Source organism: Chryseolinea sp. T2 (assembly GCF_037203685.1).
Classification (GTDB): Bacteria; Bacteroidota; Bacteroidia; order Cytophagales; family Cyclobacteriaceae; genus Chryseolinea.
This window is the reverse complement of sequence record NZ_JBBCAU010000006.1, coordinates 403,701-519,043: the sequence shown is the minus strand read 5'-3', so window position 1 is coordinate 519,043 and position 115,343 is coordinate 403,701. Positions and strand designations below refer to the sequence as shown.

Here is a 115,343-nt window from a genome sequence, read left to right as displayed (position 1 = left end):
TTAACAATGGTAAGTTGCAATACTTCTTCGCTACGCCCGGTAAACTGCACGTTGTTGACAGGCTGGGCAATTATGTGAAGCCGTTTCCTGTTTCCATCACCGAACGCGAGATCGATTTTGTTAGCATCGTGGACTATGACCATAGTAAGAAGTATCGTTTCCTGATTGCGGGCAAAAGCGGGAAATTGTGGATGTATGATAAGCAGGGAACGAACCTGGAGGGATGGACACCTAAGAATCTGGAGAATGAGCTCTTCGCTGCGCCGCGCCATTATCGCATTCGCGGCAAGGACTACGTAGTGGCCATACGCCGCGATGGAAACGCGTATGTGCTGAACCGGCGGGGAGAAACGCTCAAGGGATTTCCTATAAATCTTAATGCAAGACCTGTCGGAGGATATTCCCTGGAGCAGGGTAGCAGTTTGCAGAATACCAACATCGTGGTAATCTCCCGCGACGGTTTCCGGATCAAATTTAACCTCGAAGGAAAGATACCTCATCGCGAGGCGCTCGTGAAGAATGCGGCAGATGCACGCTTTGGACTTATTGAAGAACAGGATGGCAAGTCGTATCTGATTCTTCGTCAGGAGCCGAGGCAACTGGCGCTCTTTGATGATGACCTGAAAGAGTTGGTATCGAGCGATTTTGTCGGTAATAATCAGGCGCGAATTAAATTTCTTGATTACGGCGCGGGCAGAAAATTCATAACGATAACCGATCAAACTCAGGATCTGTCTTACGTTTACAACGGAGCTGGGAAGCTACTCACTGCGATACCGGTGGAAAGCAGCGTCATTGCTCTGCAACCCGTTGATCTTGAAAGGATTCGGATCTATTCTGCTCTGGACAAATCTCTGACAATCCAACAATTCTAGATTCAAACCCGTGTCTTTGAGCTTGCGGTACGACGATAAGGAGCAAATTGCCGTTGTGATCAATTAGCTGCCGATATTCGGCTGTTTGCGGGCATCCAGCCGCTGTTACTTTTTGGAGTGGAACGTATCTAATTGTAAAATAATTAGTTATGATTCCCAGGCTCTTTTTGGTGGTTGTAGGCCTTCTTGGTGTCACCACTATTGTAAATGGTCAGGTTGATGTTCACCTTGGCGTGACAACGGCCTTCAATGCCACGTTCGTTTTGGACGATGGACTTTCTCAGGCACCCAGGTATCGCCCTCAGCAGACTTTCAAATGGGCACCCATTGGATTTAATGCTGGTATCGACTTAAGCCGTGGCTTTGGGCTGTCGCTTGAATCCATTTTGGCTAAACAAGGTCAGATCTACGATATCATAAATGTTGCCGATCAGGTCGTGGGACAGCGTAACATCCAGTATGAATGCCTCCAGTTGCCATTGCTGATGCGCTTCATGAGCAAGGGTAACTCTGGTGTACGTGGCAATTTCAACCTTGGCCCACAACTATCGATACTTACCAGGGCTTCTGAGATCATTCAATACAGTGCCTCAACACAAACATTTCCCAAGGGCGCAACGCTACCGGCAGGCGCCACCGACGTAACGTCTCACCCGGATGGATCGGTCACGGCTACAGTTCCGGCACAAAGCCCGAAGGAGTTGGCCAGCAAAGAAACTGAGAGTTTCAAGAATGCGGAATTTCAGATAGCAGCCGCTGTCGGAATGGACATCGATCTCGCTCGTCACTTTTATCTTACCGTTCAGGCGCGCGGAAACTACAGCGTAACTGATCTGCGTAACTCAGACGCGATAGAGGCGCTCAAGCAGGGAAAATCAAGCGATGTATTTGGCAAGCGTGCTAACCTGACAGCAGGCGTACAAATGGGACTTCACTTTGTGTTTGGTTCCACGAGATCATTCAAATACAAGGGTGCCAAGAACTGATATTGACTTACCCAGCTACCTTGCTTAGAAACTCTCTGATAGAATCGTAAACAGCCTTTAACTGGGCTTCAGTTATGACGTAAGGAGGTACCATATAAATGGTATTGCCTAACGGCCGAAGCAGTATGTCTCTTTCCAGGAAGAATGGGTAGATCTTTTTTCTTAACGCGTTGCTATACGAGTCGCCTTCGTTTGTTTTGATATCAAGCGCCATTATGGTACCACGGGATCGGGCATTCGAGACAACCGGGTAGTTCGTCAGTTCTGTAACAAAGTCGCTGTGCGTCCTGCTGATCATAGAGATTTGTTGCTGACATACCTCACTTGTTAATATTTCAAAACTTGCGTTGGCGGCTGCGCAGGCAATAGGGTTCGCAGTATAGGAGTGCCCATGGAAAAAAGTCTTTGAGAAGTCATCCGTTCGGAAGGCATCCAGAATCTTGTCCGAGCAGCTCGTTATTGATAGTGGCATCGTGCCGCCTGTTATTCCCTTGGAAATCGCGACGATATCAGGTTGTTGTTCGAGGTAGTCTGAGGCAAAGTACTTCCCGGTTCTTCCGAATCCTGTAAACACTTCGTCGGCTATGCATACTACGTCATGGCTATGGGCAATTTGCAGGAGTTCGTTCAAAACTGCTTCCCGGTACATTCGCATTCCTGAGGCTCCCTGAACGAGGGGTTCGTATATGAAAACAGCGGTATCGCCCTGAGAAACCAATTTTTTGAACTGGTCAATAACACGCTGCTCGCGGTCTGCATTTGGAAACTCCAGAAAATTCACGTCAAACAGCATGTCAGAGAATGGTGCCGTGAACAGGCCTCGCTCTCCGACAGCCATTGCACCAAAAGTGTCACCATGATAGGCTCCGTCCAGCGCGATGATCCTCTTCTTTTCTATTCCCCGGTTGCGCCAGTATTGAACAGCCATCTTCACAGCCACCTCAACTGCAGTGCTACCGTTATCGGAGAAGAATACCCTTTCCTGATTCTTTGGCAGGATGCTCAGAACCCTTTCCGCTAACGTAATGGCTGGAGCATGAGTGAAACCTGCAAAGATCACATGGTCAAGTCTTGATGCCTGCGCTGCTACCGCCGCCGCTATGTGCGGATGAGAATGGCCATGGAGATTTACCCACCACGATGACACTGCATCGATAATCTTCCGGCCATCGAGCGTATGAAGAAAAACTCCCGACGCTTCAGTAACGACTATCGGTTTGGATTCACTCAACAGGGGTGTAAAGGGATGCCAGATCAGCGACTGGTCTTTTTGATTCAGTTCATGCATTCCAGGTAAGCAATAATTTATCGGCGTAACTTCGAACTATCTGCCGGTTGATTTCCTTTTCCTTTTCTATTCTAAGCAGACATCGTACATCGGCGTGATGCAGGATGATCTCCTCACTTTGCGGATTTCTTTCGCCGTTGAAGATTATTCCTTTTAGTGGCAAACCCCGCCTGCGCAATTCACTCACTGAAAGAAGCGTGTGATTGATGCTCCCCAAATATAGATCAGCGACCAACACTATTTCAGAATTGAAACGCTCAGCAATTTCAATCACGAAGTTCTCCTGGTTCAGCGGAACGAGGCAGCCGCCGGCGCCCTCGATGATTACTGTACGTTCTGTACGTGGTAATTCAAAGCAATCCATTTCGATCCTGATGTCTTCCAGTTTTGCCGCTGCATGGGGCGATGCAGGCAACTTCAGAAAATATTGTTCATCATGAAATACTGTCGACGGGTTTGATACCAGTCCCTTCACCGTTTCGCGATCGAGAGGAAGACCTGCTTGCACAGGTTTCCAATAGTCTGCGTTAAGCGCCTCGCAGAGTATTGCTGATACGAGTGTTTTACCACTGTCAGTGTCAATTCCAGTGACGAAATAATTCATCAGTCGTAATGTTGTTGTTAAGTGCGAATGATCTCCTCATTTTTTACCCTGCTTGTATTCGTCTTACAGTGGACATAAATACCCGGGGCAAACGTGATAATGCTTCAATATTCAACTTTGTTTAATTCACCTGCAAGCGCCCTGATGTCTTCTTCGCGGTTGAAGGCATGTAAACAAATCCGAATGCGTTCACTTCCGGCAGGGACCGTTGGCCGACGAATAGGTCGGACATCAAATCCTTTGCCACGAAGAGTCGCTGCAACTTGTGAGACGCGATCATTACCGGGGATAACTACCCGTTGAATTGCCGTTCCTGTCGGGACGAAAGCAGCAGTCGCAGACATGGAATTGGTAAAGCATTTAATATTATTGGTCAGGCGCTGAATCAATTCAGGATGACTTTGCAGAAACCTGAATGCGCACGACAGCGTGATTAAGTTGTGCGGTGGGAGAGCAGTCGTATAAATAAAAGGTCGCGACGTATTGATGAGGTATTGCTTCAATACCTGTGGCCCGGCAACACAAGCTCCGTGACAGCCCATTGCCTTTCCGAAAGTGTGGATTCGAACACCGACCTTATCAGCCAGCCCCAGAGACAATGCCATTCCGCCTCCGTTATTTCCCTCAAGCCCTGTGCTGTGCGCCTCGTCGAGTATAATCGTTGCATTGGCTTTCTCTGCCAAAGCCACCAATTCAACAAGAGGACATCGATCACCATCCATAGAATATATGGATTCAACCACAATGAACGCCTGACCATTGGTTGATTGTTTGAGTTTATTTTCCAGATCGTCAAGGTCATTGTGGCGGAAGCTCAGTCGTCGGGCCAGGCTTAATCGAGCTCCGTCTTTGATACTTGCATGCGCATATTCATCGTAGATGATCGTGTCGTTTCGGTGAGCAAGCGAAGACAATACACCGAGATTCGCTGAATAACCGGAATTGAACAGTAGTACGGATTCTGACTGAAAAATGATGGCAAGCTGCGACTCAACGTCTTCGGCGAGGGCGCTGTTGCCAGAAAGAAGTCTCGAACCTGTAGCGCCATTGTAGCGATCGTGAAACCCCCGCATCTGAGCATTGACCATATCAAACAGCTCACGTGAATGGGCGAGCCCAAGATAATCGTTACTCGTGAAGTCAATAAGATTGTTAGTCGATAACCGACGTTGAAGGCCAGTGGTGTCTAACTGTCTAAGTTCCGATTGAAGTCTGTCGAGAAGCGAAGCTATCATGATCCAAAGTAAAATACTTTCGTTCAATTACTTCAACAAACCTCCCTGATGCATCTTAAGATGTGCGTTGTCTGGCTTTTTCCATCTGATCCCAAAGTGCGTCCGGAATGTGCTCTAGGTCGCTGAACTCACCGCCGCTTCGCAGCCATTCGCCACCGTCAATTGTAATGACCTCGCCATTAACGTACGCAGAATAATCACTCATCAGGTAGGCGGCGAGATTGGCTAACTCCTGATGTTCGCCAACGCGTTTCAGAGGAACCCGTTGTGCAGGGTCGAACTTTTTGGCGAGGTCGCCCGGAAGCAACCGTGACCATGCACCCTCCGTCGGAAACGGACCCGGAGCTATGGCATTGCTTCGGATCTTATACTTCGCCCATTCAACAGCAAGCGACCGTGTAAGTGCAAGTACACCGGCTTTGCTACATGCAGAGGGCACCACGTATCCAGAGCCTGTCCAGGCATAGGTGGTGACAATATTGAGAAATACTCCCGGTTGCTTCCTTTCAATCCAGTTCTTCCCTGCTGCTAACGCAACATTATAGGTACCCTTCAGTACGATATCCACAATTGTATCAAACGCCCTGTGCGATAGCCGTTCCGTTGGACTTATGAAATTCCCTGCAGCATTATTTAATATGCCATGAACAGCACCGAACGCGGCCTCGCTATCGGCAATCATCTTCTCCACATCTTCATATTTTCGGATGTCACATGCCAGGGCGAGTACCTTGCCACCCGTTTCAGCTTCAAGGTCCCGCGCCGCCTGTTGCAGGACATCAAGCTTCCTGCTGGCAATAACCAATCGGGCGCCAAGTTGCAGGAAATACTTTCCCATAGAGCGCCCTAGTCCCGTACCTCCTCCTGTAACGATGATCGTTTTTCCTTCCAGTGATCCGGGTTTTAGCATTCCTTCCATGTCGATTGCGATTTAGAGTACATCAATATAGATGATCAGGTGAAAGATTGCTTACAGGCAACCACATTAATTCCGGGTAAGAGCTCTCAAATTCCTAATTGTAATTTTCAAACCTTAAATTGTGGGTAATATTTAATTTCAATCCCCACTTATGGCACGACTGCTCTCATTGCTCATACTTGTCATCGATATCATCGTCATCATCGACATAGTTAAGAGTAACAAGGACAACGAGAAAAAGATCCTCTGGATAATTGCAGTCGTTTTTCTGCCAGTGTTGGGACCACTTCTCTGGTACATCTTAGGTAAGAAATAGCGACTCGCATAATTAAATTCGCTGCCATCCGCTGGCAGCAAAAAAAAAGAGGCAGCCTTATGGGCAACCTCTTTAGTATAATTCATTGACGTGTCTGCTACTATGCACCAGGGCGCTGCTGATCGTCGTGCTTGTTTCTGCGCAATTGACGGCTCGCCCTGTTCTGTTCATGCTGAATGTGAGCGCGTTCACGTCTGGTAACTTTCCCATCGGCCTTTGCGCGGCATTCGGTTCTGTTAATTCTGCGTTGGTCGTGTACCGATTGTGCCGTTTCACGGCGTGTAAGTTCTCCAGTGGAAACGCCCTGCGCAATACGTGCTTGCTGATTCTGCTGGCGTTCATTAATTGCTGGTGTAGCTGTTTGTGCCGAAGCATTCAGGGCGATACCAAGCACTATGGCGATTGCTGCAAGGATAGTCTTTTTCATATTGTTTGCTGTTTTCATGACCCTTTGATCAGGCCTGGCAGCAAAGGTTTAAAACCGCGGGATGAAAAATCCTTAAATATTGCTAACAGGCAGATTTACAATGAATTGGCTTCCTTTCCCCTGTTCAGAAACAAGGCTTATGCTTCCTTTCAGGCGGTCGACAAGGGTTTTTACAATTGCCAATCCCAGGCCGTTTGATGACTCCCCGGCCGTCGGACGCGCGCTAAGCTTCTTGAATTTCTGGAAGAGATACGACTTATCCTTCTCCGAAAAACCTGGCCCCTGATCCTTCACTGCGATGGTGATCATGTTGTCAGTCTTCCAGGCTGAGATATCGACAGAAGCATTGCGATGAGAAAACTTAATCGCATTAGATAAAAGGTTATCTAAAATGCGATGCAGATAGTCGACATCACTGTGGATGACTTCGTTCTCGATCCGTTGAATGTTCAGATGAATGTTCTTGGACTCGGCAGCTGGCGAATAGGAATTCACCTTGTCAAGAATGAAAGCACTGATATCAATTTGCGAGTAGTTCGGTTCTACATTTTCTTCAATCATGTGGACATCCAGCAGGTCCGTTATGAGATCCAGACCTGATCGCGTGGCGTCCTTAATCATCTGCACATATGTCGTTTGTGGTGGATTGAGCCCCTTCTCCATTTCCATGATGTCGGCCAATCCCTTGATCCTGTTGAGTGGCGATTTCAGATCGTGCGCCACGATGCCCATGAGAGTATCTTTCTCGTGATTAAGGTCCGAAAGCTGGTGATTGTGTCGCGAGAGTTTTTCGTTTTGGTCAATAATCTCCTGACGTTGATTTTGAATGAACTGATTTTGGTGTTCCAGCTTTTGATTGATCTCATTGCGCTTCTTCAGATTTCTCCACTGAATGAATCCCAAAATGCTGATGAAAGCTATAACGATAATCAGTATGATGTTCTGCAGACGCTGTTGCTTAATGATGGCATCCTGCCCCTGCTGAAGATTGACCAGCCTTTCATTCTCTCTTTCCTTTCGCTCGATTTCAATCTCGAACTGAAAACGTTCTACCTGTCTCGCAAGATCGAGGTCTTTGCTTGAGTCGAGTAACGTCAGATAATGATTCATGTTTTCGAGTGCCAGTTGACTTTTCTTTTGGCGCTCGTTAACTTTCCAAAGATTATAATAGGCCTCCATCCGCGAGTTCAGTTCTTTGGTTCTGGTGGCTATTGCCAACGCCTGGTCGAAGTAACGCTTTGCATCGGCAACATTGTTGCTTGAAAATTCAATTTCCCCCATTGTCATCAAGGCCGAAGGCTGCAGGCGGACATTGTTCTTGTGAGTAATTACCGAAAGCCCTTCAGCACCTATAGCTTTTGCATTTTCATTGTTACCATCAAGCATATAGCTTCGGGCAATATACATTTTGATCTCAGCCAAATTGATTTCATCATTAATTGATCCGGCTGTGGAGTCGGCAAGCAACAGATAGCGAAGAGCTTTTTCGTGTTCATTAATATCCTGATAAAACCGGCCGGTTTGTACAAAGGCTGATGTGATGTCAGGCGTGATGCCTAACTGCATACGGATATTGTTCGCCTTAAGGAAGTTATTTTCTGCCTTGCGATTGTCGTTTTGTGAATGATACAACCTGGCGAGACTTTGATATGTGTATGCCTGCCCTGAGGCGTCACCAATGTCTTCAAATATCTTTTGCGCGTTAATGAAATACTCATAGGCGCGCGAAAGAATGCCTTGTTCAAAAAAGAGACGACCAAGATTGTTGTTTGAATATGCGATCTGAACCGAATCGTGATGTTGAGTGGCCACGCTCATGGCCTCTTCGTAAGATTCATAAGCTTTGATACGGTCGCCCTTATAGTTGTAGGCCACACCAATGAAGTTGGGTGATTCCGCCAGGTCTTTGGTAAAACCCAGTGATTTTGCCAGTGCGTATGCTTGCTTTGAATAAAGTATTGTACTATCGGGATAAGCTGATCGGTATTCCCAGGCCAGTTTGTTCAGTGCATGATACTTTTCTGCGCCTGTGCTTTCTGCGGCCTTCTTTCGCAGTTCATGAATGAGCTGAATGTTCTGAGAATGGGCTACGAAACAGAGACCTAAAAATAGGATCGTGAGGGCGTGGGTCTTCTTCACAAGATGGGGTTAAATCAATAGGTCTTGCCCAAATTTAGTGTTTCAAACGCGCATTTTAAAAGAGGGTTACACGTTAGTCCGTTTCTTCAAAGTTCATGTCCCTTCCGTAGGTCTCATCGATGGCCCGGAGCGCTATAAATGCGATGACAATTGTTGCTAAGCCAACTATCAAGGCACCGTTTATAATCCCCCATTGTTCCCGCAACAATTTGAAAAGCAATGTCAATGGTACGACTGTGCCGCGAATCACATTAGGGACGGTTGTCGCAACAGTAGACCTTAGGTTGGTGCCGAACTGCTCTGCCGCAATGGTGACAAACAAGGCCCAGTATCCAATACCCACACCGAGAACAAAACATGTCAGGTAGAACATCTGGACAGATCGGCTTGGCTGATACAGGTAGTAAACAATAAAGATCAGCGTCAGCAAAACGAAAAGCGCCACAATTCGCTTACGCGACCCCACAAGCTGACTCGAGAAGCCACTGATCAGATCTCCGATGGCGAGGCCTATGTAGGCGAACATCACTGCATTACCTGCCGAGACACTACCCTCAATGCCGAGTTCTTTAGCGAACTCGGGAGAGAACGTGATCAGTATACCAATACAAAACCAGATGGGGAGACCGATAAAGATGCACCCCATAAATTTTTTAAAGCGCTCACGGGTCTTAAACAGTTGAAAGAAGTTTCCTCGTTCGATTTCCTTTTCACGTGTCCGGAGAAATATGCCTGATTCAAAAACACTGACCCGCGCAAGCAATAGCATTATGCCCAGACCTCCTCCTATAAAAAAAGCTTGCGTCCATGGTCGGGTGCTTGCGATGTAATTGGCAAACACGGCGCCCAGGAGTCCAACGGTTGCGATGATTGTTGTTCCATAACCACGAAGGTGTTTGGGAAGGGTTTCAGATACAAGTGTAACGCCGGCGCCGAGTTCACCGGCAAGACCAATGCCTGCAATGAATCGAAGGATAGCGTATTGATCTACATTACTTACAAAGCCATTCGCAATGTTCGCTAGTGAATACATCAGTATGGACCCAAACAGTACTGACAGCCTTCCGCGTTTGTCGCCCATGATGCCCCAGATGAATCCACCCACGAGCAGGCCAGTCATTTGAACCTGAAGCAGAAATTCGCCTTGAGAAAAGAGCTGATCTTCGGGAACGCCGAGATCAATCAGGCTGTTGCGCCTTACAATACTGAACAGCAGGAGGTCGTAAATGTCAACGAAGTATCCGAGAGCCGCTACGATTACAGGGAGTCCGAATAGCTGGCGTAAATCGTCACGCCGCAAATTGTCTTGATTCATGAAGCCGATTCTATCCTAAAAATAGAAATCCCCGGCCATTCACGAAACACTGCTGACAAATGACAGATCAGGTGACAGCATATTCAACGCATCACATCACCTGTTGTGCGCAAAATGAAGATGTGAGAGATGTCAGAGACCCTTCAATGCCTGGTCGAGATCAGCGACAATATCCTCGGAGTCCTCAATCCCAATGCTAAGACGAATAAGCGAATCCACAAGCCCGTTCTTAATCCGCTCTTCTTTTGGAATACTGGCGTGGGTCATTGATGCAGGGTGATTAATGAGCGATTCAACGCCTCCCAGCGATTCCGCCAGGGAGAAAATCTTTACGCTCTCCATCAGCTTTGTAGCGGTTTCAATGCTGTCATCTTTCAATGTGAAAGAAAGCATTCCGCCAAAGTCTTTCATCTGACTACGCGCAACGGCATGGTTAGGGTGATCGCTGAATCCTGGCCAATAGACCTTGCCAACTTTAGGATGAGACCGTAGGTACTCTGCCACGATCTTCCCGTTAAAGCAATGGCGCTCCATGCGGAGATGAAGAGTTTTTATTCCTCTGAGGACAAGGAAGGAGTCCTGAGGGCCAGGAACGGCGCCACAAGAGTTCATGATGAAGTGAAGGTCCTGATAAAGCTTATCATCATTCGTGACGAGCGCCCCCATGATCACATCCGAATGGCCACCCAGGTATTTAGTTACCGAATGCATAACGATGTCGGCCCCGAGGTCAAGTGGGTTTTGCAGGTAGGGAGATGCAAATGTATTGTCAACAGCGACGATGACTTTTTTCTTCTTTACAAGGTCGACCGCTCCTTTGATGTCGACGATATTCATTAAGGGATTCGTTGGCGTTTCAATCCATAGCAGCTTTGTGTTGTCATTTAGCAGCGGACCGATATTTTTGAGGTCGGTCAGGTCTGTGAAATGAAACTTGATGCCATACTTTTCAAAGACGCGACGGAACATCCTATAGGATCCGCCATAGAGGTCGTGACTCGTGATTACTTCATCACCAGGTGACAGTAATTTGATTACAGCGTCAGTTGCGCCCATCCCTGATGAAAAGCATATCGCGTGCTTGCCATTCTCAAGAGCGGCAAGGCTTTTTTGTAATGCATTGCGTGTGGGATTGGCACCTCGTGCGTACGCATAGCCCTTATGTTGGGCAGGTGACTCCTGCACATAGGTGGAGGTTTGATATATCGGCGTCATTATTGCGCCGGTTGAGGGATCAGGTTCTACTCCCGCATGAACGACTTTCGTTCCAAATTTCATGGTCTCAATTTTTGTATGTCCGGGGATACATGGAATCATCCGCCAATTTTAGCCGTCGAAATGAAGGCAGACTCTGGCAAATTCCATCTTCCAAATTACTTTAACCGATTGTCGCAGCCGTTCTCAGCAACACGCGACGTGCGCAAATTAAATCGTGCGTGAAATATCAAACTTCTCGAGATAGTCAGCTACACGACGCACAACGCTGCCTCCAAGCGCGCCATCAACGACACGATGGTCATAAGAATGCGAGAGGAAACATTTGTGACGGATAGCGATTGCATCGCCGTAAGGAGTCTCAACGACCGAAGGTTTTTTCTGAATCGCTCCAATAGCAATGATTGCCACCTGCGGCTGCATGATGATTGGAGTACCCATTACGTTTCCAAAGGTTCCGACGTTTGATATGGTGAATGTACCTCCTGCGAGATCGTCGGGTTTGAGTTTATTGTTACGTGCGCGTTTTACGAGGTCGTTTACTGCCTTTGCCAGTCCGGACAGGTTGAGTTGATCAGCATTCCGGATAACGGGAACAATAAGATTACCGGAAGGAAGTGCAACCGCTATTCCAATATTGATATCGCGCTTCCTGATAATCTTATCACCATCCACCTGGATATTGACCATTGGATAGTCACGTATTGCCAGGGCTACAGCTTCTACGAATATCGGAGTGAAGGTCAATGCATCGCCTTCCCGTTTTTGAAATTCATTCTTGACTCTGTTGCGCCAGATCACAAGATTAGATACATCAGCCTCTACGAACGACGTGACATGTGGCGCTATGCGCTTCGATTCCACCATTCGTTCAGCGATCATCTTTCGCATCCGGTCCATCTGGATGATCTCATCGCCTGCGCTAATCGATGCCGGAACACTCGTAACGATAGGGGTGGACGCAATCTTTGGCATCGAAGCTGGCGGTATTACTATGCCACCTTTTCTTTGCTGAACAAAGTCCAGGACATCTTTCTTAGTGACCCGTCCTTCAGCACCCGTACCTGCTATGGCATCGAGCTCGGCTATAGAGATGTTCTCTTCTTTGGCAATGTTTTTCACCAATGGAGAGTAAAACTTAGTGCTTGATTTGAAGTCGTGAGTTACGGGTGATCCGTTTGAAGGTATGACAACCGGAGTTGCCTGCGACGCGCTGCCGTTCTTGTGAACACCGTTCTCAGCGGCAGGAAGTGGTTCCGCCTGCTTGATTTCTTCAGCCGACGCGTCAAGGATTGCAATTGGCGATCCAACCTGGATAATGTCGCCAACTTTAGCCAATACCTCCTTCAGTGTACCCGCGTGTGTTGAGGGGATTTCGGTGTCAACCTTATCTGTAGCCACCTCCAGAACGGACTCCTCCAGTTCAATCCGGTCGCCAGGCTTCTTCAGCCACGACAGGATTGTAGCTTCCACAATACTTTCGCCCATTTTAGGCATGATCAGTTCCACGAGTGCCATGCGGTCAGAGATTTGAGGGCGAAGTTAATACTTTTCAAGAGTTGTACTATCCCACAGCCTTACAGTGAGACAATTGGAGGGTTTGTACTTTTAGTGTTGATTGCCAATTCAAAATATAGTTACTTGACCGCCTTATTTTACATATGATTATGACCAGCATTTCGCACGCTTTCGCAATGAAAATTTGGAGTCGTACATCTTTTGCCGTATTGCTCTTATCGATCGCCCTTGTTTCTAATGCCCAGCACGAGACCCCGACACCAATCGAGGGTAGGTGGGACATTACGATTGACAAGGATGGAAAGTTTCTACCCTCATGGCTCGAAGTGGAGCATTCAGGGATTAAGACGCTAGTAGGACGATTCGTATATGCAGGCGGCAGTGCACGGCCGATCTCTGAAGTCAAATTCTCCGATGGCAAGTTCAGCTTCTCTATCCCTCCACAATGGGAGAAGGAGGACCGCTATCTTGATTTCGAGGGAACTGTGTCCGGTGACAAACTCACGGGAACAATGGTATTTGTAGACGGAAAAACTTACAACTGGACGGCTGTACGCGCACCAAAGCTGAAGCGTACCGGCGAGCCACAGTGGGGCAAGCCCGTAAAACTATTCGATGGTAAGGATCTCAAAGGATGGCATACTACAGGCGACAACCAGTGGATCGTTGAGAACGGTGTATTGAGAAGTCCCAAATCCGGTTCTAACCTCGTGAGCGACCAGACGTTTACCGACTTTAAACTTCACGTTGAGTTTCGCTATGAGAAGGGCAGCAACAGCGGCGTTTATCTGCGTGGTCGCTATGAGGTACAAATAGAAGACAGCAAGGGCAAAGAGCCCTGGAAGGGATATCTCGGTGGTGTTTATGGATTCATCGCACCAAGTGAAATGGTTGCAAAGGACGCCGGAGAATGGCAGTCGTATGACATCACCCTCGTTGGCCGTATGGTCACGATCGTTGCGAATGGCAAGACCATTATTACCAACCAGGAGATTCCAGGTATTACCGGTGGTGCTCTTGACAGCAAAGAGGACGAACCCGGTCCTATTTATTTCCAGGGCGATCACGGTCCGATAGACCTTCGCAACATTGTAATCACCCCTGCAATCAGCAAGTAATACCGCCCTCCTATAGCCAGGAGACCAATTATTAATATCAACGGCCGGATCAGGAGTTTTCCACTCGTGGTCCGGCCGTATTATTTTAAAGGAAAATTCAGTTTGAATAGTGGTATTCGTCAGCGTTCCTGTCTCTTGGTCGGAATAGACTCGTAAATTTGGGAGAACACTACTGATTGCGATGACTCACGAGCTTCCGGAGGAAGACATTATCAACGCGATACGCGAAGGAAACACCGTCGCTTTTCAACACGTATTCGACTCTTGCTATGAGCCGTTATGTGGCTATGCATTTAGTATTCTTCGCGATACCGCGGAGGCGGAAGACATCGTTCAATCGGTATTCATGAAGTTATGGGAGAAGCGCGACTTGCTGGAAGTCAGACAGTCTGTGCGATCATATTTATTCAAGGCAGTGTACAACCAGTGTTTGAATCACATTGAGCATCGCGCGGTTAAATCGCGCTATCAGGCATACAGCCAGCTTGAAGCGGTTGAAGCAACAAGCGATCCTGATCCGTTCCCCGAAGAACTGGATCAAAAGATTCGACTGGCGGTTGACAACCTCCCGCCGCAATGCAAAAAGATCTTTATGATGAGCAGGTATGATGGTCTCCGCTATCCGGAGATTTCGTCTCGTCTCAACATATCGGTAAACACAATACAAAATCAGATCTGTAAGGCCCTTCGACTCCTTCGGACGGAATTGAAGGACAGTACAGACGAATAATGGTCAATGCATGAGCAGCATGAGCAAAATTGAAATCAATGATGACCTCATCGCACGCTTTCTAACTGGAGACGCGTTGCCCGAGGAGGCCATCGCCGTAACTGACTGGATAAAGGATTCGCGAAATCGCGAGCACTTTGAACAGATGGAAGCAACATGGCGTCAGTCGGCGGTAATTCCCGTGCCCAAATTTGACAAAGCGTCGGCATGGAAGAAGGTATCGGACAGCGTGCATATGCCGCCGGTAACCGGAGTTCCGGTTCGCACGCGTTCGTGGTGGCCATTGGGTATTGCTGCTTCATTACTGGTCATAGCCCTTTCGGCTTATTTCGTTTTCTTCGCACCATCCAGGACACCCGAAACTGAACTCGGTACCGTTGCGACTTCAGACAGCTTCAGATTCATTGAACTTCCGGACCGCTCCACTGTCACGCTCCACAGAAATAGTGAATTGCAGTATCCGGATCAGTTTGAGGCCGGAATCAGAAGAGTCAGGTTGAAGCAGGGACAGGCATATTTTAATGTCACCCACGATGCAGGACGGCCATTTATTGTCGATGCGGGAGAGTTGACAATCAAGGTTTTAGGTACCGAATTCAATGTTAAAATGGATGAGGCCCAGATGATGGTTCATGTCAGAGAAGGCCGGGTCCTGTTAACATCGGCAGTAGACAGCGTAACGATAACGAGTGGAATGACCGCTGGCGTAAGATTCGGCCGGTTTTCAGTTACCGAGGTTCCGGTAGGCAATTTATATAGCTACGCCACGCAGCGTCTCGTATTCGACGATGCGCCGCTGAGCGAAGTGATTCGCGACCTGGAGGGCAGCTATCCGTACACGTTTGAATTGAAAAACACCGCCCTTGAAAATTGCCGACTGACAGCAACTTTCTATAAGGATGATATCGATAAAATTGTAAATTTAGTGGCGGAAACACTCAATCTTACCGTCGCGAAAAATGGCAGGCACTTTACTATTACGGGAGAGGGATGTCTGTAGAGTGTGTTTGGTGTTGGTACTGTGGGTTGCAGGCATTTCATTACAGGCGCAGTCTGTTGGCGCGCGTAAGGTAAGCTGCGCGTTCACCTCAACGCGTCTTGATGAGGTTATCCGTCATCTTTCTGTTGAGGCTGGTGTCAGCTTTATCTACAGCTCAAACAAAACTGATCTAAACAGGGCCGTTACGCTGAGCATTGATAATCGCTCGTTGGAAGAAACCCTTGCACTGATAGGTTCACAACTGGGTATCGAATTCAAGATCCAGGGTCGTTATGTAATGATTAAGCAGCTTCAGATTGAAGCGAGGACGTCACGCAACGCAGTGGGTAGGGTACCGATGGGTGCGAGGAAACTGTCAAGTGACTTATCATACTATGCGCCTTCGAAGCAGCAGTCTTCCTCAAATCGTCTGCAGATCCCTGCTTTTGCCGAACGAATGGATCCTACTTTCATTCCTGCACTAACCACGACACAGCTTAATACAATTCCCACTACGGAATTGCGTAAAGTAAGCATGAATCATTATCGTCCTGGCTTGTTTGTGTCGGTTGGGCCGCTCCTCAATGACTATTCCTCCGGTATCGAAATGCAGGCTGGAATTCAGCGCGCTTATTTTGTTTTTACTCCGAGCTGGCTTAGCAATGGTCGGTTCCACGTGGGTTATGGAATTGGAACATCCATTGATCTTGGTCATAATCTGTCTTTTAATCCCATCTATAGCTTTAACACATCCCGACATTCTACAACATCTTCCTGGAGAAATAATCAGGGGATAAATGAACTGGAGATGAAAGAAAAAACTGTACATCATCAGGTTAAACTAATGATCCAATACGCAGTAACACCCTCATTCATGGTTAAGTTGGGTCCGACAATCAATCAATCCACCACAGACTACGATACATATCGCACGACCACATTTGTCCAAAGGAGATCGATTATCGTAGATGATGGAAATGGCGGAGGTTATGGCAATGTGGTTGTTGTAAACCAGGTGGATGCCTCAAACAAGTCCGCCGCATTACTGTCAACACAACGGGTACGTGACGCCTGGTTGGGTTGGGAAGCTTCGATTGCCCTCAAAATAAATTTTCTGGAGAAGAAGTAGTGGCAGTCAGGTCTTCGCCTGTCTCTGGATTGAATGCTAAACTATCCGGAGATGTCAAACAGAATCAAAGAAGCTGTGTCAGTCATTGTTGCACTCGCGCTTGTAGCGGCGATGCAATATTTTGCAGCGAAAGATTGCTGCCGTCCATTTGATCCACCACATGCCCGTGCTTTACAGGACGCACGCCACCCATAATGAAGCAGACTGCGAAGCGCAAGGTCTACTAAAACGACCTCATGGTATCTTCTCTTCATTGAAGATCACAGCGATTTTCTGAAGCGCGACTTCTACTTCTTTATGAAGAGGACTTTCGGTAACAGTCCCAAGATTAATTGAAATGAAATAGTAAATGTCTTTAGTGGGCAGATAATACAACTGACAGCCCGCCCCGAGTCCTCCTCCGCTGTGACCATATGACTCTGTGCTATCGAGCAACGTCCGGTCCAATCCGAGACCATAGGTTGGATTTCCTTTAGCATCGTTTACCCAATGCTTCATTTGCCGGAGCGATTCCTCAGTAATCAGCTTGCCCTCCATTAATCCCTTTAAAAAGAGGACTGCGTCTGCAGGTGTTGATACGATTCCATCGTCGCCGATCATAGCCCGCACGTTGTTTCGCTGAAGCACTGAAACGTTCTCAATGTTTCCGTTGCTGTATCTGTCCCAGTAGCTGTTTACAAGTGTACTATGGTCAAGATATCCGTCGCTCTTGTAATAATACGTGTGCTGAAGATGCAACGGATCAAATATTTCCTTTTGCATGAAAGTGCCGTGATCACCGGTGACTTTGTCCAGTATAAGAGCAGCAATAAGGTAGTTTGTATTCCGATAAGAATATCGCGACCCTGGTTCGAAGTCGGGTGCCTTTCCACAGATGTAGGTTAGATAGTCCTCCGGTACAAACGGGTGACCAGGATCCTGCAGAAGTCGCGTGATATAACGGGGAGCACCATTGTATTCGGGAATGCCTGACGTATGATTTAATATCATCTCCACCGTTATCTCACGCGCACGTTTAATGCAATCGCTATGCTTTGGAAGAAGATATGTTGTGATTGGTGCTTTCAAATCGATGATTCCGCGCTCAGCAAGCTTTAGAATACAAACAGATGTGTAGGTCTTCGATATACTTTGCAGGTATTGAAGATTACAGGTCATCATGGGGGTCTTGTTTTCTACTTTTGCAAAGCCAGCGGCGTATTCCCATGATCCCTCCTTGCTCCAAACCGCTATGGCCGCACCAGGAACTTTATCAACAAGCCTGTTCATCACTTCTTTTATCGCTGAACTTTGAGAATATTCTCCTGACTCATTGCCTGTGCATGCTGTGGTGTTAAGATCATATACGATTGGTGCACAGTGGCTGCTCATAAGGATGAGCAACAGGGAAGCTCGACTCGTTATATTTCGTGCGACTAAAGATGAGCCAATCGTTATTAGTTTCCTGATCAGAAAGAACGTTGAGTATTTAGATGTTTGCATTGTTCCGGGGATTATTTGGCGATCATGACTCCTGTTTGAATCATCGTTTGAGGGATCATCTGAACAGTGGTATTGTAATGGGTGATGATCATGAACTGGTACCCCAGAAAAGGCGAGTAACGAAAATCTCCTGAATAACTATGAGCGCCGAAGGCTACCCCAACAGGAAGAGCGAACATTCCCTTTCCTCGATGACCTGTCGCAACCCAATTGCCATTCTCTGACCTATAAGAACTTGCAGGCGTAAATCCATAAACATATGCCGCTCCGAGTTTTGCCTCACCAAAACCATTTTCACCGATATCAGGTCGCCAGGCTAACTGGGTATAGGCCATCAATTGGTTTCCGACCTGACGATTTCGCATCCAGGCAAGTTGCAGTTGTTGAATCCAAGTGCCTTGTGAATTGAGGCTTATTTCGGTTCCCAGTCCGATTCCGATGTTCCGGAAATTGAGGTCGAGATTTCTGAATGGCAGGGCAAGAGCAGGAAAACTTACAGTGACAACAATTGGGAAGTCGTAGCGATCCTCTCGTTCCTGGGCCGGGCATTTAAGCACAACCACCACAATACTAATAATGAACAGCAAGCTTTTCACGGAAACATTTTTCACAATGTTACGATCAGTCCTCCTTCCGGTTGAGGCTGAAAAGCCTTCTTTTGGCTGAAGTGTCGTGAATTGATGCGTGAAGTGTCAGTCCTGAATGTGAAACCATTCTTTAAATGCGGAGGCCCGAATGCGACTCATAGGCACTTCGGAGGGTAGCCATTCGATCTTACGGACTAAAACGGAAAGCTTGCCATTGTCCAGCCTTCTGAAACCCGAAATTGCGCTTCGGCTTAGTATGTATTGCCGGTTCACTCTGAAGAAATTCTCCGAAGGAAGCGATCGTTCAAGTTTATCGAGCGACTGATCGAGCACGTGTTTCTTTCCACTAGTCGTCACCGCGATGACATAATGCTCATCCACGAAAAGTCCTGCCAGTTGGTCTGCGTCGACTTTAAGCGTCTCGCGTCCGACCCTTGCTATTATTGGTGACTCGCGTAACGCCGACCCGCGCGTCGCTGATTCAGTGTCAACAGGCAAGTCCGTACTGATCGGCTTTGAATATTGAATGTCCCTTGATAAGTTAACATAGTAAAGCGCAACATATATCCCATTGATTACAAGGAACCAGATCGATATGATCACCAGGTCAATTGTGTAGAAGTCAAGTGGTGCGGTTCTTCCCTTTGCGACAATGCTTACGAGCTCGGTGAGCGCGGCGATAACAGCGAGTCCTGAGAGCATGGTTGTCGTGAGCTGCACAACAAGCCTTACAACAAAATACCGTTCAAAGGGCAGCAGCTTGTCGAGGTACAGAATGATTTCTTTGACGATCCACCAGGCCGCATATCCCTGTACGGTGTCAATACAAAACGTCAGCAGAAAGAACCAGTTGAATCGTATGTTTGAATAGGTGAGATAGTAATTGATGCCACTTATAATTGGAATTAGGAACAGAAAGATGATCACATCCGGATGATAGCGGCTATTCGACAGTTTCGGGGGCATAATTGTAGAATGTGAATGGCCGATACTTGCTTGCTGACGTTCCTCCGTGCCGTTGCTGATGTTCATTTTTGATTTTTGAGAGTGCCGGGAGTGGATTTCGTCCATCGCTTTACCGCCCTGCGAAATGCACTTGGTTCACTGTAGCCCATCAGGCGCGACACGTCAGAGATGCTGGTGTTTTCCGAGTTAATCAGTGAGAGTGCGATTTCCTTCGAAACCAGATCATACAGGTCGCGATACTTAATGTTTTCTGCTGCGAGCTTCCGTTGAAACGTGCGGGCAGTCATGTTCAAATGAGCAGCCATTATGTTAAGGGAAGGGACTTGCGCGGCAAACTCATGACGCATGCAATGCAATACATTATCGTGAAAGTGCCGTGCCGTTTTGCGTGTGCGCATTTGTTTGCCGGCCATCGATTTAAATGTAGCGAACAAAGAGCGATCATACCGTGGAAGTGGAGCCTGCAGGTCGGAGCGAAAAAATACGAGTGAGTTAGATTTTGAATCAAACTCCAGCCTGGTAGTGAAAACTTGCGCGTAGTGATCGGGTTGCGCAGGGCGCTTCATTGAAAACGTTACCTGCTGCGGTTGAACGCGATTTCCAGACAACAGAAAGAAAACATTCATGCAACCCGCCATCGCCTGATCAACTGCGTGCCTTGCCGTAATGGGCGATTGACGTACCCATGAAGGGGAGGGCGAAAAGATGAGAATGATCTGATCTCTTCGCGTTACCATGGAATACTTAAACATGTCAGTTGCAACAGCGCCAAATTCACAAACCTGCTTAAACGCTTCTTCAAGTGTTGCACAGCTCTGCATCAAATGACCAACGATGCCAAGAATAGCTGTTGTTGTAGTTGTGCCCAGGTGAAGCCCCAGCATCGGATCGCCTGTAGCCTCAAGAGCGACGTTCCACGCGGTATAAGCTTTCTTGAATTCTATCATCTGATCCGACTGGCTAAGGTCGGCAACAGAAATACCAAGACTTCTGCACATAGCCGACAAGTTGGCGCCGCGGTGTGCCGCCCCATAGAGGATGTCACGGATGATGGGCATATGGGCGAACATGTCGTGAAATGTCCCCTTTTTGACACAAGTTATCACTATTGAGCGGAACCCGGGAACGTTAAACGTGATAAAAATATCAACAATGATGACAAATAGAGTTACCAGGATATTCCTGGGTTTAATGGCGCTGGCATTTTGCAAGGTCGGCATTGAGGCAATGATCGATCCTCAGGCTGTGGTTAGGCAGGTCGGGATCAGCCTTGATAATCCAAGTGCCCTCAGCTCAATAAGAGCTGTTTACGGAGGAATGCATTTTGCTTTTGGATTGCTTTGTTTCTGGTCGCTATTAAAACGACCCGCACCTGCATTGTGGTTGGTCGTGATATATGCCGCTGGTTTTCTGACAGGCCGTTCCGTAAGCCTGATCGTTGACGGAATGCCTAATGCATTTGTCACGACGTGGTTTGGAACCGAGGCATTTTCACTTTTGGCATCGGCGGTGTTGCTCGCTCTTCTGCAACCACGTCGTTCGGTGGCCACAGCTGCCGCCTGATTGGTGTGATCGTGGGTGAGGCCGTTTGTAATCCGTTCTTTATCTTCGCCAATTAAAATAAGGAACGTATGAAGAAATTGCCTGTACTGATCGTGTTGATGTTGCCATTAACACTCTTTGCTCAGACTAAGCAGTTTGTGTTATTCGATCAGGAGTTCGTATACACCAAGCAGGACGCCGATAACTCGACGCCAAGCAAGTCACACTATTATGTAACTGGTGAGAAGATTAACCCTAAACGTCCGAAAGATTGGACAGCCCCCGTGGATTATAGAAACGGAACGGTGCATATACGGATAGAGGTAAAGGAAAAGCCAGCGGGTAATGCGCCAACAACGTGGACACTTTGTTATATCCCCAACAAGGGAAAAGGCAATGGCTATGGCTGCACAGGTACCGACGTGTATACATCGACTGGCGTTTATGAGCGCGACGTTCCCATGACTTCATTCTGGGAGAATGAATCTATCATCTGGGAGGAGGGAATTAAGCAGATGGACCTTGTGATCAAGGACGATAGCGGAGGACAAGGTCATGCGCACAAGAGAGCAGACTTTGAAAAATTCTTTCCAACAAAAGTTCGTATCACCATGGTACAGGTAGCCAAGGGGGAACAATACGACTCTTCGATACTTACAGAAAAGTGATCACGCTAAGCTGACACTTGTCAAATCAAAATTCGTCGTCAGGTGAAGAGCATGAGTCGGAGTTTTTTGATAGCCCTCGCTGCTTCAGGGAGAGTACAAGCTCAGCCTGAAGAAGGATAGACTTTCATACGATCAACGGATTTATTCGTACTTCAGAGTCTGCGCTGGATTAACGCGCGCCGCCCTTAGCGTTTGCAGACCAACCGAAAAGAAGGCTATGATCATCACGAGTAACGCAGCGATAATCACCACTGCAACGCTCATGTCAACGTGATAAGGGAAACCGGTAAGCCATCGCTCCATTGCAATCCAGGCGATAGGACTCGCAATGAGAACGGCGATGGCAACGAGGTTGAGAAATCCTTTCGAGAGCAGAAACACAACCTGCCCAACACTCGAGCCGAGAACTTTTCTGATGCCGATCTCTTTGGTTCGTTGCGTTGTCATATATGAAGACAGCCCGAACAGGCCAAGGCACGCAATGAAGATTGCCAGCAACGTAAATAGTGTAAAGATCTGTCCAAACTGGCGGTCACTTTCATACTGTTTGTTGAAGAACTGATCGAGAACGAAATAATCCAGCGGGTTATTAGGGAAGATAGTGTTCCATGGTGTTTCGACCGCAGTAAGCACATCTCTGTAATTCTCCCGATCGATTTTAATCGCAATGAAATTCCCATAACCACCTGAAAACCTGAAGACGAGGGGTACTACTGCCTCCTTAAGTGACATTTGATGATAGTTCTCCAGAATGCCTACGATTTCACTTGTGTCGCCTCCGTGAGAAACTTTGTGCCCAATTGCATCGAGAGGATCATCGAAGTCCAATGCTTCAGCCATGGCGCGATTCAGAATCACCCGATGGCGCTCGTCGGGATGGTCGCGATCGAAATTTCTTCCCGCGACAATATTCAAACCGAACGACTTAACGTAGTCATGATCAATGCCTACCGTATAGCCTGCAATAGGGGCGTCTGGCCCGCCCGTTAAGCGGCGAATTCCACTGGACCAAAAGATTTCATCGCCAGGAACATTTGACGACGCACTAACGGATTGCACTCCGGGTACTTTCGAAAGTTCATCCTTGAACAGTTGTACCTTTTGCATGTACAGGGAATCCGTTATACCTGGTGACTTTAGAACTAACGTCTTATCTATTTCAATGCCCAGCTTCTGATTTTTCATGAATGCGAGCTGTCGATACACAACGATAGCACCGACAATGAGAAAAACGGAAGCAGCAAATTGAAACACCACCAGCGACTTGCGCATAATGTTGCCATGTCCGGCACTAATGACTTTTCCTTTAAGTACAGCAACAGGCTTGAATGAGGATAGTACCATTGCCGGATAGAATCCCGAAAGCGCTGCACCGCCAACAAACAGTCCTACGAGCAGTAGCCAGAAGTCGCGGTCAATCATGTAAGTAAGAGGAATGGTTCTTCCTGAGAGCGACGAAAAGGAAGGCCACAATAACCATACAGCAACAACAGCTATAATGGCGGCAACGAGATTGATCAATATTGATTCAGCGAGGAACTGATAAATGAGCTGTTGCTTTTGTGCGCCGAGGGCTTTGCGTACACCCACCTCGTTGGCACGATCAAATGATTTGGCTGTCGCCAGGTTAATGTAATTCACCCAGGCAATAATGAGAATGAACAGTGCGATAAAACTCAGTGCATAAACTGATTCCCGGTCGCCGCGCTCGGCGGGCTCAGATTCCTGCAGCAACACCTTGCCAAGATGAATGTCGAGCAGGGGCTGCAATATGAATTCTTTCTTGCTGTTCGTCTTTTTCCATTCTTCATCCTTATTGGCAACCAGCCAATTGTCCCATTTCGCCTGGAATTTTTTCACATCTGTTCCGGGTTCAAGCAATACATAAGTGTTAAAGTCGTACCAGCCCCAGTTCGTTTCTGATTGCCGATGCGACTCATTATTTAGAGTCTGATACGACAGCATGAAATCAAACTTGATATGCGAGTTGTCGGGCACATCGGCGAAGACACCGTGAACTTCAAACTTGCGATCGCCATCCCACGATATCGTTTTTCCGATTGGGTCTTCGTCGCTGAAATAACGTTTTGCTGCCCTCTCCGAAATGGCAGCCTTATTGGGACCTGAGAGCACATCACTCTTATCTCCTTTTACGAGTTTAAAGTCAAATACTTCAAAAACTGAAGAGTCTGTGATTTGCATTTTCTCTTCGCGAAAAGATTTGATTCCCGTTGGACTCTCATAACTAATTACCCCACTTACAGGAAACAATCTGGTGAAACGACGAACTTCCGGGAAGTTATTCTTCAGTGCAGGACCCACGGCAGGTACTGCAGCCGCGCATTCAAATCGCAGCTTGCCATTCTGCCATTGGTTGTACTGGATACGGTAAATGTCATTTGCTTTGGTGTGAAACGCATCATAGCTGCGTTCATACTTGACATACTGCAGGATCAGCAAACTGGCAACGATGCCAATTGAAAGTCCAAGTACATTCAAGATGGTAAAGGAACGGTTCTTGAAGAAACTTCTGAAGGCAGTTAGCAGGTAGTTCTTGATCATGGCTGAGCGGTATTTGATCAAGATAACGAATACCCTCAAAAAAAGTGTTTTAGTTGTGCAAAAATGGCTGCAAGTCATGACCACTGGCAGCAATTGGCAGGCATTTCGTAACTCAATCGTACGTGATACTATGAACAATCCCTTAAATTGCGGGATATGGGACATCTACCTGATCTGATTATAGACCTCGCATTGATTCTCATGGCGGGTGCCGTCACGACACTGTTGTTTCGTAAGCTGAAACAACCTTTGGTTCTTGGCTACATTATCGCCGGATTTCTTGTAGGGCCTCACTTCAACCTGTTTCCGACGGTAGGCGATGAGGGCGACATCGAAGTTCTTGCCGAAATTGGTGTGATATTTTTACTGTTTAGTCTGGGCCTGGAGTTTAGTTTTAAAAAACTTCTGCGTGTAGGAGGAGCTGCATCAGTAACGGCATTGTTTGAGATCACCGTTATTACAACCGCGGGATACTTTGCCGGAGTTCTTATGGGCTGGTCTACTATGGATAGCCTCTTTCTCGGAGGCATGCTGGCCAGCTCATCAACAACGATTATCATTCGGGCATTCGAAGAACTTGGCGTGAAGACGAAGAAGTTTGCCGGTGTAGTGTTTGGCGTGCTCGTTGTGGAAGACATAGTTGTGATCTTGTTAATGGTATTGTTGTCTACTGTGGCGGCTACAAAACAGTTCGCGGGTACAGAGATCGTATTCACTGTAGCAAAGCTCGTATTCTTCCTCGTGCTGTGGTTTGTCGCAGGGATTTTCCTCATTCCTTCTTTGCTTAGGTTGGTAAGGAAATTACTGGATGAAGAAACCTTGTTGATACTTGCACTTGGATTGTGTCTCGGAATGGTGGTAGTGGCAACGCGCGCAGGTTTTTCAGCTGAGCTGGGTGCGTTTATAATGGGCTCAATCATCGCTGAAACAACATCGGCGGAAAAGGTCGAACATCTTATTAAACCGGTGAAGGACCTGTTTGGGGCAGTGTTCTTTGTATCGGTAGGTATGTTAATTGATCCTGCTGCAATTGTTGAATACGCCTGGCCCGTAGTGATCGTTACGCTGCTCACTGTTATCGGTAAGATGGTGAGCACAACGGCCGGGGCACTGATTTCGGGACAACCGCTGAAGCAATCTATTGAAGTAGGTATGAGTATGGCACAAATCGGTGAATTTGCATTTATAGTAGCTACGCTCGGTTTGTCCCTTGGTGTCATTTCGGATTTTCTGTTTCCTGTTGCCGTTGGAGCTTCAGCAATCACCACGTTCACTACCCCATATTTCATAAAGCTGTCCACGCCCACTTATAGATTAATCGAAAGGTCCCTTCCTGAAAAATGGAGGCAGCGCCTTCTCAACTATTCTTCAAGTGCACAAAGTATACAGGCTGAAAGCGACTGGCAGATCGTTGTGAGATCATACGCAATGATTATCCTGACGAATGGCATTGTACTCCTTACATTGATTTTTCTATCCGTAAGTTTTCTCATGCCGATTCTGCGCGACAGCGACTGGGACCCAACACTTGCCGCACTTGTCGGGCTGGTGGTATCACTCACCGCTTGTGCACCGTTCCTCTGGGCACTCATGGCAAAACGTCCTAACAACATGGCATATCGCGAAATGTGGATGGAGAAACGCTATAGCCGTGGGCCGTTGCTGTTACTGGAAGTAGGTCGTGTTGTTGCTGGCATCACGATCATATGTTTTCTTGTGTTCAAATTATTTTCAACCGCGATCGCGTTACTGATTGCAGTACCAATAATTGTTGCCGTGTTCTTCGTGTTCGCGAAACGGATTCAGGCTTTTTATCAACGACTTGAATTGCGCTTCCTCGGAAATCTCAACGCCCGTGAAACGGCGGAGTACAATACACTCGAAGCCAACGTCTCACGTAAGACCGCGGACCTGCAATCGAGGCTTGCACCGTGGGACGCTCATATTGTGCAGTTACAGGTTCCTGCGTCTGCCCCCTACGTTGGCCGGATGCTTAGAGAACTGGAATGGCGCGAGAAATTCGGAATCAATATCGTTTACATTAAGCGCGGCGAAGTTTTGATTAATACTCCGGGGCGCGATCATATTCTGTTGCCCTACGACCAGGTTGGACTACTGGCCACAGACGAACAGTTACAATCCTTTAAACCGGTGTTCGATGCAGAGATCGAGGGAGTTGGCCCTGCCGTGAATGTTGATGATATCGTCTTGCGCAAGATCGTTGTCAATGAGGTCACGCGACTGAAGGGACTCAATGTGCGAGATTCCCGAATACGTGAGCGAACACACGGCCTCGTCATTGGCATTGAACGTGATGATCAGCGTATCCTTAATCCAGACTCCACCACGGTGTTTGAGTGGGGTGATATTGTTTGGGTCGTGGGTGAAAAGTCGCGCATCGAACGGCTGTTCGAGGGTACCGATTCAGAGGGCTGAATCGGTTTACTGATACGCATTAAAATAAACGAGACGCATTAAAGTAAAAAAGAACTGCACCGATCCGATGCAGTTCAATCTGGGGGTACCTGTTGGTGCAGGCATTAAGATATTTCTTTACAGACAGGCGATTACATTACCTGCACGCAATTCACCTTCGATTTCAGCAACGGCTACCTGTACTTTGTGCGACGTGCCATCAACTGTAAATTCTATGACAAGATTTCCATGTGAACGTTCAGCAGAAACAAACTTTGCTTTAGCCCATGATATGTGATTCAATTTGCCTTGCTCAATGGCGCTAAGAAACGAAGTCTCGATTTTCTTCACGTCGTTCGCATACTGTTTGCTGAGTTCTGCTTTTGCCTCTGAAAGGTTAGCACCATAGAACGATGCATTGGCTTCCATTACCTGATATAAATCGGTGAGCGTTGGCACCATTGAATTGTATTCCATGAACGCACTGTGCTGAAAGGCTGCGAAGATTTTCTTTCCTGCCTCTTCGGCAGTGGGATTCTTTGGAAAAGCAGAAGCGGAGAACGACGCGATTGACATAGCGATGGCGCCGAGGGCAATTTTAGTTTTCATTGGCGAGGGTATTGATTTATGTTTTAATTCTATCTGGATACTATCATATCACTTGGAGGGATCGGAGCAGGGACCTGGTTAGACACCGGCTTCAGCGATTGCAGGTAGGCAAATATTGCACGGGCATCTTCGTCGTGAATGTTCACCAGGTTCTGCCATGGCATCGGCGGTAGGAGAGAGCGGCCACCTTCGATACCGCGATACTTACCATGTGTGATTGCTGTTTTGAATTGATCGTAAGACCAGCCTCCTAGTCCAAGGGGATCAGGCGTAAGGTTCGCAGTAAACGAAACACCCCAGGGACCAACCGCCGCAGTAAGGCCAGGGCTAAAGTGCATGAATCCCTGGCCACCAGGAATAGGCGCAAGCTTTTCATCGGCAGGATGCCCTGAAAGCAAGCGTGACGAATCCAGCTCCATGCCGTGAGGTGTGAAAATTTTTGGTGTATGGCAGTCATTGCAACCCATTATCGTAACGAGATAGGCACCACGTTTAACAAGTTCTTCATGATCAGGTTGTGCAGGAGCTGCATTGGCAGAAGTTATCAGTGTTTGTTCCTTCGGACGTGAACAGGCGAACAGCAGCATAGCTGTAAGAAAAAGTGCAGTGACGACGCGCAGGGCAGTAACAATCGCGGTCACAGCCGACGGTCGGTCAGCAGCAACAGAAGTGGAAATCGCTTTCATATTTTGGGTTAATGTTTTTCCAATACGATGCCAGGGCGACTTTTCGGTCGGCTACTTTCATCGTCATAGGAGGTATGGATTGTATTAGATATACCCTAATACGGAGGATTTATTTCAAGGTTTGAGAAATGAAATGAATTGGCCCTTGGACGTCGAATTATTACGGATAGCGTAGTTACGCTCCTTTTGGCGTAGAACAGCCCTGCTTCCCGTTCAGCCCATTAAGGACGTTGTTGTTTAATGCCTTTGCCGTAACAAATTTAGTTTTAGATTTCGGCCATACAGACATCTGCATTGTCTGCTTCAGATCTTCTTCACCTGCTTAGGAGATTATGCCTTGTCCTTGAAAGTAGCTGGATAGTTGCTGCTTAGTAGCAATATGAAACCTTGTACAAGGTGTGTTCGCGCTTGTAGGACTTTCCTGAAGCACGTATTAGCGGCGGCAGGTTACTCAACCCTCAGTGAACTTACCGGGTTCTTAAGTGCCGCCTTAAGCGACTGCATGCCCGTGGTTAGAAGCACGATCGACATAACGAAGAGCAGTTCCGCAATAAAGATCCATGAGCTTAGCTGAACCCCAAATGTATATCTCGTCAGCCATTGTGCCATGATCCATCCGCCGAGAGGGGCAGCGACAGCAAATGAGATCAGGGTCAGGAGGACAAACTCTTTTCCAAACAACGACAGAATGCTCATAGTACTTGCGCCAAGGGCCTTTCTGATTCCGATTTCTTTTGTTTTTTGAACGGACATAAATGATACCAAACCGTAAAGTCCCATGCAGCCAATAAGAAGAGCAATGAATGAAAAGAACTCTACTATTTTAATCGTCATTTGCTCGGCTTCATAGAATTCAGCGGTCCTGTCAGTGACATAATTGTAGGTGAAGATCTGATCAGGGTGAACCGCACTCCATGCCTTTTCGATTGTGCCGATTACCGCCTGTGCATCGTTAGTCGCTATGCGTACTGCCATTTCGTTGTACATGTTCTGCATCGTTGTGATCATCACTGGATTTATGGCAGAGTGAAAAGACCGGTCGTGAAAATTAGCGACTACGCCTACAATGGGTCCAGTCTGACCCTGATTAAAACGAATCGGTCGTCCCAGCACCTCTTCAGGTTTCATGTTGAGCTTATGAACGAATTCTTCATTGACGAGGAATTCACGTACTGTATCAGAAGGAACGAGATCCCGGCCGGCAACCAGGTCTATGTCGAAGGCTTTGAGGTAGTCGGCATCGGCACCGCGGACATTCACAGCAAAGTCCTCGCTTTCCGTACGTTCATCAAAGGTAACAGATGTGCTCCAGTTGCTGTATGACGCTGGTGGCGAGAAGCAAAATGATGCCTTTTCAACACCACCAAGTTTTGAAATCTCAGTTTTCAGTGTGTTGAATTTTTCTTGGGGCCCGGCGGGTATCATGACGATTCCATCCTGACGGAAGCCCATGTCTGTCGAGCGATTGAATCTCATTTGATACATTAGAACTATGAGCCCGATTACGAGGACTTGCGTAATGGTGAACTGCGTTATGATCAGTGAGCGACGGAGATTGACGCCACGGCTACTGATATCTATGGATTTCCCTTTGAGGGCGACGACTGGTTTATAACCGGACAGGACAATACCCGGGTAAGCGCCGGCAATGAACGTGACGGCGACGATCAATAGTGCAAGGAAGATAAGAATGTCGGGATGGGATGACAAGGCGGTTTCAATGCGCAGTTTGAAAAGGCTGTTGAGTTGAGGAAGAATGACGGAGGCAGCGCCCAGTGCGAGCGTTGCGGCCACCGTTACAACGACCACAGTCTCAACTGTAAACTGCCAGAACAACTGATTCCTGACGCTTCCCAACACTTTACGAACACCAACTTCTTTGGCGCGCGTAACGGCACGTGCCGTTGAAAGATTGATAAAGTTGAGGCACGCTGTAAAAACGAGAAAGAACCCTACGATAGACAGAATCCAGATGGTTTGCATGGACATTTGCCCATTGTAGAGTGCATTGAAATGAACGTCGCTGAGAGGCTGAAGTTTGTAATGATGAACGTTTTTGCTTTCAGGACGATACTTTTTCACATACGCAGGCAAAACCGATTCAACCTCCTTTGGATCAACGCCAGGACGCAATCTGGTAAAAGTTTGAATGTCAGTAGTGATTCCACCCCATGCATTGTCGTCAGCATACCATTCATTGTATTGTTTCATCGTTGCATACGAGAAGAATACCTTTGATCGGAAATCGGTGTTGTCAGGAATGTTCTTAAGTACACCTGTTATCTGAAAGTCGATGCGGTTATCCAGGCGGATGGTTTTTCCGATTGGAGACTCATTGCCAAAATACTTGATGGCCATGTCCTGAGTAAGCGCTGCAGTTTGTGGCGCTGAAGGGATCGTACCTTCCACTGCCGGGAAGTTGAAGATTTCGAAATAGTCTGGATCAACAAATGCGATATCCTCATTAAACTTCTTCTTCTCATTATTGAGATCGATTGAAACCAGCACGTCCTGATTCGCGCACATCCGGGCGACTTTCTCTCCGTAGCTATAGTCATTTCTAAAGGCATTGGCAAAAGCAGGAGGCACGCTGTATACATAGCTTACCTGGTCGCGATGCTGTTCCGTTACAAAGCGGTAGACGCGATCCGCGTTGCTGTGGAACGTATCAAAGCTAAGATGATATGTCACCAGCAAATAGATCAGTAGCGCGCACGTTAGGCCCAATGAAAGACCAAATACATTGATAAGGGAATGCGACAATGAACGCTGAAGATTTCTAACGGCTACACGAAAATAGTTTGCGAGCATATAGCGGGTTTTGATCATCGCTAATGCATAATCGTGCCAGACCCCCGCAACCGCGTTGTGGTAGGTTTAACCCAGCGTGACTTTCGATAGGGTGTGCGGAAAGGGATTATTATGTTCGTTTTCGAAACATTGAGTTCCGCAGATATGGAAAGGATGGAGTGGGCAGATGAATTGATCCGGGTAGATTAGGTTGCTCCAGTAAGCTGAAGACGTGGCGTTTATCTGAAGACGTGGCATCGTATGGTTATTCAGTCTGGATTTTGTAGATTGGCAATCATCACCATTGTGCAAAAGCGCATATTATCTGCCTTACTTATCGTTCTGGTCCTGTTGAATACAATGGGATACTATTTTATCATTGCTGGGTTTGAATTGAGAAATGACGTCAGTGCTTCAAATGCCCTGGATGTCGACAATTACGATGTGTCCAGTACAGTCACTTTGCGAATTCCTATTGCGTTGCCTTATCAGTACGACAATGCAGATTTCATGAGAGTGGAGGGTAAGTTCGTGCACAAGGGCGAATCCTACCGACTGATCAAACAAAAGTATGCTAACGATACCCTTACCGTAATCTGTATCAAAGACGAGGCGGACCAAAGAATCCGGAAGGCTTTAGCTGATGTTGCATTCAGTTATGTTGATTCAACATCGGACACACAAGGACCTTCAGAAACTCAATCCTTGTTTATTAAGGAGTATCTCGGCGGCGTCCGGACACTGATAACCGTCACTACTGGTTGGGTTATGGAATTCAGGTTCCATCCGGCAGGTCAATCGCATGAAGACATCTCACTTCCGGAAATTCCTCATCCGCCCAGAGCCTAGCAGTCCTTTTTCCTTTCCACATTAACTCATCCCGTCATATCCATGGCGAGTTGAGCGGTCTTTCATTTGTTACCATGTTATCTTGATTTCGTCGCCAGTGACATTGCTGACGACTGCGTCTGTATTTAGTACATGTTACATGCTACGTGTTTCATGCTCTATATTCCAAAATCAGGGCCGGTGACGCGTGATGGCTATTGGGTTGCTGTGGAAAGATTACCATTATCCTCAACCGTTAATCATCATTATGAAACTAAAATATTTACGAACTATAGCATTATTATTAATGAGCATCCTTCCATTCTCCTGCAGCATGGACTTGCAACCGTCGTCGGCGGCAGCCTGTCAGCGTGAAATGGTGCAGTTGTTAAAGGAAGCTCATCATCAGGGATATAATCCAAGGAATACATTCAGGCCGGATGCGAAATTGCCTTTCATGGACTCACTCCTGAGCAATCCGCACAGCTCGGAGGGGGAAATACGTTTTTGTACCTATCTGAAGGCAAACATCCTGCTGGAACTTGGCGAGGAGAAGAAGGCGATTCGCTTACTGGAACCGTTGGTTAAATCGCGTTATAGAAATGATACTCAGATCCTGAAGACACTGGCCCTGGCATACCTGCGTCTCGGTGAGCGTTCTAATTGTGTATCCAATCATGCGTCAGAATCATGTATTCTGCCCATCAGTGGTTTGGGTATACACAATGATATGGATGGTTCCCGAAAGGCGATAGAATCGTACCAGGCATTGCTTCGCGTAGATCCGTCAGATCTCGAGTCGCGATGGTTACTGAATCTCGCATACATGACGATCGGCGACTATCCTGAGAAAGTGCCGGCTGATCTTCTGATTCCAGGGATGCAAGGCGACACCACGCATCGTGTACGGCCATTTGAAGACATTGCTGGTGACCTTAAACTTGAAGTGGGGAATATGGCTGGAGGTTCTATCACAGATGACTTTGACAACGACGGCTACGTCGACGTCATCACATCGGGGTGGGGCACATCGGATGCCATGCACTACTTTCACAATAGTGGCGATGGCAAATTCGAAGACTGGTCTCAAAAGATGCAACTGAAGGGGATTACAGGCGGCCTGAATCTCCTGCAGACTGATTATAACAACGATGGATACAAAGACATTTTCGTACTGCGAGGTGCCTGGCGCGGAGCCTTCGGACATGATCCCAACTCTCTTTTAAGAAATAACGGCGATGGAACATTCACTGATGTGACCACAGCCAGCGGGTTATTGTCTTTTCATCCCACGCAAACGGCGACCTGGAATGATTTTAACAACGACGGTTGGCTTGATGTTTACATAGGAAACGAGAGTGTTGTTGGTAATTTTTCGGAGATGCATCCTAATGAACTTTATATTAACAATCAGGATGGCACATTCCGGGAGGTTGCGCATAAAGCGTTGTGCGACCTCTTGGGTTTTGTAAAAGGGGTTACGTCCGGTGATTATGACAACGACGGATGGCAGGATATTTTCATCTCGACTATGGATGGTGGGCGCCGGCTGTTTCGCAATAAAGGGGTGAAAGACGGTGAAATTTCTTTTACCGATGCTACTGTTATTGCGGGACTGTCGAACGAGAAAAATCGCACATTTCCAACTTGGTTCTGGGATTATGATAATGACGGGTGGCTTGACATCTTTCTCTGTGACTACACGTTTGAAAGGTCCCTTGGTTACTACGAAGCAGCTGAGAAGCTGGGAATAGCAGCTGGAGCAGATGATAAAATGCTGCTGTATCACAACAATGGCGACGGAACGTTTACAAACGTATCGAAGAAGGTTGGGCTCACAACCAACGTATTCGCTATGGGAGCAAACTTCGGAGATATTGATAACGATGGCTACCTGGATATGTATCTCGGCTCGGGCAATCCGCTTTATCAGTCGCTCGTACCTAACAAGATGTTTCACAATCTCGGAGGTAAGGAGTTTGCCGATGTTACAACTTCTGCGCGCGTGGGACATTTGCAAAAGGGACATGGCGTTTCTTTTGCCGACATGGACAACGATGGCGATGAAGACATCTATATCGAAATGGGTGGAGCTTATCCTGGCGATTCCTATCAGAATTCATTTTTCCTCAATCCGGGCCAGAACACAAATAACTGGATCAGCATCGAACTCGAAGGAAAGAAGTCCAATCGGCTAGCCATAGGGACGCGCATCAAAGTTAGTTTCAGGGAGAACGGTGTAGTCCGGCACGTTTTCAGAGATGTGAATTCCGGAGGAAGTTTCGGCGCATCCCCCCTTAGACAGCATATTGGCATTGGCCAGGCGAGTGTTATCGATGCCATTGAAATTAACTGGGGTGGCAGTCACACAATTCAAAAAATTCAGAATGTAAAGCCAGGGCAGTCTGTCGTCATCAAAGAAGAAGGTGAAATGACCACACGACAACTGAAATCGATCGACTGGGTTCTGCCTAACCGGCTATGCATTCCGGGTACATTCCCTGTTGTTGCAACCGACAGTTTAGCCCGGCAGTAAGAAGCAAATAAAGATTGTCGTAATCCCCAGGCTAGGACCCTAGCCTTAGGCTAAAAACTTAGAGAAGTCAGCAAACATTAAAATCAACTTATTTATGATCATTCCAACAGAACCGATCGGCAGTATTCCACGTCCAGCCTATCTTATTGATGCGTTGTCTGACCGCGCCAGCGGTCGGATTACAGAGGAAGCTTTGAAAGAGTTGAGTCGTCGTGCATTGAAGGAGACCGTCACCGCACTTGAGCAAACAGGTTCACCGGTCATCAGCGACGGAGAGCAAACCAAGCCCAGTTTTGCCACGTATCCCATACACGGCGCGCAAAACTTATCGGCTGGCGGTGTAGTAATTCCCTTCAAAGACGGACACACTCGTCAGCTACCGGTGCTCGCTTCAGGCCCGTTCAAGTATCAACGATATGCTGACGACTACCTTCGTGAGGCGCGTCTGCTTTCCAGCCGTCCAGTTAAGCAAGCGGTTATCTCAGCTTCCGCAATGAGCTTGTTGTATCCATCGGATGGTATTCCCAATTATTCACGTGAACAGTTCGTTAACGACTTGCTGTCGGAGGCCGAAAAGGACATCCGGAGATGTCTTGACAGCGGTGCATACAACGTTCAAATCGATTTCACGGAGGCACGCCTGGCGATCAAGCTCGATCCTTCCAAGTCTCTGTTAAAGATGTTTATCGATTTGAACAATCAGCTCCTGGGACGATTTACAGTGCAGGAGCGAAAGCGCATCGGCATTCACAGTTGTCCCGGCGGCGATCATGATTCTACGCATAGCGCCGACGTTGACTATGGCGATCTGTTGCCGGAACTATTCCAACTCGAAGCGGGCAACTTCTATCTGACGTTCGCAGGGGAGAAGGACAAGACATCTGTTCTAAAGCAAATCAAGAGCTCTCTCAAGACGGGTCAAAGAGTATTCCTTGGAGTGACCGATGTACTGAATCCCCGTATCGAAACACCGGAGGAGGTTTCTTCATTGCTTGTTCAGGCTGCAACCTACATACCGATCGATCAGCTTGGTTCCTGCGACGACTGTGGATTTTCTCCTTTTGCAGATGATCGATCAACTGCAAGAGAGATAGCCTTCTCCAAGATCAAAGCCAGAGTATTGGGCACGCAGCTGGCAGCATCGAAGTTATGAGTAGTGCGTTCGCAAACACGCAGTGATGTAAGTTGGAACTATCGGGCCGTGGATTTGGGTTGTATATTGCCAATAATTGTTCATGGTATTGAACGCATCAACCGGTACTTTGACATGAGCGGCGTACAGTTTTGTACGCCGCTTTTATGGTCGTTAGTTTAAGGGCAAAACCATAACGGAACGGGTTCGAATCCCGCCACTACTACCTGGTAGTTTATGCAAGGTTAAAACACGTTATGTCACATCGTTCGACTCGATGTACGACCACATTGCAAACTGATTTCGAAAGCCGGCATACCGTAACGAATGCTTTTTAAGCCATTTGATGTTTTTCTTTTGCAAGGATAGAATCCAGCTGATTGAAGATGTCGATAAGCCCGCGGTCCATTCCGCTGTCTATCATGGCATCGCGGTCCGCTACCGACATGCACACATCGTGTATCACCAGTTTGGTTCGATTACCGGGCAGTTCTTCGAAATTCATTCGCTCCATAACCACGTGTCCGCGTTCCGGAAGTTCCATGAATTCAGAAGTTTGGATGATGCGCTCCGGCGCATGCACTTCATGAACGGTTCCTGCAAACGTACAAACTACCTTTCCTTTGGGATCTTTATTATACCAACTGTAATTGCCGTTTGTGCGATAGTCGAAGTGATTAAAGTGCATCGTATTTCCAAATGGTGCAAAGAATCTGGAAAGCATATCCTTATTTGTAAATGCATTAAACACACGCTCGCGGGGAGCATTGAACTCGCGTATAATAAATAGCTCCTGTTTGCCTTTCTCGGCAATAATTTTCATTTCATTTTCCATGTCTCTTTGGTTTTGTTTGTGTGGGTATTGAATCCTGATCAGTTGCTAAAAGTTTGTCGAGTCTGGAGAAGCGATCCTCCCACGTTTTGCGGAATGGCGCCAGCCATCGATCTACTTCAGCCAGTTTCTGTGATTGTAATTCACAAATCCTTTCACGCCCTTGCTGGCTTATGGCGATAAGCCCGCATTCGTTCAAAATTTTCACGTGAAGTGATACTGCCTGTCGCGTCATGCTGAATTGGTCAGCGATCGCATTTACGTTTTGAGCTTCCTTTGTAAGCAAAGCAAGTATCTCCCGACGTGTCGGGTCGGCGATGCCCTGAAAGACATCGCGCCGGCTTTCCATTGTCATATGCAAGTATTTGCTTGCTAATATACATGCAAGGATTCGCTTGCGCAATAGGGAGACAAAAAAAGATTTAATGAAGCCTGGCCATAGACTATTTTTGACGGCCATCCGTCATAATAGAAGCAGTGCAACGGCTTGCCCATGACCTTCATTTTTGTTCTACTTAAGAGGATTGTGCTTATCATTTTGATGATAGCCGCCGCAATTACATTAATCACAGTATTCTATATGCGACAAGATAAATTTGGAAAGGCACCAGAAAATGACCGATTGGCGCGCATGCAGAAGTCGCCACACTTTAAAGACGGTAAGTTTCAGAACCTCAGTGTGACGCCTGAACTAACAGAAGGCAATACCTTGTGGGGTGTTACCTACAGGCAATTCTTTGAGGCTGCTCCCAGACGCAGGCCATCGGATATTATTCCTTCCGTTAAGAACGATCTGTTGAGTATTCCTGTCGATAGCAACTACCTTGTGTGGTTTGGTCATTCGTCCTATCTCATTCAAATCGATGGAAAGCGAATACTGGTTGATCCGGTCTTTAGCGGGAACGCATCACCTGTGCCTTATACGAATACATCTTTTAAGGGAACAGATATCTATACAGCTAACGATCTTCCGCAGATTGATTACCTGTTCATTTCACATGATCATTATGACCATGTCGACTATGAAACGTTGCTGGCGCTAAAGCCAAAAGTTAAAAAGGTTATCTGTGGGCTCGGCGTGGGAGCGCACTTTGAACAATGGGGATATGACCCGGCGATTCTTGATGAACGTGACTGGTACGAGACCATCGAACTTGCAGATGGCTTCAAAGTATTCACGGAGCCAACACGACATTTTTCCGGACGTGGTTTTACAAGAAACAATACGCTGTGGATGTCGTATGTCGTTCAAACGCCATCAATGAAGTTCTACATAGGAGGCGACAGCGGATATGATACTCATTATGCTGAGATCGGTCGTAAACACGGTCCGATAGATCTCGCTATGCTCGACAACGGCCAGTATAATGTAGCGTGGCAGTACATTCATAATCTGCCACGGGAAGTTGTTCAGGCCGCAAAGGACCTCAGAACGAAGAGACTATTCCCAGTTCACTCATCCAAATTCATGATGGCAAACCATCCGTGGGATGAGCCTTTGATCCAGGTGACGGAACTGAACAAGGGCGATATTCCGCTGGTAACTCCGATCATAGGCGAGATCGTTGATCTCAACGATACGACGCGTCAGTTCAAGCCGTGGTGGGTAGGTATAAAATAGTTAACTAGTCGCAGTTCTCGCTCTCTCCAACGAAGTAGCGGTGGCCATTGACATAGATTTCTTCGTCTTTGCCTTGTACTTCAAGCGTGATCGGTTTCAGCTTCTTAAAGGTAAGAGTGATAGTTGCCTTATCGTTGTTGCTGGTGAGCGACCACGTGCCTTTGTTCTTTCCTGCATACTCCTTGGGAACCTTGAAAGCACCGCTGCGCGTAATGTTAGCCTTGAAGTTGCCGTTCTTGCATAGCTCCAGTTCGTCTTCCTGCTTGCCACTGGCATCGCGGCGGAATCTCAGCAACAACTTATTAGAAAGAAATTCTTTCCAGTCGAAGTTCGCATAAGGCGAAACATGACTCATATCTTCAAACACTACGTTATCCACCAGCTGCTTCAACGCCGTCTTGCCTTTCTCCATATTTGGAGCATCGGCCTGAAGAACAAACACCAGGCAATATCCGACAGGATTACACTTTGATTCTATATAAAACTTAGCCTGGGTGTTTGCTTTTGCTCCTGAAAGCTTGGCGTTTGTTGCCAGTACTTCGGCGGTCCGTTGGGTCACAGGTCCATCAGGCACGACGTTAAGACCATCTGCTAATGAAAAGCCCTTCTCAAGATTGATCTTTTGCTGTGCGAGCGTCATGTTCTCATTCAGCACTGCGTAGATAGTCGAGGAGGAAGAATTGTCATCCGGTACGAGCACTACTACTTCTGTATCGCGAGGCAACACTGCCTTCCACCCTTGAGGAACGATGGCCCAAAGGCCGAGACGTATAGAGCGAACAGTATCCCCAGCATAGTGCATCACCCCCGCCGACATGCGATTGCTGGGTAATTGTGCGAATGCGCTGTTGGCAATTATTATGAAGAAAAGGAGGGGTTTTATGGATTTCAGTTTCATGGCGTCGACTTTCCGAGGGTTGTTCGAGTTAAGTTAATAAAATTTGCAGTAATAGGACAAAGGTGAATGATATAGAGTAGTGTATAAATGGCAACGCCCACATCATCACTTTCTTATGAGAATGTGCAGTTTAATTCGCCGGTCCTTACTTTAACTTTTCTTCGTCGATGGTAACAGGATGGTCATGATCCCGATCAGCGGCAGGAAGGCGCAGACATTGAATACATATTCCAGACTCGTTGAGTCGGCGAGTTTGCCCAGCACGGCAGAACCCAGTCCTCCCATTCCAAAAGCAAGTCCGAAAAACAATCCGGCGATTAGTCCAACCTTACCGGGAACGAGCTCCGTTGCGTAAACGAGAATCGCTGAAAAGGCTGAGGATATGATCAAGCCAATCAGGATCGACAATACAACGGTGAGCCCAAGCGACGCATGAGGTAGCAAAAGCGTAAACGGAGCCGCACCAAGAATAGAAAGCCAGATCACTTGCTTTCTTCCAATCCGATCACCAACAGGTCCACCGATGATTGTTCCCGCAGCAACGGAAGCGAGAAAGGCGAACAAATAGATTTGTGATTGAGCAACTGTGACGTGGAACTTGTCGATCAGGTAGAAGGTGTAATAGCTCGTCATGCAGGCCATGTAAAAGTATTTCGAAAAGATAAGAATGAGCAGCACTACCATGGCCCATACGATTCTACTTGATGGTAATGGCGATTTGACCTCGCCTGCAGATTTTGCTCCACGGGCCAGGCGTTCATCTATATGATTCCGATACCATTTGGCAATGAAAGAAAGTGCGAACATCCCGATGAGCGCGAACAACGCAAACCAGATGATATAATGTTGTCCCCGTGGCGCTACAATCAACGCCGCCAGCAGAGGTCCAATAGCGCTTCCGGCGTTACCACCCACCTGAAATATTGACTGAGCAAGGCCTTTGCTGCCACCACCGGCAAGATGAGCGACGCGGGATGATTCGGGATGAAAGATCGACGATCCAATGCCAATGAGAGAGACTGCAGCCAATATCTGATAGAACGACGATGCGAAAGATACGGCGACGAGTCCCGCCAGTGTTGAAGTCATGCCTATGATCAATGAAAAGGGCATTGGTTTCTTATCAGTATAGTAGCCAACAAACGGCTGTAGTATTGAGGCCGTCATCTGGTAAGTGAGTGTTATCAGTCCCACTTGAGTAAAGGTCAATCCATAGGCATCTTTAATCACCGGATACACGGCGGGAACAACTGCCTGCAACATGTCATTGATTAAGTGACCGAAGCTTATAATGAACAGGATGCTATAGGTTGTTTTGTTAGCCGTAACGGTATCGATACTCTTCATTGTCATATTGAGTTCACTTCACATGGGAAGGATTATTTTCAGGCAATCAATTTCGCCCGGAAAATTAACACAGTTTGATTAGATCGGACAATATTACTGCCGTGTTAGTCTATTTTGAATGGATCATAATTGACTATTTATTTGATAACAAACAGCCGTATGCCACATGAGTGCGCCACTGGCCACTTTATTTAGCCGTGAGAATTGTCCGCATCCGATGGCAGCACCTGCAAGAGACTGAAAATTTAATCTGGGAAATTCGTTGAGCTTTTTATATTTGTTTTCCCGCTCCGCCAGGATCGGGTAAACTGGTATGCATAACGTGCATCCACAGATTCAGGCCTTGTGATCGGTAATCTGCAATAACAGAACTGCCGGAAGTTGAATTTAACACTGAGACGATGAGCGCACTGAAATCTTTTCTTAAAAGACGAGTTGTACGGTTTGTCATTGTCACCGCGGTTGTGATTGCGGGCCTTGTTGTTATTGCATCATTTTCACTTACACGTTACATCGAAGAGCATAGCGAAGAATGGACGGGACGAAAGATCACTCTCAGTTCCGTGTGGTTTAATCCCTTTAACTGCTCGTTAACACTCACTAACGTTAAGGTCTTCGAAAAGGCTTCCAGTTCTGTATTCGTCTCGTTTAGTAAGTTGTATGTGAATGCATCACCCTGGAGCTATTGGCTCGATGATGAGATAAGACTTTCAGACGTTGCTCTTAAAGAACCCTACGTCTATCTGCAAATGAACAGTGATGAGACATTTAATTACGACGACCTAGTAAAGCGTTTTGCTTCGTCAGGCGATAGCACCGACAGCACCAGCGCTGATCCATTACGTTATGTAATTGAAAAGATCCGGCTTGAAGGTGGCAGCTTTAGTTTTATTCAGGAGGCCTTTAAGGCCGGAGTGGACATTCATGACATTCTGTTCACGACGTCTGCAGTTGCCTGGAATCAACCAGTGATAAAATACAATCTTGAGATGGCAGTGAAATCGGGTGGCCATCTGGCATCTGCAGGAAGTTTTAATCGCGACAGCCTTTCCTATCATTTAACGCTAAAGACTGACAGTCTTGAGCTCGGCTTTTTACTTCCATTTGCGGATAAAGTATTGTACGTATCTGATGTGAAAGGTAATATCAATACCGACCTAAAGCTGGCAGGTACAACAGCAATACCTGTTACCAGTATTGTTGGACTGTTTTCGCTCAATCAGTTTTATCTCGCAGATACGCTCAATAAGCCGGTTGCTTCACTCGAGACGGTTAGCGTGGACTTTGGAGATGTTAAACCTGTAAAAGGCATCTACAATATTAAGCTTGCCAGGCTTGACAAACCTTACCTGAAATTCGACCTTACTCCAAAAGGGAACAATTTGCTTCGAATCACGGGGACAGGGGTGGATACAACGGCTGCCATACCTGGCGACACACTTCGGGCCCAACGCGGTTCGATGGATCCGTACCTCGAATTCTTTCGCCAGATCAACCAGTATCTTATCGAATGGGGTCGCGAATATGCGATCAATAGTTACGCGATCGACAGTCTGGTCGTTTCGCGAGGGTCCCTTGATTTCAGTGATTACACTTTGAAACAACCCTTTCACTTTCTAACGGAACACCTTTCCGTCAGCGCTCACCAGATTACCAACGCTGTTGATTCGGTACAGATTTCGGTTTCGTCGTTGTTAAATCATTCCGGAAGTTTCAATGCAGGACTTAAAGTTAGTACGAAGAATATCGGCGACATGAATCTTCACTACGATATCGACTCGCTTAAAATCACTGATTTTTCACCTTACTCGGAATATTACGTCGCGCATCCGTTCTGGGACGGACTGGTAAGTTTTAACAGCACAACCAGTGTCAGCAATCATTATTTGAAGAGTCAGAACCGGCTGTTTGTGACCAACCTTGAGGTTGGCGACAAGGTTGAGAGTGAAACTGCGATCAAATTGCCGCTGAAACTTGCAGTATCGTTACTCAAAGATGTAGATGGTAATGTTGATCTGAACATTCCATTGAAGGGTGATGTGAACGACCCGAAGTTCAGAGTAATGCCGGTAGTGTGGCAGGTACTCAAAAATCTAATTGTGAAAGCGGCAGCGTCGCCCTATAAACTTGTGGCGCGCGCGGTTGATGCGAAGGAAGATGATGTTCGTGACATCAAGTACGATTATCTTCAGTCAGACCTGAGGAAGCGTCAGAACAAAACGGTAACGCTACTGGCCCGGATACTGAATCAGAAGAAGAGTTTGTCGGTTACGCTCGTTCATGTCAGCAACACGAACTGGGAGGCCGTGCAATATGCGTTATACAAGGCGCGGCTCGACTACTATACATCGAATCACAACAAGACAATCTTAAATTATGATGACTCGCTGGCCGCTGATGCAATCAGTGCGTCGGATTCCTTGTTTTTGAAATTCATTGAGCAAAAGACCGGCAAGCAGGTCGCATCTTCTGACATAGAAACACTCGCTGTTGACTTGTCCGGTGGACGTGATAAGATTTTACAGGCCATTACGACGGCGGCCGATACACGCAAACGCACATTGGTTGATGCCCTTCAGCGCAAGGGTGTTGAGGCTACGCGCATTACTATTAAAGATGCATCACCTGACGTTGTCGCTAGACATCGCGATCGTCCAAGGTTTGATATTCAATTTAGTGGGGAATCATCCGGGCCGGCGGCGCAGCGCGCAGTTGGTCAGCGTGGAGATTTGAATAGGACAGCAACAGTTGCTGATTCCGGCAAGAACTGATTTAACTTCTGTTTATGCGAATGAGGGCAGGTGCTATCGTTAAAATTCATCTATTTATAGTCGGAATTTGTCTTGTCTTATCGTCCTGTATCAAAGACCCTCCACTTAATCCCGAAGCGGACATCGAGACCTTCATCGTTGATGAATCACTTCTTTCAGGACCTACTTTTATTGATCAGGCCAATCGCCGGATACTTCTATATCTGAAGCCACGTGCGTTCAGAAAGGGGATTAAGCCGGAGATTACCATGTCGCGGGGTGCACGTTCCATGCCTGCTTCAGGTGATTCCATATCATTTAATGGTGGCCCCGTTCTTTATACAGTAACAAGTGAGAGTGGTCAAAATCAGAAAGTGTATGACGTTCAGGTGGTGAATGTTGGCAACTGGACTTTCAACTTTGAGCATTGGGAACTTAATCAGGCGGATCAGTACGAATTCCCGGTCGAAGACGACGGCACGATATTGTGGTCATCGGGTAACCCTGGCGTTGCAATCTCTGGCATTCCGAAGAATCCACAGGCTTATCCCACACATTCTACGAATGGCGGCTATGCGGCCACCATTGCGGCTGAACTGAACACCTTGAAGGGTACGCCATTGACGGAGCTCGTGGGGATTAAACTTATTGCCGGTTCGATGTTTCTGGGCACATTCAATTCAAACGTTGCCTTCATTGATCCACTGGCTGCCACTGAATTCGGCCAGCCTTACGTCGGTACTCCGGGGCGCTTTACGGGATACTATAGATATACACCCGGCGCATCGTTTCAGGACGAGGACGGAAATATTATATCCGGCCGTCAGGACGAGTGCTCGTTGTATGCGGTGTTGTTCCACGGCCCGGATCGACTAACCGGACATAATGTTCTGACTTCAGACAAGATCATTGCAACGGCCGAGCTATCCAACGGGACTGCGCAATCGGATTTCAGACGATTTGACATTCCTTTCACATTTAAACAGGGTGCGAAAATCTCCAATGATATGATGCTGGCTATCGTTGCATCTTCCAGCGCCGAGGGAGATCATTATCGCGGTGCTGTTGGCAGCCGGTTGGTGGTTGATAGTCTTCGTGTTGTTCCTAAATAAGTAGTGCCTATGAGAAAGATACTGACAATGCTTATGGTGCTATTCGTGATAGCTGCGCATGCCCAGCAAGAGTCACTAGTACGTTTTGAACAATACGTGCAGGCAGGCTTTAACTTTGGTGCCCTGACTCCTGTTTCGCTGCCAAACAATATCAGAAGGATTGATAGTTGGGTGCCTAAATTTTGCCCATCCATCGGCTACGAAGGAGTCTATCGCTTCAATGAAAGGTGGGGTGTAGGCCTGGCGATGAAGTTCGAGTACAAAGGAATGGTAGTCAAGGACAGCGTGGCCTATCTACACACGATCATCACTGTGAACGAAGACGGGCAGACCACAGAGTTCGAAGGTGATTTTACCGGCACAAATGAAACGCATGCTTATAACGGATACTTAACAGTGCCCGTGAATGCTGTTTACGATCCGGGAGGCAACTGGCGGTTCAAGCTTGGTTTCTATATGGCGTTTCTGGTTGATAGTAAATTCGAAGGCACAGTGTCAGATGGATACATACGAAATGGGGACTCGCTTGGTGAGAAGATCATGATCAGCGAGGCGACGTTTGATTTTAAGAATGAGCTGCGGACGTTTGACGTCGGTCTGCAGGGAGGAGCGGGTTATCGCCTATCAAAGAAACTCAGTGTTGAAGGCAATCTGAACTGGGGTTTGCGGCCAGCGTTCCCATCTTCATTCGAGGGAATTGGATTTAATATGTACAACATTTTCCTTACGCTTGGCGTTGCTTATCAGATCAGGTGAAGTTAAATCATTATACTTGCCAGCAACGCTACCCTGTCAGGTGTAACTCGAAATAGCGGGCACCTTTCTCCGGATTGTATCGATATGCAGGTATTTCAGCAAAGCCGTGATCTTCGTAAAGTTTAATGGCCGACTTCATATCATTCGTGGTGTCGAGCTTGAGAGAATGATATTGTAATTCTTTTGCTTTGCTGATGCAGGTCTTCAATAGCATGCTTCCTAATCCATGGCCGCGTGCCTCCTGCTTCACAAACATCCGCTTTATTTCTCCTTCCACGTTCTCCAGTCTGCGTAAACCAATTACTCCTGCGGGTTGATTGTCGAGATAGGCGATGAATAGTCCACCATCCGCATCGTTGTACATGGCGGGAAGCGATGACATCTCTGCTTCAAAATTCTGAAAGGCAAGATCAAAATTTAACCAGGCGGCATATTCGCGTATGAGGCGACTTGCTTCTTCATACTGTTCCGGAGTATTTACCCTTGTGATCCTGACGTGATTCATTAAATCCTGTTGACCATACCTGCTTCCTGCCTTGGACTATAGCCGAAGCGCTTTTTGAACTCGTACGAGAAACTACCAGTGTTATTGTAGCCAATGTAGGTAGCCACATCTGCAATAGGCATTTGCTGATGTTTCAGAAGCTCACTTGCCTTTTGCATTCGCAGCTGAAGGATGTGCTCAAACACCGTGGTGTTAAAGAAATATTTATATCCTTTCTTCAGCTTAAATTCATTGAGGCCGAAAGCAAGCGTAAGATCTTTTAATGTGAGTGGCTCAAGGTAAGATTGTTCCACGTACTCGCGTACTGCCTGCATTTTTTCCTTGTCTTCTTTTTTCCATTTCTCTTTGCCGGTTGATGTTTGCAAAGAGTGCAGGTGCTCCATTTGCAGGACAAAGAGTTCAAGCATCTTACTTTCGATAAAGATATAGCGTGTAGGCCCATGGAACTGGCATGTCCGTATCGCCTGGATTACTTCGGCAATGCGTTTGTCCCAAGACACCGAGCGGGTCGTGGCCAGAAAGTTTTCTTTCTTAGTTAAGTTTTTTCCAAAAGCCTCCAACGATCCACCCTCCTGACTTTGGAGCAGCCCACTTAGAAATGGCAGGTCGTAAGTGATTGTGAGGGCATGAAAGTTTCCGGAATGTATAATGTGATTGCCAGCGAATTCTGTGCTGTATTGAATGTTGTGGTTGTAGCTGTTGAACCGAACAGGTTCTTTCAGATAGGAGAATTGCGATTCGACATCGCCTCCAAGAATGAATACCGACTCAGCAGATTCTCTTGGCTGTGAGTCGATGAATTGAAATGCCCCAGCGGACTGCAGGCAAAACTCAGTGAGCAGCAGCCCTGGCGTTGATATGGCATGAACTTTTCCCGAGGCCAGATTTGCTTCTGAGAAGGTGCTTACCGATTCAAAGTACCGATCGCTTGCATGGAGCACGCTTTGCTCGGCCGTGCTAAAATAGTTGTTCCAGTGGGCGGTGTCTATTTTATCCATATTCCCTAATTCAAAATCCGTTTATCCTAACGTGATCCGCAGTGCTTCAATGACCTTTGATAAAATTTTAAAATCATATGAAAGACCTTATAGTTCCTGCGGGCGATCGCGCCCCGAAGGCTGAAATCTTATTTAAAACGGAAAAGTGGAGGTTTGGGTTGTTGCTTTTGTTCTATCCCATCGGCGTGTTCAAAATATGGCGCATGAAGGGCTGGTTGCCTGTTAAATTGCTCTATTCGATACTGGGATTCATAATCTTCCTGATTTCCACGCTCTACCTGGGGGTCGTGTTATTTGCGTTGTTTCTGCCGCCTTTGGATAATAGCGTGGGGACCAATCTTGCCCGGACTATTTATAATGCTGCAGGCAATTATTCCGTGACGTTCGTTAAGACGGGTAACGAAACGCACGGGGCGTATGAGCTGGTTCAGGTTGAGCTTGAGCCCAAAGGCGGGAACGACTGGCACTATCACAAGAACTTCGTTGAAGAGTTCACCGTCGTTGAAGGTCAGGTACGAATTGGACACGATGGAGATGAGATCCTGCTTGAGAAGGGACAGTCGACCGCTGCGAGCCGTGAGACGATGCACTTCTTTAAGAATGCCAGAAATGAGCAGTCGTTGTTACTGGTGAAGGTTACTCCTGCGGCAGGCCTGGAAAAGACATTGCGTGTAGCCTACGGACTTATCAATGATCACAAGCTGAAGAATGACATGACCGAAAATCCATGGCATATGGCATTATTGCTTGGATACAGCGAATCCTTTTTGCAAGGATTGCCTGGATGGTTCCAGGAACCTTTGATTGAGGGATTCGCGAAGATCGCACAATGGAGAGGAGAGGATAAAGAGTTGTACAAGTATTTCAAGTGATCAAAGAAAGACTTCCAAACAATCCCTTAATAAAAAAGGCGGGCGCCCAACAGGCCCGCCTTTATGTTCTCAACGCTAAATTCTCAACTCTGAATTCTTAACTCTCTACTTTCACTTCTCAATTCACCGCTATTGCCTGCTGGCAAATGCTGTGGCTTTAGCGAGTTCAGCGCGACCCGACGATGGAGCAAGCTTCAGAAGCTCATCGTAATACATCCTTGCCTTCGCGGTGTTGCCGGCTTTAGTTGCTGCTTCAGCTGCGCCGTTGATGGCATTGAATCTGTTCGGTTGTCGCAATAAAGCCGACTCATACTCGTGAAGCGCTTCATTGGTTGCTCCAAGCACCATATACAAGTCGCCCAGCAGTTCGCGCGCAGGTACCAGTGGACCAGGAGTAACAGGATGCTTTTCAATCTTATCTTCAAGATCCGCGGCAGCATTCATCATTTGAACGGCTTTGCTTTTGTTAGCTTCAGCAAATGCCACCCACGCTTCTCCAGCTTTCACCTGGACTTCAACAAGACTTGCCTTGTAAGATTCTTTAGCAGCAACAAGATTGTCGTAAGATTTTTTTAACTGATCAAGACTCTTTTTTGCACCTTCAGCGTCTCCAAGATGAGCAGCACCAAGCAGGCGGGCGAAGTCTGTATTTGATCTTTCCCAATAGTACTTGTCCCAGCTGAATGATGCAGGCGCCAGTTCAAGCTGTGCGGCCGACTTCCAGTCCTTGCGCTCAACGGCATAACGGGCGGGCACAGCGCCAAACGAATAAGCGTCTTTCGAAGACATGGGAAATACCTCATTGATAGTTTTGAAATATTCGAATTGAGTGCGGGCGTTTGCTTCATCGCCCCGCTGCAGGTACGCGTACATCAGGTAGTCGAGTCCGTGAAGTTCTTCATCCCAATGCCCTTTGATACCGGCATTTTCCGCATAACATTTTGCAGCTTCGACGGATTGTGAATTGGATTGGATGGATTCGTCCCAAAGTCCAAGCCTGGTGAAGATATGAGATGGCATATGCAATGCGTGAGCTGAGGCGGGCGCCAGCGAGGCATACTCGCGCGCCGACTTCAATCCCAGTTGCGCGAGTTCCGGATAGTCATAAACGTGAATGATATAGTGTGCAACGCCGGGATGTTTGGGATCCTTCGCCAGAACGGTATTGAGGATTTCACCAGCGCGCTTTTGCTTTTCGAAAGTTTTATCCCGTGGATCGGCAGCTGCACGCATAGCCAGGGCGTGGAAGATGGCGGCCTCGTTGTCGTCAGGAAAGTCCTGATGAAGTTTTGCAGAGGCTTCTTCAAATTTCAGCAGGCGTGCTTTGTGATCCTGCTCATGCCAACCGTCGTAGATGGTAGCGATTGTTTCGAGATAGCGGGATTCGCGCGCCGACGGATCAGTTACGACGGACCGGCCAAGCGTAATGATTGCCGATCCCTTTTTCAAATCGTTTTCATTCGGTGGTTCCCACAGCGGATGAAAATTGCACATCGCAGCGCCCCAGTACGCCATCAGGCACTTCGGGTCCTTTTCCATGATGCGGGCATAAACTTTTTCCGCCTCCGGATATTCAAATGAATGAAGCAGTGCAGTTGCCAGATTGAAGTCTGCTTTTACTTCTTCTGAACATGATACGGCGAAGGCAACCTGTCCGAACTCGTCTTTACCGGATGTGCATAATGCAATATCTCCGCGGGTGAGGTCCAGGGAACTGACCTGGCTTCTGAGTTTCTCCGTGTCAATACTTTTGGTGCACGCGAGTAAGGCCAGAATCAGGAAGAGGGATGGGAACGACTTCATGACAGGAGATTTAAATTGAAAGTCTTTTGCGATCGTTCTTTTTTGAACTCCGCTCCGGAGGCTTCCGGAGTTGGAAGTGAAGTTAGCTCTGAACCGGATTTTTTCCTAAGGAATACTGAAAACAGCTACCGGTACCAAATAGTTGTCACCTTTTAACAGTGAGATGATCCGAAAGTGTCGCCCGCGGTGGCTAACTTTGGCTACTGCATCTCCCAGGTGCAGCTTTTCTCTCCTGCGGTTTCTGCTTTTTGTACGAGTCTATAATCACGATGTATTATGAAAAGCTTACTGTTTGTCTTCATTCTGTCAGTTGTCGGATTTTCATTGCTCACTTGCGGCAGTGATGTACCCGTGGTGAATCCTACTCCAAATCCTCCCACTACTCCCGGACCGAACGGAGAAATCACCGATGAACAACGCCTCGCAGTTCTGAAGGAGGCGTCGAAGACGGTGTACATGATAGGTGATCTTAAGTCCGACGCAGCACAGCAGATCCTGCTTGCGTGGATAAAGTCACGGCCAGAGTTTGCAGAATCCGGCATTGCAAGAGGCAACGTATGGGCACTATTCACTGACGATCGCCTGGCCATTTTTATTCCGAACTGGGAAGGTGCCGGTGAGACAGGTGGCCGTAAGGCGATGGATTTTTCTTTTGGTCGCGATGATTTTTCGACGGCGCGAGATGGTATTTCTACCGGAGGAGCTGATGTTTCTTCCGCAGGATCTCATGTTTCAACTGCGCGGACGGAAGGAGTTCCGGCATCGAATAAAGCGGTTATCCTTTATGGATTGGGTAAGGCATTTGAAAACGACTGCGAATATCTCAAGAATATGATCAAAAGCTCTCATACGAAATATGATGTAAGTGTGCAGGACGCGTCAATTGAAAACCTAAAGGCGGTGAGCAATGTGGGAATGTTTTACATCCGGACACATGGCGGAGTTGGTCAGTACAGAAGGAATTCAAATGACTACGGTTTTAATTTATGGACAACGGATACGGTATCCGCCGCGAATGAGCGCCTCTATCAACCGGAATTGAATTCAAGAATGCTGGTATACGTCCATGCAGTGCATGACAGAGCGGATACTGTGGAATGGCATTACGGTATTTCCGGCGAGTTCGTCAGACACAGCAGATATATGAACTTTGCCAGGGATGCATTCCTGTACATTGATGCCTGCAACGGACTCACTCCCGAGGCAAGCAGATTCGTGAGCTCAATGATGGGGGAAGCCCCCGACTCCATGGCTACGTATCTGGGTTGGACCGGTCCGAAAAGTTCTGACGTGGGCACGCCGACTGCCCGATTCATCTTCGATCGGTTGCTTGGCCTGCACGATAAAAATGTACCTCCCGAAGCGCCCGTGCAGCGTCCATTCGACTGGTCTGCCGTGTACAATGACCTTGATCACCGCGGTTTAGGCGTCAGCTCCCACGGCGGAGAGTTAGGTTACCATTCGAACTATGCGACCAAACCAATACTTACGCCCTCGGTTTCGTATATCTATGTGAATGATTTCGAAAACAAATTGGTGATCTATGGTTTGTTCGGAGAGGATCCGGGGCCGGATGGAAAGGTAACTGTTGATGGAGTTCCGGCTGCAAACGTCTTTTGGACACCCACATTTATAATGTGTGATATTCCCAACTCAGGCAAAGGATCGTTTGGCGACGTAAAAGTTTCTGTCCGTGACAATGAGAGCAATACCGTACCACTCTCGTTGTGGACGATTCCATTGAACGTATCCGTCGATGATATGGGTCTTACTACAGAGGCGAATCTTCAATTGAAGATCCGTGCCGATGTTCATCCCTACCGGCTTATACCAGGTGAGAAGCCGAGAACCGTCCAGCGTGATTCATTGGAAATACTCAAGGACGACGGCAATCCCGGCTGGATATTCAATACACAATCGACCGGTACCTATTCCGTTGGGGGCGAGCGCCAGGTTACCTGTACTGTCGAAGGATGCACGGTTCGGGATACGGAATCAACTTCGAACTGGCACGCTGCACTCCCATACAAACCGTTTGGGAACGATCTTGGATTCAAAGCGTTTTATAAGTGGGCTGAGGACATGAAGACGATTTATGTAAGGCTCACCGTTAATATTCCAAATGTCGGAATGGACTTCGAGGCCTACGGGAAGTGCCCAGACAAAGATGCTGTGAGCATAAATAGAAGTTATCCATCTACGCTGGGCGTGTCCATTCCGACAAAGGATATCAATCAGCTCGAAATCAAACTTGATGATAACTATAACATTACGTCCGGCACGATTTCCAAAACGCAATACATCGTGTGGGGCCGTTGTGAAACTGTAGGCAAGGTGATCAGGACGGCCACTTGGTCGCAGGCCAGTCCCAATCCTAAGCCCACACCTAATACCGATGCCCGTCTGGGTCAATGACCAACGACTTCGCTACCTGCCCGCGTGAGACGCGCAAGAGAATAAGCACCAATCGCCATGACGATGTCGCGCACGGCAACATCCAGGTAATGCATCGACAGCAGTAATTGCAGTGCGATACAGACCAACCATGCCGAGACGACAAATGCACCAAGCTCAGTTTTAGTTAGCACCAGAATGCCGGCGATGATTTCGATCACACCAACAATCATCATGAAAGTTGATGCGCTGAATGGAAGCATGTGTCCAATTGTTGGATTCAGGTATTGACTCCAGTCTGTCAGAAAGTTTGTGAACTTATCGAGACCGGCAACAATTGGTACGAGCCCATACGTATACTTAAGCAGTAACCAGGTCTTGCTCACTTCGCTGGTATGTGTTGTCGCTTTAATTGTTGTTGTTGCCATAATGCAAGGATTTAGATTGTGGATTGATTTAATACCCTTTTGATTGGGTAAGCGACAAATCGTTACAGAAAAAGCGGGATGTTTTGTGCAGCAGGATTTATGTGCACTATTATCCACAGCTGGTTGCTTGACAAGATCACGTGATACCACAAATCCGCAATAGTCGGAACAATCTGTCCCAGGAACCAGACCAAGCAGATCAACAAACAGGATACTGCAATGTCCAATGCTGCTGCACGCTTTTTGGGGTTGAAAGGGAGCATTCATCTTTCATCACGACGGACTTTCATCGGGATTTTTCCCAGGAACTATTTCGGGTATTTGTTGTAACTTATTTGATGTCTTGTGATCAAAAGGAAAAGCAGAAAACATGGAGGCAATCCGAATACATGACTATGCAGCGGTACAACTGGACGATTTCACGATCATCAAGCGCGTACTCTCGGGGGAACGGGAACTGTTTGAGGTTCTTTTGCGAAGATATAATCAGACGTTGTTTCGGGTGATCAGAAGCTACCTTCGCGATGAGGACGAGATCCGGGATGCCATGCAGAACGCTTACCTCAAAGCATTTGAAAGACTTTATCAGTTTCGCGGGAACGCCGCATTTTCGACGTGGCTTGTAAGGATTGGTATCAATGAAGCGCTTCAGAGACTGAAAGCAATTCAACGCGACCGGCACGCAATCATGTTTGATGCTTCGGATGAAATTGTTAACCGAATACCGGACAAGCAAATGAATGCAGAGAAGGCGATTATCGATCGTGAGGCGAAGCAGATCCTGGAGCAGGCAATTGACCGGCTGCCGGAGAAGTATCGTGTGGTATACATGTTAAAAGAAGTTGAACGCTTATCAAATGAGCAAGTAGCCGAATGCCTTGGTCTTTCGGATTCGAACGTTAAAGTGCGAATGCATCGCGCAAAAATCTTATTGAAGGAAAGCCTTTATAAATTGTCGACCACCGCCGAGGTATTTGAATTTGGTAAGGGAAGGTGCGATGAAATGGTGAGGCTCGTATTGGATGGAATTTAACGGTGGAGCTCTAAACGTTGTAACTTTGTGCGTCTGAGAGTTATTGTCGTGCGCACCTGACTGTTGGTTATCTGCAATTCAGATTCTATCCTGGGGCGCGTTGGGGGAATAGTTTTTTTATAACTTTATATTCCACCTAACACATTAATATGAAAAACTCTCTTATCGTACTGGCGTTGTTATCGGCAACGCTTTCTTTTGGCCAGGGTCAGTTTCAAAAGGAATCTGCCGGCTCTCTAACTCATGTTTCAGGCCAGGTGATGCAACTGGCTAAAGCAATCCCAGCTGATAAGTATTCATACACCCCGCAAAAGGGTGTTCGTTCTGTTGCTGAGGTTTGTGCTCACATCATATCGGCGAATTATTTCTTCGCTTCAAAGCTTGGTGGTCAGATACCTTCGGATGTAAAAATGGAAACTCTTGAAAAGGACCTTGTTGCCAAGGATGCTATAGAAAAGGAATTGAAGCGTTCCTATGATCTGATGCTTGGAGCAATCAAAAATACGAAAGACTCCGCGTTACCGGCAAAGGTTGAGTTTCCCTTTCCTGGTGAATACACCGGAATGAGTGCTATACTGATTTCGCTGAATCACTCCAACGAACACCTTGGGCAACTCATTGCCTATGCGCGCATGAACGGCATCACCCCGCCGTGGAGTAATTGAGTTTTGTCCAAATCTACCCGTAACGAAGTCCATTTTGTACCCGAGACCCCGAAGAGTTGCTTTGTACTTTTGATTGATCGATCGATTGTTCGGAACAGATATCGGATGATTTAATCAAACTTATTATGGTAAAGGAAATGGACACTATCAGTGGCACCAGGATGGTCGCCATGCGGTTTAATGAGCTCGCTAAAAAGGAGAAATGGTTCGAAATTCAGGACGAACTGTTTGCTGACAATGTCAGAAGTGTTGAGCCATCTCACTCAATGTACTTTAAAGATGAGGAAGGCAAGGCACTCGTGAGGAAGAAAGGTGAAGAATGGGTTGCGCGCGTGAAGTCTGCAAACAAACTGAGTACCAGCGAACCGATCGTTGCCGGAAGTCACTTCGCCGTTTCGCGTTGTGTTGATATCGACGTGGAAGGACACGGACACGTGATTATAAATGAGCTGATGCTGTATGAGGTGAAGGATGGAAAGATTGTGCTGGAGCAGTTCTTCTATTGACTCTCTGAATTTTTTTGAAGCGTGGTCTTCTATTGACAGATTGTTATTGTAATTATAGCAAAGATAAATGGCGGCGCTGATACAACGCCGCCATTTGCTGTTTGTGAACGCAGGTTATTAATGAACGCAATTAATGGTTTGCATTTAAACTGAAACGATTTCTCAGGCATCCGGAATCTGCGGCTCTACGAGTCGCATCAACTTGTCAAGCGACTCCTGCCAGCCGAGGTAGCACATCTCGGCAGGTATAGCGTCGGGTATGCCGTCCTGTTGGATTTTTATTTCGGTGCCAGCAACATTTTTCCGGTACACAACAGATGTTGTCATTTCTCCCGGCATACTCGGATCATCAAACTTGTCAGTATACTTCAGGGACTCGTTCGCCTTCACTTCAACGTATGTGCCGCCAAATGAATGGCTGTTGCCCGTTGAAAAGTTCCTGAACGACATCCTGAAAGTACCACCTTTCTTTGCACTCATTTCATGTACGGTGCAGAGGAAGCCATAGGGCGGAAGCCATGCTGCAATTGCGTCTGCTTCTGTAAACGCGCGGAATACTTTTTCCGGCGTTGTTTTAAGTACTCTATGTAATGAAACGCTGTTAGGCATAATTTTGAATTTTAGTTTGTGTATTCGATTCCGGCTCTGTTGGGTAGAGACCTTTAACCTACTTTTTCTTTAATACTATATGAGTTGCAAGTTTGCTTTGAGTCGACTGTATTTCGGTAAATCCGAGTTTTGGCAGGTCGATTCCGGCAAGCAGATTTTCTCCAGCTCCGAGAAACACCGGCGCAAAAGCAAGGTGCATTTCATCGATATGGCCTGCCTGTAAATATTGACGAACCGTTGAAGTACCGCCGCCGATGCGTATATCTTTACCGTTGGCTGCCTTCTTTGCCTGTTCCAGTGCAGATTCTATTCCGTCAGTCACGAAATGGAATACGGTTCCGCCTTCCATGGTCAGTGGCTCTCTGGCATGATGCGTCAACACGAAAACCGGTACATGGTAAGGGGGATTTGGACCCCACCATCCTTTCCATTCACCATCAGGCCACGGGCCCCGAACAGGTCCAAACATGTTTCGGCCCATAATCCAGGCGCCAACGTTGTCAAATGATCGTTCAGCAAATTCATTGTCAATGTCCTGCGTGCCTTCTCCGGATCCGTACATTTTTTGAAAGACCCTTGTTGGGAAGAACCATTTGTGAAGTTCATGTCCACGCTTGCCTAAAGGGTTATCTAAACTTTGCTCGGGTCCGGCCGCATAGCCGTCCAGTGAAACCGAAAATGCTGTTACTTTGACTTTGCTCATAGGATATTATTGCTTCTATTCAGATGTTTATTTATTGTGTTGTTCACATCAGGGTTCCTCAGCGACTGCCCGCTTGCAGCAACTGACTTGCTGTTATTATGCGACCGCTGGTACGAATTTATTCAAGATTGCTCCATTCTTAAAAGTGATTGAACTTTCAAGATCAAGAAGCTTTTGTTCTTTGAATATGGGCAGTCCGCTGCCAATTGCAATTGACCGTCGAATGATATAATATTCATCAATCAGGTCCTGGCTTATTAGCGAACTTACAAAGTTCGCTCCACCATATACTATGATGTCTTTGCCGGGCTCGTTCTTGAGTTTTTTCACCGCGGCAGTAAGGTCTCCGTTCTCAACCTCAACGTTTCTTCCTTTGACCTCCTTTTGCGTATGACTGAAAACGATCTTACGCAAATCAACCATGCGTTTAGCCAGTGAATGTTCCTCACTGTCAGGTTGATTGGCGAGAGCATTCTCCCAGTGATCAATAAATTCACGCGACATCTTCCGTCCCAGTAGGAGCGTGTCGCAGGTGTCGGCGAGTTCATTTACAAAATCTAAGATGGCGGGATCGCGCTTGCCGATCCAGATCCAGTCTCCGTCGCCATTTGGCCGGGCAACGAAGCCGTCGAGCGACATTTGTATCTGAAGTTTTAGTTTTCGCATAGAGGTTTCGTTAGTATTTGTGCCTTTCTATAGGACAAATATCTTCAGAACCTCCTTAAAATCGCGGGTGCACTTGCGACATTATGGGCGGCGGATTGCGCCCTAATTCTTCTCTTTCTTTCTCAAATCCAACGTATGAAACACGAACAGCCTTATCGCATGGGTAGAATAGTATTTGTATCCTGATGCTTCCTGCTGATAAATATTCATGTAACCGAGCTGTGCATTGAGATGTGATGTGAACTGATATCCGAATCCCAGAAACAGCCGGTTCTGATCGAACGTATTGTAAACAACATTGTCGCCGAAGTTCAGAAACACTTCATCTATGACGGCAGCAAATGGAGTCTTCGCTACAATCTCTTTACCTTTTAATGGAATGAAGAACGAAAAGTTATAGCGTGCCCGAAAAACATAATTGTATCCGTCCACCTTTTCATCATTGACAACCTTTTCTACGAATCGCTGTTCCAAACGGAGCCATTGAAGTGTTGAAAGTCCCGGGTACTTTTGGCTCCACCAGATCTGTTGCCATGGACGGTGTTCGATGCGCGTGGTGCTCATTCCCTTAGCAGGAAAGTGTTCAACAAATGCATAGCCCACATTGATGCGGAGATTGTCTTTAAGGAAGTAGGTTACGGCGGGACGAATCATGAACTGGAACGGACGATCGACAAAATTGTCGGTCATGCGATAATGTACATCGACCCACATCCCCCAGCGGTTGCTGAAGCGGGTTTGATTAAAGTACCCAAGCCATAGCTGTTCGCGCGAGTGGATCTCTTTGTCAGGTGCCGACGACTGAGAAAGCGCAGGAAGCGAGAATGTCGCGAGGACGATTATAATCAGAATTTGTTTCACGGTATTCATAGAAATTATGAATACAATGTTATTAAGACATTTCGCGGAAGTCTTGAATAATTTTTACTGGTTGAACAGAATTTACTTTGTCGGTTTCACTGGGTCTGGTCAAGCATCCCGTAAGCCTCGGGAATTGCCGGGTCAGATTTCGAAACGGCAAACTGCTTTTGAATCGTCCACGTGTTTAGCATAGTTTTGGTCCAGATAGTTGCTCCAGCAAACGAAGCGCGTCTCCTTTTCCGGCCCTGCCATATTTCATAATAGATGATCACGGCGTCGCCGTCCTGGGTTACGATGGGTAGTGCGAGCGACACGCAGGCTTCTTTGGTCTGCTTTTCAACGAGAGGAATGTTCAATCCCTGCGTGAATAGAGGATCGTTCCACGTTGAGATCAACGGGTTGCTGATCTGCGACTGGATCCATCCAATGTTTCCGTTCTCGAAATATCCGGAAGTTTTCAGTGCGTCATTGGTGGTGTCCATGAGGCATTCGGGCGCCATTACTTCTTCCATGACGCTGAGGTTTGTTGCGCCCAGTTCATGAACGGTTTGTCGGCTCAGCGAATAAAAAAGAGTGTCGATGAAAGCGGACTGGCCAAAGGCCATTGATGGTAGAATCATGGGCAACGCCAATAGTATTGTCGCAGTCGCCAGTTTAGGGAGTCGGGTCGGCATGTATAAAAAAAAAAAAATCAGTACTACTCATGAGCAGTAACTTCAATGGGGGTTAACCGGGGGCAGCAGGGTGTCGTTGCTGCACTCAATACTAATTTACAAAAAGATTCAGAATCACAGCACGGCGTGAGTGGACATGTGCAAAGGAGACGCAAAAAAAAGCGCAAGGTGCTCCACTTACATGGTTTAGCATCACATAGATTCGCATGGATTAACCCATCGATTAACATCATGAGCGTATCACAGAAATTAAAAGACGGCAAGCGCGTATATGGTACTTGTTTTACCTCGACGGCGCCATCGTGGCCGTTTAGTTTGCAGAAGGCTGGACTCGACTTTGTATTCATTGACAACGAACATATTGCGATGAACAGGGCAGACCTGGCAAAGTTGTGCCAGGTGATCCGGTCGTATGGAATTTCGCCCATCGTCAGGATACCGAGTCCGGATCACTATCTAGTGTCGCAGGCGGTTGATGCTGGTGCAGTGGGCGTGGTGGCGCCATACCTCGAGTCTGTTCAACAGATCCGCGAGTTGGTTGGCGCTGTGAAGTATAAGCCGCTCAAAGGCGAGGTGTTACGGAATGTATTGAACGGAGCGGAGATACTGAATGAAAAGACGCAGGCATACGTTGAGAAAGTGAATGCCGGGCAGATGGCGATAGCGAACATTGAAAGTGTTCCCGCCCTGGACAAGCTTGATGAATTGTTATCGGTTAAAGGTCTCGATGCGGTTTTCATAGGTCCACATGATCTGTCGGTGAGTCTCGGTCATCCGGAAGAATACGATCACCCCGAATTCGAGGCAGCGGTTAAGAAGATTATTCAAACTTCACGCGGCAAGGGACTGGCTGTGGGTATTCATTTTTCTCTCGAACCGGAGCGTCAGATAAGATGGGTGAAGGAAGGAGCAAACATCATCATTCATAGCTTTGACATTGCGTTGTTCACGCAGCGTTTGATTTCAGATATGAAGATCATCAAAGAGGGTGTTGGTGATAGTGTTGCCGTGCATGGGGCTGGCAATATGGTAGTTTAACCAGGGAGCTACTTTTTCGGGGCAGTTCCGGATTTGACTTTCTCGATCCAGATCTCGCTCACCTGAGCGCCCTGTTCTCCTTCGGGACAAACAAACGTGAAGGTCACGTTGCCTCCCGATAAGGCAGCGGTTGGAATATCAAAGGTATAGATGGGCTGATCGCCCGTTAAAAAGTAGTCGTGCACCAGGTAGCCATTCGCGGTTAGCTTGATGCGGGAGCGCAGCCTTCCGGTATAAGCGATACGGATCCGGTAAGCACTCTTCGGGTCCAGGCCCTTGTACTGAATGTTCAGCGGAGTTTCGTATAGGGTTCCCGTTTGAGTCATCCACGCCTTTGGAGCGGTTTGTCCGCTAAAGCCTACGGGAAGGATTTCGTGCACCCATTCGTCTTCCTTAGTGCCAACGCCGAAGTTTACCATAGGCGACAAGAGGCCTCCGGGATCTTTCGACCAACCCAGCCCAGGTAACACGTAAGGCTTTGCGGAAGGAGTGCCGAAGTTCGTGTAGATACCTCCTTCGCCCGGTTCCTGTCTGTGGAGTAAGGCATCTATTGCTTTGAGTCTTTCATCTTCAGTTTGAACGATGGCTATCTTTTTCATCTGATCGTTTAGCCATGGAGCATCATTCAACGGTACGTCTATGTTGTCGATGAAATTTCCGCGACCCCCAGCGGCACCGTGCTTTTTGATCGTTAACTGCGCGCCAATACTTTTGAAAAGGTCGTCGGCCAGTTTCATGCATCTGACTTTGTATGAATCATAGGGTGCAGCCTCAGTTGACTTGTTCAGGATTGCACCTGCCTGAGCGATTGCCTCTAATGATCCCGTCTTAGCCGCGCGCGACAAAGCAGTGTATGCCTCCTTTTCGAGACCGGTTTCGCGAACAAGCCTTTGTTGAGTATATGCATCGTAGTATGCCCGGAGCAGGCACATCTGGAAACGAAAACTATTTATCATTTCCGGAGTGGCAACTTTCTCAAGGGACTGAAAATGCTCCAGAGTTTTACTCACCTGCTTGCTTGACAATAAAGGCCCACGCATATTTTCTTCCAGTTCGAAAATACCTTTGGCTATGGCATCTGCATGATCCGCACTAATGAAGAGTCGTGCGTAGTCACGCAGCGTTTCTTCGACGGGAATGTTTGGATCCCAGTCCTGATCGCTCCACACAAATTTGTTTACATCGTCATTGGTGCCTTCGGAGTAGCTGATGCTCCCCACGCCGAGCGAAGCAAAGATGTTGTGTATGTGCTTCTCATCCTTCGGTCTTGGATTGATGCATTCGCGTCCCAGCGTCATGGCCCAGGCCAGGTCCCAGTCCGGGATCGGATATTGCGCGCTTAGGCTGTGCGTTATGTCGGGATACATGCGGATAGGAATCGTCGGATCGATAAGCCGTCGCATGGAGTCAACCGGCGTCTTGATCCAGGGACCATAAACGACTCCGCCGAACCAGCTATATTTTTTGTTTACATACCTGTAAAATGAAGTCAGCCATTGTTTTGTTGGACGAAACACCTGGGGCGATACCCAGATCTTTGCATCAGGATGATACTTATTCAATACGACTGACTGTTTCTCCAGCCAGGCGAACAATGCGTCTGGTTCCAATTCACCGGGGTCGCCGCCGGGCACAAATACGGCATCCAGTTTTTCAACAGCGGCAAACACAGAGTCCCGCTCCATTAACTCTTCGCGTACTGTTTTTTCATCGGCGTAGTTGGTGCCCATGTTCGGATACCACATCCATACGTCGAGGCCATATGATTTGCAGATTCGCGATTGCTCAGCGATCATCTTAATTGGTGCGAGTTTCATATGTGCGCTGGTGGGATCATCGTCTGTTCGCGGAGGAACGATCTCAATGCTGTTCGCACCAAACAACGCAAGTTCTCTGATGTATTGATCAAATTGTCCGACTGAAAATGCATCATACGAATTTGTTTTCGGACGATAGCCGAGCTGATGACCGCGTATTGAATTGGCAGGTGTTGTTGATACAGTGACCGACCGAGGTATGAGAATCTTTTCAGGCTTCATGGTAGCCTTTCGCAACAGACACCCAACGCCATAGAGCACGCTTCTTGCGTCGTCGCCGGTTATTACGAGGGTACGCGAATCTGCCGACATGAATAGTTTGTATCCATCCTTGCCAATCGACTTCATGTCGTTCAGAGATGATTGCAATTGAGCGGGCAGAGAAGTCAGGCTCTTAGTCGATGCTATCACTATTTGGCGGTCAGGAGATGTGGCAACAGATACGTTGGTGCGGATGTTCAATGTAATGCCGGTGCGTCTAAAGATTTCCTCCGTGAGAACTGCGATTGGTTTTTGCAGAATTGCTTCATCAGAGTTTGATACCATAATACTGGACTTTGAAAAATCCTGGGCATGCGCGGGCAACGTAAGAGAGAAAGAAGTAATCAGCAACAAGATTGCAAGATGTCTATTGCAGTGCGCAGGCAATGAAGCATTCTTAAGTCTGTAGTGGAATTCGGGGACAGGAAACAAAAACGGCTTCATTGGTCAGCGGTGGAATGTAGGTACTGCAAGTAACGAAGTTGTAGTACATCTGCCATGGAATATTTCGAACCAGCGGCAATTCAGTTGTTGCGCATCTGCCGCTGGTAATCATTGCGGATGGTCTCATAAAAAACACGCTAATTGAATATTCCGTTGCGCGAAATGCGACAACCCCGGCTGCCCATTCTTCTATCTTTCCGGAGTTTGCGATGAGCATTTCATTTAATAGCCATCAGCATTTCCTTTAATTAAAGGCTCATGAAAATATCAGGATTCAGAATTTTATCGTCAGGACTACTAATTGTTCTATTGACTTCGATGTTTGTTGATTCGTTTGCGCAGTCAGTAGCATTGCAGAACGTTACCATTTATCAGGAGAAGATTTCACTGGGTAATGGTGAAACAGCCGCTTCGGAAATGCTGAGCCAGGAGGTAGCCAAGCGCACCGGCATCGCGTGGCCCGTATCTGCCACGTGGCCTTCTTCAGGTGATGTGATCGTGCTGAAGAAAGCTTCTGCGAAAAACAAGGTTCCATTCACCATTCCATCGGCGCCTGTTCTCGGATCAAAGGCCGAGTCGTATCGCATTGTGAATGTTCAGCATCAGAATCAAAAGGTAATCATCATTGAAGGTGTTGATGATCGCGGAGTGCTTTTCGGGACGGCAAATCTGCTCCGTATACTGCAGTATGCAAAGAACAGCGCTTCGCTTGAACAGCTTCCTTCGCTGACAACCAGCCCTGATAAATATTTAAGAGGGCATCAACTCGGATATCGCAATACTGCAAACTCATGGGATGCGTGGACCAAGCCACAATTCGAGCAATACATTCGCGACCTCGTTGTGTTTGGTACCAATGCGATAGAATCTATTCCCATCTTTGATGAGAAGGTGAGTCCGCATTTCAAGGAGAAGCCATCGGAGATGAATATTTTCATCAGTCAATTGTGTCAGAAGTATAACCTTGAATACTGGATGTGGATACCCGCGCAGTTTGACTTAAAGGATGTTGCGTTGAGGAATAAGTATCTGGCCACGTTCGAACAGATCTGCAAAGAGTCGGTGCGCATCGATGGAGCATTTTTTCCCGGTGGCGATCCGGGTGATAACCCTCCCGATCTCGTTATGCCGTTGCTGCAGGACATAGCAGTAATACTTAAGAAGTATCATCCGAAAGCAGCGACGTGGGTGTCGCTGCAGGGGTTTACTCCGGAGCAAAGCCAGTATGTTTACAAATACATCCAGGATAAAATGCCAGTATGGCTCGGCGGACTGATCACGGGTCCCAGCAGCCCTACCGTTGAGGAGACGCGTGCAGCACTACCGGCTAAGTACAAGCTTCGTCATTATCCTGACGTTACTCACAACGTTCGGTGTGAATTCGAAATTCCGTGGTGGGATCCTTCATTCGCGCTGACTCTCGGAAGAGAGGCGATCAATCCGAGGCCTTATCACTATTCTGCGATTTATCATGCGATCGATCCTTATATCGATGGGTTCATTTCCTATTCCGATGGCGTGCACGATGATGTCAACAAGGTTCTATGGTCTCAGCTCGCGTGGGACAGGAATGTTAGCGAACGCAACATCATGAAGGAATATAGCAACTATTTCTTCGGAAGCAATGTTGCCGAAGATGCCGGCGATGGTATTCTCGCTCTTGAGAAAAACTGGGAAGGTCCGATTGTTTCCAATGGTGGGATTGCAACAACGCTTACTGCATGGAAGAAGCTTGAGAAAGAAAACCCATCGCTTGAGACCAACTGGCGCTGGCAGATGAACCTGCTGCGCGCATACTACGATGCCTATACACGCGAGCGCTTTGTTTACGAGACGCAGCTGGAAAAACAGATGAATGAGAAGCTGTTGCAGGCTTCGTCGATCGGCGCCGATGCTGCGATGAAGGAAGCGAATACCATTCTTGCAAAGGCGGATACTGAACCTGTGATGAAAGACGTTCATCAGCACATCATCGACTTGTGCGAGGCATTGTTTAAATCTATTAGTCTCCAGACGAGTGTGAAGAAGTATCAGGCCTCGGGACTGGAGCGAGGTTCAGTGTTGGATTTCCTTGATCGTCGTTTGAATAATCGCTGGTGGCTTGAAGATGAATTCAAAAAGATTCAATCACTGCCCGAAGCAGATCGCGTGAAAGCCCTCGAAGTGATTGCCAATTGGGAAACACCTGGACCCGGCAGCTACTACGATGAGGTTGGTAATCTGGCTAAGTCCGTCCATGAGATGAAAGGCGAGAACTGGAGACTTGATCCTATCCTTCGCGAGAGCCCTAATCCAGGATATGACTTCACCGACAATGGTATGAGTCGTAAGAGACTCTCCTGGCTGACTTATATGAGATGGCCGATCGCTATGAAATACACTACGATTGATCCGAATGCGCACTATACGGTGAAGATCAACGGTATGGGTGAGTGCTTGCTGAAGATCAACGGACAACGTGTTGCGCCGAGCCACTATGGAAGGAACTATGGTGAGATAAAAGAGTTTCCGGTTCCGCAGGAGATGGTGAAGAGTGGCAAGCTGGTGCTGACGTGGGATACGATCGATGAAGACTTCATGAACTGGCGGAAGCAGTCTCGGGTGACGGAGGTCTGGTTGATCAAAGAATAGCGGCTGTCCAAGCTGGTTGAGGCCCAATGTTTGCAGGCCAGAGGACATGAGTTGAGAGACTGGATTTTACTCGACGGTGGGGCAGAGCGGGACTGCTCGTTTCTATGAGTTGTCAGTAAACCCAAGGCGTGCGATTTTATTCGTAAAATAAGGTCTCTCAACTCATGTCCTCTGGCCTGCAAACATTGGGCGTTTTTCGTTATAGGTATCGCGCCACTTCTGTTGATCACGTTAGATACATTGTCACTCAGCATCGCCGTCTTTCGATCTATTGTCATTCTTCATCGTATTCGTGCCGTTCATCGTCATTCTTCATTGTATTCGCACGGTCACTCTGCACTCTTCATCGAGCTTGTGCGATCCGTCAACATACCTTTGAGCCACGTAGCCGCTTCATTGCATTCGCGAAAGCGGGCCAATGTTTGCAGGCCAGAGGACATGAGTTGAGAGACTGGATTTTACTCGACGGTGGGGCAGAGCGGGACTGCTCGTTTCTATGAGTTGTCAGTAAACCCAAGGCGTGCGATTTTATTCGTAAAATAAGGTCTCTCAACTCATGTCCTCTGGCCTGCAAACATTGGGCGTTTTTCGTTATAGGTATCGCGCCACTTCTGTTGATCACGTTAGATACATTGTCACTCAGCATCGCCGTCTTTCGATCTATTGTCATTCTTCATCGTATTCGTGCCGTTCATCGTCATTCTTCATTGTATTCGCACGGTCACTCTGCACTCTTCATCGAGCTCGTGCGATACGTCAACATACCTTTGAACCACGTAGCCGCTTCATTGCATTCGCGAAAGCGGGCCAATGTTTGCAGGCCAGAGGACTGAGTTGAGAGACTGGATTTTACTCGACAGTGGGATTCAGCGCGACTGCTCGTTTCTATGAGTTGTCAGTAAAGGAAGGGCGTGGGATTCTATTCGTAAAATAAGGTCTCTCAACTCATGTCCTCTGGCCTGCGAACATTGGAGAGTGATTAATGCTAATGTCAGGTGCATCGACACTCTTCATCGGATTCGTAAGATCCATCATCACCGTGCATTTTGAACCACGTAGCCGCTTCATTGCATTCGCGAAAGCAGGCCAGCGCAAGCGCTGTATTGATAACCTACAAGAAACCAATTGTGCGGATCATCTCACGTAAGCCAGGTGAGGACGGTGATTCGTGTTTCAGCGGGCATTGCATCCCGATAAGAAATAGGCGAAATTCAGTGCCAACAACATTCACCTATGGCACACCTGAGAAACGCTTTTGTTTTGCTTACTGCGCTTGCCCTTGTTTCATGCGCTGACAAGGGACACCAAAATGGTAAACTGAAGGAGTCGCTGCTTCAACAATTGAAAAACAGCAACTCGGATGAAAACTGGTTTGCTCCAATTCATGTCGCGGTTACAGGCGTAACGGCCGAGCAGGCTTCCTGGAGGGACACTACCGAAAATCATTCCATTGGTCAGCTGGCATCTCACCTTGCCTTCTGGAACGAGCGCGTGTTGAAGTCTTTTCAGGGCAACAAGCCACCGGATTTTCAGGGCAGCAACGACTCGACCTTCAGACAACTCGATGAACGCCAGTGGAGCGCGATACAGACGCGACTGGATAGCATACAGAAAAAGATCGAGGAAGTTGTGAGCAATGGAACGGATGAGCAACTCGAGGAGTGGGCACCAACCATTAACAACCTATGCATGCACAACGCCTACCATACTGGACAGATGGTCTATATAAGAAAACGCAATGGATGGTGGCGAGCTCATAGCTGATTACTCATAGCTGATTACTCATTCTGATCACTCATTCTTCAGAACTTCAGCAGGATTCGCATTTGCCGCCGATAGCGACTGGAAGCCAACCGTAAATATTGCGATCGATAAAGCCGTAACCGCTGCTGCAACGAACACCAATACACTGATCGGTGTTCGGTAAGCGAAGTTGCTCAGCCAATAGTCGGTTAAGAAGTAGGCGATGGGAGTGGCGAGAATGATGCTTACGCCGACAAGCTTTGTGAATTCGGAAGAGAACAAAAACACAAGATGACCTGTGCTGGCGCCGTGTAATTTTCTGATGCCGAGTTCTTTCTTGCGTTGATCAGCAGAGAAGGCCGCCAGCCCAAACAATCCGAGGCAGGCAATGGCGATAGCGAGTGCGGTAAACAGATTTAGGATGACACTCATCTTCCTTTCTTCATGGAAGGTGTTATCGAATTCTTCGTCCATAAAACTGTACTGGAACGGAACCGCGGGATCGACTTTGGCAACTTCGGTCTTTACGTTGTCGATGATGGACTGCAGCTCGTCACCGCTTTTGATTGATGCCGGATTGAGGCGCATGGAGAGATAGCAGGGAAAGCCCGCGCTATAGCTCCAGTGTTTGTCGTTGTCGGTGTGCATAACAATCAATGGTTCGATCTTCAGCTTCACGCTGTTGAAGTTGAAGTCTTTCACGACGCCAATGATCTGGAGCTTTTCTTCTGATCCAAACGACTGTACCACGTGTTTTCCAAGAGGTGAGTTGTCGGCCCAGGTTTCTTTCGATCCATAGCCCAGTATGCGTGCAGCCTCTTCGTTGATGATGATGTTGTACTTATCGGCAGCGTTTGCCGGATCGAAGTTTCTTCCCAGAAGGAACTTCGTTTCAAGCAGAGGAAGATAGTTTTCATCACAACGCATGTAGTGCAGATCGACGACCGGCTGGTCAGGACCTTCTGCGCGATAACGATCTCCAGCCCAGACGTTGGGAGGCAGGAATCCCGATTGTGCGACCGCCGTAAATGCGGGGTTAGTCTGCAGCTTTGCTTTCAGCACATCAACGCCTTTGCCCAGCTGATGAATGTTGTAGATCTGAAGTACATGATCTTTGCTGATGCCGACATCGATCGTGCTTGTGTAGGCCAGCTGCTTCTGTACGAAGAAGGTGCAGATGATCAGCGCGATTGATACCGTGAACTGAAACACAACGAGTGCATTCCGGATGCCGGATCCTTTGAAGCCGGATTTCAGTTTTCCTTTTAACGTTTCAGCAGGCTTGAAGGCAGAAAGATAAAGCGACGGATAGCTTCCGGCGGCGAGTCCGACAATAAGGATAAATCCAATCAGCGTACCGAAGAAGTAAGGATTCGTGAGATGAGTGACGAGGCTAAGCTGCTTCTCGGCGATCGTATTAAATGCATTCAGTGATAGTTGTACGAGGACCAGGGCAGCAACGGTGCTTACCGCTACATATAAAACAGATTCGATGATGAACTGTCGGACGAGCGTGGTCTTCGCCGAGCCGAGCACCTTTCGTACACCGACTTCTTTGGCCCTGTTGCTGGACCGCGCCGTCGAGAGATTCATGAAGTTAATGGACGACAACAAAAGCACCAGTGCTCCAATGGCGCCAAAGATCATCACGAACTTAGGATTGCCCTGCGGACCAAACCGGTTGAAGCCCGGCTCGCTTGCCAGGTAGATATCACGGAGTGGCTGCATGTAGAGCGTCCATGGTTGTCCTTTCGTGAACTGCTCAAAAGTTTGATTAAAGATGCTTTGTGTGGTGCGGCCTGCCCACTTCGGTGGAAGTGCCTGAAGTTTCTTTGTCAGCGCGGCGACATCCGTACCTTCTCTTACGAGTCCATAGGTGCCGAAGATGGTCCAGATCCAGGTATACTTTCCATCCTTGAACTGTTCAACAGAAGTGAGCGAGCTGAGCATGTCGAATTTCAGGTGTGACTGTGCAGGCACGTCGGCAAGCACTCCTGTTACCGTGTAGGGTGTGTAGGTGCCCGTAGAGGATTTCGTTTCAATCAATTTACCCATAGGGTCTTCATCACCGAAATACCGTTTGGCTGTGGATGCAGTGATCACTACCGTGTTGGGATCTTTTAGCGCGGTATTTGGATCGCCCTTCAGGAAGGGAAATGTGAATACTTTGAAGAAGTTGTCTTCGGCCGCATAAAAGTTTTCCTCATTGAAGTTGGTAGCCTCACCGTTGTCTGTTACCCGGGTGAGCTGTTCGCCAATAAAGTATATTCTTGTTACCTGTTCGAAGTCGGGGATGTCTGTTCTGATTGCTTCTGTGATACCGGGACCCGTGCCTGAGAATTGTTCCGTCCAGTCGCCCCAGATCATTGGCTGATTGATGCGATAGATGCGGTCACCATTGGAGTGAAAAGTATCATAAGTACTTTCTTCATAAACGTATAAACCGATGGCTACACAGGTGGCGATTCCCAACGTGAGGCCTAACAGGTTGAGAATTGTGAATTGTTTATGACGCGCTGCGCTTCGCCACGCAATCTTGACCATGTTGCCGATAAACATAGAATGACTTTGTTTGCTTGCTGTTGACGAGAAACCGAAGATGAGATGGATCGCATCGACCCAATACATTCCTTCGGCAATGAACTTTCCTTTTTCCTCACGACGATCTTCGTAGATTTCTTCGAGGTCGCCCATGAACTCTTCGAGATAGGCGCGGCCAACCCAACGTTCAACAAGAGCGTCGGCAAGCCTGCGCGATAATGATCTTCGAGCGTCACTCATGATCCGGGGCTTAATTGCGGGATCAGGTCCCACATCTTTTGCCGCACCTCCTGAGAAGTGCGCAGTTGTTCCATTCCTTTCTTCGTGATCCGGAAGAGTCGTTTGCGTCTGTCGCCCCTCTTGTCGGAGCTGCCGCCGAGCTTCGATAGGAGCAAGCCTTTGTCCTGGAGACGATAAAGCGTGATGTGGATGGCACCGAGTAAGATCGTTCGACCGGTATGACGTTCCACTTCTTTCTTAACCGATATTCCGTATGCTTCGCCGTCGAGGATACAGACGGCTAGTAGTATGAGTTCTTCTAATTCTCCGATAACGCGGCTCATTTTTGCGCTGCTTGATAAGTATATACAAAATTATAACTAATGGAGTCAGAAAGTCAATAGCGACCAGTCGGATCAGCGGTTCTGAGCGAAGGTTAAGCAAGGGAGCCTGTTAAAATGTTCACCCTAAAGAGGGGATGCAGATAGCTATTTTCGGGCTTTTGAGCGCTGGATGGCATTTTCATTTCAGGGAAAAAAAAGCGCCAATTGCATTAAATTGATACAGTGAATTGTTTCAAAACGATGCAGTTCATGAAGACAGCGACAGGATAAGTTGCCTTCTTAGGATCCAAAACGCATTCACTTAGGTTGGAATAACGTTTGGCAGAACAACCAACATCACCTGGTCCTGACAATATGATTCTGGTATACATCAAGCTTGCCTTTCGACTCCTGATCAGAAATTCGTTTTTCTCTTTAGTCAATGTTGTGGGATTGTCGATTGGCTTTGCTGCGTTCTTTTCGCTATGGCAATACGCAACGTCGGAGCTGATGACCGATCAGCATCACAAGGACTATGAGAGGATTTTCAGAGTTGGGATGCATCAGACCTGGGATGAGCCGGGCAATACCGGAAACTTAACGTTCGGTCCTTCGAGGGCCAGTCTGCCGCCGCGATTTAAAAGTGATTTCCCCGAAGTGGAAAGTTATGTCCGCGTGCTGGAACAAGGCGGCTTCTTTCAGGAGGATCTGATTGATGCACATGGAACCCGGATGGTCGTATCACACAGGAAGCAGAACGGAGAGGAACAAATTTTCCGGGAGACGAAAGCATCTTACGCCGATCGTAACTTTTTTGAGTTCTTTGGTATTTCTATGATCCATGGCGAAGCAAGCACAGCGCTTGCAGGAGTGAACTTTGTTGCCGTGTCCCGGACGTTATCAGAAAAGTATTTTGGAAATGAGAATCCCCTTGGTGAGATACTTCTCCTGAACGACAGCATCGCCATGAAAGTATCTGGCGTATTCGAGGATTTTCCTCATAACTCTAAACTCAGTTACGACATGGTGATCTCTAATGAAAGATTGCTGACTAAGTGGAGCGATGTGTACTGGGGAGGCACGCAGAACTTTATTAAGCTAAAGCGTGGGACATCAGGTCCGGACTTCGAAAAGAAACTACATGATCAGAAACTAAGATACTGGGGCGACGAGCTCAGGAAGTGTACCTGTGACCGCGAATTGTTTGTTCAACCGCTGGCAGACATAACGTTTGGCAATAGATACATTGGCGACGAGGGTGCGTACAAGTCGAAGATAACGCTCATTACACTGCAGTTTGTTTCTGTGATTGTTTTGCTGATGGCATGGATCAACTATGTAAACCTTTCTATTGCCGCACTGACCAATCGCATTAAAGAGTTTGGGGCGCGGAGGGTGAATGGTGCTACCGCGATGGACCTGGTGAAGCAATTTGTGATTGAATCGACGATGATCAACCTGATTGCTGTTGGTTTAGCGCTGACCATCTTACAAATGATAAGGCAACCGCTGGAGGGATTATTCGAGATTTACATCGTTGAACTTTGGTCGACGAAACCGGAGGTCTGGCTGGCATTGCTGATAACCATAGTTTGCGGCATTGCCATTACCGGAGCCTACCCCGCATATGTCTGCATTGTACGTCAGCCACGTTCGCTTCTTACGACAAAATATTCGGGCAGCAAGAGTTTTGTCAAGTCGGCGCTTACAACCTTGCAGTTCACTATTGCGCTGGCCCTCATCTCCTGGGTGTTCGTTGTCTATCTCCAATTGAATTATGTGCTGAAGAAGGACGTTGGTCTGGACCAGCAGGGAGTGATCATCGTGGAGGGGCCAGTTGTGAGGCCGCGAAACTACGATCAGACGTTTGAAACTTTCGTCAGGGAACTGAGCCGTCTTCAGGGGATCGTTGGTGCGACGTCGAGCTGTTACATGGTGGGTGACGCAACGGACAAGCCAGGCGACGTTAAGATTGTGGGGAGTACTGCCAGGACCGGGTCGGACGCCAACGGAGTAAGAGAGAACTTTATACCCTTCTTCGGTTTGAAGATTCTGGCAGGGCGGAATTTTGTTGCCGACGACCGGCATGATGCTGTTATTGTGAGTCGCATAACTGCCGAGCGTTTAGGTTTTAAGGATCCGGGAGATGCCATTGGAAGGAGGGTTTTGGTGAACACAGGAAGATGGCATAACCAGCAGTACGGCGAACTGGTTGGCGTTGTCGAGGACTATAATATTGTTCCCTACTTTAACTATGGCGGATCCAATACAGTAGTTACGTCGGAGGGAGGATTCGGAATATTTCTCACGCACAATAATGCGCTGTTTCCTGACCTGAGTCAGCAGAACGTCGCCGTGAAAGTCGATCTGGCCAATGTAGATCGTGTTATGACAGAGGTGGTCAAGCTTTTTGATCGCACTTTCCCGGGCAATACTTTCGAATGGCGTTTCCTCGATGAGCAGATTGCGGGTGTTTACGGAAAAGAAAAGGTGGCGAGAAATCAGATCCTGATGTTTACCATACAGGCTATCGGTATTGCGTGTATGGGACTCGTTGCCATGATGACGCATCGGATTTTTGAAATGACTAAGGAAGTTGGAATACGAAAAGTGCTGGGTGCTTCCGTTTTTGAGATCGTGCGCGTGCTCGTTCAGAGTACCGGCGCGCAGTTTGTCATCGCTGCGATGTTTGCTATCCCCTTATCATGGTACCTTGGTAATCAATATTTGCAAAAGTATTCGGAGAGAATACAACTCAGCTGGTGGCATTATGTTGTTCCCATTGGTATTCTGCTCGTGATCATGTGTTCAACGATTGCCAACATGTTGCATAAGACGTTGCGTTCAAATCCTGTTGATTCTTTGAAACACGAATAGGGGGATACGAACTGTATATTCATTGAGGATGAGCAAAGAACAAATTCAGGACCTGCTTAAGTTTTTGAGGCCTTTTTCGAAGGAGATTCAATCGACTGTGTTCTGGCTGCGGGACTTTGTGTGGGATTTATATCCAAAGGCAAACGAGTTGATCTACGATGACTATAATGCACTCGCCTTTGGCTGGTCGCCAACCGATCGTGTTGGTCACACGTTCTGTTCGATAGCGGTGGGGCGAACGAGCAAAAACATTCACTTTGGTTTTTACTGGGGATCGGAGATCGACGATCCGAAAAGGATATTGACAGGTGAGGGCAAACAATATCGCTATGTGCTGGTCGAAGATGTCGGGTTGTTTCCCAGAGTATACATTGAGAAGCTGTTAAAACAGGCTTACGCGACTTCGCTGAAGAAGGTGAAGGATAAGGGTCAAATCAGGAGCGGGCTTACGATTACGAAATCTGTTTCGGAGAAGAAGCGAGTGATCAAGGCGAAGAAGGTCGGGGTAGTGAAGAAGGTAGCGAAGAAAGGTTTGGGAAAGATGACGAAGAAGAGTTCGAAGGAAAAAAGGAATTAGTCGCTGAGGTTGGTTTTAGACTGTACATAATTGTATTGTAATAACGGTATGAATTTGTGTGTGCGTTTCGTTTCAGTGACAGTGGATTATTCCGCCCGGTTGGGGGCAGTCGGCGTTCGGGTTTGAACACCGCTCCTGTCGTGAGTTGCCTGCAGCACTCATTTTAAGCCCCTGTTCTGCTGGCATGAATTTTAAGCCTTGTGACAGGATGGCGATGAGCCATCGACAGATTTACCAACCTCTACCTATGCTCGGAAACTACTTTATCGTTGGCCTGCGCTCCCTCAGGCGTGACCGCGTCTTTTCGGCCATCAACATTTTCGGACTCGCCCTGGCTACTTCGGCCGCTATCTTCATTGGACTTTGGGTAAAAGATGAGTTGTCGTTCAATACGTACTTCAGGCGTTACGACCAACTTGGTCGCGTGGTGCGTAACATTGAGGCAGACGGAGAGGTCCTGTCGAGGATCTATCTGCCCAATGCGTTGGGTGATCAGTTGAGAATAAATCATTCACAGGTCTTCGAAAAGGTAGCGATGGCTTACCCGGTGGAGGACTACTTCGCTACGCTTGGCGACGAACAGTTTTCTCTGCGCGGGCAGTTTATGGAACCGCAGGGGACAGCAATGCTTGAGCCCGACATTATTGAGGGAACGTCGGCCCTCGATGATCCGCACAGCATCATTATCTCTGAGCGTACAGCCCACAGGTTATTTGAATCCGGACATGCACTCAATCAGCAATTTACCATCAACAACACTATGGAGGTCGTGGTGAAGGGCGTATACCGCGATCTTCCACATAACACCGACTTTGATGACGCGGAGTTTTTTGCGCCGCTTAGCCTGCTCGCTAGTTATGAACCGTGGATGAAGACTTCTTCGTTCACACAAAATTATCTTCATACATACGTGATCATGAAACCCCACGTCAGTATTGAGGAGGCATCGATGGCGATCAAGGATGTAATACTTAAGCAAGTGGAAGGAGACAGGGAGTACGCCGCGCGGCATCCTCAGTTGTGGATCCAGCCGATGAAAGACTGGCATCTGTATTCCGAATGGAAAAACGGAAAGGCTACCGGAGGCAAGGCAAGGACCGTATGGATGTTTGCAACCATCGGAGGATCGATCCTGTTGCTGGCCTGTATCAACTTCGTAAACCTGAGTACTGCACGCGCAGAACGCAGAACCAGAGAAGTGGGTGTGAGGAAGGTGATTGGGTCAAAACGCGTACAGCTTATTGCTCAGTTTATGATCGAATCGGCGCTCGTCGTTCTCAGCAGTTTTGTTATAGCCATTGTGGTATGCAGCGCGTGTATGCATTTGTTTAATCAACTTACGCGGAAGCTGATCGTGATGCCGACGGAAAGCCTAATGTTCTGGCTCGCGTGCGCGCCGTTCCTGTTGATCACTATTTTGCTCGCCGGCAGTTACCCCGCGTTTTATCTTTCCTCATTCGACCCGGCGAAGGTGCTTACGGGGCTGCGCGTGCAAGGGGAAAGCGGATGGCCCCGAAAGGTGCTGGTAGTAGTTCAGTTCTCAGTTTCGACGATCCTGATCATCGGCACTATCGTTATCGCGCGACAGGTGCAGTTCGGAAAGGACAGACCCGTTGGTTACGAACGTTCTGGGTTGATGATGATACCGATGATCGGAGCGGAGATGAGTGAGAAGTCGGATGTGGTCAGAAATGAACTGATTGCCTCGGGAGTTGTGAACGAAGTTTCTGTTTCGTCGAGTCCTCCGACTGACATCTGGTCATCGAACTCCGGTTTTGACTGGGAGGGAAAGAGCCCATCGCTGGAGCCCGTGTTTGCCACGATCACTGTGAGTCCGGAGTTTGGAAAAACAGTAGGGTGGACGTTGATACAGGGACGCGACTTTGACAGGAACCTGGCGAGCGATTCGTCGGCCTTTGTGATCAACTCCGCCGCTGCCCGTGTACTTGGATTTGCAGATCCCATTGGTAAGGGCATATCGTGGGAAACGTGGAAAAGTAAATTCAATCGTTTCACTGTGATAGGAGTTGTGGATGATATGCTGATGGGGTCGCCGTATGACGACGTTATGCCTGCGGTGTATTTTCTCAGCAAGGAAACGCATCACTATATGAACCTTCGTGTTAATGCATCAACCAGTGAGCGAACGGCAGTGTGGCGGGTTAGCGAGGTGTTTAACCGGATCGTTCCGGAAGTTCCGTTCGACTATGAGTTTGCCGCCGAAGAATACGATGCGAAGTTCGCGACCGAAGTGCGTGTTGGAAAACTTGTAACACTTTTTTCCGTGCTGGCGATCGTGATCAGCAGTCTCGGCCTGCTTGGTTTGTCAGCTTATGTTGCAGAGCGAAGGAGCAAAGAGATCTGTATCCGGAAAATATTGGGCGCTTCTACCGGGCGCATGTGGAGACTGTTGTCAGGGGAGTTCGTTTTGTTGGCGATGGCCGCGGCGTGTGTTGCACTACCGATAGGCTATGCGCTGATGCGAACGTGGCTCGAGCTGTTTGAGCACAGGGTTACATTTTCATGGTGGATGTTTGTTGTTCCTGTGGCGGGCATGTTAGTCATTGTGATGATCACTGTTAGTCTGCAGATTCTAAAGACCGCGATGGGCAATCCGGCGAGGAAGCTGAGGGCGGAATAGGGTATTTTTTTGACCCACCCTATCAGAGCCTACACCTAGCTTAATCCTATTAGAAACCAACGCTACGCTCAACAGGATCACGATGTACAAAAAATGTACAGTGAACCTAACCAGGGTCACTATAAGGTCACTGTAATGTCACTATAATGTCACTGTAAGGTATTCATTATGCCCTGATACGGGCTGGCATGGGTGCCTGAGATTTTTAAATCGCTGCAAAAGCAGTAGATTCCCTTATCTTAAATCCCCACGTTGTGATAATATATCCATGAGGAAAGAGAAGGGCAACAGCAAATCCGGCGCCAAAAAAGCTAAGAAAATTCATCCTGTAGGTGAGGGTAAGATACTTGTGAAGAGCAAGACGTACGGCGACCATCCCCGCAATAAGAGGGGAACGATAAAAGAAGCAGTGTTGAACGACGATATGAAATTGTCGGGCTCTCAGACCAAGTTGGCGAACCTGTATGCAAAGGCCGTTAAGGATCCATTGGACCCATTTCGCGAAAAGTTTCACGATGGAACGATGTGGAGTACGTTACTTTCGCTGTTCAAAAAGCAATTGTGGCGGGACGGATTAGTTGATCTTAAGTCTTTGGAGGAATTTCAGTGCCACTCGGAGTATCCACTGACTCGCTTATTTCAGAGAAAAATTTCTGCATCTGTGTCGTCGGGCGCTACGCTTGATATTGAGGTAATCACTCACGGTGGTGTCAAAAGGCGTTCAGAAAAGGCCAAAGATTATCGTCAGATATTAATCGTAATATTTTATAACGACGATTTTAAACCCACAGTCGAATCAGAAACGGCTTTCTTTAAGCTGGGTATTGATAAGCGGAATAAACAAAACGTCAGTGTTCCGATTCCAAAGGGAAGTATTGTCGCACTGGTGGCCCTGCGTTGTGATCATTGGAAAGACGGCCTTGCTGGTGGATTTAGCAGAAGGGGCCTGGAGATACTGAAGGCGATAGATCTTCGAACCAGTTAATAGTTAATTTTTACAATGTTTAGTTTCCTTAAGAAGTTATTTAACCCTCCTGCGAAACAATCTTCCGGTGTTGTATTAGGAATGGCACTGCTAAATGAAGTGCCGGTAATAGATTTCAAAAAGATCATTGATGAGTTACACTACACGCATGGGCTTTCGGTTAAAGAGCAACAGATCGATGAAGGCAAGGGTATCAGTGTAATTCAATTCGACCAATCGCAGGTAGCCATCGCGTTGATCGATGCGCCCATCCCCGGCAATGAGCTGGACTTTCCATCTTCAATTTCTTACTACTGGCCCCAGGCAAAGGAGGTTGTATCTAATCATAAAGCTCACATTATAATATCGGTTTCATCAACGACGGAAACCAAACTAAACCTATACAGGACTTTTACTCACGTGGCCTCAACCGTACTCACGCATACCAATGCGATTGGTATTTACCTGGGCAATCAAACGCTGGTGATGCCGACTCACTTTTATGTTGGCTTTGCCAATTTGATGTCGGACGACAACCTGCCGCTGATGAACTGGATTTACATCGGAGTGAGAGCAGAAGAGGGCAAGAGCAGCGGCTACACTTTCGGACTGAAAGAGTTTGGATTTGACGAAATTGAGATCCTTAACTCTGATGAATCGTCCACTGCAATACGGGAGATGCTTTTTAACCTGGGTCACTACGTGATATTAAACAACGTTATCCTCAACGACGGCGAGACGTTCGGTATTGAGCCGGGGCAGAAGTTGCCGATCAGGAGATCGAAAGGCAAGCAACTCGAGGGGACGATTGTAAAGGTTATTTATTGAACTGTCTGACGACTCTTTATTAAGCAAATCACATTTGCCATTTCATATTAAGGGGTTTAAAAGCACAAAAACTGCTTTGAATAAACCCGATTGTCCTTACGTGGTACAGCGCTGTCAAGCTGATCGTCTGAACGCTATTTCGCCAATGCCCCACGAACGACTCTTTCGTTTGCATAAATAAAATCGGCCTGCCAGCCCAATCCGGGAACCAAAAAACATTATTGTACGTAAATAGACAGAGTTGTCTATTTAATGCACTTAGCTTTGGTTTATGAAACAGAGAGGACAAGCCGTTGCTGATAAGATCCTGGATACCGCTGAACGTCTTTTTTACGCGCAGGGATACAGCAACACTGGCATCAACCAGGTGATCGAAGAGGCCGATATCGCCAAGGCATCCTTGTATAAACATTTCGAAACGAAGGAGGACATCCTGCTTGCTTACGTTCAACGGACGCATGAGTTGTGGTTCACAAGGCTGCAGGCCACTGTCAGTAAGGTAGAGGATCCGAAGGAAAAGCTGCTTGCCATATTTGATCATCACATCGAGAGGCAGAAGGTGCGCGGTTTCGGAGGATGTCCGTTTATAAAAGCAAATGATGAAGCGGGTACGAGTGATCCCCGTGTTCTGGCTGAGATCCAACAGGCAAAGCTGCATAGTAAAAAATTCATAAGGGCATTGGTGGTAAAGTCAGGGCATAAGAAGGTATTGTCGGACCAGGAGTTGACGGAGATGATCTTTGTCGCTCTGGAAGGGGCCATCGCCCTGGCATCGGTATTCAAGCAGCCAGGCGAAATACAGGCAGCAAAAAAGATTATTCAAAAACTCATCTGAGATTAAACAGGTAACGGAGATGAAAGAGGTAAAGAACAAGTGGCTGGAGCTGATCATCGTGTTGTCGGCTCCCTTTCTTTCGGTAATTGATGTGTTCATCATCAACGTGGCGATACCTGCTATCAAGAAGGGCGTGCATGGTACTGATGCAGAGATTCAGCTGGTGATTGCAGGATACCTTCTCGGTTATGCTGCTTTCCTGATCACGGGCGGAAGGGCAGGAGATCATTTCGGACGCAAGAAGGTTTTCTTCTGGGGGATGCTGGCGTTTACGATTGCTTCAGTTTTGTGCGGACTGTCGACGTCTGCCCTGCAGCTTAATGTCACGAGGTTCTTCCAGGGACTCAGTGCTTCGTTTATGGTGCCGCAGACTATTGCTTTCATACAGGTGTTATTCATTGATGCAAAGGAGCGTGCAAAAGCTTTCGCGCTGTATGGCATTACGCTCGGTACCGCAGCGGTGATCGGTCAGGTGCTGGGTGGTTACTTTGCAGACACGCATGGAGTGATTGAAGGATGGAGGCTAGTGTTCTTTATCAACTTACCCATAGGTGCTGTTACGCTTTGGGCCACACATAAGTATGTAACCGAAACCGGGAGTCTTCGTGATAAGAAGTTTGATTATTCCGGAATTGTCATCTTAACGCTTGGGCTAGTCAGTTTGATCTATCCATTAATTCAGGGTCGTGAAGCGGGCTGGCCTGCCTGGAGTATCGTGATGCTGTCGCTGTCGTTGGTAATCTTTTTTGTGTTTATCATTAATCAGAAGAAGAAACTTGAGGAGGGTGGTAATCCTTTGGTCGACGTAAGACTATTTAAGATAAAGGAGTTCAACATTGGATTGCTGGCCGTGTTGTTTCACTTCATGTTGCACACCGCTTACCTTTTGATCAGCGCGGTCTATCTTCAGAACGGACTTGGGGTTTCTGCTCTCGACAGTGGGTTGTACTTCATATTGCCAGGTATCCTGTTTGTAGTGTCGTCGGTGATTGCATCGAAGATGATCCTTCGATTCGGGAAGCGTGTATTGCAGGTTGGTGTTGTTATCCTTGCAATGGCGTTTTACCTGCAGATGGAACTTTGGGAGCCCGGCGCCAACACCTGGCTGGTAATTGGACTTATGAGCATGTGGGGGTTCGGGAACGGACTTGTGCTTCCATCGTTGCTGAACCTTGCGCTGAAAAATGTTCCTGCTCAATATGCGGGCGCAGCAGCGGGAGTGTATTCAACCTTTCAGCAAACAGCATCGGCACTGGGAGTGAGTATCATCGGCGGTGTGTTCTTTTATTTCTCAAAGTACGATTGGCAAATAGCTTATCATGCGGGAGTCGTTGGTCTGCTCATTTCACTGGCGCTGGTAGGGATGATGTTGTTTTTGCTTCCGAACGTGAAAGCAACAAGTGCGGCCGTATCAGTAAATGCGAATAGTAGCGATAAGATTTTCGTGCCGATTAAGAATTAAAGAGCTTGAAATTATGAATTACCTCCGCGGAACGGTACGTTAAAATCGACCTATATGGATGCTTAAGCGCAAGGTGACTTCCATTAATGTAAATGCTATTGATGTTCCGTCAATGTCAATGTCGTTAACTAGTTATCGTATAGTATCAGATTGCTGTCGCGGTTTCCAGCTTGCCGGTACGCCAGTAACTTTCCATTTGTTCTTTTGAAAAGGCTGGAAATGTTACCTTCAAATCTTCCGCCTTTAGTCGTATCGCCCCACCCGCCTTTATATTGAGCGGTCACAAAAACATAATCACCAAGATCAACTATCCGGTTATAGTAGTGCTTAACAATAAAAGATACACTTGGTGTATAGGTCTTCAGCATTTTGGGTCTGATCGTTTCCATTCCGACATGGATGGAATCAAAAGCTGACGACAGGATGGCATCATTTGTAAATCCGTTGGCTCTCGCGTTTCCGTCGCCGGTCGCTACAGCCTTTAAGACGATCGCATCAAATGCTTCAACTTCGGACATCAGCTTCTTGCTCACCTTGTCAGTTCCGTTGAAGTTGATTCTTTCGACACTAACATCTGCGTAGGGCACCACTTCGGGCTCTATATATATTTCGGCTCCAAATGTCTCTGATACGATACTTAGCTTTCCTGCCTTGTCGCGTTTCCATAAAACCATGTAATGTCCGCTGTATTCTCCCTGAGGATTTTTACCCGATGAGCAATTGAGATTAAACGTGCCGATCTCCAGGAGGTGATCGGTATACTGCTCAACGGAGAATATCTTTTTCTTGTAACTTCTGATATCTCCTGCGGCAAACCAGTCTTTAAAGAATTTGTTTAACACTTTAACTTCGAAAATGGCAGGCTTATACTCGGGGAAGAACGTGAGTTGTGTAGCGTACAGGTTGGTCAGGGCATCGGCATCTTCGGTAATATAGAGCTGCTCCATTGTATTGTTTGTCGCTTCAAGCTCTGTTCGAAGATCATTTGAATTCCTGGAAACGTTTTGACTGTTTACGTCGATAGCTGAAGCGCATGTTAGGCCGACAACGAATAGCAGGCCGATCAATTCGTGTTTCATAGCAGTTGGGTTGTGTATTGGATTGGCTCAAAAGTAGCCGCGGCAGGAGGAAGGCAGAAATCGGATTGACTAACGCGGGTCGTGCATGTACGAAATATGCATATTAATTGATGTGCAGGGTCGCGGCGATGAAATGCAGGGTCGGGAGGTTTGGGAGTTTTAGAGTTTTCGGGAGGTGCGTTGATTTGAAAGCTCTGCGCTTTTGCTATGGTTTGATTTGGATGGCTCGTTCTTCGTAGCTGGTTTAATTCCGAGGCAGCGCAGAGCGCCGGGAGACTGCGGCTTTGCTTTCCCAGCATTTAAGATCTGATGGGGTCTAAGCTTTCAATGTGCAGTTTGATGCATGTAGTGCGTTGTAGGAGGCGTGTAGGGCTACCGCGATGAAATGCAGGGACGGGAGGTTTGGAGTCAGAGTGAGTGTGGAGTGTGAGAGCGGGGAGGGCTATTGACAGGAGGGTGTTCAGGCCCATGGTATTTTCAGCCTTCTTGTAAATCGAAGATGAATTTTTTAGAAAATCGAGCAAAATGGCTGTTTTTGAGGCAGAAGAGAGCCTTATTTTTTGGGCGAAGGGGCTGCCCGGAGGCCTTGGGATGGGCAAACTTTATATATTTGCGCCTCGATTTGTCTGCCGGACGGGCGGATTTGATCTGGTCCCGTAGTTCAATGGATAGAATAGGAGTTTCCTAAACTTTTGATGCAGGTTCGATTCCTGTCGGGACTACTTATTTATTGATAATTGATTGATTATCAATACATTGAAGTGTGCTTTAGGAAATTGCGTACCCCATTACGTACTGAATAGTTTTGTCCTGCTTCGTAAAAAAACTGTGACGAAGCGAAGTGATGTAGTCAACCGCCATTATTCCCCGCCAGGGTTTCAACTATCAAGTACTATTTATAATTGCTAACTTGATAACATTGGTTAGGTTGATAAGCACATAATGCAGTTACAAGAATTATTGGCCATGTCAAATGGCGCTCGTTTCTTTAGGGCCGATTTACATATTCATTCTCTAGGAGCATCTCACGATGTCAAGGATCCGACAATGACACCAGAAGCAATCGTTGCGACTGCGACCGCTGAAGGGCTTGATGTCATTGCAATAACCGACCATAACGAGATCAGCAATGTTCGTTCCGCGCTCGTGGCAGCAAGTAATTCAACTTTGTTGGTAATACCCGGAATTGAACTCTCCACGCCGCAGGGACATTTGTTATGCTATCTACCCAACATAGACAGTTTAGAAAAATTTTTTGGAAGACTAAGTATCGTTGATAGAGGGTCCGCGAACTCCCGATGTCAGAATGCAATTCTTGATTGTCTAAACCAACTGGGTACGTTAAGTGGATTTGCTATTCTAGCACATGTGGACACGGCAAGCGGATTTGAAATTGAAAATCCAGGAAATTCACCTCACAAGCTTGACATAATTTGTCATCGAGCATTATTGGGGATTGAATTAAAAAATGCCGCGTCTGACATTCACTATTCGGACTGGGACCGGGATGTAAATCGGAAAACGCTTGGACGTAAGCGCATTGAGAAGCTATCACTAGGTTCAAACCAATTTCTGGCGCGAGTTTTAGGCTCGGACGCGCATACACTAAATGCGCTTGGACGAAACGCAAGTGGTGTTAAAAAGGTAACTAGAATTAAAATGGCTAGTCCGTCCTTCTCGGCACTTAGAATAGCACTCGAAGATTGTGACGCAAGGGTAAGAATTGAGGATCAAATACCATCTACTATTCCTCGAATTGCAGGGCTATCATTGGAAGGCGGATTTATGCATGGCCAAAAAATACACTTCAGTCCCAATTTGAATTGTATCATCGGCGGAAGAGGAACTGGAAAGTCTACAACTTTTGAAGCTGCGCGTTGTCTGACGGGGAAGGAAAGCGACAATCCTGTTGTTGATTGCGAAGTATGGCCAACTAACATTAATCTCTTTTGGTGCGATCAAGCGAATGAATATCATGCGCTAAGAAGGGATGCCGGTATGAAAATCGTCAACACGGGCAATCCAGAAAACGGACCGACTTCGTTCCAAATCGAATGTTATGGTCAAGGGGAAACTGAAAAGATTTGTAAAGACGCACAAAGTAATCCTATCGCCCTGCTGGCCTATTTAGATCGGTTTGTCGACCTCAGTGACCTTCAGCAAGAAGAGAATAATGCGCGAAATGAGTTGTTAATAATTCAGGAAGAAATTGAAAAAGCAACGAAAAATGTCAACCTAATAGCTAGCAGTGAGAGGTCATTGGCTGTAACGCAGCAACAGCTAGCAGCCCTTGAAAAGGCGAAAGCGAAGGAGGTAATCGAACTATCTCGTCAACTTGCATCGGAGAGTGAAATTAGGGCCCAAGTAATAAGGAAGGTCAATGAAATAAAGCTCAGCATTGATGGACTTTCTCCAAAAAATAAAATCGATGAAATAGCCCGACTGGCGCGTGCAAGCGACCTAACTATTGGACCAAAGGAATTTGAAAAAATGGTGGCAGATGCCCGCGAATTTGGAGTTGAAGCTATCAATGTTCAAAATCTCGCAAAGGCTGAATACTCTAAGTTGGCAACTGCAATTCAAAGTCAAGTTGTTCAATGGAAATCAAAGGAAGATATCGCCCGAAATACAATTGAAACACTCAAAAAGCAACTAGCCGCACAGAACATACCGTTAGACATGCGCTATATTCAAAAGCTTGCAAATGAAGAGGCACAGCTGCAAGCTTACCTGAATACTCTAAAGACATGGATACCATACTTAGCTGAGCAAAAGAAGCTTTACAAACTAACTGCCAAGCGAAGGTGGGACGCGAGGGAACGCATAGCGATGACGCGAGGCGCATATGCCAAAGAGGCTTCAGAAATCCTCAAATCCGGGTTAACTGACCTATCAGTTAGTTTAAAATTTTCGCGCAGTGCGTATTCGCCCGATGCCGAGGAGCAAATCAAGCAGGCGATGGGTTGGAGAACTAGCCAGGTACCCAGAGCCTCATTAATGATCAAACAGCTGACAATGCCGGAGTTGGTTAAGGCAATTGATAACAATGACGCATCAAAAATCATGACCGTTGTCACTGCGGAAAAAACAACAGTATTTGACCGAGCCGAGGCAGAACGAATAATTGAAAAATTATCAATCCCTGAAATTCGGTTTGCACTAGAAAGGTGTCCAGTGTATGATCTCCCCCAACTTATAGTTACCAAAACTATCCAAAATCCAAATGGTTCTCCGACGGTTGCAACCAGAGATTTTGCGAAGCTCTCACTCGGTCAACAACAATCGGTTCTATTAGCATTAATGCTTTCAGCAAAGAGTAAAGATCCGCTAATCATTGATCAACCGGAAGATAATCTAGATGGGGAATTTATTTATCACAGCCTAGTTCCCGTTTTACGATTAGCCAAAGAACGACGGCAAATCATTATCGTAACGCACAATGCAAACATCGCTGTACTAGGAGATGCCGAACAAATCATTGTTCTAAAGAGCTCCAACGAAAAAAGTGTCATCGTATCTCGGGGTTCGATTGATGACACCGCAACGAGAGATGTCGCATGTAAAATCCTGGAGGGTGCGAGAGAGGCATTCGAGCGACGGGCTAAGATTTACGGATTGCAAAGAGCGCAATAGAAGCAATCGTCTGATCCATCAACCTTAAACAAATCTAAACAGCATTCATTCAATGTCATTACTGGAGTATCACCAAGCCACGACGCACGAGCTCTTAGCGGTAACACACAAAGTGAGAAACCTTATACATCACTGGGGGGAAGATGGTAGATATAAGGAGGCCATTTTAAAAAATGTCCTAAGGAGATTTATTCCAGAACGATATTTGATCGCGACTGGATTCGTGGTAAAACCAACGTTCACGCGCGGTGAACACGTATCTTCGCGACAAATTGATATTATTATTTATGACAGCACAAGTCCTGTGCTATTCAAAGAAGGAGATTTTGTTATACTTACCCCCGATGGAGTAAGAGCTATCGTCGAAGTAAAGAACAACCTTCAGACTCAAGACCTCGCGAGGATCATTCATCGAGCTAATGAAAATGGCAAGTTTGTATTCTTAGGAAAAACAAAAATGGATCAGACGTTAAACTTTTTTAATGGAGTCTTCGCTTACGAAGGATATCAATTTAATGCTAGTTTCAATTCATTTTCAAAAACCTTTTCCGAAGGCAACGATGAATACGTTCAAGATGATAACTATTCAAAATTCAAGGTAAATCATGTATCGTTAAACAAGGACTGGTTCATTAAGTATTGGCCGGACGATCAATTGCCGCATTCTGTATACCGAATCAATGACTTATCCTTTCCCTTCTTTATTTCAAATCTCACCAATTATCTCGCGAACAAATCGGTAACAAAGAACAATTTTGTCTGGTTTGTCACTGACAAAGAGTTGAATCTTGAACACCAATTTTAACATTCTCGATTATTTCAAAAGAGCCTTGCAAAGCATTATCCATAAAAAATCAAATAAGAAATGTTCGGTCCAATGCTCATAGACAGAGAACCTAATAATGGCATTACAGAAGAACACGGTTATTGCTTAAAATAACTCTTCAGTAATATTGACAAAGACACGCAAAAGATCATGAGAGGCTTTAGCAAAACGGTCGTTCTTTTTGGCGCGGGAGCGGCCCTGGAGTGGGGAGGTCCAACGACCTCTTACTTAACAGCAATGACCCGAAAAGTTGGAACTCTTTTTACCGGCCTAGACGGCCAAACGGCTACAGAGCTCATTTATCAGACTCTGTTGAAGTCAGGGCATTCAGCCGAAGATATTAATTTTGAGACACTTGTTAATGCTATCGACGAGCTAATTTCCCACTACGCTTACTTTGACGGGAAACGCAAAACGTCGTCGATAAGTCGTACATTATTACACTCAAACTTTGGCGATGACTTTTGGGACTTTGATATTTACGGCGGGGAAGAGACTCATGGCTATCGCTTAAATATTCCTAAGGGAACGACTTACGATTATGCTGAATATTCGATTAACAACGAATCGCCACACCAATTCTATTTTCAACATCTTCTCAGTTTGATGTTAATCAACATAAACGCCAGAGTCTCTAAATATTCTTACACAAAATCTGCGGAAACGGCGCATGGCGATTTCACAACAATCAACAGCGCGTTCGGCGATTGGTATCGGCAAATGAGCAATGATTCAATTGTGCGGATGTATACGCTCAACTACGATAGAAACTTCAAACTAATAGCCGCACACCTGGGATACGATATTTTTGAGGGTTTTAGCGAACCGTCTAAAGTAGGAAGTATATATCATGACGGAAGACTGGAGCTTGATAAGATTTTAAATAGAGAGGATATAGCAGTTCATTACAATCTTCACGGATCTTCTTTCTGGAATGTTCATCCTAGGGATCAACGCACACAATTGAATAATATGTGGGTATCGTTAAATCCATACATTTCATTGTCATCTATTTCCAGCAGTCCTGTGCTGCAAATTAATCGAGGCCAAAGTGTCCAGGTAAGCAACATTATCACCGGTTACCACAAGACTCAGAAATCTTTTGCAACCCCTTTTAGACAAATGCAGGCGGCATTTGATAGGGACTGTATGTTGGGAGACCGTATCGTAGTCATCGGCTATTCCTTTGGTGATTTCCACATAAATTCGTCCATTGTAAATGCTTTGAAATACAACAAAAAGGTCAAGCTTGAATTTGTCGACCCAGCATACAGTGAAGTGGACGGAAGGAAGGGTTATGACCTTCTTGTAGACCGGCTAATACATATTTTTTCAGATTTTTTCAAGAACAAACGAACTCGGCCAATTTACAGCCTTGACAAAATGTGTTGCACCTATTTCGAAGATCGATTAAAAGTATCCATGATGGGCTTCAAGCAGTACTTAACAGAACAGCATTGGAAAATATGATTGAAACTTATAAGTTGTAACTGTCAAACTAATTATGGATTGACACAACTCTAGAAATTTCCCTTTTTACAAGGGCCGGCAAGTCTTTTGATTGCCAATCGTTTCCGGAATCTCTAATCCAAGCAAGACACTGCTGTTCGTCGAGCGAATCGTCGCTGATGTACTCTTTGAGTTCTACTGAAGAAGTTCTTGATAGGCCAAGGTTGATCAGTGATAGCTCGGTCTTTGTGTTTACACCCATTTCTAAGAACAAGGAAATATCTTGAATCTCGTCAACCAAATCCGATCGCCCTATTCTCTCAAGATGAATGCGCAATATATCATTGTAGCACGAAAGAAACTTCGGCGCCTTATACCGCGCTATCGACTCAATATCTTGAAGAACGGTGCGTATTGTCGTATGAATATCTTCATCTGGAACCGCCTTATGCCTTGCGTCTATGATTCGTCGTACGGACATACCGCGCATCCAGCAAACGACGAGTATCGCTTGCTTGAAGAGATACTTTTCCCTGTTCGTAAACTCATTTGTCAATCTTCCATAAAATCGTTCCATGACTTCTTTGAAACGGGTAACAGCATTCGAGTCCGAGGCAAAAGGAATCAACAATACATTTGGGTCGTTAGAATGCGTTATAAAGTACTGAAGCATGGCCCGCATTGCTATCGGACTTATACCAGGATGATTGTCAATCAGCTGAGAAGGAATATCGTCGACAGATAAATGGTCGTCAATGGCCAGCTGAAGTTTGCTTATAAGGGCAACCGGTAATTTTGACATCCACGGAATTCTGTTAATCCCTCCGAATGACTTTGAACTCGCCATAAGATATGAGGCCATCGATTCAAATATCCTCTTTTCTGGTCGTGCAGCCTCTTCTCTAGGAGTTCCATCATTTATGAATTTGAGCAACTCGCCTTCATTACGAAGCGCCTGCTCCGTGGCACGTGTTATTGGCATTGCAGTCTTGGCCTCTGGCGCCGACCACTCCTCTGGATCCACACAAAATATATTGCCCTGGAAATCTTTTCCCCAACGACCAGCTCTGCCCGCAAGATTCCAGAAATCCTCAGGAGTCATCGGATTTCCCAATCCACGTTTAGGAGCACGTACGAACAAGTTCTTACAAGGAAGATTCACGCCTTCGATTAGCGTTGAAGTGCATACTAAGTAATTTATTATGCCATCTCTAAAGAGAGCTTCAATCTCCTCGCGAATCAGTAATGGAATATTACCGTAATGAAATCCAACCCCAAATCTCAGGACAGATATAAGTCTAAACTTCCGGTGGATTGCCTTCTCGCATAATTCAATTAACTCAAGAATTCGGGGGTGTGGTGGATCTACTTGCTTACCAATTAAATCGCACAGTTGTGCCGCCATCTTCTCCGCTTCTGATGGACCATTTACGTAAAGTATATTTCCACCTTTACCTCCCAAGTAATGAGCAAGCATTGGAAGCTTAAAACTGGCTGGCGAGGGCCGATTCGGGAGGTTAATATCTCCCAGTGTGAACCTGTTTGATCCATAACATAATTGCAACGTCCATTTCTTGCCCAATACATGCTTTACCCAAATCAAGTTTTGATTGACAGTGATATCAGTGAACTTTTTACTGTAGCCATCAACCTCTTCATCCACAAAGATTTCAGGATTACTTGCCTGAGGAGAGATGTACACTAGCTTTACCGCAGCGTTCCTGGATTTCGTTTTCTCGATTACATATTGGAGTAGGATTCCACGTTCCCGATCGGAAATCTTATATGCTTCATCCACAATTAAGACGTCGATATTGCTGTGCACTTGGGCCAATAACAATTGCAGTCTCTCCTGAGTCAGTACATAAATAGTCGAACTTTCGACCCCCTCGTTCGCTACATCAAACGGAAATGTCGTGACGTTAACCCTAGAGGTTGCAATTTTGTCGGACAATGAACTTTGCATATCTAATTGAACCTCGGAGATCAAAGCGCGAGTTGGAACCAAATACACGATCACAGATGCCAATTTCTCTTCAAGCATCTCTCTTATCCATTGCTTTACTAAATATGACTTACCAGCAGATGTGGGAGCTGAAACGCTAACTGCTCGGTGATTGTGAAGAGCGTTCCAAAACTCCCTTTGAAAATTATTGACATCAACAGCCGCTCCATTTCTCAGCCAGATAGAATGCTCTAAACCATTCTTAGTCCAATTAACTGAGCCGGTAAAGCTTGCAATCCAATCTCGACCATGACTGAGTAATTGCCTTTCGCTGGAAAGATTGATACTCATCCGGTTTGCCATCTGATCCAGGATAAAAACAGCAGAACCTTTTTGAACCTCAGTTGTATCAGTTACTGATTGTAGGCAAAACTGAGCAATCCGGAGTGCGGTGTCCTGCAAAGTACTGTCTTTGGAAGTGGCAATAAGACTGGCCGCCTTTAGGAGGTAACTCCAGTTGTGAACTCGCGCCTCGGATGAAATAGCTGAGAACTGACTTTTCACAGACTCAATCAGCAGCTTGTAATACTCCGTTGTAAACTGAGTCTGCCCAAACAACCAAGACCGCAATTCCGTTTCTGACATGGTGAAGTGGTGTTAGAGTTCCATAGTCAATTAAAAAACACTAAGCGCGTTGTACTCCTAACGTTTCCAAGAATATTCTACGAAATTCATCAACGTCAGGTACGGGTAAGCAGAAAAAATGTATATCAAAGGATCCTAGCTCCTCTGCTGTCAGTTTTTCCTTAATCTTTTGCTTCCAGCCAGTGCATAGGTCAGAAAGAACCTGCTCGGTTACATTTTCAGAATATACGTCATCATCAAATCCCACTAGGCACAATCCGCAATACTTTAGTGAATTGTATTCAGCACTATCCTTGTCAAGTAGCGCTTTCACGATCCTGGTATAATCGATGTTGTCCAAGTCCAGATGGTTCTGCAACAAGAACAGGTCTTCTGTATCCGCTCCATCTACTCGCTTCAATATCGGACCAATGCTTTCAAGGCAACTACTCAAAGCGCTATCAAATGATTTGTGAAATTTCGATTCCCCCCAAAATAGCTCAATACACTCCTTGTTGCTGAATCCAACATGTATCCCATCGGCGCCATGATAGTGTACGCCCGCAGATGTCTTTAAGCTCATTTTACACAGGAGTTGAGGCAAGCGCAAAAGAACCTCACCTAGCACGAACAGTAACATCTCACCACCCTCGCCGGTGTTTTTTAATGGTGTGAACAGCTTCCTGGCGTTGAACTCCAAGCGAGTCATATTTGTCGACATTCGCTCTTCCTCATCGCGTTTTTTTGCCTCCGAGATCATTGATCTCGGAATGACATATTCTATTACATGCCTGGCGACGAATTCGACAAAGTCCCTTGTTCTCACCTGGCGGTTGCCATTTAGATGGATTGAGTGAATATAGACTTTGGTTCGAGTTTGGTCTACTGGGCAGCTGAACTCAATAGTCCTTAGATAATTGGACAAACTGGTTGGACTGCCTCGGACGATGTCCTCAAATATCTTATTGACTAAATCCAACTCCATGCAATGAAATCATATATCACACAACGACCGCCTTGCTTGAGTGTTTAATGCCCATGTGGACACAAATACATAGTTATTCCTAACAACTAACGTCATTATTTAGCCGGGGTGAAAGGCCAGAATTCATCTAAGATAAGCGAATTTTAACTCATTTTGGAGTTTTTCGGCAGGTTAACCAACAGAGCCGCTCAGATTGTTAGAGTTATTTACAACTCAATTCACACGCAAAGCGCGGCGTCGACCTCTCCATGCTGATAGTTCCTGGCACTTCTGCGCATCTTTTTGATTGTAGAATGCCAACCCTTTAGTTGCGTATTGTATTATACTTCTTATGAAAAGGTTGTAGATGTTCGGAGGAATTCGTTCTCTGTACTCAATGCCCATCCCAGTAGACGCATCATGATATTCAATTGTAATTAGGGTATCAGGCGCTATTGTTACGAATTGGAGATGAGGTGTCCCCACGATCGGCGCGTCTGAGAGGGGAATAATCTTTTTCGGAGTCCTATAAACTGTCCACTTTCTCTTAAACGCGGTAATAGTTTCTTCAGTCATAAATTCTGTTCCTGAAAGTTGCCATTTAAGTTCAATATATGCTTCGAACTTCGCGCGGCCTTGTTTCTCGTACAGTTCGGTGAGGTTATTTAAATACTGGTGTGATCGTAGTTGGTGGTGAGTCGAAAAGAATGATAGCCAGCTTTTCTCCATGTCGTCCTCAATTTTTCCAGTTCGTGCTAACTTCATCATCGACCCATAAATCGGCAATTTTTCCAATCCGGAGATAATATTTTCAAAATCCAATATCAGTGTCGTTGGATCATTCTCGATTTCCTTTGCGAATGTTTCGTACCTGTCAGGGTGATGTCTTTTACAAAATTCTAGTGCTTTTTTCGGCTCAATTGGAGCAAGACCTAAGTTCTTTTCAAAAAACACATCGTTAGTTGGTAGTGTAAGGATTTTGTTACTGTTGATTTCAAGGAATGTGATTGTGGCGTCGCGTGCCCGTAGTTTAGACTCCTGATTAGCCGTGAAATGACAGTGATAGTTTTCGTTCCAGAGAGCTGACCAAAAACAGGGATTGATGTGAGTTCGTTTTGTTAAAGGCACGAGGCGAGTATTAAATGCATTAGCGCGATAGAACTTTGCACCAACATCTTCGACGCATGATGCATCGCCAAATATACCCTACCTGCCCCTAAAGTATGCAACTCTTTCCCTACCTCAACTTGGGCCCTAGTCTCACCCAGACCGTAATCTTCAGAGCCAAGTCGCTGCGTAAGGTTCCAACAAGTAGCTACACTTGAATAAAGTAATTATCATCATTGCGCAGCTACCTTAAGAGATATTCGGGAACGGATGAAATATTTTGACCATGCACCAAGGCAGTTAGGTATCTCTCTGCTTCCAGCGCAGCCATGCAGCCGGTTCCGGCCGCCGTTATAGCTTGTCTAAAAGTTCTGTCCTGAATATCGCCGGCGGCAAAGACACCTGAGATGTTCGTAGCAGTACTGTCGGGTTGTGTGAGCAGATAGCCGTCGACATCCATGTCCAGCCAACCTCGGAAGATATCACTGTTGGGCTTGTGGCCAATGGCAACAAAGAACGCGTCGGCAGATATATTGGTTTGTTCGCCAGTAGCGTTGTTGCGGACGACTATCGCTTCAACTTCCTTATCGCCCAAAATCTCCAGCGTTTCGGAGTTCCAATGGATACGTATGTTGGCCGTGTTATTAACGCGTTGTTGCATTACCTTACTCGCCTTCATGCTCTGCGCATCCTTTCGAACGATCATGTGAACGACGCGGCACAGTTTTGAAAGATACAATGCCTCTTCGCATGCCGTATCCCCAGCCCCGACGATAGCAACGTCTTTGCCACGGAAGAAGAACCCGTCGCACACAGCGCAGGCACTTACACCATAACCATTTAGCCGCTTTTCGCTCTCCAGTCCGAGCCACTTTGCAGATGCTCCCGTGCATATGATGACTGTCCTGGCCGATAACCAATCTTCATCATTCAACTGAACACGGTGCAGAGGTCCTGTGAAGTCTACCTGCGTGACTATGCCGTATCGAATGTCGGCGCCCATTCTGAGCGCTTGTTTTTCAAAGTGCATCATCATATCGGGACCTTGCACGCCATCGGCAAAGCCCGGATAATTTTCTACTTCTGTCGTGGTGATTAATTGGCCACCGGGTTGAATGCCCTGATACAACACCGGACTAAGTCCGGCGCGCGCAGCGTATATCGCAGCAGTGTAGCCGGCGGGCCCTGAACCGATTATGAGGCATTGTATAGGATCTAACGTATTAGTTTTCATGGCTTGCTTGAAGTTTCGCTTTATCAAATGTTTCCTTTGCGCATTGAAGCCAGTTCAGGTATTCTGCTGCATCCGGTGTATAGCCTACGGGTATGTTCAACAGCCGTTCCTGATTGTCAACGACGGCATAGAGAGGCTGCGTGACCTGCTGGAAATTTTCGGCCTCGAATGTCGCCCACTTGTCGCCATACGTGTTGATGCTCTTTGTCTTCCGATCATTGGTTTCATAGGTGAACCTTTCGAGGACCGGCAGCTTCTTTCGATCGTCTACGTAGAGCGACACGAGTATGTAATTCTCCTTTATGTAGCTGCTTACAGCGGGCTGACTCCAGATATTCTCTTCCATCTTGCGGCAGTTCACGCATGCCCAACCGGTGAAGTCTATCAGAAGGGGCTTGCTCAAAGAGTCCGATAACATCACCGCTCTTTGATAGTCGTTGATGACATTGGCCTCGAGTGCTCCGTGGTCATTTGTTTGATTGTCATATAGGCTATACGACATGGGCGGCGGAAATCCACTAAGCAACTGCAGACGTCCGGCGCTGTTCGGCAACACTCCAGGTACTAGGTAGAGTGCAAATGTCAATGAAACGACGGCGAGGACTTTGCGTACCACGCTTATCTTCTGCCCCTTATAGTCATGTGGTAAGCGAAGTATGCCGAAGAGGTAGGCTGAGAGTCCCAGTGCGACGACTATCCATATCGCTATGAACACCTCGCGCTTCACCAGTCCCCAGTGCATTACCAGGTCGGCGTTGGATAAGAACTTTAGTGCGAGTGCCAGCTCTACGAAGGCAAGCACCTTCTTTACAGTATCCAACCAGCCACCAGACTTAGGCAGCGACTTCAACAAGTTGGGAAAAGTGGCGAACAAACCATAAGGCAAGCCCAGGGCTACACCGAATCCCGCGAGTCCGGCGGTGAGCGGCCACGCACCGCCACTTAATGAGCCTACTAACAAGGATCCGAGAATAGGTCCCGTGCAGGAGAATGAGACGATGACAAGCGTGAGCGACATGAAGAAAATACCGCCGAGGTTTCCAAGTCCTGCTTTTCCATCGGCCTTGTTGGCAAGACTATTGGGCAGGCTGATGACAAAGAATCCGAAGAATGACAGCGCGAAGTAGGTGAATATCGCGAAGAACAACAGGTTCAACCAGGCGTTGGTAGAGATCGCGTTGAAAATCTCGGGATTGACATCGCCTAGTATATGAAATGGGAGACTAAGCAAGATGTAGATCAGGAAAATAAAAACACCGAACAACACGCCATTTCTGATAGCTGCTTTACGATTGCCCGATTGCATGGTGAAGTATGAAACGGTAACTGGTACCATGGGAAATACACAAGGTGTTAACAAAGCAATCAATCCGCCCGCGAATCCCAATAGGAATATTCCGAACAGACTCTTTTCTGTAGCTTCCTGTCCACCGCATTGCGAGAGCGGCTCATCAATGCGGATGTTACTTCTCTTGATTGTCTCCCCACCTGCAATCTGTGCACTTGCATCGAGTGCGATAGCGAATCCATGCTCGACCGGGTAGAACTCTTTGCCATTGGCAGCATATACCGTGATCGATCCATTCAGAATCGGTGGTATCGTACCGATGATATTAACTTCAAACTTGAGCTGAAGGAACCCTGAAAATCCCGAAGTCACCTTGTTCTCGAAGATGGCGTCTTCAATATTCCGGGATTTGCCCTTGAATTGAGGACCAGAGATTATGTGGACGTTCTCATATTCAAAGTTGATGATCGGCGCCTCCAAACCTTCGATGTCATGGTTCAACCCATAAACATACCACGTGTCAGGAATCGCTCCAGACAATGTGATCGAGTAGGATGTTTCACCTGTCTTGTCAGCGGAAGAAGTCCATTCGATAGACGGCTGCGCGTACGTATACGCACTGAGTACTACCAGAGCTGCCAGCATGATGGCAACCTTCCAAATATTGCTGTGCATAAGTTGTTAGTTTAGGGTAATTTCAAAAGGTACAGTTACCGGGGGAAGGCACTTGCTGTCATTACAAACCATGTACTCGATCGTTCCCTTCAGCGTAGTTTTTACCGGCGACTTCAGCTTCACCTGCTGAACAAAACTGGCATCTCCGGAAAAGTACCTGACGTCCACTCCAAAGTTTGAATCATGAATCGTCTTAAGCTTTCCTTGCTCTTTAATGCTTCCCGACATAGTCACCAACGGATTCGGTTTGAATTGAATTTTTGTCGGTATCGGTCCGCCTTCGGGTGTATTTTGAGAGTATATATGCCAAGGTGAAGATACCGTGGCAGACAGGTTAAGTTCGTAAGTACCGGAGTCGGTCTTTTTGCTTTCGAACTTCCATGTCACCGGTGACTCTTGCGCTGTAACCCTGAGGCCGGTGAATAGGAAGATGTAGAGGAGAATATGGCGTGCCATCGCATTATGAAGTTATTGTTTGAATGGTCTTGATGCTCTTTCCAATGCTCGCGATCGGATCCTGTGCACTTTCGTGCTCGATAAAATAGTACTTCAAGGCACTTTTGGTCGCATAAGTGAAGTACTTGTTGTAATTCAACACACCCTCTCCCACTGGAAGTACCGTTTGATAATCCTGACTCAGGTCTTTGATATGCCAGAGCGGAAATCTTCCGGAATATTGGTTGAACAGTTGCTCGGGATCCTGCCCGGCCTTTATTGCCCAGGCGATATCCAGTTCAAACTTGAGCTCGTCAGAATCCGTCTCTTTCAAAAATACCTCATAGGGTATCTTTCCTTCGATATTCTTAAAGTCAGCGGGTTCGTTGTGATACACCAGTTGAATACCAGCCTTCTTACACGGGCCGGCAGAGGCATTGAGGATATCGAGCGATGACTTGATTTCATCTGCGGTTCCAATAGGCAAATGCGCTGCAACGAGATATTGCAGGCCGCCTGCCTTAGCATCATCTAGTATTTCACTCAGATTCTCTTTGAGATTCTTGAGCGCAGGCATAGATATAGGGTTGCCATTAGCATCTTTGCGAGGTTTAAGGGGAGCGCCAAAGACATGGTGTGAGCGCCACTGCATGCCTGACGACTTGAGCAGGTCGGCAAATGCTTTGGCTTTCATGCCATAGTAATCACCCTTCTTGCTAAAGGCGGACTCGATGTTCTTCAATCCCACTTCAGCAGCCGCGCGAACTGTTCCGGCTACATCGTTGTCCATTGTATTGAAGAATGTAAACAATTGCACACCGGGAGCAGGCATAGCATTGGTTCTTCCCTGTATAAAGCTCCAGGCCGGCAAACTCACAGCCATAGCTGTAGCGCTCGCCTTTATAAACTGGCGTCTGTTAATCATTGCAGTAGTGTTTAAAGGTTAGACTTTAGTTTACGGAGGCTGACTTTGCGCGCTCCTTGTACTGTGTTGGAATTTGCATGACCCGTCCCAAAGAATTCAGTATGATCTTTTTCAATTCAAGCGGATCAATGGAGCCTTGTGTGCGATATACCACTTCTCCTCCCGGTGCTAACAATACTGTATAAGGTAGCGCACCCTGCCACTCTTTATCAATAGCTTCGATGAACGCGTATTTGTCGCCGTTGTAAATGTAGTTTTGAAACGAGGCTTCTTTCTTCTGGAGAAACCCGAGCGCGTTGTTCTTCCTGGAGATATCGTCGAGGCTTATAGAAACGGTTTCGAACTCACGCAGACGATACATGCGATTAATAGTGACAAAGTCGGGAAACTCGGAAACACAAGGACCGCACCACGTTGCCCAAATGTTGATGAGTCGGTAGTTGCCTGATTTGTTTGACAACAATGATTTGATGCTGTCCATTCCAGCTTCTTCGAGCGAAACTTTTTCTTCTTTCCATTTCGTGGCTTCAGCGTTGACGAGATTGTGTTTCTCAGGCCACTTTACTGAGCAGCCAAACGTTTTCGTCTTGGCAACTGCAACTGGTTGTCCGGCAAGCAGCTGATTCAAAGCGACGGATGTGTCGAATGTTTTCGCCTCTCCAGGGAGACCCAATCCATCGTCGATGCGCCCAGTGTATTGCAGCTTGCGTTGCTGATCGAAGATAAATACATGTGGGGTTGCCTGCGGGCCATACGTCATTGATGCGGTAGAAGTTTCTCCGTCGTAGAGGTAAGGAAAATTGTACTGCAAGTCTTTCGAGCGAATCTTCATTTCTTCAAAGCTATCGCTGAGGTCGGTGTAACCCAGCTCATCCAATCGGATTGACTTCGGGTCGTTGGGAGAAATTGCCACGAAGGCGACTCCACGCGACTGGTAATCGGTGACAAGCTTTTTGATCGGTTCCTCATAGGCCTGCGCAGTTGGGCAATGGTTGCAAGTGAAGACAACGACCAGGAACTTGCTTTTCGCGAAGCTCTTAAGCGAATAGGTTTTACCGTCAACACCGGGCAGTGAAAAGTCCGGAGCGGAGGCACCGATTTCGAGCGTGGGATGCTTTTGTGATTGAGGTGCCTGGGCAACGGAGGCAACGGAGATAAGGCACAAGAACGCCTGCAAGACGCTCTTCGTACTTCTGATGACGAATGTAAGTGGCTGCATAATTGACAAGAGTTTGGTTGTTTTGTCTATTGATGCAACTAAAATACCTGGTCCTAAAGCCTTGTGGTAGCTGGGATGGGTAGATGGAGGGATGCAAGGGTAATTGGCAGCAAGTATTGGGCAATCAAATGTCCTTGTGGAACCACTTCATCAGGAGGTTTTTGCGACTGCGGGAGACATTGACCGATGAGCCCTCGCTCATAACAAGGTAGCCGCCCTCTCCGCGTACATAGCGGACTGCCTCGTTGATATTGGCAATGTACGAGTGGTGGACGCGCACAAAGTGTTGAAACTCCTCCAACTGCTCTTCCGCATCCTTTAGCATTAGCGTGGCTGTTAACTTACTCTTGTTCTTAAGATGAAATAAGGTATAGTTGTCGTCCGCTTCGCAAAAGACGATATCATCGGCGTTCAGCAGTTCGTAGCCGTTGAGCGTTGGTATGGCGATCCGCCGATAAGTGTTCACCTTTTGTCCGAGGCGGTCTAGGAGCATATCATATTGCTCCGGCACTGGTCGTTTGGATGCTGATTGCACTCTATTCACCGCAGCGATCAGTTCTCTCGGGTCAACAGGCTTCAGTAAGTAGTCCAGTGCGCTGAAGCGGATCGCCCTAAGGGCATATTGATCGAAGCTGGTGGTAAATATGATTGCGAATGACTGACCTTTCAGTTGTTCGAGCATTTCGAAGCCATTCATCATCGGCATCTCAATGTCGAGGAATATAATGTCAGGACGCAGTTCATTGACTCTGGCAATTCCATCCTGGGCGGAGCGACAAGTAGCTACCACTTCCACAGTAGGACAGTAATCCTGGAGAATTAACCCAAGAGTATCTACACAATGTGCCTCATCATCGACAATAATTGCTCTAGGCATACCGAAGGGGCAATTTAATTTCAACTTCTGTACCCGCCGGCGCTCCATGAGCATCAACCAGATCTTTTATGTTCACTGTATTCACTTCCATTCCATCGTGCATCATGTTGATTCGTTGTGAAGTTATACTTAGTCCGAGCGACCGATGAGTAGCCGCTTGCATCCCTTTTCGCGATTCTGATGCGGCCCTGCCGACGCCATCGTCGCTGATTGAGATGAATAAATATCTTTCGTCGACTGACACTCTTATGTTAATCTCACCAAGAGTGTTTTTGGGCATCAATCCATGCCATATGGCATTCTCAACGAAAGGCTGCATAATCAGAGGCGGCACCTTCGCCAGACTTGCATCAACGTTCTTATCGAGCTCTATCTTATAAGTAAATTGATTGTCAAAGCGTAGTTTCTCCAGGTCAAGGTACAGCGTGAGTGATTGAATTTCACTTTCCAATGAAATGAACGTGCTTTGGGAATTTTGAAGGATCATCCGCACTAGTCTTGAGAGTTTGGTCAGATAGGCCGTTGCTTCGGTTTTGTTGTTGCGCAGTATAAATCTGTTAATCGAATTGAGAGAGTTAAAGATGAAATGCGGATTCATCTGTACCCTTAAGACCTGCATCTCAAGCTCACCTAACTTTTTTGTGTGTTCTAATTTTTCAATTTGCAACTCATTGGCGGAAAGTTGCTGCAAGTGTTCAGCATTTCGCTTCTTCAAAGCAAAATTCCGGACGAGAATTGCGAAAGCGACAACGAGAATCACAACACCGAATAGCATCAACCATTTCTCCTTTGCGGCCTGAGCTATTTCCTCTTGTTGCAGCTGCCGTTGTCTGTTAAGCAGGTCAATTTCAAGTTTCGCCTGTTCAAGCTGACCGGACGCCCTGAAGAAGCCAAGCTTTCTAGCGGACACGTCAATATCTATGGCTTTGTTAAGGGTTGTGTATGCGTTGAGATGTCGATATGCGCTATCGGTATTGTGCAGTCCATCAAAGATCTCAAACAGCAGATAATGTGCGTCACGCTCATATTGAAGAGCACCGCTTTTCGTTGCCACCATAAGCAGTTCGCGCGTGTGGTCAAGTGCCCGCGGAAGTTGTTGCGTTTGTTTATAAGCCTTTCCCAAGGCTAACAGCCCACGCATGATCCAGTTTCTATCATTTACTTCCCGCAGACCGTCAAGACCGTTATTCAGGTAGTACAATGCTGAATCGGATCTGCTTTCTGCGAGGAAAACTTCTCCGATCAAGACATAGGGTTTTGAATTGATTTTATACCCAATCCCCGCATTGCTAGCAATGAATTGTGTGTAGTAATAGATCGCAGAATCGTAATTGCGTTTTAGGAAGTGCGCTTCGCCAACTTTTAGATAGTTTGAAATACTTAGATCCTCGTCCTTCACTTTGCGATAGTACTCGAGCGCTGCATCGTAATCACCAACATGAGCATATAATTGTCCTATAGAAATAAAGGCACGCTGCTCGTCGTACGGCAACGCATCCATTGAATACTGAAAGGACTTTTCATAATTGCCACGCTCTTCTTCTGCCAAAGCAAGGAGGCTATTGGAAATGCCAATTCCAGACGAATCCTGCAACGAAGTATACAGCTGACGAGCTTGCTGAAAGGCATTTGTCGCCTCAACAAAACGACTTTGGGCCCAAACCGCACTACCCCACCTGATATACGCCTTCGCCAGAGGCAGTTGCAATGCTGCCTTTTGAGCTACTTCCAAAGCGTGCTTGCCTTGTTCCTCAGACTTGACAAAATCTCTGTTTACGTAAGCGATATACGATAGAGTCAAGTACACATCCGCCTGCCCTTCGGGGTATTCTTCCTGCTGGGATAATTGAAGGATTACGTTCGACATGTCTTCTGCCGCCGAGTACTTCCTTGAGCGTACCAGTTTTCCTGCAAGAACGATAAGACTATCGATCCTCTGCAGCTCTTTCGCACGGAGTTTCGCAGTTTCAGTCACTGTCTCCGACTGGGTATATCCTGTAAGAACCATCATTGTGATGGCAAACAAGCTCAGAATTGCAGTGTAGATGCGCATAATCAGGTCAATACCCGTTCTCGGCTTCCCTTACTCAAGTTGAAGATTGCGATGAGGATGAGCAAATTTTCCTGGAGGATTTGGGTAGTAGACGACCTAGGTGGGTGGACTGACACAAATTTGGGGCAATTTGCTGCGAACGGCTGTATTGTCACTGGAGTGTCCCACATTCCCCTACCCCTGAAAAATTGATCATCACGAGTCTCTATTTAGTGACCCTAGAAGCAATACCTAGTTTTTGATCAGTGTTTCATATCTCACTATTTCGTTGTATCCACAAAATCCATTTGCATTTCGTTCATCCGCCCGCCATGAACGTCGAACTGTGCTAAAGCGGTTTCTATATCCTCTAAGTCCGCAGATGAGAGCTGGACATTGGTTGCACCCAAATTCTCAATGAGGTGATCAAGATTTCGTGTTCCTGGAATGGGAACAATGAATGGCTTTCTTGCCAGCAACCACGCTAGGGCTACCTGGGCTGGTGTTGCTTTCTCACGTGCTGCAACTTGACGCAACCATTCGAGCATCGGCATATTGGCGGCAATGTTCGCCGGTGAGAAACGGTCGAAGCCTGCTCGCAGATCTGTCTTAGGATCAAATTTGGTATTTGAATCAATCTTACCTGTAAGGAAGCCCATTCCCACCGGTCCCCAGGGAACGAATCCAATTCCTAGTTCTTCACATGTGTCTAGTATTCCATTCTTGTCGACATCTCTTTCAATAAGAGAGTACTCAGTTTGAACCGCTGTGACTGGCTGGACGGCATGAGCCTTGCGAATTGTTTTCGCGCTTGCTTCTGAAAGACCGAAATGTAAAACCTTGCCTTCTTTGATCAGATCCTTTATTGCCCCTGCAACATCTTCAATCGGGACCGAGGGGTCTACACGATGCTGATAGTATAAATCAAGTCTGTCGGTCCTTAATCGTTTGAGTGACCCCTCAACAACCTTCTTAATATGCTCGGGTTTGCTATTCAACGCGATTCCAGGGCCACCAATATCAAAACCGAATTTTGAAGCGATCACAACTTTATCACGAAACGGAGCAAGCGCCTCGCCTACCAATTCTTCACTGGTATACGGTCCGTATACTTCAGCAGTGTCAAAAAATCGAACTCCTTTTTCATAAGCTGCTCGAAGCACTTTAATTCCTTGTGCTTTGTCAGCAGGTGGTCCATAATTAGCGCTGATACTCATTGCCCCCGAGCCTAGTTCAGAGACTTCCAATTTCCCCAGCTTGCGTGTTTTCATTTTATCTTTAACGTTAGTTGTATCTGCCGCTTTGAGTGGTGTGGCCCAAGCAAATTTTCCAACAGCCAAGCCCGCACCAACTAATGCTGTTCTGGTCACAAAATTTCGGCGGCTAATTCCTGAGTTATTTTCTTTCATAATTGCACTACGTTAGTTGTCTTTCTTTAACGAAGCCATGTCAACAACAAATCGGTAATGCACATCGCCCTTAAGTAGACGGCCGAAGGCATTATTGATTTCGTGGATACTTATTAGTTCTATATCTGAAGTAATACTATGCTTTCCGCAGAACTCCAGCATTTCCTGAGTCTCAGCGATACCGCCGATAGTAGAACCGGCAACTGCTCTCCTTGTTGGGATTATACTAAATGCGGCAACAGGGAGTGGTTCTTCAGGTGCGCCAACAAGAATCAACGTGCCGTCCACTCTCAGCAGATCTATGTAAGCGTTTACGTCATGGGATGCAGAAACTGCATCAATGATTAAGTGGAGGCTTCGAGATTGCTTTTTCATTTGGTCTTCATTTTTGGAAAGAACAACTTCATCGGCCCCTAGTCTTTTGGCGTCCTCAAACTTGGAAGCCGACGTAGTAAAAACTACAACATGTGCCCCCATTGCCTTTGCAAATTTGATGGCCATATGGCCGAGACCACCAATACCAACAACTCCAACTCTCTTGCCGGGACCTACTTGCCAATGCTTTAAAGGAGAGTACACGGTGATTCCTGCACATAACAGCGGAGCGGTCGCGGCCAGATCCAAGTTTTCAGGGACATGCAATACGAAGCTCTCATCAACTACAACACTTTCCGAGTAACCCCCGTAGGTTTGTTTTTGCAAATACTTGTCAGGAGAATTATATGTCAGTGTATTGCCTGGCTCACAGTATTGTTCCAATCCCTGCTTGCAATATTCGCACTCACGACAAGAATCAACCATACAACCTACTGCTGCCAGATCGCCAACCTTGAATTTAGTAACCTCGCTTCCCGTCTTTACTATCCTTCCAACAATCTCGTGACCTGGAACAATCGGGTACATAGTATTGTGCCACTCGTTCCTTGCTGAGTGAAGATCGGAATGACAGACGCCACAAAACAGGATATCAATCTCAACATCATGAGGCGTGGTAGCTCTACGATTGATGGTCATTTTATTTAATGGTGCATCCGCAGTCAGTGCACCAAATGCCTTTATTCTTTTGATTTCCATACGTTATCTTTTTTAACTCGTCAGGGTCGAATGCTTTGATTAATGAGCCGTAAATCCACCGTCTACTGGCAATGCGACACCTACAACTAAACTCGAAGCGGTACTGCAAAGCCACAGCACCGCAGCTGCAATTTCCTCTGGTTGTCCAGCGCGGCCGATAGGCTGATCACGCAAAACTTCCTTCATTGCTTCCGGCGTCTTTTCAATCATAGCAGAAAACATAGGTGTCTCAATTACTCCCGGACACACCGCATTGACACGAATTTTTCGAGAAGCATATTCAACACCCGCGCTCTTTGTAAGCCCAATTACACCATGTTTAGTTGCATGATAAGCTGCACGACCAGCTTGTCCCACAAGTCCGCCCAGTGATGAGCAATTGACAATGGCTCCGGCTCCCTGCTTCTTCATTTGTATAAGCTCATGCTTCATGCATGCCCATACTCCACGCAGGTTTACGTTACTTACCCTATCATAAGCATCAGCGGTGTCTTCCGTAAATTCCCCGGCTGGTCCTGCGATCCCTGCGTTGTTGAATGCCATATCTAGTCGACCGAAAGTCGACACGGTTCTTGCCACCATGGCTGACACTTGCTGTTCATCGGCGACATCGCACACGACACCTATGGCATTGTAGCCGGATGACGTCAACTCGTTTGTCGCTGTATAAAGAGAACTCTCATTTATGTCTACCAAAACCACAGCTGCTCCAGCTTCAGCAAATGCTTTTGCCGTGGCAAAACCAATTCCAGTACTAGCGCCTGTGACCAAGGCGACCTGATCCTTAAAATTATAAGCTGGGTTTCTCATACTTCCTTTGTTTTGTGTACTTATTGACTAAGAGGCTGCACATAATGCAGCAGCACTTATCCTTGATTGCACAACAAAGGTCGCCGGCGTCCGCCCCTAAAGAGTAAAGAAAAACAAAGGAATAGTTATAAAAATCAAAGGTGAACAGCTGTTCGAATGGCTTTAGGAATCTGACCTGTTTTCTTTTTGAAGAAGTTATTAAAATAGGTAGGGTATTCAAACCCCAATGCGTAAGCAATATCTGACACATTCCAATCCGTATGTTGCAAGAGTGCAGTAGCTTCGTGCGCAATCCTATCTCCGATATGCGTTGTGGTCGATTTGCCGGTAACCTCCTTAACTGCGCTATTAAGATAGTTCACATGAACAGACAAGCCACTTGCATAATCCTGTGCTGTTTTTAGTGTCAATGGACGATTGACATTTTCAATTGGAAATTGCCGCTCAAGCAACTCAAGAAAGACGGCCGTTATCCTTTCAGACGCGCTCCTGTTTTTTGTAAGATTCTCAGATGGTTCCATCTTAAGCGCTTCATGTATAATGAGGTTAATATGGTTACGGATCAACTCGTCTTTAAAGGCATAATTGGTATTCTGCTCTGCGAGCATTCGTTGAAAAATTGAAGTAATATATTTTTTCTGTTCCTGGTTCAGCTGCAGTATCGGGGTGCCGCCAATTCTAAATAATGGAGACTGTTGCAAGCTCTCAGAACGATCGCTTGCTTTCAGAAAATCTTCGGCGAAAAGACACGTGTAGCCATTTTGAGTTGGCGCGATCACCTCGCAGGAATAGGGCACACGTGGGTTGGCAAAAAACAAGAAAGTCTTATCCGTTTCAAAACTCTTATCGGCATAATGGAAGATGAATTTGCCAGTGCTGATGTTGATCTTATAGAAGTCTTTCCGGCTATAACTATGACCAACCTTATCATTGACATCAGTCTCGTATACTTTGAAGCCCTTAAGTTTCAATTCTGCATTGAAATCCGGCGCGCCATCTTTCGTTTTCATTTTACAAAACTATAGAATTCAAAGCCTGGATTGCCAAACTAATCAAACAATAGTTTTCGTAAACTCCCTGCATTCAAAACGGCGGTTATCATCTTTGAAATTCATAATAATTCCTTTGATAATCTTTATTTTATAGAGTTTGACCAGCTCTACATTTGTGTCACTTTCATAATATAATCACAACATGAAAAAAGAGAATGACTCTAAAGTATGGCTGATTACTGGTGCTGGTCGTGGGATGGGTTTGGATATTGCTAATGCAGCCTTGGCGGCTGGGCACAAGGTGGTCGCAACAGGACGGAATCCAGAGAAAGTTTCCAAGGCAATTGGCAATTCAAAAAACCTCCTGGTTTTGAAGTTAGATATTCTTAAATCTGAGGAAGCAAAATCATCTATTGCAAAATGCACTGAACACTTTGGTCGCCTGGATGTATTGGTGAACAATGCCGCCAACTTCTATGCAGGTTATTTCGAAGAGCAAACTCCCGAGGAAATCGAAAAGCAAATCACTACCAGCCTGATGGGCCCGATGAATGTTACACGTGCTGCACTTCCTGTAATGCGTAAACAGCGTGATGGCCTTATAATAACAATTTCATCGAGCGCCGGCTTTGCAGGTGTCGAGTTCGGAAGTGCGTATACTGCCTCCAAATTTGGAATCGAGGGATGGATGCAATCATTACAACCGGAGATCAAACCATTTGGCATTAATACCATGATCGTGAACCCCGGTTTCTTTCGCACGGAGTTGCTGACTGATGATTCAACACAGTATGCATCATCCAATCCTATAGATGACTACAGGGAGCGAAGAATAAAGCAAATGGAATTTTGGAAAGGCGCGAACGGCAAACAACCTGGCGATCCAGCAAAACTTGCCAAGGCATTAATTCAACTCGCAAGTTTGCCGCAACCACCGCTTCGTTTTGTCGCTGGTGCTGATGCTGTTGGCAGTGCCGAACATGCCGCTTCAGAACTCAAGCAACAAGCTGGCGCATTTCGCGAATTGTCGAGTTCACTTTCATTTGAGGATTGAAAGATATTGTCTTAGTCGCCAATCAGGCATCAGATTAGAAAATGATACAGCGTGCGCGAAAGCAGATTGTCTTGTAGAGCTTTAGAAATAATTAAGGAAGAAGGGGAAAGTTTGGCTAAACTTTCCCCAACGTTTTCCCTAAGTTTTATATCGCACCCCACGTCGCCTATGTGGCAAGGATGCCTCAGCCTTGCGGCTGGATGACATAGATAGCGCATCGCATAGGAACCGGTGTAACACAAGTAACCGTAACATTTGCTACCTCGTCACTCTTTACAAAGGCCCTCCAGTTAAAATAGAGCAGACGTATTGACCGATGGCCTTTAATAATACGTATATCTAAGACCGCAATTTAGTGCCTATTAGTCAGGATCGCGATCCCCTTTTCGACATTTGTAGGACTCAGCGTCACAATTTAATCCGGATCCAGTCCAGATCCGGTCCGGATTTAGTCCTGATCGAATTCTGATCCAGTCTGATCTAGTCATCATTTCAACCACATCCTACATCGATCTGAACTGCTTATGAGAACGTGGAGTGACATTGCCTGCGAAATCAACAATTTGTTTTACTGTCAATCTCCCCTTTGTGCGTAACGTAACACACAATTGTAGCATTTGTCGCGCTTGTCACAACAGTCACAAGGATTTTTCGTTATTTCTCTTCTGTTAATAAAATTTAATGATGTTAATAATGTTACAATTGTGACATGGTTTTATCCGTGGTATCATTGTCTGCAGATTTTTGGATTGACGGATCTTCAAACTCCATCATCTCGTCGGCCGACAACCATTCTTCAACTCTAAACTCATAAGCGCGTCCGTTTGACGAAACCCATATGATCGAAGGTTCGACTGAAGAACGCTCATCGAAAGCGTTATAGCCAATAGGATACTTAAAGCGCTTAACAGGTCCCGGTCTTATCCCCCGAGCTTCTAGCAATGCCTTCAAGTCAAGCGCGTCAATGCGGTATTTAGTTGCCCTGGGTTCATTCAAGAGTTCCGCCAGTTGCTTCGAACAATAACGCAATACGGGTTGCCTATAGGTCAGGAATTGATCCTTTAGCCACTCCTCAAACGAGCGCTCCGCCCGGCTTCGTGTCGCCTCTACAATAGCCTTGAACTGTTCCGTTATAAACCACTCAGGCTTGAACCATAAACGGTCTGACTTCGGATGGTGAATAGGCCGATTAAAAAGAAAGTGCAGGAAGGCCTCCACTTCGTTCTTTAGTTTGCTTTCGATGTCAGGGTCCCGCTGGTCAACGGCAAGCACAGGGACGCGCACAACAAACCAGCGGCTCTCTCCCACATCGATCTTCATCACTTTGTCGGCATCATTGCTGCACATCCAGATCTTGCCATGGAAAGGAATTTTTCTAATGTTCATCCCCTTCAGCTCAAGGAAGGCGTGATCCGCTGTGACCAGTTGCTTCAACCGCTCCTTCTCTGTCTTTTTGTCGACATCCAGAAAGCCCTCATCGATGGCGATGATAAACTTCGACATGTAGTGAGAATTGAACCGCATCTTGAATTGTTCGTTGCCAAGAATGGCCATGTTGTTGCCAAAGACTATTTGTAACCATTTTAGCACGGTGGTCTTGCCTGTTGTATTCTCCGGCGATACAAGGATAGGCACAGGAAGGTTCTGCTTTGGATGCCTGAGCATGATAGACAGCATATCCAGCGCAACGGTGAACGGATCACCGGTGATTGCTTCTTCCTGAAGAAGTGCACCGGTATTGTCCAATAAAACGCTCCCCTGTCCTTGAAAAATATGCTTCAGAAAGCGTACAGTTTGCGCTATAGGTCCTCCCGCTTTTGCGGACCAGCCAAGTGGCTCGCATAAATTATAACAGCCATGGACCTCGCGTTCGTAGTTGACCCAATTTGGCTCGCAACAGAACCCATCATAGGTTTTGATCTGGTCGACGAAATTTGGACAATTTTTGTACTCGCGTTTGATCTCTCCCAACGTCCACGGAGTCAGCTCCATTTCAATTTCGCCATGCTTGTTTAAGACTTTCACAAGTTTAACCCAGTCAGGACCGATCCGCGCGTATCGATCTGCATCCTCATGGCGTACGGTCTCCACCTCGTTTTTATCCTCGTTAAACCGGTACCGTCTGCGCCGAAAAACAAACTCGTTGTCGCCAATAAACTCGTGATAGGTCCTGTGAAACTCCTGGACATCAACAACCCCAAAGTACTTAGAAAGTTTCTTACCTAGATCCTTATCGTCCTGAAGCTGAGTTCCATTGAAATAATTTGATGCAAAATTCAATTTTAAAAGATCACTGACGATGGCGTTCGTTTGGGCGGGCAACGTCATGAGCAGGTCATCTATGCCCTTAGCCTCGGAGTGAAATCGGGTTTGAAGATGCATGAGGTAAGTTTTTTTGAGCTCAACTTCATCGCTATCGATCAAGGGAGTCAAACTTTCAACAAAGGCACGCACAGCAGCACAGAATGTAGACGGCCGATTGACCAAATCCTTATCCAGCGCCCAGCGAAGCGTCAGTGCATCCGCGTCCATCAGCAACACTACTTTCTTGACTCTGCATCGTATTATTAATTCAGCGATGTCTTCATGGATTTTCCCTTTCACATCGCCGTTATAGAATCCATGAATCGAGGGAATGCCAATGGCGTCGATACCTATTAGAGAACACTTCATTGCCTTAAACTCGCCCTCAATCACGAAAAGGACGTCCATTACGGGCGCGTTCACCGGATCCTTCAAGTGCTGCGTATACTTCGTGATGATCGATGGCGGAAACCATGGATGATGTTCGGAGCCGAATTCCTGCCAATACTTCATGTCACCTTGCGGTTGACGAAGTCTTTTGCGGATAAAGTCACGCTGGTATTTTGTGCCCGCTTTTCTGTATCGGCGTGGATTTCCATCCAATGCAAAATAGCGGATGATGATGTTACCCTGTTCATCGGCGTCGAACAATGGGTAGTCACGCGAATGCTCATACATTTCGGTCTCAATGCTTCCATTATCTGTTTTACGGCTTCCAGGTTGTTGCCATACCCTGTGGAAGATGTTCTCCCGATCCGTAATACCAAGACCGGTTAATCGTTCGTCGAGATAGGAGCAATCCTTGCTCCCCTCCGAGGAGTTTTCTACTTTTGACATATTGTTTTATTGAATTGGTTTAGAAATGAGCCGGGTGATCGCCCGGCCTTTTTTTTCGATCGATCGTGACCGGCGCATGATCGATCGCCGTATTGGCCCGATCGGGGAGGTTTTGAGAGAATCGGTCGTTTAGCGCGACGCGACTACATTCCCCTGGGGATACGCGTGCCCGGTAATTCCCCAAGGGATCGTGGCGCGCGGCGATCGGTCACAAAAAATGATTGTACAATCGGGTGCTATCGTCGCTTGACCTTAACCCTGTTCATCGCTTCCATAACTTCCGAACGACGAAAGTATGTCCGACCGTTAAGCTTATAGTGGGGAAGAACACCCTGCTTCATCCATTCATGGACGGTGACAAGGGAGATTTGAAAGAGTTCCGCGATGTCGGATCGGCGTAGCGGTCTTTCATCGGAACAAAAGTTACCTGCCGCCAAAATTCCAGCAAGCTCGGCGCGAATGATTTCTCTTAATGAAGTCTCGCATTCTGGTCCTAAAGTCAATGTAACTTGCATATCGTTGAATTGTTTATGCAAGGGTACCTTGGGAAGGCACTATCATGATTATCTCGGACTATCGGCAACTATCAGCATGATAGTCAACTTAACTATACTTTATCAATAAAGGGCTCAAATGTGTCAACGACTACTTTTTTAACGTCCTGTCCCACCATTTCCTTAAATTCCGGCGCCGTTCGATAATTGTCTACACCAGCAGGTAAAAGGCCAGGAAATTCCTTTTTCAGCAATCGAATGGCTCCGGTGACGTCGCGAGGAAATTTCTTAACGTTTGATCGAAGGTATGTCACTACGTGAGGCAATAGCGCGCGCGTAGTCACTAATAGTTCTGACGTCATGAGCCTCGTAAACGCGCGTTTAAAAAGAGCTGCCTTATCTCCGAAAATTTCTTCGAGCGTTAGAGCATGTCTGTGCATACGACTACTGGCGCGATCCACTGTGTGACTTGACGAACTGCCAGTGTCCGCAACCATTGCCTCACCATTACTGATGGTGCCATTCCTGATTTTTTTTATAAGCTGAAGCATATCATCCACAAACCCCATTCGCAGGCCATAAATGTTGTTTGAACTGGGTCCCCACCTATAAAACTGCAGAAAAATCACCTCCACGCGAGCAAGCGCATGAACAGATGCAGAATCCCTGATGTACGTGGAAAGAATATCCTCATGATACATCGGGGGGAACTTGTCCAGTTCATGTAACAGGGCAAGTTCACGATCAGTAAGTCGCAATTCCTTGCTCTCTTCGTTATATGGCGATTCAAACATCTCCATCATTTTATAACGTTCGCCAATTCACGAGCTTTCTCCATGTTGGAAAGCTTCAGATACTTCATAAATTCTTTATTGGTTTTGTGCCCCGTTGCCCACATAATCGTTTCGGGTTTAACGCCTCGCAGATAAAGGTTTGTCGCAAAGGACCGACGCGCTGTATGTGTCGTGATAAGATCACACTTTGCCTTGGTAATTGATATTCGCTCGCCTCGCTTGATATTGATTACCTTAACAGATTGTTCAATCTTTGCGAGCTTACCAATCTCCTTTATGTCTTGATTAAACTCCTGATTGGTGATTACGGGAAACTTGAAATCGTATTGTTCCAGAATAGGCTTTACTTTGGCCGGTATCGGCACCATCACATTGGCCTTAGTCTTCTCCGTTCCCATCACAAGATAAAGTTGTCCGTCAATAACGGAGAATAATTCTTTTGTCAGCCTCACAGCGTCTCCAAACCTGATTCCAAGCCAGCTCGCGACATAAAACATGTCCCTCACTCGCTCCATGCGCGATCCCGAAGTCACTGTTACTTTCAGCATGGCCTCAAGCTCTTTCTCATCGAGATAAATATTGTCAACGTCATTTGAAAATGCTTTGAAACGGGATTTCTTAAAATCCAGGCTGGTGTGCATGCCTCGTTCGAACGACTCTGACATGATGGATTTTAGATTCTTGATGTGCTTCCCGACGGTGTTGTCATTAAACTTCTTGGTCGTCCACATGTATTCAGTGAACTTATCATGAAAATCGAGGTTGATCGCTTCGAATTTTAACTTTCCCTTCAGCTTTTCGTCTACAAACTTTTGCAAAAGATTTATGGTTGTCTGATAACTCTTTTTCGTGTTGGGGGCGTAAGTAGACTTGGCTAAAAATTCGTTGGCAAATTGCAGCACTGATTGTCTATCATCAACTTCGTTCCCGTTTTCCTTATTGATGATGGCACGAACTTCAACTTTGGATGGAATGGACCGTCCTTCCTCCAAGGCGTCTTCGCACAGTCGGCTGACTTTCTTTTGAATTCTCTCGAGGTAGAAATTGAGGCCCGTGGGATCAAGCTTGAACTTTCTGGGGGTCACGCGTCCTTTGCCTACATCCCACGCTGCACGCGGACATTTTCGTTCCACGTACGTTTTAATTTGGGCAAAACCGCGCTTGCGCACGATCAGAAAGATCGGGAGCGGTTTGTCGTTTTGATCGATTTCCTTCGACTTTGATTCGAGGAAAAATTTCACAGAAAAGTCGGACACGTCAGTTGCGTACTGATTTACGTACTAAAGTAGCTAATTTAGGCTAACTGAACCTAATGCAACTTTACATTCAACATGCTGACTATTAAAACGTTAATAAATTGCCACCATCTTTAAATTCACTGGAATTAAGGTCAAGTATTCCTGTCGGGACTACAAAAACAGAGTGAGGGTGAGAGCGAGAGCGAACAACCGAACTCTGTTTTTTTTTCTTCACTCTCACTCGGGCACTCACGCTTCGCCTGTTGTCCGAATTCACTAACCAGTATGGTGGATTCTTTTCAAATTCACTTTAAACTCGTTCGATATATGGCCCCGCGACTATATTGTTTGCGTTAGTGGACTTATTCCGGGCCGCTTTAATTTAATGGGTACCCTAGGGTCTGTGCGTTCCAGCGCCGACATCATAGTCTACCGTTTGGAGTATTTTGTTATTGTGTTTTTTACAGCCACGTGAACTGTAGAGATCAACTCAGCTCTCCTGCTTACAACAGCTATCTTAAGCCAGGTTGCCTTTCCCGGAATATCGTTGAGAATGGCCCATCGCAATGCACGCCTTTTAAATGCTGGTCCATACTGATCGATCCTTGCCTTCACTACTTTGGTCATGATTTCGAACACTATGAAGCCAATAAGGATCGAAATTATCCACTCCAGATTCGCGAAAGTGCTTTTGTCGACTACAGTCTTTTTAGAAGTGATGCCCCAGAGGTTCTTAAAGCTTCGTGTTTCAAAAAACTGCGATACCAGTTTCGTCGCCGACATACCCACCAGGAACCCCATTAGGTTTCCGGTCAGCTGATCGTACAAATAAGTTAGAATGGTCTTCCTGTTCAGATACTTCTTCAAGCCCATAAGCTCACAAGAAAAGATAAAGGCCGCTTCCTCAGCTATTCATTTGATAGCATTTTGTATCCATGCAAGGAAAACCAAGAAGGTGAGTAAAATAGCCAGGCGTGCATTAGTAAACCCGCTCCGTCGACCCTGATAACCACTCATCGATGCGCAGGCATCGGTTACAACTGCTACGGATTTGTGCGAGCACTGCCGGATCTTGAAAAGGCATCTTCGACTGGGCATTGAGGCAGCGTTGAAAGTGATTTCAATGCATTGTATGAGTGGCATGTTCTGAAATTTACTTATTGTCGATCAATCTTATAAAGTCTTCCCTGATCTGTGATGGCATATAGGGCATTGTCTGTGCCCTGGGTGATGTCTCTAAAACGTTGATTCTCCTCACTCAATAATCGTTCTTCGCCTATGACACGATTTTCGGAGATGACTAATCTCACGATGTGTTGTCCACTCAGTGCTCCAATAAACAGATTGTTCTGCCATTCAGGAATTCTGTCACCTTTATAAAATGTCATTCCGCTGGGAGATACAACAGGATCCCAATAATAAACAGGTTGCTCTAGTCCTTCCTGTTGTTGAATGCCAGAACCAACTGGCTGTCCACTGTATTCCAGTCCGTAGGTAATGGTTGGCCATCCATAGTTTGCACCCGGAGTTACGCGATTAATTTCATCGCCGCCCCGCGGACCATGTTCACTTTGCCATAGATCTCCAGTCACTGGATGCAAGGCGATGCCTTGAGGGTTTCGATGGCCGGCGCTGTACAATTCAGGCAAAGCGCCGCCAGAACTGAATGATGGATTTCCTGTGGCAGGTTGTCCGCTTGTACTAATCCGGATAATTTTTCCCAACGCAGCAGTGAGAGACTGAGCCAGTGGTCTCGTTGACAGATTGGAACGTTCCCCGGTGCTGATCAACAGATTGCCCGTTTTATCAAAAAGGATTCTGCCTCCGTAGTGAGCGTTGCTGTTTGCAGCTGGATTAGCACGGTAGATCACTGTAGCGTTCTCAATGACAGTTTCATTGTCGCATAATCTACCCTTAGCAACTGCTGATATCGTTCCTCCGGTAACATTTTCAGAGAAGACCCAATAGACCATTCGATTGGTTGAAAATTGGGGATCAACACAAAGACCGAGCAAACCACCTTGTCCACCTGAGTTGACTGCAGGAATGCCGGTAATAGCATTGCCAGTTACTCCGGATGTTGAAACAATTCGCATTGTTCCTCCTTTCTGCGTGATCAAAAGGCGACCATCGGGAAGACTGGTTATTCCCCAGGGCGCATTCAATGAGGAGGTAAGGATCGTTGCTCCGAACGATGTGCTTGTGCGGACTCCATCAATTCGTGTTTGTCCCTCAAAGGCAGGCGCGTAACTGCTGTTTGGCGGAAGTGTTTCTACAGGCGGTAAATCTGGTGTGGTGTCTGCAGGCTCAGACTCGTTATCAGAGCAACCGAACAGAGTTAAAGTCAATAGAGTCAAGGCTACAAAAACCTTTATGCTTTGTGTGTTATGTTTTGTTTCCATTGCTGAGTGTTAATGTGTAACCTCTATCAACCATCGTCCGACCCTTCGCCCTATTTTGAAGAACAGTCTATTTATTAAGAACGATGAGAGCAGCTTGTGCGTATGTATCCTGTTGGTTAAATGCAAGCCAACCAAGAATTTGATGTTATCGGTTAAATTGCGGTACCAGTGAAATCTGTTGGTTATCTGCAAATGGTGGCGACGAATGCGCAAAGCGCTAAATCACATATGAAACAAAAGATATGCTTTTAAATCTCTTCACGAAGTTTGTAAAGAGGAACGACTGCTGTTAGGCGTTTTTTTTAACTGATTATAACGTAATATTACAATACACATATACGATTTCAACTTTAGTAAATGTCGAACAAGACAACCCTGCTTCCTTCACTTTCGCCAACTGTGGAAAGACTCACTCATGAATTTGACCAGATACCTGCTGAAAGAAAGGAAGTCTTGAGTCAGTTGGTGCGCTTTATTGAAAGCAAAGTTGAAGCTGGCCAGAAAGTATATCTCAACTTTATCTGTACTCACAATTCGCGGAGAAGTCATCTGTCACAAATATGGGCGCAGACTGCGGCACACTACTACAATATCCCGAATGTGATCTGCTTCTCAGGAGGAACTGAGGCAACGGCGTTTAATCCAAGGGCGGTGAAGGCTATGCGACAGGAGGGGTTTTCCATCAAAATGAGAGAGGAAGGTGATAATCCGACATATGAAATTCATTTTGCAGAAAGCGCGGAACCAGTGATCGCCTTTTCTAAAAAGTATGACGACCCGTTCAATTATAGCAAGGACTTCGCGGCGGTAATGACCTGTTCGCATGCCGATGAAAATTGCCCATTGGTGTCGGGGGCCACAGCGCGTATCGCACTTACGTACGATGATCCCAAAAACTTTGACGGCACTCCGCAGGAAGCCTCAAAGTACACTGAACGCGTAAACGAAATCGGGAGAGAAATTCTTTTCGCCTTCTCACAGGTTAGTGCCTGATCCTATGATCAGTCAGAAAAAACCTGGCTTCCTGGATCGCTCACTCGCTTTATGGATCTTCCTCGCCATGATTGTCGGCGTTGCATTAGGAACTTTCTTCGGGTTGAAGAATTGATGAGCCATTTCCAGGCAGGGACAACCCATCTGCTTATTGCTGCCGGACTTATTATTATGATATACCCGCCGCTGGCGAGAGTCAACAGACCGCCTGCGTGCAGAAATGCTCGATTACGGACGTGAACCGAAAAATACTCCTGCAAAAAATAGCTTTCTGGCATTATTCAAGTATGGCATGATTCTTATTCCTACGAATAGGAAAAAAGTCGGAATGAGGAAGTATCACCTTGGAGAGTTTGAGGAAATTGTTATTCAAACCATCGGTATCCGGTATCATGAAGCCTATGGCGTGGCCATAAAGAATGAGGCGATACTTTCAGATCACAGCGCCTGGAAAAAAAGCAATGGAGTATTCGAAGAACACCAGGAATGACCTATGGCGTGCAATTCCTAAAGCGGCTTTGGATCTTAAAATAATTGGATAAGCATCCATGCCTGGTCAAATGCCCCCGAAACTTTTTCTCAGCTTCTTTCGCTGGTACTGTCACCCCAGGCTGGCAGATCACATTGAAGGTGATTTGCTGGAAGACTATGGCAATCGATTGAAGATGTCTGGAAGAAGAAAAGCGGATTTCAGATTTATTATTGATGTATTACTACTCTTCCGGCCAGGTATCATCAGATCAATAGAGGGAGGTAGAAACTTAAACCACTACGACATGTATAAAAGTTACTTTGTAATTGGATGGCGAAATCTTTTGAGAAATAAGGCATTCTCATCCATAAATATTTCCGGGCTTGCGCTCGGCATGGCGTGTAGTTTACTCATTACCCTGTGGGTGCTCGACGAAAAAGGAATGGATGCTTTCCACGAGAATAATGATAATCTCTTTGTAGTCTTTCACCGCGGATATCATGACGGACTTATTGATGGAGGCTACGCGAACCCTGCGCTGCTTGCAGAAGAAACCAAAGCAATTTATCCCGAAGTGAAACTGGCTACCTCTTTAAGCCTCACACAACTCACAGCGTTTGAGGCGAACAGCAAGACCATGAAAGAAATGGGGAGTTTTGCAAGCCCCGAATTCTTTTCTGTATTCAGCTTTCCATTGCTGGCCGGGACTAAAGAGAGTGCACTTAAAACCACGAGCGACATTGCGATCTCCCGTAAAATGGCGGAAGATTTTTTTGGCTCTGTCGATGCAGCATATGGAAAGTCTATTCGATATCAAAACAGGAAAGACCTGAGGATTACTGCTGTCTTTGAAAATTTGCCTTCGAACACTTCCATGAAGTTTGACTGCCTGATAAACTGGCAAACCTTTATGGATGAAAATGATTGGGCAAAGAATTGGGGGAATAACTGCGCGTTAACCTATGTAGTGCTTCATCCAGGCACTGCTGTCAGCTCGTTCGAAAACAAGTTTCAAAACTTTTTTGACAGGCATGAAGAAGCGCAGAGTGAAACTTATAAAGTCAAACTTGGTCTGCAAAAGTATAGTGACCAATACTTACACTCTCAAATGGAAAATGGAGAGTTTGTAGGCGGACGGATTCAATACGTAAACCTTTTCAGCATTATTGCTGTGTTCATTGTTCTGATTGCGTGCATCAATTCGATGAACCTGACAACAGCATATTCCTTAAAACGCAGCAGGGAAATAGGCGTCAGGAAAGTCGTGGGAGCGTTCAAAAGCGCCTTGGTGAATCAGTTCATTGGCGAAGCCATATTGACTACGCTAC

94 protein-coding genes and 1 tRNA gene (2 of these 95 cut by a window edge) are annotated in these 115,343 nt (G+C 46.7%); 41 read left to right on the top strand and 54 right to left on the bottom strand.

Annotation, left to right across the window (positions count from 1 at the left end; all coding sequences use genetic code 11):
* Together WBG78_RS21090 and WBG78_RS21085 are read left to right on the top strand one after the other, a co-directional pair.
* Positions 1–875: the end of a DUF3352 domain-containing protein gene (locus WBG78_RS21090; RefSeq protein WP_337328467.1), read on the top strand. The gene continues 1,819 nt to the left of window position 1, outside the view; 875 of the gene's 2,694 nt are visible here — the last part of the coding sequence; its start codon lies beyond the left edge, outside the window; the stop codon is at positions 873–875.
* 149 nt (positions 876–1,024) lie between these two features.
* Positions 1,025–1,861, top strand: coding sequence for an outer membrane beta-barrel protein (locus WBG78_RS21085; RefSeq protein WP_337328466.1), 837 nt, complete (start codon positions 1,025–1,027; stop codon positions 1,859–1,861).
* A gap of 7 nt (positions 1,862–1,868) precedes the next feature.
* On the opposite strand, the gene bioA is transcribed toward WBG78_RS21085, so the two are convergent.
* The 4 genes from bioA to WBG78_RS21065 form a co-directional block, all read right to left on the bottom strand.
* Positions 1,869–3,149 carry an adenosylmethionine--8-amino-7-oxononanoate transaminase gene (gene bioA, locus WBG78_RS21080; RefSeq protein WP_337328465.1) on the bottom strand — a complete coding sequence of 427 codons (1,281 nt, stop codon included), beginning with the start codon at positions 3,147–3,149 and terminating at the stop codon, positions 1,869–1,871.
* Entirely contained in the window at positions 3,142–3,753 is a 612-nt protein-coding gene (gene bioD, locus WBG78_RS21075; protein WP_337328464.1) for a dethiobiotin synthase, read from the bottom strand. Before bioD ends, bioA begins: the two co-directional genes overlap by 8 nt.
* 104 nt (positions 3,754–3,857) lie before the next feature.
* Positions 3,858–4,988: an aminotransferase class I/II-fold pyridoxal phosphate-dependent enzyme gene (locus WBG78_RS21070; protein WP_337328463.1), complete on the bottom strand. Its 1,131-nt coding sequence runs from the start codon at positions 4,986–4,988 to the stop codon at positions 3,858–3,860.
* A 55-nt stretch (positions 4,989–5,043) separates the two neighbouring features.
* Positions 5,044–5,907 (bottom strand): SDR family oxidoreductase, encoded by an 864-nt coding sequence (locus WBG78_RS21065; RefSeq protein ID WP_337328462.1) that lies wholly within the window; start codon positions 5,905–5,907, stop codon positions 5,044–5,046.
* Positions 5,908–6,058: 151 nt separating this feature from the next.
* Between WBG78_RS21065 and WBG78_RS21060 the strand changes: the two genes are divergently transcribed.
* Positions 6,059–6,223 carry a PLD nuclease N-terminal domain-containing protein gene (locus WBG78_RS21060; protein ID WP_337328461.1) on the top strand — a complete coding sequence of 55 codons (165 nt, stop codon included), beginning with the start codon at positions 6,059–6,061 and terminating at the stop codon, positions 6,221–6,223.
* A gap of 100 nt (positions 6,224–6,323) precedes the next feature.
* On the opposite strand, the gene WBG78_RS21055 is transcribed toward WBG78_RS21060, so the two are convergent.
* The 5 genes from WBG78_RS21055 to WBG78_RS21035 all read right to left on the bottom strand — a co-directional run bounded on the left by WBG78_RS21055 (position 6,324) and on the right by WBG78_RS21035 (position 12,837).
* Complete coding sequence (locus tag WBG78_RS21055; RefSeq protein ID WP_337328460.1) at positions 6,324–6,650, bottom strand: hypothetical protein; 327 nt, start codon at positions 6,648–6,650, stop codon at positions 6,324–6,326.
* Between the two features lie 72 nt (positions 6,651–6,722).
* A complete protein-coding gene (locus WBG78_RS21050) occupies positions 6,723–8,789 on the bottom strand; it encodes a tetratricopeptide repeat-containing sensor histidine kinase (RefSeq protein WP_337328459.1) in 2,067 nt (688 codons plus the stop codon).
* Positions 8,790–8,862: 73 nt separating this feature from the next.
* The gene (locus tag WBG78_RS21045; RefSeq protein ID WP_337328458.1) at positions 8,863–10,104 is read right to left on the bottom strand and encodes an MFS transporter; all 1,242 of its coding nucleotides are present in this window, start codon (positions 10,102–10,104) and stop codon (positions 8,863–8,865) included.
* 132 nt (positions 10,105–10,236) lie between these two features.
* The gene (locus tag WBG78_RS21040) at positions 10,237–11,382 is read right to left on the bottom strand and encodes a trans-sulfuration enzyme family protein (protein ID WP_337328457.1); all 1,146 of its coding nucleotides are present in this window, start codon (positions 11,380–11,382) and stop codon (positions 10,237–10,239) included.
* A gap of 147 nt (positions 11,383–11,529) precedes the next feature.
* On the bottom strand, positions 11,530–12,837 hold the full coding sequence (locus tag WBG78_RS21035) for a dihydrolipoamide acetyltransferase family protein (protein WP_337328456.1): 1,308 nt from the start codon (positions 12,835–12,837) through the stop codon (positions 11,530–11,532).
* Between the two features lie 176 nt (positions 12,838–13,013).
* Between WBG78_RS21035 and WBG78_RS21030 the strand changes: the two genes are divergently transcribed.
* From WBG78_RS21030 to WBG78_RS21010, 5 genes are all read left to right on the top strand, one after another.
* A complete protein-coding gene (locus tag WBG78_RS21030; protein ID WP_337328455.1) occupies positions 13,014–13,955 on the top strand; it encodes a 3-keto-disaccharide hydrolase in 942 nt (313 codons plus the stop codon).
* A 181-nt stretch (positions 13,956–14,136) separates the two neighbouring features.
* Entirely contained in the window at positions 14,137–14,685 is a 549-nt protein-coding gene (locus WBG78_RS21025; RefSeq protein ID WP_337328454.1) for an RNA polymerase sigma-70 factor, read from the top strand.
* A 19-nt stretch (positions 14,686–14,704) separates the two neighbouring features.
* Positions 14,705–15,685: a FecR family protein gene (locus WBG78_RS21020; RefSeq protein WP_337328453.1), complete on the top strand. Its 981-nt coding sequence runs from the start codon at positions 14,705–14,707 to the stop codon at positions 15,683–15,685.
* A gap of 13 nt (positions 15,686–15,698) precedes the next feature.
* Complete coding sequence (locus WBG78_RS21015; RefSeq protein WP_337328452.1) at positions 15,699–16,793, top strand: STN domain-containing protein; 1,095 nt, start codon at positions 15,699–15,701, stop codon at positions 16,791–16,793.
* A gap of 51 nt (positions 16,794–16,844) precedes the next feature.
* Complete coding sequence (locus WBG78_RS21010) at positions 16,845–16,988, top strand: hypothetical protein (RefSeq protein WP_337328451.1); 144 nt, start codon at positions 16,845–16,847, stop codon at positions 16,986–16,988.
* A 39-nt stretch (positions 16,989–17,027) separates the two neighbouring features.
* Here WBG78_RS21010 and WBG78_RS21005 read toward each other — a convergent pair whose 3' ends face one another.
* From WBG78_RS21005 to WBG78_RS20990, 4 genes are all read right to left on the bottom strand, one after another.
* The gene (locus WBG78_RS21005) at positions 17,028–18,275 is read right to left on the bottom strand and encodes a serine hydrolase domain-containing protein (protein ID WP_337328450.1); all 1,248 of its coding nucleotides are present in this window, start codon (positions 18,273–18,275) and stop codon (positions 17,028–17,030) included.
* 11 nt (positions 18,276–18,286) lie between these two features.
* Entirely contained in the window at positions 18,287–18,871 is a 585-nt protein-coding gene (locus WBG78_RS21000; protein ID WP_337328449.1) for a hypothetical protein, read from the bottom strand.
* Between the two features lie 96 nt (positions 18,872–18,967).
* Positions 18,968–19,894, bottom strand: coding sequence for a LytR/AlgR family response regulator transcription factor (locus tag WBG78_RS20995; protein ID WP_337328448.1), 927 nt, complete (start codon positions 19,892–19,894; stop codon positions 18,968–18,970).
* A complete protein-coding gene (locus tag WBG78_RS20990; protein ID WP_337328447.1) occupies positions 19,891–20,886 on the bottom strand; it encodes an AraC family transcriptional regulator in 996 nt (331 codons plus the stop codon). The genes WBG78_RS20995 and WBG78_RS20990 overlap by 4 nt, the downstream gene beginning before the upstream one ends.
* A gap of 94 nt (positions 20,887–20,980) precedes the next feature.
* Between WBG78_RS20990 and WBG78_RS20985 the strand changes: the two genes are divergently transcribed.
* Complete coding sequence (locus WBG78_RS20985) at positions 20,981–21,391, top strand: DUF4345 domain-containing protein (protein WP_337328446.1); 411 nt, start codon at positions 20,981–20,983, stop codon at positions 21,389–21,391.
* 68 nt (positions 21,392–21,459) lie between these two features.
* Positions 21,460–22,038, top strand: coding sequence for a hypothetical protein (locus tag WBG78_RS20980; RefSeq protein ID WP_337328445.1), 579 nt, complete (start codon positions 21,460–21,462; stop codon positions 22,036–22,038).
* A gap of 141 nt (positions 22,039–22,179) precedes the next feature.
* Here the strand turns inward: WBG78_RS20980 and WBG78_RS20975 are convergent, their stop codons facing one another.
* Positions 22,180–24,600: an ABC transporter permease gene (locus tag WBG78_RS20975; protein ID WP_337328444.1), complete on the bottom strand. Its 2,421-nt coding sequence runs from the start codon at positions 24,598–24,600 to the stop codon at positions 22,180–22,182.
* A gap of 156 nt (positions 24,601–24,756) precedes the next feature.
* Here WBG78_RS20975 and WBG78_RS20970 point away from each other — a divergent pair, with 156 nt between their 5' ends.
* Positions 24,757–27,036 carry a cation:proton antiporter domain-containing protein gene (locus WBG78_RS20970; protein WP_337328443.1) on the top strand — a complete coding sequence of 760 codons (2,280 nt, stop codon included), beginning with the start codon at positions 24,757–24,759 and terminating at the stop codon, positions 27,034–27,036.
* Positions 27,037–27,153: 117 nt separating this feature from the next.
* Here the strand turns inward: WBG78_RS20970 and WBG78_RS20965 are convergent, their stop codons facing one another.
* The 3 genes from WBG78_RS20965 to WBG78_RS20955 form a co-directional block, all read right to left on the bottom strand.
* Entirely contained in the window at positions 27,154–27,624 is a 471-nt protein-coding gene (locus tag WBG78_RS20965; RefSeq protein ID WP_337328442.1) for a hypothetical protein, read from the bottom strand.
* 29 nt (positions 27,625–27,653) lie between these two features.
* Complete coding sequence (locus tag WBG78_RS20960; protein ID WP_337328441.1) at positions 27,654–28,310, bottom strand: diheme cytochrome c-553; 657 nt, start codon at positions 28,308–28,310, stop codon at positions 27,654–27,656.
* 447 nt (positions 28,311–28,757) lie between these two features.
* On the bottom strand, positions 28,758–31,121 hold the full coding sequence (locus WBG78_RS20955) for an ABC transporter permease (protein WP_337328440.1): 2,364 nt from the start codon (positions 31,119–31,121) through the stop codon (positions 28,758–28,760).
* Positions 31,122–31,406: 285 nt separating this feature from the next.
* On the opposite strand from WBG78_RS20955, the gene WBG78_RS20950 reads away from it, so the two are divergent.
* The 3 genes from WBG78_RS20950 to WBG78_RS20940 all read left to right on the top strand — a co-directional run bounded on the left by WBG78_RS20950 (position 31,407) and on the right by WBG78_RS20940 (position 35,617).
* Positions 31,407–31,949 carry a hypothetical protein gene (locus WBG78_RS20950; protein WP_337328439.1) on the top strand — a complete coding sequence of 181 codons (543 nt, stop codon included), beginning with the start codon at positions 31,407–31,409 and terminating at the stop codon, positions 31,947–31,949.
* A gap of 286 nt (positions 31,950–32,235) precedes the next feature.
* The gene (locus WBG78_RS20945; protein WP_337328438.1) at positions 32,236–34,464 is read left to right on the top strand and encodes an FG-GAP-like repeat-containing protein; all 2,229 of its coding nucleotides are present in this window, start codon (positions 32,236–32,238) and stop codon (positions 34,462–34,464) included.
* 94 nt (positions 34,465–34,558) lie between these two features.
* Positions 34,559–35,617 carry a cobalamin-independent methionine synthase II family protein gene (locus WBG78_RS20940; RefSeq protein ID WP_337328437.1) on the top strand — a complete coding sequence of 353 codons (1,059 nt, stop codon included), beginning with the start codon at positions 34,559–34,561 and terminating at the stop codon, positions 35,615–35,617.
* 313 nt (positions 35,618–35,930) lie between these two features.
* On the opposite strand, the gene WBG78_RS20935 is transcribed toward WBG78_RS20940, so the two are convergent.
* Together WBG78_RS20935 and WBG78_RS20930 are read right to left on the bottom strand one after the other, a co-directional pair.
* Complete coding sequence (locus WBG78_RS20935) at positions 35,931–36,431, bottom strand: SRPBCC domain-containing protein (protein WP_337328436.1); 501 nt, start codon at positions 36,429–36,431, stop codon at positions 35,931–35,933.
* A complete protein-coding gene (locus WBG78_RS20930) occupies positions 36,421–36,783 on the bottom strand; it encodes an ArsR/SmtB family transcription factor (RefSeq protein ID WP_337328435.1) in 363 nt (120 codons plus the stop codon). The genes WBG78_RS20935 and WBG78_RS20930 overlap by 11 nt, the downstream gene beginning before the upstream one ends.
* 225 nt (positions 36,784–37,008) lie before the next feature.
* On the opposite strand from WBG78_RS20930, the gene WBG78_RS20925 reads away from it, so the two are divergent.
* The gene (locus WBG78_RS20925; RefSeq protein ID WP_337328434.1) at positions 37,009–38,049 is read left to right on the top strand and encodes an MBL fold metallo-hydrolase; all 1,041 of its coding nucleotides are present in this window, start codon (positions 37,009–37,011) and stop codon (positions 38,047–38,049) included.
* A 4-nt stretch (positions 38,050–38,053) separates the two neighbouring features.
* Here the strand turns inward: WBG78_RS20925 and WBG78_RS20920 are convergent, their stop codons facing one another.
* Complete coding sequence (locus WBG78_RS20920) at positions 38,054–38,947, bottom strand: hypothetical protein (RefSeq protein ID WP_337328433.1); 894 nt, start codon at positions 38,945–38,947, stop codon at positions 38,054–38,056.
* A gap of 150 nt (positions 38,948–39,097) precedes the next feature.
* Positions 39,098–40,294: an MFS transporter gene (locus tag WBG78_RS20915; RefSeq protein ID WP_337328432.1), complete on the bottom strand. Its 1,197-nt coding sequence runs from the start codon at positions 40,292–40,294 to the stop codon at positions 39,098–39,100.
* 401 nt (positions 40,295–40,695) lie between these two features.
* On the opposite strand from WBG78_RS20915, the gene WBG78_RS20910 reads away from it, so the two are divergent.
* The 3 genes from WBG78_RS20910 to WBG78_RS20900 are packed head-to-tail and all read left to right on the top strand — an operon-like array spanning position 40,696 to position 44,912.
* The gene (locus tag WBG78_RS20910) at positions 40,696–43,065 is read left to right on the top strand and encodes a DUF748 domain-containing protein (protein WP_337328431.1); all 2,370 of its coding nucleotides are present in this window, start codon (positions 40,696–40,698) and stop codon (positions 43,063–43,065) included.
* Positions 43,066–43,079: 14 nt separating this feature from the next.
* Positions 43,080–44,156 carry a PCMD domain-containing protein gene (locus WBG78_RS20905; RefSeq protein WP_337328430.1) on the top strand — a complete coding sequence of 359 codons (1,077 nt, stop codon included), beginning with the start codon at positions 43,080–43,082 and terminating at the stop codon, positions 44,154–44,156.
* A 9-nt stretch (positions 44,157–44,165) separates the two neighbouring features.
* Complete coding sequence (locus WBG78_RS20900; RefSeq protein WP_337328429.1) at positions 44,166–44,912, top strand: porin family protein; 747 nt, start codon at positions 44,166–44,168, stop codon at positions 44,910–44,912.
* A 28-nt stretch (positions 44,913–44,940) separates the two neighbouring features.
* Here the strand turns inward: WBG78_RS20900 and WBG78_RS20895 are convergent, their stop codons facing one another.
* Both WBG78_RS20895 and WBG78_RS20890 read right to left on the bottom strand, forming a co-directional pair.
* Entirely contained in the window at positions 44,941–45,417 is a 477-nt protein-coding gene (locus WBG78_RS20895) for a GNAT family N-acetyltransferase (protein ID WP_337328428.1), read from the bottom strand.
* Positions 45,417–46,415, bottom strand: a complete 999-nt coding sequence (locus WBG78_RS20890) for a helix-turn-helix transcriptional regulator (RefSeq protein WP_337328427.1) — start codon at positions 46,413–46,415, stop codon at positions 45,417–45,419. The genes WBG78_RS20895 and WBG78_RS20890 overlap by 1 nt, the downstream gene beginning before the upstream one ends.
* 77 nt (positions 46,416–46,492) lie before the next feature.
* Between WBG78_RS20890 and WBG78_RS20885 the strand changes: the two genes are divergently transcribed.
* Positions 46,493–47,287, top strand: a complete 795-nt coding sequence (locus tag WBG78_RS20885; RefSeq protein ID WP_337328426.1) for a cupin domain-containing protein — start codon at positions 46,493–46,495, stop codon at positions 47,285–47,287.
* A gap of 129 nt (positions 47,288–47,416) precedes the next feature.
* Here the strand turns inward: WBG78_RS20885 and WBG78_RS20880 are convergent, their stop codons facing one another.
* Positions 47,417–49,090 (bottom strand): tetratricopeptide repeat protein, encoded by a 1,674-nt coding sequence (locus WBG78_RS20880; RefSeq protein ID WP_337328425.1) that lies wholly within the window; start codon positions 49,088–49,090, stop codon positions 47,417–47,419.
* Positions 49,091–49,366: 276 nt separating this feature from the next.
* Between WBG78_RS20880 and WBG78_RS20875 the strand changes: the two genes are divergently transcribed.
* Positions 49,367–51,505 (top strand): IPT/TIG domain-containing protein, encoded by a 2,139-nt coding sequence (locus tag WBG78_RS20875; protein ID WP_337328424.1) that lies wholly within the window; start codon positions 49,367–49,369, stop codon positions 51,503–51,505.
* On the opposite strand, the gene WBG78_RS20870 is transcribed toward WBG78_RS20875, so the two are convergent.
* A complete protein-coding gene (locus WBG78_RS20870; RefSeq protein WP_337328423.1) occupies positions 51,499–51,912 on the bottom strand; it encodes a hypothetical protein in 414 nt (137 codons plus the stop codon). The two genes, WBG78_RS20875 and WBG78_RS20870, sit on opposite strands and share 7 nt — an antisense overlap.
* 370 nt (positions 51,913–52,282) lie before the next feature.
* Between WBG78_RS20870 and WBG78_RS20865 the strand changes: the two genes are divergently transcribed.
* The 3 genes from WBG78_RS20865 to WBG78_RS20855 all read left to right on the top strand — a co-directional run bounded on the left by WBG78_RS20865 (position 52,283) and on the right by WBG78_RS20855 (position 54,116).
* Positions 52,283–52,945, top strand: a complete 663-nt coding sequence (locus tag WBG78_RS20865) for an RNA polymerase sigma factor (RefSeq protein ID WP_337328422.1) — start codon at positions 52,283–52,285, stop codon at positions 52,943–52,945.
* Positions 52,946–53,094: 149 nt separating this feature from the next.
* Positions 53,095–53,610: a DinB family protein gene (locus WBG78_RS20860; RefSeq protein ID WP_337328421.1), complete on the top strand. Its 516-nt coding sequence runs from the start codon at positions 53,095–53,097 to the stop codon at positions 53,608–53,610.
* A gap of 125 nt (positions 53,611–53,735) precedes the next feature.
* Positions 53,736–54,116, top strand: coding sequence for a SnoaL-like domain-containing protein (locus WBG78_RS20855; protein ID WP_337328420.1), 381 nt, complete (start codon positions 53,736–53,738; stop codon positions 54,114–54,116).
* Between the two features lie 162 nt (positions 54,117–54,278).
* Here WBG78_RS20855 and WBG78_RS20850 read toward each other — a convergent pair whose 3' ends face one another.
* The 5 genes from WBG78_RS20850 to WBG78_RS20830 all read right to left on the bottom strand — a co-directional run bounded on the left by WBG78_RS20850 (position 54,279) and on the right by WBG78_RS20830 (position 57,629).
* Positions 54,279–54,725, bottom strand: a complete 447-nt coding sequence (locus tag WBG78_RS20850; RefSeq protein ID WP_337328419.1) for an SRPBCC family protein — start codon at positions 54,723–54,725, stop codon at positions 54,279–54,281.
* 58 nt (positions 54,726–54,783) lie between these two features.
* Positions 54,784–55,428, bottom strand: a complete 645-nt coding sequence (locus WBG78_RS20845) for a dihydrofolate reductase family protein (RefSeq protein ID WP_337328418.1) — start codon at positions 55,426–55,428, stop codon at positions 54,784–54,786.
* Between the two features lie 96 nt (positions 55,429–55,524).
* The gene (locus WBG78_RS20840; RefSeq protein WP_337328417.1) at positions 55,525–56,094 is read right to left on the bottom strand and encodes a dihydrofolate reductase family protein; all 570 of its coding nucleotides are present in this window, start codon (positions 56,092–56,094) and stop codon (positions 55,525–55,527) included.
* Positions 56,095–56,196: 102 nt separating this feature from the next.
* Positions 56,197–56,964, bottom strand: a complete 768-nt coding sequence (locus WBG78_RS20835; RefSeq protein WP_337328416.1) for a DUF2490 domain-containing protein — start codon at positions 56,962–56,964, stop codon at positions 56,197–56,199.
* 86 nt (positions 56,965–57,050) lie between these two features.
* Positions 57,051–57,629 carry a hypothetical protein gene (locus WBG78_RS20830; RefSeq protein ID WP_337328415.1) on the bottom strand — a complete coding sequence of 193 codons (579 nt, stop codon included), beginning with the start codon at positions 57,627–57,629 and terminating at the stop codon, positions 57,051–57,053.
* 231 nt (positions 57,630–57,860) lie between these two features.
* Here WBG78_RS20830 and WBG78_RS20825 point away from each other — a divergent pair, with 231 nt between their 5' ends.
* Positions 57,861–58,667: an HpcH/HpaI aldolase family protein gene (locus tag WBG78_RS20825; RefSeq protein ID WP_337328414.1), complete on the top strand. Its 807-nt coding sequence runs from the start codon at positions 57,861–57,863 to the stop codon at positions 58,665–58,667.
* A gap of 8 nt (positions 58,668–58,675) precedes the next feature.
* Here WBG78_RS20825 and WBG78_RS20820 read toward each other — a convergent pair whose 3' ends face one another.
* A complete protein-coding gene (locus WBG78_RS20820; RefSeq protein ID WP_337328413.1) occupies positions 58,676–61,030 on the bottom strand; it encodes an alpha-glucuronidase family glycosyl hydrolase in 2,355 nt (784 codons plus the stop codon).
* Positions 61,031–61,447: 417 nt separating this feature from the next.
* On the opposite strand from WBG78_RS20820, the gene WBG78_RS20815 reads away from it, so the two are divergent.
* Together WBG78_RS20815 and WBG78_RS20810 are read left to right on the top strand one after the other, a co-directional pair.
* Positions 61,448–63,820 carry a hypothetical protein gene (locus tag WBG78_RS20815; protein WP_337328412.1) on the top strand — a complete coding sequence of 791 codons (2,373 nt, stop codon included), beginning with the start codon at positions 61,448–61,450 and terminating at the stop codon, positions 63,818–63,820.
* 1,233 nt (positions 63,821–65,053) lie between these two features.
* On the top strand, positions 65,054–65,584 hold the full coding sequence (locus WBG78_RS20810) for a DinB family protein (protein ID WP_337328411.1): 531 nt from the start codon (positions 65,054–65,056) through the stop codon (positions 65,582–65,584).
* Positions 65,585–65,611: 27 nt separating this feature from the next.
* Here the strand turns inward: WBG78_RS20810 and WBG78_RS20805 are convergent, their stop codons facing one another.
* Positions 65,612–68,344 (bottom strand): ABC transporter permease, encoded by a 2,733-nt coding sequence (locus tag WBG78_RS20805; RefSeq protein WP_337328410.1) that lies wholly within the window; start codon positions 68,342–68,344, stop codon positions 65,612–65,614.
* Positions 68,341–68,667, bottom strand: a complete 327-nt coding sequence (locus WBG78_RS20800; protein ID WP_337328409.1) for a PadR family transcriptional regulator — start codon at positions 68,665–68,667, stop codon at positions 68,341–68,343. The genes WBG78_RS20805 and WBG78_RS20800 overlap by 4 nt, the downstream gene beginning before the upstream one ends.
* 354 nt (positions 68,668–69,021) lie before the next feature.
* Here WBG78_RS20800 and WBG78_RS20795 point away from each other — a divergent pair, with 354 nt between their 5' ends.
* From WBG78_RS20795 to WBG78_RS20765, 7 genes are all read left to right on the top strand, one after another.
* Entirely contained in the window at positions 69,022–71,523 is a 2,502-nt protein-coding gene (locus WBG78_RS20795) for an ABC transporter permease (RefSeq protein ID WP_337328408.1), read from the top strand.
* Between the two features lie 28 nt (positions 71,524–71,551).
* Positions 71,552–72,100, top strand: coding sequence for a hypothetical protein (locus WBG78_RS20790; RefSeq protein ID WP_337328407.1), 549 nt, complete (start codon positions 71,552–71,554; stop codon positions 72,098–72,100).
* 247 nt (positions 72,101–72,347) lie between these two features.
* Positions 72,348–74,741, top strand: coding sequence for an ABC transporter permease (locus tag WBG78_RS20785; RefSeq protein WP_337328406.1), 2,394 nt, complete (start codon positions 72,348–72,350; stop codon positions 74,739–74,741).
* Positions 74,742–75,009: 268 nt separating this feature from the next.
* The gene (locus WBG78_RS20780) at positions 75,010–75,726 is read left to right on the top strand and encodes a hypothetical protein (protein WP_337328405.1); all 717 of its coding nucleotides are present in this window, start codon (positions 75,010–75,012) and stop codon (positions 75,724–75,726) included.
* A gap of 15 nt (positions 75,727–75,741) precedes the next feature.
* Positions 75,742–76,533: a DUF4261 domain-containing protein gene (locus WBG78_RS20775; protein ID WP_337328404.1), complete on the top strand. Its 792-nt coding sequence runs from the start codon at positions 75,742–75,744 to the stop codon at positions 76,531–76,533.
* Positions 76,534–76,804: 271 nt separating this feature from the next.
* Positions 76,805–77,368, top strand: coding sequence for a TetR/AcrR family transcriptional regulator (locus WBG78_RS20770; protein WP_337328403.1), 564 nt, complete (start codon positions 76,805–76,807; stop codon positions 77,366–77,368).
* A gap of 19 nt (positions 77,369–77,387) precedes the next feature.
* On the top strand, positions 77,388–78,830 hold the full coding sequence (locus tag WBG78_RS20765; protein WP_337328402.1) for an MFS transporter: 1,443 nt from the start codon (positions 77,388–77,390) through the stop codon (positions 78,828–78,830).
* Between the two features lie 128 nt (positions 78,831–78,958).
* On the opposite strand, the gene WBG78_RS20760 is transcribed toward WBG78_RS20765, so the two are convergent.
* The gene (locus WBG78_RS20760; RefSeq protein ID WP_337328401.1) at positions 78,959–79,909 is read right to left on the bottom strand and encodes a YybH family protein; all 951 of its coding nucleotides are present in this window, start codon (positions 79,907–79,909) and stop codon (positions 78,959–78,961) included.
* Between the two features lie 650 nt (positions 79,910–80,559).
* Here WBG78_RS20760 and WBG78_RS20755 point away from each other — a divergent pair.
* The 4 genes from WBG78_RS20755 to WBG78_RS20740 all read left to right on the top strand — a co-directional run bounded on the left by WBG78_RS20755 (position 80,560) and on the right by WBG78_RS20740 (position 85,838).
* Positions 80,560–80,631: transfer RNA gene (locus WBG78_RS20755), tRNA-Arg, on the top strand.
* A gap of 220 nt (positions 80,632–80,851) precedes the next feature.
* On the top strand, positions 80,852–83,542 hold the full coding sequence (locus WBG78_RS20750) for a TrlF family AAA-like ATPase (RefSeq protein ID WP_337328400.1): 2,691 nt from the start codon (positions 80,852–80,854) through the stop codon (positions 83,540–83,542).
* A 52-nt stretch (positions 83,543–83,594) separates the two neighbouring features.
* The gene (locus WBG78_RS20745; protein ID WP_337328399.1) at positions 83,595–84,347 is read left to right on the top strand and encodes a DUF6602 domain-containing protein; all 753 of its coding nucleotides are present in this window, start codon (positions 83,595–83,597) and stop codon (positions 84,345–84,347) included.
* Between the two features lie 171 nt (positions 84,348–84,518).
* Complete coding sequence (locus tag WBG78_RS20740; RefSeq protein ID WP_337328398.1) at positions 84,519–85,838, top strand: hypothetical protein; 1,320 nt, start codon at positions 84,519–84,521, stop codon at positions 85,836–85,838.
* A gap of 28 nt (positions 85,839–85,866) precedes the next feature.
* Here WBG78_RS20740 and WBG78_RS20735 read toward each other — a convergent pair whose 3' ends face one another.
* From WBG78_RS20735 to WBG78_RS20670, 14 genes are all read right to left on the bottom strand, one after another.
* Positions 85,867–88,407 (bottom strand): DEAD/DEAH box helicase, encoded by a 2,541-nt coding sequence (locus tag WBG78_RS20735; RefSeq protein ID WP_337328397.1) that lies wholly within the window; start codon positions 88,405–88,407, stop codon positions 85,867–85,869.
* Between the two features lie 40 nt (positions 88,408–88,447).
* Positions 88,448–89,371 (bottom strand): HamA C-terminal domain-containing protein, encoded by a 924-nt coding sequence (locus WBG78_RS20730; protein WP_337328396.1) that lies wholly within the window; start codon positions 89,369–89,371, stop codon positions 88,448–88,450.
* 213 nt (positions 89,372–89,584) lie between these two features.
* The gene (locus tag WBG78_RS20725; RefSeq protein WP_337328395.1) at positions 89,585–90,304 is read right to left on the bottom strand and encodes a hypothetical protein; all 720 of its coding nucleotides are present in this window, start codon (positions 90,302–90,304) and stop codon (positions 89,585–89,587) included.
* A gap of 397 nt (positions 90,305–90,701) precedes the next feature.
* A complete protein-coding gene (trxB, locus tag WBG78_RS20720; protein ID WP_337328394.1) occupies positions 90,702–91,691 on the bottom strand; it encodes a thioredoxin-disulfide reductase in 990 nt (329 codons plus the stop codon).
* Positions 91,681–93,654, bottom strand: coding sequence for a protein-disulfide reductase DsbD family protein (locus WBG78_RS20715; RefSeq protein WP_337328393.1), 1,974 nt, complete (start codon positions 93,652–93,654; stop codon positions 91,681–91,683). Before WBG78_RS20715 ends, trxB begins: the two co-directional genes overlap by 11 nt.
* 6 nt (positions 93,655–93,660) lie before the next feature.
* Positions 93,661–94,110 (bottom strand): protein-disulfide reductase DsbD domain-containing protein, encoded by a 450-nt coding sequence (locus WBG78_RS20710; protein ID WP_337328392.1) that lies wholly within the window; start codon positions 94,108–94,110, stop codon positions 93,661–93,663.
* 4 nt (positions 94,111–94,114) lie between these two features.
* A complete protein-coding gene (locus tag WBG78_RS20705; RefSeq protein ID WP_337328391.1) occupies positions 94,115–95,014 on the bottom strand; it encodes a sugar phosphate isomerase/epimerase family protein in 900 nt (299 codons plus the stop codon).
* A 25-nt stretch (positions 95,015–95,039) separates the two neighbouring features.
* Complete coding sequence (locus WBG78_RS20700) at positions 95,040–96,233, bottom strand: redoxin family protein (RefSeq protein ID WP_337328390.1); 1,194 nt, start codon at positions 96,231–96,233, stop codon at positions 95,040–95,042.
* Positions 96,234–96,357: 124 nt separating this feature from the next.
* Positions 96,358–97,110 (bottom strand): LytR/AlgR family response regulator transcription factor, encoded by a 753-nt coding sequence (locus tag WBG78_RS20695; protein ID WP_337328389.1) that lies wholly within the window; start codon positions 97,108–97,110, stop codon positions 96,358–96,360.
* The gene (locus tag WBG78_RS20690) at positions 97,103–99,163 is read right to left on the bottom strand and encodes a tetratricopeptide repeat-containing sensor histidine kinase (RefSeq protein WP_337328388.1); all 2,061 of its coding nucleotides are present in this window, start codon (positions 99,161–99,163) and stop codon (positions 97,103–97,105) included. The genes WBG78_RS20695 and WBG78_RS20690 overlap by 8 nt, the downstream gene beginning before the upstream one ends.
* A 260-nt stretch (positions 99,164–99,423) precedes the next feature.
* Positions 99,424–100,551: an aldo/keto reductase gene (locus WBG78_RS20685; protein WP_337328387.1), complete on the bottom strand. Its 1,128-nt coding sequence runs from the start codon at positions 100,549–100,551 to the stop codon at positions 99,424–99,426.
* A gap of 12 nt (positions 100,552–100,563) precedes the next feature.
* Entirely contained in the window at positions 100,564–101,625 is a 1,062-nt protein-coding gene (locus WBG78_RS20680) for an NAD(P)-dependent alcohol dehydrogenase (protein WP_337328386.1), read from the bottom strand.
* 39 nt (positions 101,626–101,664) lie between these two features.
* Positions 101,665–102,435 carry a glucose 1-dehydrogenase gene (locus tag WBG78_RS20675; protein WP_337328385.1) on the bottom strand — a complete coding sequence of 257 codons (771 nt, stop codon included), beginning with the start codon at positions 102,433–102,435 and terminating at the stop codon, positions 101,665–101,667.
* A 134-nt stretch (positions 102,436–102,569) separates the two neighbouring features.
* The gene (locus WBG78_RS20670) at positions 102,570–103,445 is read right to left on the bottom strand and encodes an AraC family transcriptional regulator (protein WP_337328384.1); all 876 of its coding nucleotides are present in this window, start codon (positions 103,443–103,445) and stop codon (positions 102,570–102,572) included.
* 184 nt (positions 103,446–103,629) lie between these two features.
* Between WBG78_RS20670 and WBG78_RS20665 the strand changes: the two genes are divergently transcribed.
* Positions 103,630–104,481, top strand: a complete 852-nt coding sequence (locus WBG78_RS20665; RefSeq protein ID WP_337328383.1) for an SDR family oxidoreductase — start codon at positions 103,630–103,632, stop codon at positions 104,479–104,481.
* 696 nt (positions 104,482–105,177) lie between these two features.
* Here the strand turns inward: WBG78_RS20665 and WBG78_RS20660 are convergent.
* From WBG78_RS20660 to WBG78_RS20635, 6 genes are all read right to left on the bottom strand, one after another.
* Positions 105,178–107,622, bottom strand: a complete 2,445-nt coding sequence (locus tag WBG78_RS20660; RefSeq protein ID WP_337328382.1) for a primase-helicase family protein — start codon at positions 107,620–107,622, stop codon at positions 105,178–105,180.
* Between the two features lie 236 nt (positions 107,623–107,858).
* Positions 107,859–108,137: a helix-turn-helix domain-containing protein gene (locus WBG78_RS20655; RefSeq protein WP_337328381.1), complete on the bottom strand. Its 279-nt coding sequence runs from the start codon at positions 108,135–108,137 to the stop codon at positions 107,859–107,861.
* A gap of 92 nt (positions 108,138–108,229) precedes the next feature.
* A complete protein-coding gene (locus WBG78_RS20650) occupies positions 108,230–108,910 on the bottom strand; it encodes a hypothetical protein (protein WP_337328380.1) in 681 nt (226 codons plus the stop codon).
* 5 nt (positions 108,911–108,915) lie between these two features.
* Complete coding sequence (locus tag WBG78_RS20645) at positions 108,916–110,151, bottom strand: site-specific integrase (protein ID WP_337328379.1); 1,236 nt, start codon at positions 110,149–110,151, stop codon at positions 108,916–108,918.
* Between the two features lie 426 nt (positions 110,152–110,577).
* The gene (locus tag WBG78_RS20640; protein ID WP_337328378.1) at positions 110,578–111,021 is read right to left on the bottom strand and encodes a hypothetical protein; all 444 of its coding nucleotides are present in this window, start codon (positions 111,019–111,021) and stop codon (positions 110,578–110,580) included.
* A gap of 284 nt (positions 111,022–111,305) precedes the next feature.
* Complete coding sequence (locus WBG78_RS20635) at positions 111,306–112,550, bottom strand: PQQ-dependent sugar dehydrogenase (RefSeq protein ID WP_337328377.1); 1,245 nt, start codon at positions 112,548–112,550, stop codon at positions 111,306–111,308.
* A 357-nt stretch (positions 112,551–112,907) separates the two neighbouring features.
* Between WBG78_RS20635 and WBG78_RS20630 the strand changes: the two genes are divergently transcribed.
* The 3 genes from WBG78_RS20630 to WBG78_RS20620 all read left to right on the top strand — a co-directional run.
* Positions 112,908–113,543, top strand: a complete 636-nt coding sequence (locus tag WBG78_RS20630) for a protein-tyrosine-phosphatase (protein WP_337328376.1) — start codon at positions 112,908–112,910, stop codon at positions 113,541–113,543.
* A 328-nt stretch (positions 113,544–113,871) separates the two neighbouring features.
* Positions 113,872–114,033 carry a hypothetical protein gene (locus WBG78_RS20625; RefSeq protein ID WP_337328375.1) on the top strand — a complete coding sequence of 54 codons (162 nt, stop codon included), beginning with the start codon at positions 113,872–113,874 and terminating at the stop codon, positions 114,031–114,033.
* 70 nt (positions 114,034–114,103) lie between these two features.
* Positions 114,104–115,343, top strand: partial view of an FtsX-like permease family protein gene (locus WBG78_RS20620; RefSeq protein ID WP_337328374.1) — the 5' end (the start) only. The gene runs 1,346 nt beyond the window's last position; only the first 1,240 of its 2,586 coding nucleotides appear in the window; its start codon is at positions 114,104–114,106; the stop codon falls past the right edge of the window.

Excerpts from the sequence above, each read along its gene's own strand:
- WBG78_RS20800 (WP_337328409.1), bottom strand. The coding sequence starts at position 68,667 with ATGAGCCGCGTTATCGGAGAATTAGAAGAACTCATACTACTAGCCGTC.
- WBG78_RS20955 (WP_337328440.1), bottom strand. The coding sequence starts at position 31,121 with ATGCTCGCAAACTATTTTCGTGTAGCCGTTAGAAATCTTCAGCGTTCA.
- WBG78_RS21085 (WP_337328466.1), top strand. The coding sequence starts at position 1,025 with ATGATTCCCAGGCTCTTTTTGGTGGTTGTAGGCCTTCTTGGTGTCACC.
- WBG78_RS21065 (WP_337328462.1), bottom strand. The coding sequence starts at position 5,907 with ATGGAAGGAATGCTAAAACCCGGATCACTGGAAGGAAAAACGATCATC.
- WBG78_RS20735 (WP_337328397.1), bottom strand. The coding sequence starts at position 88,407 with ATGTCAGAAACGGAATTGCGGTCTTGGTTGTTTGGGCAGACTCAGTTT.
- WBG78_RS20760 (WP_337328401.1), bottom strand. The coding sequence starts at position 79,909 with ATGAAACACGAATTGATCGGCCTGCTATTCGTTGTCGGCCTAACATGC.
- WBG78_RS20795 (WP_337328408.1), top strand. The coding sequence starts at position 69,022 with ATGATTCTGGTATACATCAAGCTTGCCTTTCGACTCCTGATCAGAAAT.
- WBG78_RS20960 (WP_337328441.1), bottom strand. The coding sequence starts at position 28,310 with ATGAAAGCGATTTCCACTTCTGTTGCTGCTGACCGACCGTCGGCTGTG.
- WBG78_RS20895 (WP_337328428.1), bottom strand. The coding sequence starts at position 45,417 with ATGAATCACGTCAGGATCACAAGGGTAAATACTCCGGAACAGTATGAA.
- WBG78_RS20655 (WP_337328381.1), bottom strand. The coding sequence starts at position 108,137 with ATGCAAGTTACATTGACTTTAGGACCAGAATGCGAGACTTCATTAAGA.
- WBG78_RS20810 (WP_337328411.1), top strand. The coding sequence starts at position 65,054 with ATGGCACACCTGAGAAACGCTTTTGTTTTGCTTACTGCGCTTGCCCTT.
- WBG78_RS20880 (WP_337328425.1), bottom strand. The coding sequence starts at position 49,090 with ATGAAGTCGTTCCCATCCCTCTTCCTGATTCTGGCCTTACTCGCGTGC.
- WBG78_RS20775 (WP_337328404.1), top strand. The coding sequence starts at position 75,742 with ATGTTTAGTTTCCTTAAGAAGTTATTTAACCCTCCTGCGAAACAATCT.
- WBG78_RS20665 (WP_337328383.1), top strand. The coding sequence starts at position 103,630 with ATGAAAAAAGAGAATGACTCTAAAGTATGGCTGATTACTGGTGCTGGT.
- trxB (WP_337328394.1), bottom strand. The coding sequence starts at position 91,691 with ATGAAAACTAATACGTTAGATCCTATACAATGCCTCATAATCGGTTCA.
- WBG78_RS20965 (WP_337328442.1), bottom strand. The coding sequence starts at position 27,624 with ATGAAAACTAAAATTGCCCTCGGCGCCATCGCTATGTCAATCGCGTCG.
- WBG78_RS20785 (WP_337328406.1), top strand. The coding sequence starts at position 72,348 with ATGCTCGGAAACTACTTTATCGTTGGCCTGCGCTCCCTCAGGCGTGAC.
- WBG78_RS20825 (WP_337328414.1), top strand. The coding sequence starts at position 57,861 with ATGAGCGTATCACAGAAATTAAAAGACGGCAAGCGCGTATATGGTACT.
- WBG78_RS20845 (WP_337328418.1), bottom strand. The coding sequence starts at position 55,428 with ATGAGCAAAGTCAAAGTAACAGCATTTTCGGTTTCACTGGACGGCTAT.
- WBG78_RS20650 (WP_337328380.1), bottom strand. The coding sequence starts at position 108,910 with ATGTTTGAATCGCCATATAACGAAGAGAGCAAGGAATTGCGACTTACT.
- WBG78_RS21005 (WP_337328450.1), bottom strand. The coding sequence starts at position 18,275 with ATGCAAACATCTAAATACTCAACGTTCTTTCTGATCAGGAAACTAATA.
- WBG78_RS20705 (WP_337328391.1), bottom strand. The coding sequence starts at position 95,014 with ATGATTAACAGACGCCAGTTTATAAAGGCGAGCGCTACAGCTATGGCT.
- WBG78_RS20675 (WP_337328385.1), bottom strand. The coding sequence starts at position 102,435 with ATGAGAAACCCAGCTTATAATTTTAAGGATCAGGTCGCCTTGGTCACA.
- WBG78_RS20750 (WP_337328400.1), top strand. The coding sequence starts at position 80,852 with ATGCAGTTACAAGAATTATTGGCCATGTCAAATGGCGCTCGTTTCTTT.
- WBG78_RS21025 (WP_337328454.1), top strand. The coding sequence starts at position 14,137 with ATGACTCACGAGCTTCCGGAGGAAGACATTATCAACGCGATACGCGAA.
- WBG78_RS20630 (WP_337328376.1), top strand. The coding sequence starts at position 112,908 with ATGTCGAACAAGACAACCCTGCTTCCTTCACTTTCGCCAACTGTGGAA.
- WBG78_RS20770 (WP_337328403.1), top strand. The coding sequence starts at position 76,805 with ATGAAACAGAGAGGACAAGCCGTTGCTGATAAGATCCTGGATACCGCT.
- WBG78_RS20980 (WP_337328445.1), top strand. The coding sequence starts at position 21,460 with ATGAAGAAATTGCCTGTACTGATCGTGTTGATGTTGCCATTAACACTC.
- WBG78_RS21040 (WP_337328457.1), bottom strand. The coding sequence starts at position 11,382 with ATGAAATTTGGAACGAAAGTCGTTCATGCGGGAGTAGAACCTGATCCC.
- WBG78_RS20765 (WP_337328402.1), top strand. The coding sequence starts at position 77,388 with ATGAAAGAGGTAAAGAACAAGTGGCTGGAGCTGATCATCGTGTTGTCG.
- WBG78_RS20875 (WP_337328424.1), top strand. The coding sequence starts at position 49,367 with ATGAAAAGCTTACTGTTTGTCTTCATTCTGTCAGTTGTCGGATTTTCA.
- WBG78_RS21045 (WP_337328458.1), bottom strand. The coding sequence starts at position 10,104 with ATGAATCAAGACAATTTGCGGCGTGACGATTTACGCCAGCTATTCGGA.
- WBG78_RS20870 (WP_337328423.1), bottom strand. The coding sequence starts at position 51,912 with ATGGCAACAACAACAATTAAAGCGACAACACATACCAGCGAAGTGAGC.
- WBG78_RS20860 (WP_337328421.1), top strand. The coding sequence starts at position 53,095 with ATGAAAAACTCTCTTATCGTACTGGCGTTGTTATCGGCAACGCTTTCT.
- WBG78_RS20995 (WP_337328448.1), bottom strand. The coding sequence starts at position 19,894 with ATGAACATCAGCAACGGCACGGAGGAACGTCAGCAAGCAAGTATCGGC.
- WBG78_RS20660 (WP_337328382.1), bottom strand. The coding sequence starts at position 107,622 with ATGTCAAAAGTAGAAAACTCCTCGGAGGGGAGCAAGGATTGCTCCTAT.
- WBG78_RS20945 (WP_337328438.1), top strand. The coding sequence starts at position 32,236 with ATGAGCATCCTTCCATTCTCCTGCAGCATGGACTTGCAACCGTCGTCG.
- WBG78_RS20830 (WP_337328415.1), bottom strand. The coding sequence starts at position 57,629 with ATGCCGACCCGACTCCCTAAACTGGCGACTGCGACAATACTATTGGCG.
- WBG78_RS20855 (WP_337328420.1), top strand. The coding sequence starts at position 53,736 with ATGGTAAAGGAAATGGACACTATCAGTGGCACCAGGATGGTCGCCATG.
- WBG78_RS21035 (WP_337328456.1), bottom strand. The coding sequence starts at position 12,837 with ATGGCACTCGTGGAACTGATCATGCCTAAAATGGGCGAAAGTATTGTG.
- WBG78_RS21020 (WP_337328453.1), top strand. The coding sequence starts at position 14,705 with ATGAGCAAAATTGAAATCAATGATGACCTCATCGCACGCTTTCTAACT.
- WBG78_RS20820 (WP_337328413.1), bottom strand. The coding sequence starts at position 61,030 with ATGGTATCAAACTCTGATGAAGCAATTCTGCAAAAACCAATCGCAGTT.
- WBG78_RS20930 (WP_337328435.1), bottom strand. The coding sequence starts at position 36,783 with ATGACAATGGAAAGCCGGCGCGATGTCTTTCAGGGCATCGCCGACCCG.
- WBG78_RS20940 (WP_337328437.1), top strand. The coding sequence starts at position 34,559 with ATGATCATTCCAACAGAACCGATCGGCAGTATTCCACGTCCAGCCTAT.
- WBG78_RS20905 (WP_337328430.1), top strand. The coding sequence starts at position 43,080 with ATGCGAATGAGGGCAGGTGCTATCGTTAAAATTCATCTATTTATAGTC.
- WBG78_RS21010 (WP_337328451.1), top strand. The coding sequence starts at position 16,845 with ATGTCAAACAGAATCAAAGAAGCTGTGTCAGTCATTGTTGCACTCGCG.
- WBG78_RS20680 (WP_337328386.1), bottom strand. The coding sequence starts at position 101,625 with ATGGAAATCAAAAGAATAAAGGCATTTGGTGCACTGACTGCGGATGCA.
- WBG78_RS20935 (WP_337328436.1), bottom strand. The coding sequence starts at position 36,431 with ATGGAAAATGAAATGAAAATTATTGCCGAGAAAGGCAAACAGGAGCTA.
- WBG78_RS20990 (WP_337328447.1), bottom strand. The coding sequence starts at position 20,886 with ATGCCCATCATCCGTGACATCCTCTATGGGGCGGCACACCGCGGCGCC.
- WBG78_RS21060 (WP_337328461.1), top strand. The coding sequence starts at position 6,059 with ATGGCACGACTGCTCTCATTGCTCATACTTGTCATCGATATCATCGTC.
- bioA (WP_337328465.1), bottom strand. The coding sequence starts at position 3,149 with ATGCATGAACTGAATCAAAAAGACCAGTCGCTGATCTGGCATCCCTTT.
- WBG78_RS21055 (WP_337328460.1), bottom strand. The coding sequence starts at position 6,650 with ATGAAAAAGACTATCCTTGCAGCAATCGCCATAGTGCTTGGTATCGCC.
- WBG78_RS21030 (WP_337328455.1), top strand. The coding sequence starts at position 13,014 with ATGAAAATTTGGAGTCGTACATCTTTTGCCGTATTGCTCTTATCGATC.
- WBG78_RS20745 (WP_337328399.1), top strand. The coding sequence starts at position 83,595 with ATGTCATTACTGGAGTATCACCAAGCCACGACGCACGAGCTCTTAGCG.
- WBG78_RS20780 (WP_337328405.1), top strand. The coding sequence starts at position 75,010 with ATGAGGAAAGAGAAGGGCAACAGCAAATCCGGCGCCAAAAAAGCTAAG.
- WBG78_RS20975 (WP_337328444.1), bottom strand. The coding sequence starts at position 24,600 with ATGATCAAGAACTACCTGCTAACTGCCTTCAGAAGTTTCTTCAAGAAC.
- WBG78_RS20710 (WP_337328392.1), bottom strand. The coding sequence starts at position 94,110 with ATGGCACGCCATATTCTCCTCTACATCTTCCTATTCACCGGCCTCAGG.
- WBG78_RS20635 (WP_337328377.1), bottom strand. The coding sequence starts at position 112,550 with ATGGAAACAAAACATAACACACAAAGCATAAAGGTTTTTGTAGCCTTG.
- WBG78_RS20835 (WP_337328416.1), bottom strand. The coding sequence starts at position 56,964 with ATGAATACCGTGAAACAAATTCTGATTATAATCGTCCTCGCGACATTC.
- WBG78_RS20790 (WP_337328407.1), top strand. The coding sequence starts at position 71,552 with ATGAGCAAAGAACAAATTCAGGACCTGCTTAAGTTTTTGAGGCCTTTT.
- WBG78_RS20685 (WP_337328387.1), bottom strand. The coding sequence starts at position 100,551 with ATGAAAGAAAATAACTCAGGAATTAGCCGCCGAAATTTTGTGACCAGA.
- WBG78_RS20690 (WP_337328388.1), bottom strand. The coding sequence starts at position 99,163 with ATGCGCATCTACACTGCAATTCTGAGCTTGTTTGCCATCACAATGATG.
- WBG78_RS20865 (WP_337328422.1), top strand. The coding sequence starts at position 52,283 with ATGGAGGCAATCCGAATACATGACTATGCAGCGGTACAACTGGACGAT.
- WBG78_RS20910 (WP_337328431.1), top strand. The coding sequence starts at position 40,696 with ATGAGCGCACTGAAATCTTTTCTTAAAAGACGAGTTGTACGGTTTGTC.
- WBG78_RS20815 (WP_337328412.1), top strand. The coding sequence starts at position 61,448 with ATGAAAATATCAGGATTCAGAATTTTATCGTCAGGACTACTAATTGTT.
- WBG78_RS20740 (WP_337328398.1), top strand. The coding sequence starts at position 84,519 with ATGAGAGGCTTTAGCAAAACGGTCGTTCTTTTTGGCGCGGGAGCGGCC.
- WBG78_RS20925 (WP_337328434.1), top strand. The coding sequence starts at position 37,009 with ATGCGACAAGATAAATTTGGAAAGGCACCAGAAAATGACCGATTGGCG.
- WBG78_RS20920 (WP_337328433.1), bottom strand. The coding sequence starts at position 38,947 with ATGAAACTGAAATCCATAAAACCCCTCCTTTTCTTCATAATAATTGCC.
- WBG78_RS20985 (WP_337328446.1), top strand. The coding sequence starts at position 20,981 with ATGATGACAAATAGAGTTACCAGGATATTCCTGGGTTTAATGGCGCTG.
- WBG78_RS20730 (WP_337328396.1), bottom strand. The coding sequence starts at position 89,371 with ATGGAGTTGGATTTAGTCAATAAGATATTTGAGGACATCGTCCGAGGC.
- WBG78_RS20890 (WP_337328427.1), bottom strand. The coding sequence starts at position 46,415 with ATGGATAAAATAGACACCGCCCACTGGAACAACTATTTTAGCACGGCC.
- WBG78_RS20900 (WP_337328429.1), top strand. The coding sequence starts at position 44,166 with ATGAGAAAGATACTGACAATGCTTATGGTGCTATTCGTGATAGCTGCG.
- WBG78_RS20885 (WP_337328426.1), top strand. The coding sequence starts at position 46,493 with ATGAAAGACCTTATAGTTCCTGCGGGCGATCGCGCCCCGAAGGCTGAA.
- WBG78_RS20715 (WP_337328393.1), bottom strand. The coding sequence starts at position 93,654 with ATGCACAGCAATATTTGGAAGGTTGCCATCATGCTGGCAGCTCTGGTA.
- WBG78_RS21070 (WP_337328463.1), bottom strand. The coding sequence starts at position 4,988 with ATGATAGCTTCGCTTCTCGACAGACTTCAATCGGAACTTAGACAGTTA.
- WBG78_RS20695 (WP_337328389.1), bottom strand. The coding sequence starts at position 97,110 with ATGCCTAGAGCAATTATTGTCGATGATGAGGCACATTGTGTAGATACT.
- WBG78_RS20850 (WP_337328419.1), bottom strand. The coding sequence starts at position 54,725 with ATGCCTAACAGCGTTTCATTACATAGAGTACTTAAAACAACGCCGGAA.
- WBG78_RS20970 (WP_337328443.1), top strand. The coding sequence starts at position 24,757 with ATGGGACATCTACCTGATCTGATTATAGACCTCGCATTGATTCTCATG.
- WBG78_RS20840 (WP_337328417.1), bottom strand. The coding sequence starts at position 56,094 with ATGCGAAAACTAAAACTTCAGATACAAATGTCGCTCGACGGCTTCGTT.
- WBG78_RS20670 (WP_337328384.1), bottom strand. The coding sequence starts at position 103,445 with ATGAAAACGAAAGATGGCGCGCCGGATTTCAATGCAGAATTGAAACTT.
- WBG78_RS20805 (WP_337328410.1), bottom strand. The coding sequence starts at position 68,344 with ATGAGTGACGCTCGAAGATCATTATCGCGCAGGCTTGCCGACGCTCTT.
- bioD (WP_337328464.1), bottom strand. The coding sequence starts at position 3,753 with ATGAATTATTTCGTCACTGGAATTGACACTGACAGTGGTAAAACACTC.
- WBG78_RS20640 (WP_337328378.1), bottom strand. The coding sequence starts at position 111,021 with ATGGGCTTGAAGAAGTATCTGAACAGGAAGACCATTCTAACTTATTTG.
- WBG78_RS20625 (WP_337328375.1), top strand. The coding sequence starts at position 113,872 with ATGAGGAAGTATCACCTTGGAGAGTTTGAGGAAATTGTTATTCAAACC.
- WBG78_RS20700 (WP_337328390.1), bottom strand. The coding sequence starts at position 96,233 with ATGCAGCCACTTACATTCGTCATCAGAAGTACGAAGAGCGTCTTGCAG.
- WBG78_RS20915 (WP_337328432.1), bottom strand. The coding sequence starts at position 40,294 with ATGAAGAGTATCGATACCGTTACGGCTAACAAAACAACCTATAGCATC.